The organism is Arthrobacter sp. BGA-UO-ETr-C19 (genome assembly GCF_059568005.1).
The window spans coordinates 225,780-339,135 of the sequence record NZ_JCAQPC010000021.1 but is presented as its reverse complement, the minus strand read 5'-3'; the positions used below and the strand labels follow the sequence as shown (position 1 = coordinate 339,135).

Here is a 113,356-nt window from a genome sequence, read left to right as displayed (position 1 = left end):
CTCGAAAGTCATGAAGCCTCAGCCCGGCTTCCCGGTCCAATGTTCCCGGGTCCTGAGCCGGCCCTAACCAATCAGACGAGCACCGCGGTTGAACGGTTCAATCGGCACCCGTCCGTGGCTGTTCCGGCTCGCCTGGCAGGGCCGGAATCGGCGCAGAATCGGGCCTGGAAAGCCCTGTGCGAGAAAAAGGTTTGATAACGATCGCCTCCGCCGCCGAAAATCCGCAGGATGGCGGGGCCAGATCGGCCAAAACAAATCTGATTTCAGCGCCGTTTGGCCCCCGAAACCGGGCGATCATACGGCACCCAACTCTCGAAATCCACGGAAATCCCGTAAAATTGAAGGCCTGCCCGGAGCGGGGCAGCTATAAGTCGCAAGCAAATGACCTCCACAGGAGTTGCCCAAATGCCCACAGACCGAAGCACGACCGACTCTTCAGCAGGCGCCAGGAACGCCAGCGGAACCAACCAGGCCGCACCCCAGAGTGCGAAGAAACCAAAGCTGCTCGCGCGGCGCCGGCTCAAGGTATCCGACGTTAACGTCGTCGACCAGCCCATGCTCAAGAAGGCCCTCGGCGGCACGATCGTGGGCAACACCATGGAGTGGTACGACGTCGGCGTGTTCGGCTACCTCATCACCACCATGGGGCCTGTGTTCCTGCCGGAAGCGGACAAGAGCGTGCAGACGCTGTTCCTCCTGGGCACGTTCGCTGCCACCTTCATCGCCCGCCCGCTCGGCGGCGTCGTGTTCGGCTGGCTGGGCGATAAGGTCGGCCGCCAGAAGGTCCTCGCGGCCACGCTGATGCTGATGGCGGCGAGCACCTTCGCCGTCGGCCTCCTGCCCGGCTACGCGCAAATCGGCATGTGGGCAGCGGCCCTCCTGGTGGTGCTCAAGCTCGTGCAGGGCTTCTCCACCGGCGGTGAATATGCCGGCGCCACCACCTTTGTGAGCGAGTACTCGCCTGACAAGCGCCGTGGCTTCTTTGCCAGCTTCCTGGACATGGGCAGCTACCTCGGCTTCGCCTTGGGCGCCGCGCTGGTGTCCGTGCTGCAGCTGACGCTGGGCCAGGCCGCCATGGAGGACTGGGGCTGGCGCCTGCCCTTCCTGATCGCGGGTCCCCTGGGCCTGATCGCCATCTACTTCCGGAACAAGATCGAGGAATCCCCCCAGTTCCAGGCAACCCTGGACGCCCAGGAGGAACTCGCCAAGGATGCTGCCGCCGGTGATGACGCTGCAGCAAAGGGCCCCGTGGGCATCGTCAAGGCTTACTGGCGCTCGATCATCGTGGCCATGATCCTCGTGGCAGCGGCCAACACCGCCGGCTACGCGCTGACGTCCTACATGCCCACCTACCTCACCGAGTCCAAGGGTTACGATTCCGTCCACGGCACGCTGCTCACCATCCCGGTGCTCGTGGTCATGAGCCTCTGCATTCCGCTGACCGGCAAGCTCTCTGACCGCATCGGCCGCCGCCCGGTTCTCTGGATCGGTGCCGTCAGCACCGTGGTCCTGGCCGCCCCGGCGTTCATGCTGATCGGCATCGGCAGCATCTGGTCAACCCTGGCCGGCCTGTCGCTGATCGCGTTCCCCGTGACCTTCTACGTTGCGAACCTCGCCTCGGCGCTGCCGGCGCAGTTCCCCACCGCCAGCCGCTACGGGGCCATGGGCATTGCCTACAACTTCTCCGTGGCAATCTTCGGCGGCACCACGCCGTTCATCGTGGATGCCCTCATCAACGCCACCGGCAACGACATGATGCCTGCCTACTACCTGATGGCCACCTCGGCCGTCGGTGCCGTGGCCATCTACTTCCTCAAGGAATCCGCCCAGCGCCCGCTGCCCGGCTCCATGCCCAGCGTGGACACCCCGGCAGAGGCCCGTGAACTGGTGGCCACCCAGGACGAGAACCCGCTGATCGATCTCGACGAACTGCCGTTCGAGACCGTCGATGAACTCAACAGGGACCCGGACAAGGACCTGGATAAGGACCTCGACGACGAACTGAACAAGGTGCCCGCCCGCGCCTGATGCTGCAGGCTGTTGGCGCCCAAGGCTGACGCGACTGAAGGCCCGTCCGGGCTGCCCTTCTCCGAGGGCATACCGGGCGGGCCTTCGCGCTGCGCGGGCCTTCGCGCTGCGCGGGCCTTCGCGCTGCGCGGGCGTTCGCGCTGCGCGGGCCTTCGCGCTGCGCGGGCCTTCGCGCTGCGCGGTCGTTCGCGCTGCCCGGCCTTCGCGCTGCCCGGTTGAACCGGCCCTGTTGCCTGTCTCACTTTGTGACGCAGCCCGCGGTGAGATCTCTGTGGCGGTGCTACCTTCGTAGGGTGAAAGGGGTCGTGCCGGTGCAGTCTGTAGTGCACCACCTGAGGCAGCTCCACAGCCTGGGCCCCGCCAACAACGACCACCTCTCCGCCTGGCGTGTGGCCATCAGCGTTGCCGTCCCCTCCCTGGTCCTTTTGCTCGCCGGCCGGCCGGAGCTCACCATTTACGCCGTGTTCGGCGCGCTCACCGGTATGTACGGCCGCTCGGAGCCGCACCAGCTCCGGCTCAAACACCAGCTCCAGGCGGCACTGGTCCTGCTTTCGGGCGTGGCCGTGGGCGTGTTCCTCTCGGTCAACGGCCTGCACTCATGGTGGCTCGTTGGCATCGAAGCCCTACTGGCCGGCGCAGGTTCGGTCTATTCGGACAAGGTCCATCTCCGGCCCAACGGCCCCTTCTTCGGGATCCTTGCCCTGGGCGCCTGCGCCTCAGTTCCCACCGCCGTACCCTGGTACGTTGCGTTGCTCATCGCTGCCGGGTCCGCCGCCTTCTCCCTGCTCGTAGGATTCGGCGGCTGGATCCGCGGCAGGGCATGGCGCCGCGGCGCGGCGCGGCCGTCCGCCCGGCTGCGGGGGGCCTTGCGCCGCCGGGCAGCCGTGCAGGCAGCCCGCTATGTGCTGGCCGTCGGCGCCGCCGGCACCATCGGCGTCCTGACCGGAAGCGGCCACCCGCACTGGGCGATGGCCGCCGCGGCGGTTCCCCTCGCCGGCGCGGACCTGCCCAGCAGCGTCCACCGCGGCATCCACAGGATCATGGGGACGTTCCTCGGGCTGGTGCTGGTCGCCGTCGTACTTCTGCCGGGGCCATGGGCTCCGCTGCACTTTTTCCCGGGAGCGGAGGCCGCGGTGCTGGCGCTGCTGGTGATCGTCTTCCAGTTCGGCACCGAGCTGTTCATGACCCGGCACTACGGGCTGGCGATGGTCTGGTTCACTCCGGTGATCCTGCTGATGACCCAGCTGGCGGCGCCGGCGGACCCGCAGGTGCTCATCGTCGAACGCGGCGTCGAGACCGTGGTGGGCGCCGGCGTCGGAATCCTCGTGGTGCTGCTTATCCGCTCGCGCCGGAACCGGCGCCCGGCTCCTGCGGCCGGCGCGGCGGCCCGGCCGTAAACCTGTCCGGCACCACGCGGACGACGGCGGCCAGCACCTTGTAGCGCTTGGTCGGGATGGAAACAGCTTTCCCGCGCTCATTGTCCGCCAGTGCTTCCCGGACCACGCGCCCCGGCCGCAGCCACGTCCAGCCCGGGGCCACGGACTTGTCCATCCCCATCCGGTCATGGAATTCGGTGTGGACAAATCCGGGGCAAACGGCGGTCACCTTCACACCGCGGGGCGAGTAGGCAAGGTTCGCCCAGCGGCTGAAGCTGAGCAGCCACGCCTTCGCCGCCGAGTAGGAACCGCGGGGAAGGAAAGCCGCCACACTGGCCACGTTGATGATCCGGCCGGAACCGCGGGCCAGCATGCCTTGAAGGGCGGCGTGGCTGAGCTCCATGGCCGTCTGCACGTGCAGCTTCAGGTGCTTCCTCTCGTCCTCGATGGGGTTCTCGTCGAAGTTGTGCAGCAGCCCGATTCCGGCGTTGTTCACCAGCAGGTCCACCGGCCGCGAGGGGTCGGAAAGGCGTCCGACGACGGCGGCCACGCCGCCGTCGTCGGTCAGGTCCGCGGTCAGCACCTCAGCAGTGGTTCCGTACCGCCGCTGCAGCTCGTCCGCTGTGGCCTGCAGCCGTGCCGTATCGCGCGCCACGAGCACCAGGTTGTTTCCCTTTTCGGCAAGCTGGCGGGCAAATTCGGCGCCCAGTCCCGCGGTGGCGCCGGTGACGAGGGCTGTGGATCTGGCGGTATTCGGCGTCATGCCAACAGCCTAGCCCCGCAGCACCGACGAATCAGCCGTGCCTGATGGCCGGGTTCAGGCGAATTTGGCCAGCGGATTCGCGAGCCTTCCCGCCTTTTGCAAGCCCCCGGACGGGTCAGCCAGGTCCAGCATCTGCTGGTTGTTGCGCAGCTGCAGCCGGTTCAGGCAGGACAGCTCGAAGTCCGGGGCGAACAAATCGTGGCGGGCAAACTGGTCTTCGAGTTCCGGGTGCTCCGCCTGGTAGCCGCGAACCGCCGCCGCCGCGGTGCGCCAGAACTCCTCGCCGCTGAGCACGCCGTCTTCCTCCAGGAGGGCGGCGAGGAAGCGGAAGATGCAGTCGAACACATCGGTGAAGATGGACAGGACCTTGTCGCCGTCGGGAATGTCCGCCTTGATCCGGGACACCGCTTCGGGCAGGTCAAGCCTGTCCCCCATCACCACAATCTCCTCGGCGATGTCCTTCATGACGGCTCGGACCGGCACGCCGTTCTCGAGGACCAGGATCACGTTCTCGCCGTGCGGCATAAACGCCAGCTCGTAGCGGTACAGGCAGTGCACCAGCGGCACGAGGTACGCCTCGAAGTACTGCCGCAACCACGCGCCCGGCTCCATCCCGGACTGCTCGATCAGCGCGGAGACCATGGGTTTGCCCGCGGCATCGACGTGCAGGAGCGAGGCCATGGTGGCCAGCTGCTGGCCGTCCTTGAGCAACGGCAGCGGGCTCTCCCGCCACAGCGCGGAGAGCATCTTGCGGTAGGGTGAGCCCTTCGCGGCGGCTGCCTCGTAGTAGCCGTTGTGGTAGCCGATGGCCGCCACTTCACGGATCATGGCGAGCCCCCGGCCCTGAAGTTCCTCGTCACCGGCGATCAGGTCCTGGAGCCAGTCATTGATCGCCGGCGTCGCTTTCATGTACTGCGGCGACAGCCCGCGCATGAACCCCATGTTGAGGACGGACATGGCTGTCTTAACGTAGCTCTTTTGCGGTGCGGTGGTGTTGAAGAACGTGCGGATGGACTGCTGGGCCTGGTACCTGTCGGCCCCGATTCCGAGGTGGACGATGTGCCGCTGGGCGATTTCGGCCGCGAACGTGACCGTCAGCTTGTTCTCCCACTGCCACGGGTGCACCGGCATCAGGAAGTACTGGGCAGGGTCCAGGCCAAGGGCTCCGAGTTCGGCGTCAAAGTAAGCCAAGGCTCCTGCCCCCAGTTCGGCTTCCAGGTGGGCGGCGTAGTCCAGCCCGTCGCTGGACGTGAAGACCGCCTTGCTGCGGTGCACCGCGATCCATTCCAGCTGCACCGGAGCTCCTGCCTCCGGGGCAAAGGCGCGGTAGTCACCGATGCCGAAGCCCAGCCGCCCGTTGTTGGCCACAAAGCACGGATGCCCCTCGGTCATGCTGCGTTCAATCGTCTGGAAGTCCGTGGCCACGTCCGCTCCCCCGGTTACGCCGGCTGCCAGTTCGGCCGACGACGGCTGGCCCATCCACTGCTTGAATGCATGGCTGGAAAGCGTGCTGCTGATCTCCTCGAGGTAAACGGGGAGCATTTCCTGGCCGATGCCCAGGGTCCCGGAGAATTCAGTAATGAAGCGCAGCGCATCCAGCGGGGCGTCCTGGCCGTCGCGGCTGCACGTAATGGAAGCCGCGTCGATGGACCAGTGGTCCAGTTGCAGGATCCGGGCGGAGAAGCGGTACTCAACGGCGCCGCCGTCGCTGCGGAGCCGGTACCCGCCGACGCCGTTTCCGGTCGGTTCCGGGACGAGGATCCGCTCGTGCGAGAACTCGGCGAGCGCCTTGCGGACCAGGTGCCGGTTGGCAGCGGCCCAGGGTTCCGGCGTGAGGTGGGGAGCCGCATCGCCTGCGGTCAGGACAGATTCAGATTCAAGGGTGGTCACCGTGCTGCTCCTGCGTGGATTGGGGTTGAAATACGGGCGGCGCGGGCGGAGTGGAATGACTCGCGCGTACAGAAACTCAGGAGTGCCTGCTTGTCCGGAAGGGCCACCTCGCCGGCAGGCTCAAAGCCCAGCCGCGCGTTGAGGGCGTGGATCTTGGTGTTGCGGGCGTCGGGCTCCACCACCACGCGCGCCACGCCGGGCTTTTGGAAGAGCCGGTCCAGGACCGAGTCCATAACGTCGGCAGTGAACCCCGGACGCGGACTTCCCTGCGGCGGGGCGACCAGCAGGTGCATGCCGATATCGCCCGGCTGGACGGCGTACACGCCGTTAAGCGGCGACAACGACGGCAGGTACTCCTCCATCAGGAAGGCCGGGACGCCGTCGTCGATCCCCAGCAGCGCGTGGTGGTGTCCGCTGGACTGGATCTTGGAATACTCCTCCACGACGTCCTCGACTGACGCATTCAGCATGCCCCAGAAGGAGGCGTACGGGCGGGTGACCCAGCTGTGGAGGAGCGGTGCGTCCTCGTGGGCGTTGAGGCAGCGAAAAGTGAAGCTCATGCGGGCACCTCCGCCTTCACAGCTATTCCAGCCGGCATAGCGGCATCCGCCGGCGCAACCCCGGTGGGCGCTCCGAACTCCTGGAAGGCAATGCTGCGCTCCACCGGATAGACCTCGCGGCCCAGGATGTCCCGGAGGATACAGGAGTTCCGGTAGGCGGCCATGCCCAGGTCCGGCGTGACGAAGCCGTGGGTGTGGAGTTCAGCGTTCTGCACGAAGATTTCGGCGGGTTCGACGCCGGCGCTGTAGTTGCGCTGGACAGCGAACCTTCCGGCGCTGTCGCGGGCAATGCGCTCCTGCACGCCGGCAAGGAACGCCGGCTCGCGGTAGGCGTATCCGGTGGCGAGGACCACCGCTTCTGTCTCCAGCGAATAGTCCGCACCCTGCTCCCCGTGGGACAGCTCCAGGGCGTGGGATCCGGTGGAGGCGTTCCAGCGGGCACCGGTGACGGTGGAATGTGTCAGCAGCCGGGTGTCCACCATGCCGGAGAGGCTCTTGGTGTAGAGCAGGTCATAGATCGCGTCGATGAGCTCGGAGTTGATGCCCTTGTAGAGGTTCTTCTGGCTTTTGATGAGTGAGTCGCGACGCTCCTGCGGAAGCCCGTGGAAGTAGTCAACGTACTCCGGCGAGGTCATCTCCAGGGTGAGCTTGGTGTACTCCAGCGGGAAGAACCTCCCCGAGCGCGTCACCCAGTTGAGCCGGTACCCGTACACGTCGATGTCCTGAAGCAGTTCGTAGTAGATCTCCGCTGCGCTCTGTCCGCTGCCGAGGATCGTGATGCTCCGCCGCTGCTGGAGTTCGCTTTTCCGCGCCAGGTAATCCGCGTTGTGCAGGGCCGGTCCCCCGGCACCCAGAATCCCGCGGCAGGCTTCGGGAACATAGGGCGATGTTCCGGTGCCGAGCACCAGCCGGCGCGCCCGAAGCACCCCGGGCCCCGCCGGGCCGTCCACCGAAAGTGTGTACACGCCGCCGTCGTACGCCACGTCGGTGACGTCCGCACCAAACCGGACCGACGGCAACTGGCCGGCCACCCACTGGCAGTACTGGTTGTACTCGGCCCGCAGCGGGTAGAAGTTTTCGCGGATGTAGAAGCGGTAGAGCCGGCCGGTCTGCTTGAGGAAATTCAGGAACGAGTAGGGGGATGTGGGATCCGCCAGAGTCACGAGATCCGCCATGAACGGTACCTGCAGGTGGGCTGGCTCCAGCATCATGCCGGGGTGCCAGTCGAAGGATTCCCGGCGCTCGAGGAACACTCCGTCCAGGCCCTCGATCGGTTCGCTCAGCGCGGCGAGCCCCAGGTTGAAGGGTCCGACGCCGATGCCGGCGAAGTCGTAAACGCGGCCTGCGCCTGAGGTGCTAAATGGTGCCGTGCTCATGCGTGTGCCTCCGTCTGTGCGGCCGAGCCCACGGCGAGCAGGCTCTCGTGTGCGGCCGAGCCCACGGCGAGCAGGCTCTCGCCCGAGCTTCGAAGCAGGGCGATGATCTCGCCGATATCCTCGAGCGTTGCCTCGGCGTTGAGGAGCGTGAATTTCAGGTAGTGCCGTCCGGCGACTTTGGTGCCCGCCACGACGGCCTGGCCGGATGCGAACACCGCCGAGCGAATGGCCGGGTTCAGCTCGTCGGCGGCATCTTCCGACAGCCGTGCTCCGTCTGCCAGGACCGGCCGGTACCGGAAAACCAGCGTGCTCAGCCGGGGCTCGGCCGCCAGCTCGAAGTCGTCGTCTGCCGCGAGCACCGAGCCCACGCGGGCCGCCAGGTCGATTGCCTCGTCGAGCAGCGCGCCCACGGCATCTGCGCCCATGATCCGGAGCGTCAGCCACAGCTTGAGGGCATCGAACCGCCGTGTGGTCTGGATGCTCTTGTCCACCTGGTTCGGGATCTCTGCGCGGGCCGCGGTTTCCGGGTTCAGGTAGTCGGCGTAGTAGGTGACGTGGCGCAGCATTGCGCCCTCGCGCACCAGCAGCGCGCTGGAACTGACGGGCTGGAAGAAGGTCTTGTGGAAGTCCACCGTGACGGAGTCCGCCAGCCGGATGCCGTCCAGGAGATGGCGGTGGCGGTTGGAGACCATGAGCCCGCCGCCGTAGGCAGCGTCAACGTGGAACCATGCACCGTAGGCTCCGGCCAGGGCAGCCAGTTCGGCCAGCGGATCCACGGCGCCGAAGTCCGTGGTGCCGGCCGTACCCACAACCGCCATGGGAACCAGGCCGTCGTTGTGGGCTGCGGCCAGGGCACTGGCCAGGGCGGCCGGATCCATCCGGTGGTCGGCCGCGCAGGCAACGGACACGACGGCGTCGAACCCCAGCCCCAGCATGGAGGCCGACTTCTGGATGCTGAAGTGGCTGTCCACCGAGGTGAAGATCCGGAGCTTCTCCAGTAGCAGCGGGAGGCGGAGCCCCTCGTTCGCCGGATCCTGCCGCAGCCGGGCCACCGCGTGGTTGCGGGCTATCAGCAGCGCCTGCAGGTTGGATTGGCTGCCGCCGGACGTGAACACGCCGTCGGCCGTGTTTCCGAGGCCGAGCCGCTCGGCGGTCCAGTCGATGAGGCGGCGCTCGATCATGGTGGCGCCTGCACTCTGGTCCCACGTGTCCATCGACGAGTTCACGGCCGAGAGCACCGCCTCCCCAACGAGGGCAGGAATGACCACGGGACAGTTCAGGTGGGCTGCGTACTTGGCGTCGTGGAAGTACACGGCGTCGCGCAGGTAGGTGTGCTGCAGCTCCTCGAGGGCTGCGGCCGTGTCCGGCAGCGGCTGGTCAAGGTCCACGGCCGAGACCCGGCGCTTCATCTCGGCCGGGCCGACGCCGGTGAATGGCTTCGAGGTGCGCTCGAGTTTGGTGGCCACGGCGTTGACGCCCTGCAGCACCTGGGCCACGTAGCGCGGCGCATTCCGGGCGTTGAACAGCTGGTTGCTGGCTGCGAGCGCGAGTTCCACCCCGGAGCCGAAGTCCACGCCGGAAGGGTCCAGCGCGGATTGGTCCTGCGCGGATTGGTCCTGTGCGAATTGGCCCTGTGCGAATTGGTCTCGGAAAGACGGGTTTTGGGCAGACATGTTTTGGGCACCAAGTCCGGTTCCGGCTTCGAAGTCCACGCGTGGTTCATCCACGTCGGGCAGCAGCGTCATAGGTCATCCTTTTTTCGGCGTGATATGCGCCAGGCACCGGCAGCGGGCACCAAGGCAAGGACAGCCTTACTTAGGTAAGCCTTTTAGTCAAACTTCTGTGATGTAATTCCTGCGTGCCGTGTAAATCAGGGGATTTTGGCCGTTATCCAGGGTCATTGACTTTCCCGGCGCAGCCGAAGCGCACATAATGCCCACCCGGGACAGAGCGGGACCCCCACCCGGGACACCACGGGACGGGCAGAGTAGAGTTTCTGCACCAGGCGTCGATCACAGCAGGAAGCGGGGGGACATGTCCGGCAGTGAGCATGATCCGGTAAATTTTCGGGAAGTGGATTCGCAGGGGAATCCCACCGGATACGCGCCCGGCACCGGGCAGCCCGGAGTTCAACGGAGCCGTCTGGCTGTGAACCCTTTTATTGCGGCGCTTTGGGTGATCGAGGCGGTCCTGCTGGTGTCGCCGTTCAGTGTCTTCACGCTTGCGCAGGAATCGCTGAACTCCGGCACCGAGCCGCAGGTCATGCCCGTGAGTTACATGTGGATCACGTTCGCGCCGCAGATGCTTTTCGCCGGCCTCGTGGGAGCCCTCGGCCTGCTTTTCTGGCACGCAGCGCAGTGGCAGCGGAACCGCGCAAAGCAATCCCCGCCGTCGTAACCCCCACCAACGCGAACGCACACTTAAGCCCCTACGTAGCGCGCTTAAGCCCCTACGAAGCGCGAACGGACAGTTGAGCACCCGGGCCCCAACTCAGCGCACCTACCCGGCGGCAACCTCGCTTGCCACCGGGTCCTCGGGAGTGACGCCGGCCGGGCGGGACGAGCGAAGGCGGCGCAGCCTGAGCTCCTCGGTGACCTGGACGTACCAGAAGCGGGCGCCGAAGGCAGGGCTGGGCATGTCCAAATGCCGGTACAGCCCGTCCGCCAGCCGCGCCAGCTCCGGGTCCGGCACCGCAGCGAGCGTTGCAGCCGGGTCCACGGCCTCGTTCAGGCATCCCTCAAGGTGGCGGCGCACTTCACCGTCCGCCATGGCACCGGCCGCGGCCTCGCTAGTCAAGACTTCGCCGCTCATCGCCGCGTCAGTCACGATCTCGTCAGTCATCGCCCTGCACCCGCCGGGACCAGACAGGTGGGCTCATGGAAGGCCGGAGTGACGTGCCGGGGGTACTCGACCCGCACCGGCACACGCAGTTTTGATTCAAAGAGATCCCCAGAAAGAGAGTCCGGAGGCCAACTGCATAGCCCTGCCCGATCGTACGGAAATGTCCCCCGGCCCACAAGTATCCCGGCCCACAAGTATCGCGGCTCACGAGTGCCGCGGGGACGCTGCCGGTTCGGGGGCGCGCGTCAGGTGCCCAGAAGCTTGGGGGCGGCCGCCTCGGGCCAGTCGATGCACTGCGTGTAGATCTCGTGTTTGCGCAGGTAGCGGGCGGTAAACGGGCAATGCGGAATGATCCGTTTGCCCGAGGCCACAACATCGTCGAGGGCAAAGTGGATGAGCACCTTGGCCAGGCCGTGGCCCTGGAACTGTTCGGACGTCTGGGTGTGGATGAAATCCACGTGTCCAGGCTTGTCTTCGAACCTGACTTCCACCGCCAGCTTCCCGCCCACGTGCAGTTCGTAGCGGTGAAGCTCATCGTTCCGGAAGGTGGTGACGTCCGGGGTGAAATGGTCCTCGGTGGCTGCCGTGTTCTCGGTCATGGTTCGACATTGGCACTTAATGGCTGTGCTGGCAATGGTCGAGTGCCGCGGGCGGGAACGCGCCCCAGCAGCAGCACGGACATCGCAAAGCAGGCGGCGCCGCCGCCAAGGAGTCCCAGCGTCAGGCCGTTGACGGCGGCGTCGGCCACCGGGACAAAAACGACGACGACGGCGGTCACCACGGCGGCCGGTGCCCGGCCGCGTGAGTGCATGGCCGGCGTCGGCCGTTCCTCAAGCCGCCCGAACAGGAGAACCGCGGGCAGCAGGAGAAGGACCACGCCGAGGAAAACGAGCGGGCGTGACCACCACCATTCAGCGGTGCCCGAGGCGGGTTTGGGAAAGTCGGTCAGCAGGAGCAGCCCGGTCATGGCGGCCAGCAGCGGCAGATGCCAGAGGTAGACCGTCATGGCGTGGCGGCCCGCAACAGCCACCGCTGCACTGATCCAGCGCACGGCGGCGAGTGCGTTCAGCAAGGGCCGGGTGAGCTGCAGCACCGCCGCCTGCGAGAGGCCCAACAGGACCAGGCTGAGGTTGGGCGGATTCAGGTTCACCAGCATGTTGTCCCGGTACAGGCCCAGCACCACCAGGACAACCATCAGCAGGTTGCTGGCGGCGATCAGCCCCACCAGCTGGGACCGGCTCCACCGGTCAAGCCAGCCGTCGGCCATGAAGAACCCCAATTGCTGCACGGCACACCACACGAACACCATGTTGATGTAAGCGAGCGTCGGGAAAGCGCCGCGGAAGCAGTCCACCGTCACCACGAGAGCCACCAGCCCCAGGAGCGTCAGCCACGGGGCACGCCGGTGCAGCCCCAACAGGAGCGGAATGTTCAGCTGGGCCGCCAGATAGGCCGCGAGGAACCACAGCGGCATCCCGGCCCCGCTGGCCAGCAGCTGCACCACCTGCGGATCCACACCGGCCAGCAGCGCACCCCACAGGCCAACGAACATTACCGCAAGCAGGGCCGCCGCCGGACGGACCAAACGCAGCAGCCGGGACTGGATGAACTCAAAGCCGCTGCCGCCGCGTGCCTGCATTCGCCGCCAGGACTGCGCCCCGGTGATGCCCCCGGTCACAAAGAACAGCGGCATCACCATGAAGACCCAGATGACCGGTTCGAACCAGTCCTGTTCGGCCAGGGTATTTTCGGTGGTGACGGTGCCGTCGGGATGCAGTACCGGGCTGGTCATCATGCAGTGCCCCACCACCACAAGGGCGAGGCAAACGAAGCGCGCGAGATCGATGGCCAGGTCGCGGGCCGTCACGGCAGTGTCCTTTCCCGCCGCCGGCACCGTGGAATTCTTCATGGCGCCCCCACCACTGGAACTCGCTTACGTCGTTGTAGTTTCCATTGTGCGCCACCTTGGCCCACATGTGGCGGACTGGAGTTTTTGTACACGTATTGGCCTCTAACGGCCCCCGAACTCACGATACGTGTACAAAAACTCCCCGGCGGGAGGCGCTCAGTAGCTGCCGGAGCGCACCGGCATGACACTGGCCGAGCCCATCAGGTCCGGGGCCTCCCGGGCCACGGCCTCCTCGACGAACGCAAGCGCCGCCGGTGCCAGCCCGTCATAGAGTCGGACCAGGACCTCGCGCGCTTCGGTGCGCGGCCAGGCCTCCGGCAGCAGTTCAGCAGGAAGGTCCGGGTCGCTCCAGGGGAAGGCCCGCCAGGCGTCCATCAGCTCGGTCCGCACCCGCAGGGCCTCCGCCGGCGTCACGGTCCCTGCGTCGAGTCGCTCCAGCCACGGGGCAAACCTGTCGATGAAGGGCTGATACTGGGCCCTGAACTCCTGCGGTGACCAGGCATCGATGAACCTCTTGCCGCGGAGAGTTGAATCGGCCGTTCGGAATATGGCGAAATCGTCAACACCGAAGGCCGCGCACGTGCTTTCGAGTTCCGCCGAGTGGTCCCGGGGCGAGACCCACACCGCACCGAAGAGTGGCGCAAACCCGCGCCACCGCAGCCGCGACCGGAACAGTTCGCGGACATCCCGTGACGTCTCAGGGATGGAAAATGCGATAACCGTCCAGCTGCCGTCCCAGGGACGCGACTGCTCGCCGAACACCGAAACCTGCGCCAGTCCGGAGCGCACACGCTTCCGCGCACCCTCGGTGATGCGGTAGCGGGACGACCGGCCGGCACTTGACTGCTCCAGCACACCCCTGGAGGCGAGGCGGCTGAGGGCCGTGGCCGACGCTGAAGCCGTGATGCCCAGGTCCGCTGCCAGGGCGCCGATCAGCCGGGAAGGCAGCCACGCATCGCTGTTGACCCAGTAGTCAACCAGCAACGTCATCAGCTGGTGCTGGCTCGAGGGCCCCTTCAACGGCCGCGGAAAATCAATGGCCATGTCCGGATCCATGCCGGGACCGGGGACGCGAAGCTTGCTCATCACGCCCTCCATCATGCCAGCAGTGCATCTCGCACTTATTTTGCATGTTTATTGACGAGCGCAGATTCAAGTGCATACTATTGATCACGCGTGACGGAGGCCACAGCCGACCCCGCCACGTCGCTCAGCATGCGAGCCCCAGAAATCTTTCCTTCCCTTGCCTTAGTAGGAGATCCGCAATGACCGCTGGTCCCATCGATCCGCCGACGCCGTTGAAGCCGTCCGCGGAACAGGTCACACCCCCTTCCCATCAGGGAACCAAGCATGCTCGCCGTGCCGCCGTTGCCAGTTTCATCGGCAGCACCCTTGAGTACTACGACTTCTTCATCTACGGGTCGGCTTCCGCGCTGATCTTCAACAAGATCTTCTTCCCGGGGATCGACCCCGCCTTGGGCACCATCCTCTCCATGGCCACCATCGGAATCGGCTACGTTGTCCGCCCGCTGGCCGCGAGCGTGATCGGGCACTACGGCGACCGCATCGGACGCCGCCAGATGCTGGTGCTGACGCTCGTGGTGATGGGCGTGGCAACCTTCCTCATCGGCTGCCTGCCGCCCACCGCTGCCATTGGGGCAGCGGCCCCCATTCTGCTGGTCGTCCTCCGTGCCCTGCAGGGGGCCTCCGCCGCCGGTGAATCCGTTGGCGCCGTCACCATGACAATGGAACATGCCCCCAGCAACAAGCGGGCCTTCTACAGCAGCTGGGTCAACACCGGCGCGGCTGCCGGAATCATGCTTGCCTCGCTGGCGTTCCTTACCGTTTCGATGCTGTCGCAGGAGGACCTGCTCAGCTGGGGCTGGCGCCTGCCGTTCCTTGCCAGCATCCTGGTGGTCGGCGTCGGGCTCTACATCCGGATGCGCCTCCCGGAGTCCGAGGTGTTCGAGGCCGCCAAGGAAGCCGAAACCGAAACCGAACTTCCCATCAAGGTGGTTCTCCGCGACCACTGGACCACCATCATCAAGGTGATCTTCTTCGGGCTCTGGAGCGTGGTGTCCTCAGTTTTCGCCGCGTTCGGCCTGGCCTACGCGACCAGCAAGTTCGGCATACCGGCGCCGGCCATGCTGGGGGTCACCATCCTCACGGCGGGGCTGGCGGTCATCGCCCAGCCCTCCGCCGGCATCCTCGCGGACAGGATCGGACGCAAGCCTGTCTTCATCACCGGAAACCTGATCTGCGCCGCCGCAGCGTTTGCCTTCTTCTGGTCCATCAGCACCACGTCGGTGCCGCTGATCTTTGCGAGCGGCATCCTGTTCATGACAGTGGGATACGGCATGGTCAACCCGCTCGGTCCGGCGATGACAGCTGAAATGTTCCCCACGAAGGTCCGCTACTCCGGAGCCGCCACCGCTTCCCAACTGGGCCTCGTTGCCACCGGCTTTGCACCCGCCATCGCGGCAGCGATCGTCCAGCCCGGACCCACCGGGTGGATCCCGGTGGCCGCGTTCACCGCAGCATGCTGCCTCGCCTCGGCTGCCGTGACCGCCATCTGGGTCAAGGAGACCTACAACGTACCCACCGAGGACCTTGGAGCCAAGACAACAGGAACCAAGGCAACCGCCGGCGCCTAAACATTCACCCCGGGGAAGGAGGGAGTGACCGGGCATCCGCCCGGTCACTCCCTCCTTGCATCTCCCAGCCAAACCACAGTGAGGAACCTTCCGTGACAGCCCGCCCCGTACTGATCGAACAAGACGTCGAAACCCCGCTTCCGGACGGCACCATCCTGCGTTCCACGGTTTACCGCCCTGCGGACGGGGAGCCGTGCCCGGTCCTGCTGACCAGGACACCCTACGGCCGCGACCTCGCCGTCAATTCCGCCTACTTCAACCCGACAACCGTTGCGGCAGCCGGCTACGTCGTGATCATGCAGGACTGCCGCGGACGCTTCGGCTCCGACGGCCACTTTGACCCGTCAGTCCACGAAGCGTCCGACGGCGCCGCAACAGTCGAATGGGCAGCGCGGCTGCCGTACGCCAACGGTTCCGTCGGGATGTGGGGCCGGTCGTACTTCGCCGAAACCCAGTGGCGGGCGGCGTCTCTTGCCCCGGCCGGACTCGCCGCCCTGGCACCGGGCATCTCTGCGGGGGCCAACGCCAACAACGGCTCGCTGTACCGCGGCGGCGCCGTCGAACTCGGCTGCCGCTTCAGCTGGGGCCACGCGTCAGCCTCGGCCAACGAGATTCTCCGCGAATTTTCGGAAGACGAAGAACGGCAGGGCAAGGAATTCCAGTCCTGGCTGGACCTGGACCGTTCGTTCTCCGGCGGCGACGCCTTCGACACCCTCCCCCTGTCCGACCTCTCAGCCAGGCTCGGGACATTCATGAACCGCCACATCCTGCCTTCGGCCGGTGAATCCCCGGGGAACAGCTTCACCCGGCTGTGGGACGAAACTTCGGTGAAGCCGGTGCCGCTGCCCACCCTGCACATCGGCGGCTGGTTCGACATCTTCTGCCCGAGCACACTCGCTCAGTACGCCATGCAGCTGGAGCACAGCCGGACCGGCGCCGCACCCGCGCCACGGCTCATCATGGGTCCGTGGACCCACACGAACTTCTCCGGCGGCTACGCGGATGTGAACTTCGGCCTGAACGCCGCCGCATCCGTGATGAACGGCCTGGGCGATCTTTCCGGGCTCCATATGGCCTGGTTCGATGCCGTGCTCAAGGACCGGCCGGAAAGCATGGGCCATATCCCCGCCGTCCTGCTGTACTTCATGGGCGAGAACCAGTGGCGCGGTTTTGACGAACTGCCCTCGCCGCACAGCCACCGCAGCTGGTTCCTGGGTGCCGACGGGGCCCTGCTGGACACGCCCGCGACCGGCGGTTCCGTGGAATACGACTACGATCCCCTGGATCCTGTGCCCACGGTAGGCGGCGCCACCATGATCCACGGCGCGTTTCCCGCCGGGCCGGCGAAGCAGCGCGAAGTGGAAGCCCGGGCCGATGTCCTCACGTTCACCACAGAGGAGTTCGAGGAGCCGGTCACGCTGTTCGGTGAAGTCACCGCCACCTTCTTCGCGGCCTCCACCGCCGTCGATACGGATTTTGTGGTGCGGCTGTGCCGGGTGGGTCCGGACGGAACGTCACTGAGCATTGCCGACGGAATTGTCCGGGCCTCCTGGCGGGACAGCCATGCCGGGACCGGCCTGTTCCAGCCGGGCCACGCGCCGTCGCTGATCGAACCGGGCAGGGCCTACGAGTACACAGTCAGCCTCTGGCAGACCGCCTACACATTCGCCGCGGGCGACAGGCTGCGCGTCCAGGTCACCTCCAGCTGCCATCCGCGCTGGGACCGCAACCTCAACACCGGAAGGCTGGCTTATGACTCCGCCGACACCGTGGTTGCCCGACAGACCATCCTGTTCGGCCAGGACCATCCGAGCCGCCTGACCGCAGGCGTCCTGTGACCGCGCCGCCGGAAGCCCAGGAAACTCCGGCAGCTCCGGGGCTCACCTTCCTGGCGGAACTGTCAGTCACCGTCGGCGAGCCGCTCGACGTCGGGCCCACCCCCGAAGGCCACCGCCGCGTCATCCCCATCACCGGCGGAACAGTCAGTGGCCCGCGCCTGGTCGGGCGGGTCCTGCCGGGCGGCGCCGACTACCAGCTCCTCCGCAGTCCCACGCTGACCGAACTGGACGCGCGTTACGTCCTGGAGACCAGGGACGGCCACCACATTTTTGTTTGGAATTCGGCGCTGCGCCACGGGAGTGACCAGGACATGGGGCGACTCAACCGCGGCGAGGCCGTTGATGCCGGCAACATCTACTTCCGCTGCTGGCCACGGCTCACCGCGTCCGCGCCGGAATGGGACTGGCTCAATACGCGGCTGGCGGTGGGGACCGGCGAACGGCATCCGGACCGCGTGGTGATCCGGATCTTCGTGATCGACTGAGGAGTTTTTGTACATGCATTCGCCTCTAACGGCCCCCGAACTCGCGATACGTGTACAAAAACTCCTAGTCAGCGGCTGAGGATCGCCAGCGTGCTCGTGCCGAAGTCCTTCGCGGCGGTGTTCCACCGGGCCAGCAGTCCCTGCAGGTTCTCGCCGTCGGCCCTGTGAGCGGGAAGCTGTTCCTCGAGCGTGGCGAGGACACCGGTGCGGAGCTCGGTGTTGAAGTTGACCTTGCCCACGTTCATCGCGGGCGCCTTGGCCAGCTCGTCCGCCGGAATGCCCGAGGCGCCATGAAGCACCAGTGGGATGTGCGTACGTACGGCAATGTCCTGCAGGACGTCCCAGCGCAGCCGCGGCTCGCCCTTGTACTTCCCGTGGACGTTGCCCACCGCCACCGCGAGCAGCTGCGCGCCCGTCCGCGCCACGAAGTCCTCCACCTGGGCGGAGTCGGTGAGCCCGGCAACCTCGTTGCCTGCCCCGTCGCCCTCCGCGCCGAAGGCCCTGTCCTCGTCGCCGGCCAGACCGCCCAGTTCAGCTTCCAGAACCACGCCGGCGTGCCCTTGGGCTTCGAGCGTGGAACGCACTGCACACACCAGGGAAATGTTGTCTTCGTACGGCAGGGCCGAGCCGTCCGCCAGGACGGAGTCGGCGCCAGCGGCGACGGCGGAGGAAATGACGTCAAGGTCTGTGGCGTGGTCCAGCTGCACGGCAACCGGGACGGAGGCGTCGTCGGCCAGAGCCCGGAGCGCGGAGATGAGCCTCAGTCCGTTGGCTGTGGCGGCAGTCTTGGGCGCCACCAGCAGGATGACGCCGCGCTTTGCATCCTCCGCGGCGCTCACCACCGCCAGGGCCGTGGTGAAGTCGTAGCAGGTGAACGCCGGCACGGCCGACCCCCGTTTGAGCGCGGATACCACCAGTTCGTCGAGTTGTGCCCGCATCAGCCTTCCCCAGCGGTGCGCTTTGTGGGGGCAACTACCTTGATGACGGCGGAGTCGTCAGCGGCGGCCAGCCCGTGGGCCTGGCCCAGCAGGTACAGCTGCTCGGCGGCGGCGGCAACGGGGGTCGCCAGGCCGGCACTGCGCGTAGCCTTGCCCACAATGCCCATGTCCTTGACGAAGATGTCCAGGCGGCTGAGCACCTCGGCACCTTCCTCGGTGTAGGCCTCCAGGATGCGCGGTCCGCGGTTGGACAGCATGAAGGAGCCTGCGGCGCCGGCCTCCAGGGCGGCCAGGGTCTTCGCCTGATCCAGGCCCAGTGCGTCGGCCAGCGCCATCGCCTCAGCGGCAGCCGCGATGTGGATACCGCACAGCAGCTGGTTGACGGTCTTCAGCGCCTGGCCGTCACCGGGTTTGTCGCCGACGACGGTCAGCGTCGATGCCAGCAGCTCAAGGACCGGACGTGCAGATTCCAGCGCCATCGGTTCGGCTCCGACGACGATCAGCAGGTCGCCCTCGCCTGCACGCTTCGGGCCGCCGGACAGCGGGGCGTCCACGAGCCCGACGCCGAACTCGGCCAGGCGCGCGACGGTGGACGGAATTGCCTCGGTGCCCACGGTGCTGGTCAGGATGACGACGGCGCCCGGCTTCAGCACCGAGGCCACGCCGTTCCCGCCGAACAGAACATCGTCGAGCTGTTCGCTGTTGCGCACGGCGAGCAGCAGGGCGTCAGTGTCCTGGGCGGCGTCCCGGGCAGAAGCGAAAGTCTTCACCCCGGCTTCTTCGGCGAGACGCAGGCGCGGTTCGGCGATATCGAACCCGTGGACGGTCAGCTGGCTGGCGAGGCGGGAGGCCATGGGCAGACCCATGGCGCCCAGGCCGAGGACGGTGACTTTGTAATTCGAGGTCATGATGTTCTCCGTTGAATGTTCAGAAAGTGTTGCTGAGCTTGCTGGTGACCTGGGCGAGCGACTCGTCATCACCGACGTTGCCGGCAAAAACGATGTACGGGATTCCCTTGGCAGGGCCGTCAACCGGCTCCCACAGGCTCACGATGCCGGGCAGCATGGGCCCGCGGACGATCGCGTGCCGGATCTCCAGCCCGTGCGCGGCAACATCCGAGGATGTGATGCCGCCCTTGGCGATGACGAACCGCGGCGGGAAGGTCTTCAGTGTCCGGTTCACTACGGCGACGACGGCGGCGGATACGGTGCGCGCGATCCGCAGGCTTTCGGCCGGGTCATCGGTCTTGATGAGCAGGCGGCTCGTGTGGACGATGACGTCGCCGCTGCGCAGTGCCTCCACGACGGCATCCACCGTCTGGTCGAGGTAGGCTGCCGCATCCTCGCCCAGGAGCTTTTCGACGTCGATCTCCACAATGCGCGCACTGCTGTGCCGGTCGGTAAGCACCTTGAGCTGCCTGGTGGTCACGCCGACATGGGAGCCTACAACGATCAGGCCGCCGGCTTCGGACGGGGTGTTGCCTGCGTAGGCTTCCTCGCCGCTGAGTTCGGGCCGAATGTCCTGGCCGATCCTGGCGCGCATGAACGGCGGGCCAACCCGGTAGAGCAGCTTCTTGCCGCGGCGCTCGGCCTCCTCCAGTCCCAGGGCCAGGGCGCGCATGTCGTTTTCCGTGACGATGTCCACCACGATGGGCGTTGACTGCGTGGCCGGCTCGATCGCGTCAGCGATTGCCTTGGCCGACACCTCGGCCTGCCCGGTGGCGGAACCGGCGCGGATGATGTTCAGGTCCAGCACGATCACGGAGTCCGCGGCAAACCGCCCCTGCGACTTCTCTTCCACGTACTTGGCCATCTCGGAATTGGCGAAGCCGAAGGTGGCGTCCCTGGCGAATTCGGTCTCGGCCACGGGGGTCAGCTGGCCGGCTACCGGTCCGCGCGTGTAGTGGACACCGCCAATGGTGATGCGGCCGGCGTCGGGAAACGCTGGAACCATCACGACGCCGTCGGTGGCCTCTCCGCTTTCGGCAGCCACCGTGGCGGCGATGACGTCCGGCTCCAGGGGGAAGTGACCGCGGAGGGTGGAGTCGCTGCGGCTCACAAAGCCGAGCCGGACCTCTCCCTCGCCGTCGCGGGCAGCGGCCAGGGCGTTGCGCACCACCTCTGCGTTGCGGGCGGCTGCTTCTTCAGGGTCGAGGCTGCGGGTGTTGGTCAGCACGTACACGGCGGGCTTACCCTGATGCAGAGCCCACTGGAAGTCTTCCACTTCCCAGCGGGTGAGCACGGGAAGATCTGCCACCGACTGCGTGCCGGTGGGGTCGTCGTCGAGCACCACGAGGACGCGCGCGGACGTTGCGGCCGTGGCCGCGACAGCCTCTGCAACTTGCCGGGCAGGGATCTGGAGCTCGGCGGGAAAGGCGGCCAGAACGTCGGATTCGAGGGGCACTGTGCACTCCGTTGTGTCGAAACTGTCTTGCGGATGATTTGTCAGATGTCAGACATCTTGCGTCTGGTGCTAGTGTGGCATAACGCACAGGACGTGCGCAAGTACACTTTTGCAGATATCACGGCTGTCAGGCCGCACACGGTGAACGGAAGAAATGGCACGCAAATCATTGGTGGGCGTCGTCGCCGACGAACTCCTTGACCGCATCATCTCCGGCGAGTTTCCGCCGGGAAGCAGCGTGCCGGGAGAACTGGAACTCAGCGCACGGCACGACGTCAGCCGGATGACGGTGCGGGAGGCGATGAAGACCCTTGAGGCGCAGCGCATCCTCAGCGTGGAACGCGGCCGCGGCACGTTCGTGAACCCGCTGAACCGCTGGTCGTCCCTCGAGGCAGTGCTTCGGGCCGCCTCCGAGGGCCAGAACGGGCCGGCCGCCGCCGTCCAGCTGATCGAGCTGCGCCGGATGCTGGAAACAGGCGCCTGCGAGCTGGCGGCCCAGCGCATCACCGACGCCGAGCTCGATGGCCTTCGGGAGTGCGTGGCGGACATGCGGAAGGCACGCCTGGATAATGACGTGGCGAGCTTTGTCGCCGCCGACCTGGCATTCCATGACCAGATTCTGCATGCGTCCGAGAACGTCTTCGTGGCAGTCCTCTTCGAACCGCTGCACCGCGTCCTCGAAAAGAGGCGGACCGAAACCTCGAAAGTGCCTGATATCCAGGAGCACGCGATCGGGCACCACCAGAACATCTTCGAGGCCCTGGCTGCCCGCGATCCGCAGCAGGCACGCGATGCCATGGACGCCCACATGCAGCAGACCCTCGACGACCTCAGAAGCTACGTGCTCGAAGCCTAGTCCCCGGGCGCCTCGTCCGATACTCTGCAGGAACGGCCCGCAGCCGGGTATCGATGGCGATCACGAGGAGCGAAGTTGTCTAATAACACCTACAGCATTTCTGAAATTGTCGGAACCTCGACCGAAGGCGTCGACGCGGCCGTCCGCAACGGTATTTCGGACGCCTCAAAGACCCTGCGCAACCTGGACTGGTTTGAGGTCAAGGAGATCCGCGGCCATCTCGAGAACGGCCAAGTGGCGGACTGGCAAGTCACCCTCAAGCTCGGATTCCGCCTGGAGCGGGACTGACCGCGCGGTAGCGGAACAAGTAATGCGGCGCCGGCTGTCGTTCAGCCGGCGCCGCATTCTTTGCTAATCCTGACCGGAAGCACTCCGGCGCCACACGGTGGGGGTCCCGCGGAACGCGGGAAATACCTGTCCTTCAAAGAAGGCGTGCGCCTCTTCCGGCGAGTCGGCCGGGGTCCACATTCCCGACGCCGGGCAGTGGGTTCCGGTCGAGGCGGAGGTTGTGGAGCGTTCCCGAAGCAGTGCGATGCGTTTCATCGTTGAAGGTCATCCTTGGGTCGGAGTGGGAGAAGTTCTCCTCCAAGGCTAGGAAACGCGCCACACGCGCCCAATGGACGAATGGATAGAATCCTGCCCTCCGGCTGGGCATCAGCACAGGCCCGCACCGGAGTGCGGGCAGTTGTTAGCGGGCGGGCGGCCGCTGCGGATCCTCCAGCGCCGGCTCATCAGGTTCGCCGTCAGGGCCGGTGGGTGGACCCGGTGTGTCCTGATGCGGAACTGCCGGCGCCTCCACGGGCGGGTCCTGGTTGGGGTCGAAGGGGAATCCCTCGGGTGAACTATCCCCCGGTTGGTCCGTCGGGTTCTGCTCCGGATCGGCGGGCGTTTCGCTCATGGTCTGGATCCTTAGCTGTTGGAAAGGCCGGGACTTTTCCGGCCCGGCCACTCCAAGGATTACCAGCGCCGCCATGGTTAGTCCAGAGCACCATGCCCTAAGACAAGCGCAGGCACCGTCCCTTCGTCCCGAGCCGTCAATTCACCAGAGCCGTTCAATGCACCCGAGCCATCAGTTCACCAGTTCGGAGCTGGAGGGGCGGCCGGTCAACTTGCGGTGGCCTTGCTCCAGTTCGACGATGTCCCTGCCAAACGAGGCCGCCAGCGCCACGAGCGCCACGACGACGGCAGCCATGCCGATGCCACCCGGTACGCCAGGCGTGAGTGCCAGCAGCAAGGCGAAGGGCTGGAAGGCGCCGATAACCTTGCGCAGCCTCTTCACGGGCAGCATTCGTCTCAGTTCATGCCTGATCCACCCGGCGGTCACGAAGGCGTACCACATGAGTCCGATGGCCAGCACCCAGGGACCGACGACAGGTGCAGCTGCGCAAGACAGCACGAGGACCAGCGCTGCGTCGGTCTGGACATCCAGCCGGCCGCCCGCCTGGCTCACGCAGGCAAACCGCCGCGCAACGGCTCCGTCCACCGCGTCAAGAAGAAAGGCCGCCGCACCCAGCACGACCACTGGCGCGCCGGGCCCGGCTCCGCCGAACAGGGCCGGAACCGTCACCGCAGCACAGCATGCCACCAAGACAGCACGAATCAGCGTTACGCGGTCCGCAGCCGTGGTCAGCCGGGGCTTGCGGTTGAGGATGGAAGCCGCAGCATTTCCCACCACCGCCACCCCGGCACATACGGCGGCAAGGAAGTACGGTGCCCCAGCACCCGTAGCGGTCAGGATCCAACTCCCGGACACAAGGAAACCAGCCATGGCAACGGCCACGTCGACCAGAGCGCGCCTACCCAGCAAGACCTGCATATGCCTCCTTGCGCTCATCGTAACAACAGGCGGCCTGTCGGCATTCCCGGGCTGACCTCGGATGATGGCGAAAACGGGCGCTCACGCCAGCAAACGGGTCTGGGCAAACTCTCCCCGATAGGAAAGACTCTTGCGCATGGCACTCGCACCAGTCATCGAGCTGAACGACGGCAACCGGATACCTCAGATCGGCCTTGGCACCTGGCCGCTGAACGACCGGGAGGTGAGTGACGCCGTCGCACGTGCTGCGGAAGCCGGGTACCGGCACATCGATACGGCCGTGCGATACGGGAACGAGGCCGGCGTCGGGTCCGGAATCCGCGCCAGCGGCCTGGACCGGACGGAGTTCTTCATCACCACCAAGCTGGACGGGGAATTCCAGGGTGGGGACTTGGCCGTGGCTGGCCTCGAAGGCTCGCTGAAGCGCCTGAACCTGGACTATGTGGACCTGCTGCTGATCCACTGGCCGCTCCCCCGGCGCGGAGAATTCATCTCCACGTGGAAGACCTTTGAGCAGCTGCAGGGCGCCGGGAAGGTCCGGTCGATCGGCGTCTCGAACTTCAAGCCCGCCCATCTGGAAAAGCTGCTGTGGGAGACCGACGTTGTGCCGGCCGTGAACCAGATCCAGCTCAACCCGTCCGTAAACCGCTCCGCGGACTGCGCCTACAACGAGCGGCACGGGATCACCACCGAATCGTACAGCCCGCTGGGTGCAGGATCGGGCCTCCTCTCCGCGCCCGTTCTGACCCGAATCGCCGGCAAACACAGCCGGACAGTGAGCCAGGTGGTGCTTCGCTGGCACGTCCAGCAGGGACTGGTGGCCATCCCCAAGTCAGCCGATCCGCAGCGGATGAAAGAGAACATCGACGTCTTCGATTTCGCCTTGGATGAGGAGGACCTGACCGCCATCAGCACCCTGGATGAAGGGCCCGACGCGGGCGTAAATTCCGACGTCCAAGGCCACTAACACCCGGGCACGGGTGTGCGTCGCCGGCCGCTCTTCACGGGAAGGCGACTGGAAGAAAAATAGTAAGCATGTTTAGTATTAGGGAGAAGGACGAAGCGTACCCGGCAATCCGGGTAACTCCTTTAGCTGAAGAAGGAACGATAAAAGATGGGTTTTTTCGCATTTCTGATTCTGGGCCTTATCGCCGGAGCCATTGCTAAGGCCATCCTCCCCGGCCGGCAGGGCGGCGGCATTTTCATCACGCTCCTGCTCGGCGTGGTTGGCGCAATTCTCGGCGGCTTTATCGGTAGCGCCCTCTTTGGAGTGGGCATCAACGAGTTCTTCTCGCTGTCCACGTGGCTGCTGGCGATCGGCGGCGCACTTATCGTCCTGCTGGTCTACGGCATGATTACCAAGCGCACGGCCCGCTAGGCAGAGCAGTGCCGGAACCGGCTCCGGGAAGCTCCCGGGGCCGGTTTCCTACCCCGGAGCCCCACGGGGCCCACCATATTGGTACAGATCCCCCTCAAGAGTAGGAGATCATCATGAAATCCAAACTTCTCTTCGGCGCCGGAATCGCTGCAGGCTACGTGCTCGGATCCCGGTCCGGCCGGGCAGCTTACGACAAGCTCAAAGCACGGGCCGCAGGCATCTGGGACAGCAAGCCGGTCCAGGACAAGGTCACGGCAGCGACTGAAGCCGTCAAGGAAAAGGCCCCCGAGGTCGGTGACCAGCTCGCGGAAGCCGCACGCCGGGCAGGAACCGTACTCGGCTCGGCCCTGCACCACGATACGCCGAAGCCGGGTGACGCTGGCACCGCTTCTGCCGGCACCGCTTCTGCCGGCACCGCTTCTGCCGGCATTGCGTCTGCGGACGATACATCGGCAGACAGCGGGCACGTGCCCGCCCACAGCACGCATCCGGAGACGGTCAACCTCGGAACCTCCGACGTGGAGTCCGATCCGGCTCTCAACGACGGCACGGGTCAGGACTGGTCGGACGAGGGCGGAGCCACTCCCGCCGGCGCCGCCACGAATGTAAATCCGGACAAGCAGTAGCACCAGAGGTGGATTTTGAGCCTGCATCCCGGGCGGTGTGGGCAACGACCAAAAATGTCAGACCCCTCTGACAATGTTTTCCTATGGAAGCCATCGGGGAAAAGGCAGAAGGCATGTCAGGCCGGGCAACACTGCCCGGCCTGACGGCTGCCCTGCTGCATAGCATTCCGTTTCCGGACGTCCGGCTTCTGCCGGATCAGGCACCGCCGTTGCGGACACATCTTCGTCCGACGGCGGTGCTGCCGCCGGCTTAGCCGCGCACATGCCCCACCTCCGAAAATGTCAGACCCCGTTGAGATAGTTTTCCTGTGGAAGCCTTTGGGGAGGATCGAGCGGATACCGCGGCCGGGACGGACGTGTCCGGCCTGAGTGCGGCTGCCCTGTTGCGGGTCGGCGGGCTTCGCAGCGTTCCCTCGGCTGATTCCGTGGCTGACAGCTCCGTAGGCGACGCGTCCGACGGCGGTGCTGCCGCCGGCTTCGGTGCCGCCAACCGTTTGGGGGCCGGCTCTGCTTTTGCCACCGCACGCGCCGGATCCACCGCACGCCCGGTTTCTTCCACCGCACGCGCCGGGACGCCCGCCCTGGCATCAGGCAGCCCGGCGTCCCCGGCCCTGGCAACACCTGACCTGGAAGCGTCCCTGGCGCTGCTGGACTCGGCCACCGATGCGGCGATGGAGGAGCTGGCCGCAGCCAACTTCCTACAGGCGGCCGATTTCGCGGAGCTCACCGAGAAACTCTCCCGACGCCTCGAATACCTCCAGCTGCTCGCCGCCGGCGCGGTGGACCGGACACGGACCGAGGCGATCAACGCCGCAGCGACCGCCAGCCCCGCGGCCGGCTGGACCACCGGCTGGGGCACTGAAGCCGAACCCGAACCTGTCTCGGATCCTGGCGCTCAGCCCTCCGAGGCTGCCGCCCCTGCCTCTGGGTCTGCGGTGGCCTGGTCCCCGGCCGATGACGGAGCACGGAACACCGCCGAGTTCCTCCGCACCCGGCTCCGGATCAGCACCCCCGAAGCCCGACGCCGCCTCGCCCTCGCCAACGCCACCCTCCCCCGCACCGGACTCACCGGCCGGCCCATGCCACCAGAACACGAAGAAACCGCCGCCGCCCTCACCGCCGGAATCATCTCCTCCCGCGCCGGAACCACCATCACCACCGCCCTGGACAAAGTCCGCCACATCCCCGACCCCGCTACCCTGGCCGAGATGGAGCACAACCTCACCCTGACAGCGATCGAAAACGACCACGACTTCCTCACCCGCATCGCCCACCGCTGGATCGACGCCCTCGACCAGGACGGCACCGAACCGTCCGAAGAACACCTCCGCCACCGCCAAGGCGTCTTCCTCCACCACAAACGCGGCGGCCTCCACCACCTCGAAATCCGAGCCACCACCGACCAATACGAAGTCCTCACCACCGTCATGAACACCGCCACCAACCCCCGCACCACCACCCCGGACACCACCAACTGCGGGAGTGACAACACCAGCCCTGACAGCGGCAGTGACAGCGCCGCCGTCGACCTGGACGCCGCATTCAACGCCGCCGCCCCGGAACCGGACCTGGACCGCCGCACCCTCGCCCAGCAACGCCTCGACGGCCTCATCGGCGCGAGCAAGGCAGCCCTCGCCGCCGGCACCCTGCCCACCACCGGAGGACTCCGCCCCCAGGTCATGGTCACCATCAACCACCGGGACCTCCTCAACAGCATCCAAACCACCGCCAGCCGCGGCCCCCGCTACGCTCAGAACCACCCCCGCAACCTCCGGCCAACAGACAGCACCCGGCAGACCAGCCAACCCTGGCCCGAGCCGGGCACCGCCACAGACACCTGGCAGGCCAGCGAACCCGACCCCCTGCCCGCAACCGCACCACCTGACATCCAACCCTTGGGCACACCCGCCGGCAGCGGAACCTTCACCTACACCGGCCCCGTCACCGCCTCCACCATCCGCAAAATCGCCTGCGACGCCGACATCATTCCCGTCCTCCTCGGCACCGAAGGACGCATCCTCGACATCGGCCGCACCACCCGCATCTTCCCGCCCCACATCCGCAAAGCCCTCAACGCCCGCGACCAAGGCTGCGCCTTCCCCAACTGCACCATCCCCGCACCCTGGTGCGAAGCCCACCACATCACCTACTGGTCACAAGGCGGACCCACCAGCACCGACAACGGAGTCCTCCTCTGCACCCACCATCACCACCTCATCCACAAGGAACAGTGGAAAATCCACGTCAAAAACGGAATCCCCTGGTTCATCCCGCCACCCCACATCGACCCCCGCCAACAACCCCGACAAAACCACCACCACAAAACGTGAACGGCCAGACAGGACGCCGCCACGGGGGGGCCGCCGCGGGCCACAAAGCAACGGCAGCCCAGCCGCGAGTGACAACTGCTTCGCGGCCTACAAGAGCTTCCCAATTACCGCTGTCGCGTCCAGTTCGGCTGACGTGGCAATCCGCGGGCTCAGTCCCCCACCGATCATGGCCGCCGCAGTAACGGGAGCTTGCAGCCGGCTCGTTTCGACAAGAAGGTGCCCGCCTGGGCTGAGCCACGCAGCCGCTTCCGCGATCACCCGGCGCTGGATGTCGAGCCCGTCGGGCCCTCCGTCGAGCGACACCCGAGGCTCGTGCACGCGGGCTTCATGAGGCATGCTGCTGATAGAAGCCGTGGGCACATACGGCGCATTTACCGCCAGGACCTCAACGTTGCCCCTGAGCCGGGCAGGCAGCGCAAAGTAAAGGTCACCCTCATGGACCACACCGCCCGCCGGCTCAACGTTGAGCCGGGCGCAGCGCACGGCAGCAGGGTCGACGTCGGAAGCGTGCACCTCAATGCCGGGCACCAGTACCGCCATCGCGGTACCTACAGCGCCGGAGCCGCAGCACAGGTCAACAACAACCGGAGGGGCCGACGACAATGGCTCTGCGGACGCCGCGCCAAGGAGTGCAGCAGCCTCGCGGACCAGCAGTTCCGTCCGGCGGCGCGGTACAAAAACGCCCGGCTCGACCCTGATGCGCAAACCGCAAAACTCGGCCCAACCGAGAATATGCTCGAGCGGAAACCCGTCGGCTCGCCGCTGCACGGCGTTGAGCAGCTCATTGGGGGCCAAGCCTGCGGAAAGGAGGAGGTCCGCTTCGTCCTCGGCAAAGACACAGCCGGCGGCGCGCAGTCTGCTGATGACGGTGGAGCGGGAAAGCGGTGCTTGAACAGGCAAGGAGGCGTCCTTCAGGTGAATGATGGGCGCTCGGTGCATGCGTCCGACTAACCTTGGCGGTCCGTGGGGCGGCGGGCAGGAAGAACCCAGGCTGGCATTGCGTGAATTTTTCTCACCTCCCGGTAGTACTGAATTGGCACATTAATAACCCTGCACAGGCACTTCTAAAGGTGTCCAGCAGTAAATCGGCTCTGCAAAAATCCATGTTATCCGACGCCGAATCCGGCAATCATTGGCAGGATATAACGATGAACCACAGCGAAACCCACACGCTCATCTGGACCGGCTCCTATACTGCGGACCGCTGCGGCCACGGTGCCGGGATCGGGGCCGTATCGGCCAACGCTGATGGAACGCTGACCTGGCGCGGTACGGCGGCAAAGGCGGACTCGCCGTCGTTCGTTGCCGTGCACCCGCAACTGCCCGTGGTTTACGCCGTCGGCGAGAACGCCAAAACCGTCCAGGCGTACCGGCGACGGGGAGAGTTCGGCCTCGAAGCCGTCGGCGAGCCGTGGGCGGCCGGCGAAGCTGCCTGTCACGTTGCCGTCGATCCGCAGGGAAAATTCCTGATCGTAGCCTGCTGGGGCGACGGCCAGGTGTTGCTGTACGAACTGACGGACGACGGCGGCATCGCCAGCCGCCGTCCGGCGGCACCATCCAGCGACCCGCACCGGGACGAGCGGCCCAGCCGGGCCCACGCCAGCCTGGTTCTCGCTGACGGCCGGATCATGACCACCGACCTCGGCCACGACCTCCTTCGTGTGTGGAACCACGTCCCCCGGACGGGCCTGGCATTGGACCATGAGGTGGTGCTCCCGAAGGACAGCGGTCCCCGCCACCTGGTGCAGCACGCCGATGGAACGGTGTTTGTGGTCTCCGAGTACTCCATCGAGGTCTTCGCATCCCGGGCCGCCTCGGCGTCGGGGAAGTTCGAGCTGGTGGGCCAGGGTCCCGCGACATCCGACGGCGCCAAGGAGGGTGACTCCGCGGCCGAAATTGCCTTGTCGGCGGACAAGCGGTTCGCATATGTAGGCGTGCGGGGATCCAACCGCATCAGCGTGCTGGAGGTGACACCGTCAGCAGAGGGCAGTCAGCTTAGCCCGCTCGGCGACTTTGCCAGCGGCGGCGACTGGCCCCGTCATCACCTGGTCCGCGGCGGATGGCTTCACGTGGCCCATGAGCGGTCCCACGACATCACAACCTTCCGCCTGGACGTCCAGACAGGCCTTCCGGAAGGCCCCCTTCAGCGTCTCGTTGCGGGTTCCCCAACGGCCCTGATTATGGCAAGCTAAACCGCAATCGACAAAGTCAATACAGGATTAGTCACTGCCAATACCGATCCATCACAGGAGCTGGTGTTGGACATCGGGCTTGCCCTTGGACGAGTCGGCACCCCAACGGATTCCGGGCTTCCCTACCCGGACAAGCAACGTTGCTTTGCGGAAGGTCCAACATGTTCACCGTCCCTCGCCTGAAATCCCCGCGCACCCTCGGTCCTATCAATCCCGCCCGCGCAACTCTGGCGGCAACCGGCGCGCTCGTCCTGCTGGCTGCATCAGCCCTGCCCGCGCAGGCCCTGCCCGCCCAAGCAGCCCTGCCCGCCCAAGCAGCCCTGCCCGAGCATGCAGCGCCAACCGGGGCGCAAGCCCAAGCACCCACCCAAGGCGCAGCCGCCAGCAAAACCCCTGGACCGCCGTCGGACCCGGTTAAAGGCACCCATTCCCTCCGCACCCCTGTCACCGACGAGAACTTCTACTTCGTCATGGCGGACAGGTTCAGCAACGGCAACACCGGCAACGACCAAGGCGGCCTGGGACCGGACCCGATGGTGTCCGGCTTCGATCCCACCCGCAAGGGCTTCTACAACGGCGGGGACCTGACCGGCCTGCTGGAGAAGATCGACTACATCCAGGGGCTCGGAACCACGGCGATCTGGCTGACACCGAGTTTCAAGAACAAGGCGGTCCAGCCCGAGGACAATTCTGCGGGCTACCACGGCTACTGGGTCACGGACTTCACCCAGATCGATCCGCACCTGGGCACCAACGCGGAGCTGAAAGCGCTGATCGACGAGGCGCACTCGCGCGGCATGAAGGTGTACTTCGACATCATCACCAACCACACCGCGGACGTGATCGGCTACAAGGAGGGCGCCCGCACCGGCTACGTTTCCAAGGACAAGGAGCCATACCGCACCGCCTCAGGCCTTGCCTTCGATGACCGGGACTTCGCCGGCCGCGCGGACTTCCCAAAGCTCGACGCCGGGACGTCCTTCCCGTACACGCCGGTGCTTGATCCGGCGGAACAGAACCTCAAGGTGCCGGCCTGGCTCAATGACCCGACGCTGTACCACAACCGCGGCGACACCACCTTTGCCGGCGAAAACTCCTTCTACGGAGACTTCTTCGGCCTGGACGACCTGTTCACCGAACACCCGACGGTGGTGGCCGGCATGACGGACATCTACGAGACGTGGATCCGGGACTTCGGCGTGGACGGGTTCCGCATCGACACGATGAAGCACGTCAACGACGAATTCTGGCAGCAGTTCGGGCCCGACGTCCTCGCATACGCCAAGGAGCACGGCAAAGACGAATTCTTCATGTTCGGCGAGGTCTTCGACACCTCCAAGAGCAACACGTCCCAGTTCACCACCCGCAACAGGATGCAGGCGGTCCTCGACTTCCCGTTCCAGGATGCGGCGCGCAATTTCGCGTCGAAGAGCCAGGACGCGAAACAACTGGAGACCTTCTTCGCCGCCGATGACTGGTACACCGACGCGGATTCCAACGTCTACCAACTGCCCACCTTCCTGGGAAACCACGACATGGGCCGGATCGGCAGCTTCATCAGCACCGACAACCCGGACGCGGACGACGCCGAACGCGTAGCCCGCGACGAACTCGCCCACGAGCTCATGTACTTTTCCCGCGGAAACCCCGTGGTCTACTACGGCGACGAGCAGGGCTTCACCGGGCCCGGCGGGGACCAGGACGCCCGCCAGACGCTGTTCGCCAGCAAGGTGCCCGACTACCTCGACGATGACCTGCTCGGTACGGACGCCACCCACGCCACCGAGAACTTCAACACTGGGCATCCCCTCTACGCCAAGATCCGCGAACTCGCGCAGCTGACCGAGGAGCACCCGGCCCTGCGCGACGGCGCCCACCAGCACCGCTACGCCTCGGACGGGCCCGGCATCTACGCGTTTTCCCGCACCGATGCCGAGGACCAGCGCGAGTACGTGGTGGCGCTGAACAACAGTGAAGAACCGCAGACCGCCGCCGTTCCCACCTACATCGCCAAGCGCAACTACAGCCTTCTCTACGGCGACGCCGCCGAAAATTCCAGGACCTCAGCCGACGGCAAACTGACCGTGACAGTGCCGCCGCTGTCCGCCGTCGTCTACCAGTCCTCCGGCCGGATCCCCCGGGAGAAGGCGGCGCCCGCCGTCGCGCTGCAGCCTCCCGTGTCCGCCGCGGCTACCCCCACGTCCGCCGGGGATAACGGCCGCATCCAGGTGACGGCCGACGTCGACGGCAACTCGTTCTACGAGGTCACCTTTGAGGCCAGGACGCCGGGCGGCACGTGGGAGCGCGTCGGCACAGATGACACCGCCCCCTACCGCGTCTTCCACGATGTCTCGGGACTGAACCCCGGCACTGCGGTGGAGTACCGGGCTGTCGTTTTGAACAATGCCGGCCGCACCTCGGCCAGCGCTTCCCGGTCCGCTGTGGTGCCGGACCCGGTGCTGACCATCAACCAGCCGGCCGAAGGCAGCACCGTCCAAGGGAACGTGGATGTGGTTGCCACTGCGGACCCGGAGAAGGCCGGCCACGTGGTGCGGTTTGAGCGCAGCATCGCGGGCGGGCCGTGGACAGCTATCGGCTCCGACGATGACTCATCGCCGGCCTACTCGGTGGCGGACGACCTGGCCGCCCTGAACCTCGCCGACGGCACCGAAGTGCGCTACCGGGCACGCCTCGAAGGGTCAAACGTGGTGAGCAATGTCCGGACAGTGGTGGTAGGCGCCGCACCGCAGCCCGACTCGGTCACTGTGGCGGGAAGCCTGAACAGCGAGATGGGCTGCCCGGACGATTGGCAGCCGGCGTGCGAGGCGGCGTTCATGGCCTTCGATCCGGCTGACCGCCTGTGGAAACTCACGGCGGACCTTCCGGCCGGGCAGTACGAATTCAAGGCGGCCATCAACGGCTCCTGGGATGAAAACTACGGCCAGGATGGCGCCCCGAACGGTTCAAATATCGTGCTGAACCACGACGGCGGTCCGGTCACCTTCCAGTACGACCACACCACGCACGTCATTTCGGCCGGCTAGGCCCCCAGCGTCAGGCCCGCCGGGCCGCCCGGGCCCAGCGGCGGTCCGGGCGTCAGGTCCGCATGGCCTCCTCGACCGCCGCAAGCAGGGAGTTGAACCTGTCATCGTCCTCAAGGTTGTCGACCAGCACTGGGTCCCCGTCGGAGTTGGCCAGTGGCACCTGCCAGTTGGGGTACTGGGCCGAGGTGGTTCCGGGCTGGTTCTGCACCCGCCGTTCGCCGACAGCGTCCACGAGCGCCACCCCGAGAAGGACTGACGGGGTCTGCGCGAGCAGCCGGTGCAGCGCCTCGATGCGTTCCTGTTCGGAGCCGGCGTCGCGGTTCGAAAGGAGGCCCCGCTGCCGGAGCAGGTCCATCATTTTCTCCAGCTTGGCATTGTGCTCCAGGCGCTCTTCCTCCGCAGAACGCTCCAGCAGCCCCAGCGCGTTCCGCAGCGTCACGTGGTCGCCGGCGAGGTAGCCGGCCGTGGGTGGCAGGTCGTGCGTGTTCACGCTGGAGAGTGCCTGCAGCCGGTACCGTTCGGGCGGCAGCGGAGCGTCGCCGTCGTTCTCAAACCACAGGATCGAGGTGCCAAGGATGCCCCGGGCCGCGAGATAGTCCCGGACCCACGGTTCGAAGGTGCCCAGATCCTCGCCGATCACCACGGCGCCAGCACGGTGGGCCTCCAGGGCGAGGATGCCGATCATGGCGTCGTGGTCGAAGCGGACGTAGGCGCCGTCCACCGGCGAGTTCCCTTCCGGCACCCACCACAGCCGGAAGAAGCCGAGGATGTGGTCCACCCGGATGCCGCCCGAATGCCGCAGCACCGTCGCGAGCATCTCCCGGAACGGCTTGTAGCCGGCCTCGGCGAGGCGGGTGGGGTGCCATGGCGGCTGGTGCCAGTCCTGGCCCAGCTGGTTGTACATGTCCGGCGGCGCACCGACGCTGACCCCGGGCGCGAGGACGCCGTGCAACGTCCAGGCATCGGAGCTCTGCAGGTCCACGCCGACGGCAAGGTCGTTCACCACGCCCAGGCGCATGCCGGCGTTGCGGGCGGCCTGCTGGGCGGATTCAAGCTGCTCATCACAGAGCCACTGCAGCCAGCGGTGGAACTCGATCCGTTCCGCCAGCTCGCCCCGCAGCTTCTCCGCCAAAGGCGAGCCGAGCGCTGCCGTTGGGTCGGCCCAAAACGGGTCATCGGCGTCGAGGTCCTCACGGATGGCGCACCAGAGGGCAAAGTCATCCAGGCCCGCGCCGGCCCGGCGGCAGTAGTCCTCAAACGCCAGCTGCCGCGACGGCGAGCGACGGACGGCAAAGATCAGCTCCAGCGCTGCCAGCTTGGCGGAGTAGACCTTGTCCCGGTCAAGCCGCGTCGCATCCTTGTTCAGCTTCCGCGCCTGCTTCATGAGGCCGTGGACCAGCGACTGCTTCTTGGGTTTCAGGTACGCAAACTCGGCAATGGCCTCGATCCGCAGGTACAGCGGGTTGAAGAAGCGGCGGGTCGACGGTGAATACGGCGACGGCTCCAGGGGCGGCACGGGATCGGCCGCGTGCAGGGGATTCACCAGCACGTAGTCTGCCCCGCGTGCGCCGGCAACCGCCGCAAGCTCGGCGAGGTCGGAAAAATCTCCCACACCCCAGGACCGCTTGGAGCGGACGGAGTACAGCTGCGTCGCCAGTCCCCAGCCCCGGCGCTGCTCAAGGTCGGCTGCCGTGGACAGACGGGCGGGGGTCACCACCAGCGTGGCTTCGGCAACCACCCCGGCCGCCTTGGCACGCAGGGTGTGCCATCCCAGGCCCGTATTTTGCGGCACGGCGAAGGTGGCCCGGCCGGTCAGAGTGCCGTCCACTTCGCGGGGTTCCACCCAGGCGTCCTCCTGGACGGCCTCCAGCTCGCGTCCGTCCTCGGTGATGGCCCACATGCGGACGGCAGAACCGTGCGGGACATGGACGCTCACCTGCCCCGGCGTGCCTTCCTGAATCACGACGGCGGGCGGCAGCATCCGGCGCCAGGGCGCCAGTTCCGCCTCTGCCAGTTCGTGTTCGATGAGCTGATCGGTATGGGCGTGGACGCCCAGCGCGGCCAGGACACGGATCAGGGTTTCGGCCGCAACCTCATGCGGCTGCCCGTCCCACCCCTGGTAGGAGGTTCCGACGCCGTACGCCTCCGCCAGCCAGCGCAGCAGCTCGGGATTGACTGCTGTGCTGGTTACCGGCGCTCCGTTGCCCGCCGGCATGCCAGAGGAAGTTTCAGATGAAGAAGGCTCCGGGGAAGTCGTTGCAGGGAAAGGTGCCTCAGGGGAAGTCGCGTGCTGCTGGCTGGGAGCCTTCATATGTCCGCCTCGTCTGCTGTAATCGGCCCGAAACTAACGCTGCTGCCCGTTGCGGCCGGCCGTTTTCAGCGGCCCCCGCAACTGCTGGTTCCGATTATTGCAGGCTGCGCTGACTCCACGGTTCAGGCGGCGGCGCAGGCCTTTTGAAGCTCACGGACAGAATCGCTGGGAACCTTGTCGCCGGCCTGGGCGATCGCCTTCAGGGGACCGGTGATTTCGGCGGGCACGCCGGCAGTTTCGGCGCCGGCGACAAGACCCGCGAGCGCAGCCTTGTCCGAGGCGGTCACCAAGCCGTCCTCGATCAGGGTGCAGATCTGCCCCTTCACCTGCTCGGCCGCCGCGTTGGCAGCCTGGGACACCGCCGAACTCGCCGCATTCTGGGCTGCTTCCTCGGCCTGGGCGCAACCCGCCAGCAGAACGACGACAGGAAGCATGGACATGGCGAGGAGGCTGCGTTTCATGATTCCACCCTAGCAACGGCGGTCCCGACGAACTTCGACGACGGGCGTGTGACAACGGTGTCTGCCGCAGAACGAGCTCCAAAGGTCACGAACAGCAGGCCGATGTGCCGCCGTCGGATCCGTTGACTTGTCCTGTGGACATCACCTAGCGTTCCAGTCATTGACAACGTTGTCTACCCATTTCAAGTTGGGAAAAGGACGCGCGATGAAGGGCGAAACCAGCACAATGCACCAGAGAAAATTCGGAAGACTACAGCTATGTACCGCTCTGACCGTGGCCGGTCTCAGCCTGGCCACGGTACTCGCCGGAGCAGCGACGGCAACGGCGGCGGGCACTGCCGGCGACGAGCAGTTTCGGCCGGCCTATCACTACACGCCAGAACAGAACTGGATGAACGATCCCAACGGGATGGTGTTCTACAAGGGCGTCTACCACCTCTACTACCAGCACAATCCGTCCGGCAACCAGTGGGGCAACATGTCCTGGGGACACGCCACGTCAACAGACCTGGTGCACTGGAAGGAGCAGCCCCTGGCCATCGCCACCGACGACCAGCAGGACATCTTCTCCGGCAGCGTGGTGGTGGACAAGAACAACAGCTCCGGCCTGGGCACGGCCGAGAACCCTCCTCTGGTAGCGATCTTCACCAGCGCCTACAAGGATGCCTCACCATACAAAGGGCTGCAGGCCCAATCCCTTGCGTACAGCCTGGATGAGGGCAAGACCTGGACCAAGTACAGCGGCAACCCGGTGCTAAACCGCAACTCGGCGAACTTCCGGGACCCAAAGGTGTTTTGGTACGACTCCCCCGGCGGAGGCGGCTACTGGGTGATGACCGCCGTCGAGGCCGCCGAGCACAAGGTGGTGCTGTACAAGTCCGGCAACCTCAAGGACTGGACGCCGCTCAGCGAGTTCGGCCCGGCGAATGCCACGGGCGGGCTCTGGGAATGCCCGGACCTGTTCCCGCTTGCCGTCGACGGCGACCCCGCGAACGTCAAGTGGGTGATGGTGGTCAACATCAACCCGGGAGGCGTGGCCGGCGGCTCGGCAGGGCAGTATTTCGTGGGCAATTTTGACGGCACCACATTCACCTCGGAGACAACGAAGGCCAGTGACGCGCTGCCCGCGGGCACTCCCTTGGCAGGCTTCAACGACGGCACGTACAACGGCTGGACGGTGAACAACGAACCCGGCAACTGGAAGGACGGGCCATTCGCCGGGGCACCCGCCTCCGGTACGATTGCCGGGCAGAACGCCGTCACCGGCTTTGCCGGCGCCGGCCTGATCAATTCATTCAACGACGGCGACTGGCCGCTGGGGTCGATGACCTCGCCGCAGTTCACCGTGGACAGCGATTACCTCAACTTCCTGGTGGGCGGCGGACAGCACCCGCGGGTCTCGGACAAGCTGGACAACACCCCGCCACCCGGGGACCTGTTGTTCAACGGCTTTGAGGTACCGGACGGCTCCACGCTGGCCGACGCCGGGTGGACAGGAACCGGGGATCTGGCACCGGCGTTCCAGCCGGCAACCTCCGGCGGCGACTTCTATATCGGCGCCAAGCGGATCAACACGTTCGATACGGCAGGCGCGCCCGGCGACGAGAGGCAGGGAACCCTGACGTCGCCGTCGTTCACGGTAAACCGGAACTTCATGAGCATGCTGGTGGGCGGCGGACACCGCACGGCCGGCTCCGGGCAGACGCTGGAAGCGCAGCTGCTGGTGAATGGCAACGTGGTCCGCAGCCTCGCCGGCGATGACGCTGGAGCCCTGAATTGGAAGGGCTGGGACGTATCCGAGTTCGCCGGACAGCAGGCACAGCTCCGGATCGTGGACCAGGCCACGGGCGGCTGGGGACACCTCACCCTGGACCACGTCATGCTGACGGACCAGGCCGCAGTGCCCCGTTCCGATGAGACCACCGTCAACCTCGTGGTGGACGGCAAGGTGGTCAGGTCGGCCACCGGGGCTAACAGCGAGGTCCTGGATTGGGCGTCGTGGAACGTTTCCGAGTTCAGGGGGCGGCAGGCCAGCATCCGGGTGGTGGACAACAACCGCTTCGGCTGGGGCCACATCCTGGCCGACGAATTCGTCGCCTCCCCGCAGCCGGCCACGCCGCGTGTCCAGACCTACGACTGGCTCGACTACGGCCGGGACTACTACGCGTCCGTGTCCTTCAACAACATGCCGCAGAGCAAGCGCACCATGCTCGGCTGGATGAACAACTGGGACTACGCCAACAACATTCCGACCTCGCCCTGGCGCAGCGCCATGTCCCTGCCCCGCGAAGTGGCACTCACGCAGACGGCCAACGGTCCGCGGCTGACGCAGAAGGCAGTCCAGCAGGTGGATGGCCTCGGCACAAAGCAAAGCTACGCCGAAAAACGGGCTCGGAACATTCCCGCCGGCACCCACGCGCTGCCGTCCGCAGCCTCGGGCGACGTGCAGCGGATCGACGTGACGTTTGCCCCCGGATCAGCGTCCAAGGCCGGAATCACAGTGCTGGGGAACGGCAGTAAATCGACGGTCATCGGCTACGACAAGGCAACCGGGGAGCTGTACGTTGACCGCAGCAACTCCGGCAGCACTGACTTCCACCCGCTCTTCGTTTCGGTTGACTCCGCCCCCGTGACCGTGGACGCCAGCGGCAACGTGACGCTGCGGATCTACGTGGACCGGTCCTCGGTGGAGGTGTTCGCCCAGAACGGCCTGCGGACCATCACGGACCAGGTCTTCCCTGAACAGGGAGCCAACCAGGTGGCACTCTTCGCCGAAGGGGGAACCGCCCGGCTGAAGTCACTGACCGTCACGCCGCTCAGCCAGTCCATGTTCCTGGCAGCGCAAGTGCCCACCAAGAACAGGAAGTAACTGCCGGTAAACGGAAGGCCGGTGTCCGCAGAACCCTGCGGACACCGGCCTTATTCGTGCCGGACCGGGCCGTTACGCACCGCCCTAGTACGAACCGCCCCGGTACGCAGCGTCCTGGTACGCACCGTCCTGGCCGGGCGGTCTTTGTGGCGAGGCGGCGCCGGTTTAGTGGACCGGCTGCAGCCAGGTCAGCACCGAACCGTCCTCCTCAATATGGTCCGCGAGCTCCCCGTTGAACCGGGCACCGTAATCCGCCGTGATGTGTTCCTGGAAGGCCGCATCGTCGCGATACACCTCGAAAACGAAGTACTCCCGGGGGTTGCTTTCCCGGGTGTAGGGCAGGAACAGCTGGTTGCCGGGCTCACGGCGCACCTGCTCGGTGAGTTCGCGCATCATTTCAGCAACCCGGACTTCGCTGCCGGGCTTAACGGTGAATTCGGCGTAGAGCGTCTTGGTCATGGTTCTCCTGTCGGGGTGGGTTTGGTGGTTTGGTTCAATCCGGCGGGCTGTTCATTCCGGCGGGGGCAGTTCATTCCGGCGGGGGCAGTTCGCCGGAACCGCGGGTAATGAGCTCTGAGGGGACGACGTAGGTCTGCGCCGCGCTGTGGTCACCGTCGATCCGGGCCAGCAGGCGTTCGGCGGCCAGTTTTCCGATCCGCTCGGGGTGCTGGGCAATCACGGTCACACCTGGCTCCATCATGTCGGCCAGGGTGAAGTCGTCGAAGCCGACGAGGGCGACGCGCTTACTGGCGCCGAGCTCTTTCAGCGCCCGCATGACGCCGAACGTGACGAGGTTCTGGCTGGAGAAGATGGCCGTGGGCGGGTCCTCCGACGTCAGCAACTGAAGGGCGGCCCGCCTCGCCGAATCCTCGTCGTGGAGGCCTTCGAGCACCGGAACCGAGGAGGTCGCGATGCCCGCCCTGCCGACTTCTTCGATGAAGCCGCGCCGGCGTTCGCGGGCCGTCTGGATATCTGTGCGGTCACCGAGATAGGCGAGCTTCGTGTGGCCCTGTGCGATCAGGTGACTGGCGGCCAGGGCTGATCCCACCGCATTATCCGTCACCACTGCGTCCGCCTCGATGCCCACAGGTTCGCGGTCGATGAAGACCATGGGCAGGTCGCGTGAATGCTCCGGGATGACATAGGACTGGCTTTTCGCGATAGGCGTCAGGACCAGGCCGTCCACGCGCCTGCCCAGGAAGGCGGCAACCAGGGCTTTCTCCCTTTCGGGGTCGTCATCGAGGCTGGCGGCGAAGACCGCAATGCCTCGGGCGGCCAGGGAGTCCTCCAGGGCACGGTGAATCTCACCGCTGAAGGGGTTGGACACGCTTGGCAGCAGGAGGCCGATGGAAAGGGTCCGGCGGCCGGCCCGGCGAAGGCTCCCCGCTGCCATGTCCAGCTGGTAGTTGAGCTGCTGGGAGGCGCCGAGCACGCGCTGGCGGGTTGCCTCGGACACCCCCGGTTCATCATTCATCACCCGGGAGACGGTCTTGATGCCGACGCCGGCGAGTGCCGCGACGTGGCGCATCGTGGGCCGGTTCTTTGCCGTATCAGGCTGGTAACGATTAGACATCGTTGTCATAAAGGGGTCCTTCATCATCGAATTTCTCTTGACTGTACCTTGTGATGTTGATTACATGATGCATGACATCGTTGTCAGGCACCATAAGTGCCACGAAACCAGGAGATTCAATGTTGAGTTCCAAAGCCCCGCGGACAGTTACTCACCGCCTGCTTGCCATCGGTGCAGTCCTGACCCTCGGCACGCTCAGCCTCACCGCCTGTGGCGGGAGTTCCCCAAGCACCTCGTCAGCCGGAAGCTCTTCGGGTGAGAAGGTCGGTGTGTCCCTGATCGTCAAGACCACCTCGAACCCGTTCTTCGTTTCCATGCAGGACGGCGCCAAGAAGGCCGCCGAAACCGATGGCGTGGACCTCAAGCTCGCAGCCGGCAAGGCCGACGGCGACGAAGAGACCCAGATCCAGGCAATCGAAAACGCCATCTCCAAGGGCGACAAGGGCATCCTCATCACGCCCAACGGCCCTTCGGTCGTCGATGCGCTGAAGAAAGCCAAGGACGCCGGACTGTTTGTCATCGCCCTGGATACACCGCCGGACCCCGCTGACGCCGCCGACATCACCTTCGCCACCGACAACTTCGCCGCCGGTGAGCTGATCGGCAAATGGACCGCCGCGCAGCTTGGCGGAAAGAAGGCCACCATCGCGCTGCTGGACCTGTTCGACGACAAGGTCGTATCGGTCGACTACAACCGGGACCAGGGCTTCCTCACCGGCCTCGGCATCGACACCGCGGACAAGAAGAAGAACGGTGACGAGGCCAAGACCGGCAAGTACACCGGCGGCAAGGGCGGCGACTACGAGATCGTGGGCAGCCAGGCCACCCAGGGCGCCGAGGACGGCGGCCGGACCGCCATGGAGACCCTTCTGGCCAAGAACCCGAACGTCAACGTTGTTTACACCATCAACGAACCTGCCGCGGCAGGCGCCTTCGAAGCCCTGAAGTCCGCGGGCAAGGAAAAGGACGTTCTGGTGGTCTCGGTGGACGGCGGCTGCTCAGGCGTCAACAACGTCAAGGCCGGCGTCATCGGCGCCACCGCCCAGCAGTACCCCGTGAAGATGGCGGAACTGGGCGTCAAGGCCATCGTTGAGCTGGCCAAGACCGGCAAGAAGCCTGCGAATTCAGAAGGCCTGGACTTCTTCAACACCGGCGTCGAGCTCGTGACGGACAAGGCCGCCGACGGCGTCAAGAGCATCACCACGTCAGAGGCCTCCAAGATCTGCTGGGGCAAGTAGCCAGCGTTGCCCTCGCACCGCGGGAAGGTGCTGAAGATGCAGTACCTTCCCGCGGTTCACAGCAGGAGAATTTAACTGCAAAAACAGCAGCCGCCGCACCGGCCCCAGCCGAACCAACCCCAGCAGGACCTTGAAGTTCAGGAGCAACCGTGACCCAGCAACAGACCGCCGGCCCTCCCGCCGCAGGCCATGCCGACCCGGCCGAGGAATTCCTCGACCGCCAGACCCCGCTCAGCCGAATCCGCAACATCCTCCACCGCTATCCCGCACTCAGCCCGGCCATTGTCCTGCTTGTTGCGGTGGTGGTCTTCGGGCTCCTCAATGAGAGGTTCCTGCGGGTCGAGAACCTGTCCCTGATCACCCAGCAGGTCTCGGTGGTAGGAACCCTCGCAATCGCACAGACCCTCATCATCCTCACCGCCGGCATCGATCTCTCCGTCGGCGCTGTCATGATCCTCTCGTCCATGGTGGTTGCGCAGCTGGCCGTCGGAAGCGGCACGCCCGCTCCGCTCGCTCTCCTCCTCGGCCTCGTTGTGGGTCTGGCAGCGGGGGCGCTGAACGGTTTCCTGGTCACCAGGTTCCGGCTCCCCCCGTTCATCGTCACGCTCGGAACGCTGAACATCTTCATCGCCGTGACGCTTCTGTACTCCGGCGGCTCCACAGTCCGCGGCTCGGCCATGCCCGGCCTGCTGACGTGGATGGGCAGCACGTTCCCGGTCGGCCCTGTACGGATCTCCACCGGCGTGGTCATGATGCTCCTGCTCTACATCGCTGTTGCGTTCATCCTCGGCAAGACCGCCTGGGGCCGGCACGTCTACGCGGTGGGCGATGACAAGGAAGCCGCCCGCCTGGCCGGTATTCCGGTGAACCGGGTCCTGATGAGCGTTTACCTCGCGGCCGGAGCCGTGCTGGCCATTGGTGCGTGGATCCAGATCGGCCGCACGAACGCAGCCAGCCCCAACGCCGGCGTGGACCTGAACCTCGACTCCATCACCGCCGTCGTCATCGGCGGAACCAGCCTCTTTGGCGGACGCGGCTCCATCTGGGGCTCCCTTCTCGGGGCGCTGATCGTCGGAGTGTTCCGCAACGGCCTCTCGCTGGCGGGCCTCGACGTGCTGTACCAGACCCTCGCCGTGGGCATCCTTATCATCCTCGCTGTGTCCATCGACCAGTGGATCCGAAAGGTGAAATCATGACCGCCACAGAATTCCAGCCGGCCAAGACCCCGGTCCGCCAGCCGATCCTGCAGGCCAGGAACCTCGTCAAGACCTTCGGACGCGTCGTGGGCCTGGACGGCGTCAGCCTCGACCTGTACCCGGGCGAAGTCCTGGCGATCATCGGCGACAACGGCGCAGGAAAGTCCACGCTCATCAAGTGCCTCACCGGCGCCGAGGTCCCGGACTCCGGCGAACTGAAGGTCTCCGGACAAACCGTCCATTTCAAGCGCCCCCAGGACGCCCGCGTACACGGCATCGAAACTGTCTACCAGAACCTGGCCGTCTCCCCCGCGCTCGATGTTGCCTCCAACCTCTTCCTGGGCCGCGAAGAACGGCTGCCCGGCCCGCTGGGCAAGATCTTCCGCGTCCTGGACACCAAGGGCATGCGCCGCAAGGCCAAGGAAGAACTGACCCGACTCGGGATCTCCACACTCCAGGACGTGACCGTCCCCGTGGAAAACCTGTCCGGCGGCCAGCGGCAGGCCGTGGCAGTGGCCCGCGCCGCGGCATTCGGTTCCAAGGTGGTTGTCCTCGACGAGCCGACGGCGGCACTTGGCGTCCGGGAGTCGAACCAGGTCCTGCAGCTGGTCCGCGATCTCCGGGACCGGGGCCTGCCGGTCATCCTGATCAGCCACAACATGCCCCACGTGTTCGACGTCGCCGACCGCATCCACATCCAGCGGCTCGGAAAGTGCGCGGCCACCATCACCCCGCAGTCACACAGCATGACCGACGCCGTGGCAATCATGACCGGCGCCGCCACAGCCTGACCAGGCAGCGCCACCCAGAACCCTGCCTCACCAAACCAGCCCCACCATAGAACCAGCACGTCACCACCTCCGTCCGCGGGCCGGCTTCGGCCCGCGGACGGCTCCATGAAAGGCCCACCGTGATCCCAACCTCCAACCCCGGAACCGCCAACGCAGGAACTGCTGACTCAGCAACTCGTATAGCAACCCCGGAAGTCATCGTCATCGGTGAAGCGCTGGTGGACGTCGTGGCCACTGCCGAAGGTGCCGTTGAGCACCCGGGCGGGTCGCCGGCGAACGTTGCCTACGGGCTGGGCCTGCTCGGCATCCGGACCGCGCTGCTCACCTCCATCGGCGACGACGACCGTGGGCGGGCCATCGAGGCGCACCTGCAGCGCGCCGACGTCGCACTCCTGCCCGGCTCCAGGACACCGGGACGGACGGCCAGCGCCACTGCGACGCTGGCCGCGGACGGCTCCGCAACCTACGACTTCGACATCCGCTGGGAATTGCCGCCGGTAGCCCCGGCCTCTCTTCCCAAGATCCTCCATACCGGTTCGATCGCGACCTTCCTGGCTCCGGGGGCGGCAGCAGTCAGGACCCTCCTGGAGCAGGCACACCGCGAGTGCGTGGTCACCTACGATCCCAACATCCGCCCCGCGCTCCTCGGCAGCCAGGCTGAGGCGCGGACCATCTTCGAAGAGCTGGTCCGGCTCACCGACGTGGTCAAGCTGAGCGACGAGGATGCCAGGTGGCTGTACCCGGACCTGCAGCTCGAGGACACCGCAGCACGGATCCTGGGGCTGGGGGCGGGGCTCGCGGTGGTCACGCGCGGTTCCGAGGGATCCCTGCTTGCCACTGCCGACCTGCAGCTGACGGTGCCGGCCGTCCGGTCCGCCGTGGCCGACACTATCGGCGCCGGCGATTCCTACATGGCGGCGCTGATCTACGGCCTGCTTGCGCGGGGAACCGACGGCCTGGCGCCGGCCGTGCTGGAAACCCTGGGACGCACCGCCTCGAAGGCCGCCGCGATCACCGTGCGGCGCCCCGGAGCCAATCCGCCCACGGCGGCCGAGCTCCTGGCGGATCTGCCCGAGGACGTAGCGTCCGCCGTCGCCTAAGAGATCGCGCGGGTACGTCAGGACCGGTGCCCAGCGCCGCCACACGCGGATGCGGATAATCACCGCATCCGCGCCGGGCGTCTCCGTACACTGAGGTTCATGGCATGCCGTATCAGCGAACTTGTCCTCAGCTGCACCGACCCCGAACTGCTCGCACGGTTCTGGAGTGAGGTCCTTGGCTACGTCGAGCTCGACCGGGAGGATGGCGCGATCGAGATCGGCCCGCCCGACGCCGGGTTCGGCGGCCTGCAGCCGACCATCATCCTGAGCCCCAGCAGCGACCCCCGGACCGGAAAGTTGCCCCTGCACATCGACGTTAACCCCGTCGACCGGGACCAGGACGCCGAGCTGGAACGGTTGCTGGCCCTCGGCGCCCGTCCCGCCGACGTCGGGCAGACCGGCGACGAGCAATGGCACGTCCTCGCCGACCCCGAGGGCAATGAGTTCTGCCTCCTGCGCAGGCGGCTTGAGCCCATCACCTCCTAGGACAGCTGTGGCCTAAGACAGCTGGGGACCTAGGACAGCTGCCTGCCGGTCCCGACTGCCGAGTGCTGCGCCTGCCCGTCCACGAATGCCGCCAGGACGCGGGCCGCTGCGAGGTCATCCGGTGCAGCCGCCAGCGGATCCACGTCGAACACGGTGAAGTCGGCGCGCTTGCCCACTGTGATGGAGCCGGCAACCTGCCACTCCCCCGCAGCCCGGGCGGCATGCGAGGTGTAGCCTTCGAGCGCCTGACGGGCCGTGAGTGCCTGGCCGGGCGCAACCGGCTGTTCACCCGGGCGGCCCGACCGCCGTCGCAATTGCGCGTCCGCCAGGATGGGCAGCGGTTCGAAGGGGGCGATCGGCCAGTCGGATCCGAGCCCCAGGACGGTTCCCGCGGCGCGGAGGTCCGCACACCGCCAGGCGTTGTTGGCCCTTTCCGTCCCGAGCCGGGTGGACCAGTTGTCCGAGTGGTCGGCGCGGGAGTAGTGCGTACAGTGGGTCGGCTGCATGCTGGCGATGAGGCCGGATCGGGAGAACCTCCTGATCAGCTCGTCCGGAACGGTCTCGAGGTGTTCGATCCGGTGCACGGCCCGCGGTAAGCCCGGAGGCAGGGACTCGAAGGCGTCCAGGACCGCGGCCACCCCGGCGTCGCCGATTGCGTGCGTGGCCGTGGGAATGCCGCGCCCGGCGAAGTACCGCACCGCCTCGGTGTACTCCTCGGGCCGGGGCCAGAACGGTGCCACCGACTCGCCATAGGCATCGGGTTCAAACAGCCAGGCCGTGCCGTTGTCCACCGTGCCGTCGACGAACAGCTTGATGCCGGCCACCTGCCAGCGCCGTCCGCCGACGCCGATCTGCTCGGCCAGCCCGCGCCAGTCCGGCTCACCGGAACCGGGCATGCACCACGGCGAGATCCGCAGGCGCAGCGGCAGGCCGCCGTCGGTCTCTTCTTCGAGCGCCCGGTAAAGCTCCAGCGAATCGTCGCCGCAGTCCATCACGTGTGCCCCGGTCAGTCCGGACCGTGAGAACTGCGTGAGCAGTTCCGCGAGCCGCGCCTTCCGTTCGGCGAAGGACTCGGCAGGCATCACCCGCGCAACGAGGTCGACGGCGGCCGCCTCCAGCAGGAGCCCCGTCGGCCTGCCGCTTCCGTCGCAGACCACCTCGGCGGCCTGGTCGAAGGAGCGTGGACCGGTGACCCCTGCGATGTCGAGGGCCCGGGAACTGGCCAGCGCGGAATGCCCGTCGAACAGCCGGATGAGGCACGGCCCTCCGGCGACTGCGTCGTCGATCAGCCCGCGGTGGGCGGCTGCGGATCCGAACACGTTGGGGTCCAGGCCCCAGCCGCGCACCCACTCGCCTGGCGCTGTTGCCGCTGCCTCGGCACGCAAGAGTGCGCGCACCGCTGCCAGGTCCGCGGCGCCGGACAGGTCGCAGCCGCGGGTCAGTTCCAGCCCGAAGACAGGATGGATGTGGCAATCCACCAGGCCGGGGGTCAGCACGGCGTCACCGAAGTCGATGACCTCCGCCGATGGCCACCCGGACGCATCCGCACGGCTCCCGACGGCGGCGATCACGCCGTCCCGGACGGCAACGGCCTGCGGCACTGGGCTCGCCGGCAGCATGCCGTCCATCGTGTGGATGGTGCCGGCAAGGATGATCACATCAGGATTCATGGGTTTCGAAGCTTCCGATCTGGGCGAAGGTTTCCGGCCGGTTGCGGCGCACCCAGCGGGCGGCCAGCAGGCCCGCGATAAAGACGATGGGCGTCACCAGGATGAGGATGGTGTTGGTCAGCGCGTCGGCGAAGGTAAGCAGTTCGATGTTGAAACCGATCAGTAGCACCACGCCGAAGAGCAGGATGGCCGACGCCAGACTGAGCGGGACCATCAGCCGGTGCGTGGCGGCGTCGGGATTCCGGCGCAGATAGAGGAAGGCGGCCACTGACACCAGGCCCTGCAGCCCGACGATGCCGAAGATCCCCGGGGTGTTCACCCAGATCAGCAGCTGCTGGTAGGGATCGGCGTTCAGGATCGCACAAATGGTGATGACGACGGCGGCCAGGACCGTCTGCAGCTGTCCGGCCCGGTGCGGTGATTTGAACTTCGGGTGGGTCCGCCCCAGGAAGGCCGGCAGCACGCCGTCGCGGGCCAGCATGTAGACGTAGCGGTTGATCGCGTTGTGGAAGGCGAGCTGGGAAGCGTAGACGCTGGTGACGATCAGCATGTACATCGCCACCTCGGCCCAGGGACCCACATAGTGGTTGATCGTCTGGAAGAACATGCCGCCGGCCAGCTCCCCGGCGGCTTCCACGGCACGGTCCTCGCCGTAGGCCTGCACCACGGCCCACACGATGAAGGCGTAGAACACGGACATGAAGCCGACGGCGATGTACGTGGCGCGGGGCACCGACCTGTCCGGATCACGGGCCTCGGAGCGGTACAGCACGGTGGACTCGAAGCCCATGAAGGCGGCGAAGCAGATGCCGAGGATGGCCAGGACGCCCGGCCCGAAGGCGTTCTCCGGGCTGAAGGAGCCCGCGCTGATTCCGTGCGCTCCGCCGCTGCCCAGGATGCCCACCCCCATCAGGGCCAGGATGCCGGTCTCGGCCACGAGGAGCACGCCGAGCACTTTGGCGCCGACGTCGATGCCGCGGTAGCCGAGGAACCAGACGGCGGCCACGGCGGCCAGGGCTATGGCCGGCCAGGGGACCTCGAGCCCGAAGACCACCTTAAGCATGTCGTGGGTCTGGACGGCGAAGAGGCCGTAGACGCCGATCTGGAGGCAGTTGTAGGAGACGATCGCCAGGATGGCCGAGGCGAGCCCCGCCGTCTTGCCCATGGCCAGCGAGATGTAGGTATAGAAACCGCCGGCTGCCTTCACGTGCCGGGTCATGGCCATGAAGCCGACGGCGAAGAGGGTGAGCACGATGCCTGCCAGGAGGTAGCCGGCCGGGGCGCCGATGCCGCCGACGTTGATGGCCACCGGGGCAACGCCCGCCATGACGGTCAGCGGCGCTGCCGCCGAAATGACGAGGAAGGCAATCCCGCCCGTGCCCAGGGCATTGCGCTTGAGGGCGCCGTCCGCAGACGACGCCGGAGGTCTGGTTTGGATATCCGGCACTGGTCCGTCCTTTCTGGGAAAGCCCGACTAAACGAAAGGCTTTCGTTTTAGTATGAGGGCGTGTGGCGCGGAGCACAATAGCTTTCGCAAAAGCGGCCACAACAGAAACCGGAGACTAGGCTGGGTTCCGATGTTCCAGAGCTGCAGACAGGAGATTCCATGGGGCGCCCGCTCCTCCCGCTGATATCCGTGGAGGCCCTGACGACGGCCGCGCTGGAGCTGGTCGATGAGAGCGGCGACTTCAGCTTCCCTAAGCTGGCGAAAAAGATCGGCGTCAGCCAGTCCTCCATCTACAACCACGTCAGCGGCCGGGACGAGATCCTGGAATTGCTGCGGCACCGGATCATCACCGAGGAGCCGTACCCGCCCGTGGACCACAGCGAGTGGGAGGGCGCGCTGCGGGTCCTGATCCGCGCCTACCGGGACGCCTTTGCCCGCCATCCGCGGCTGGCACCGCTGCTGGTGCTGCAGTCCATCACCGATCCGGCGGTCATCGGCCTCTATGAGGACCTGGCGCTTGCCCTGGAGAGTGCGGGATTCCGCGGGCGTGACGTCGTGGCGGCCATCTCCACCATCGACAGCTTCGCCCTCGGCGCGGCCCTGGACCTGGCGGCGCCGGAAGTGGTGTGGGATCCGCCGGCGGAGGGCTACCCCACGCTTAAACGCGCGCTCGGCAATGCCGGACCGTCAGAGGAGCGTGGCGGGCACGCCTTCGATTTCGGCCTGGACGTGGTCATCGGCGGACTTCGGGCGAAGCTGGGCGGCTAGGAAACAGCCCTCCGGCGCGCCCTCAGGGTTGCCGCTCCCCACAGCGCCAGGAAGGCAGCCACCAGCAGCAGCCCGGCATCGCCCAGATCTATCCCGGCCAGCCAGGCAGTGAGCGGGTCCTTCAGGCCGAACGCCGCGTTGACGAAGCCAGCGAGGGTTATTCCGGCGACGAAAAGCGCGGTCAGTGCCGAGAGCCCGGTGATGACGGCGTTGAACCCCAGTTTGCGCAGGGGATCATGGATGGCGGACTTGTACATCCGCATCATGGCCACGCCGTTCGCCGTGTCGCACAGGGTCATGGCGGCGGTGAAAGCGAGCGGTAGGGCCAGCAGCGCGACGGGCGAAACGCCCGCCAGGGATGCCGCCGTCGTCATCACCAGGAGTCCGATGGTGGTTGCCGTATCAAAACCGAGCCCGAACAGGAACCCGATCACGTACACGTTCCTGGGCCGCCGCACCTTCGACAGTGGCCGGGCCATAAGGCGGGCCACAAAGCCCTTGGCTTCCAGCTCCCCGGGCAGCACCGTTCCGCCGCCGCGGACCCTGCGGTAGGACCTCGCGGCACCGAGAAACGCCGACCCGTTGAAGATCCCCATGGCCAGCAGGAACAGCCCCGAGACGCCGCTGCCGATCAGACCCAGGACCAGGTTTTCGGTGCTGCCCTCGGTCATGAACCTGCCCACCAGCGACACCCCCGAAACCACCAGTGCCCCGGCCAGGATCACCACCGAACTGTGCCCGAGGCTGAAAGCGAATCCCACACTAGTGGGATCCTGCCGCTGGGCCACGAACTTCCGCGTGGAGTTATCAATCGCGGCGATGTGGTCCCAGTCGTAGCTGTGCTTGATGCCGGCCAGGTACGCCGTGAGCACCAGTCCGAACGCCAGCGGCTGCCCCGGCGCTGCCGTGCCGGCTACCAGGAGCACGACGGCGGCGAGATGCAGGATGCCTACCGCACCAAAGGTGGCCAGCAGGCGCGTCCGGAGCGGCAACTGCTCACGCTCGCGGTACATGGCTGCGAACTGGGTCAAGGTAGTCATCAGTACTTCCTGAGGTTCAGGGGCGCTTGGCCATACCAGCGTTGACGGAGAAGGCCGCTGCAGCCACCCAGTAGCGTATTGAGTTTTTCGGTGCTGTTGGACAGTGACCGGAGCACCAGGGCCGTGATGCCGTCCATTGTGGCACTGAGCGAGACCCCTGTGTAGGCGTCGAACTTTTCCGCCAGCCGGTGCAGTTCGTCGGCGAGCGCCTGGTCCACGCGGGCGTCCACCACCACCAGCGAACCCAGGTGGCTGTAGCCCTCCATGAAGCCGGTGCCGGTGACGTCGTCGAGCGGCGGGCGGACCAGCAGGTTGTCCAGGGCGAGCAGCCGGGTGCCCTCGCCCGTCTCCACGCGGATCTCGTTGCGGAGCCGCAGCTCCTCGTACCGGAAGGAGGCCCCGTCCGGGGACCACCCCGGCGTGATCACCTCCGCCATCACCAGGCTCGACGTCGGCCGTACCGTGATGTGGGTGGCCTGCCGGTAGCTGGCCTCCCGGTAGGCGATGACCTGGTCCGGCGCCAGCTCCAGCCGCGAGCCCTCCCCCAGCCGGACGGTCATGCGCTGCTCGGCAAACGATCCAGGGGTCCGGTAGATCTTCGTCGCCGACTGCGTGGTCAGCAGCAGGTCGGCCCCGTCACCCACCTCCACATCCAGAACGTACAGGTCGGCCCCCAAATAAGCCCCGCCAGGATTCACGACGACGTAGCAAACCTGGCCGCTGTCATCCAGATAGTGCGGCCGCAAAACCCGCAAGGCGCCACGATGGTACTGGTGCGACGCAATGGACCTGCCTCCACGATGCTCGATGCGCAGGGCGAGCTCCCCCATTGGCGCACACGTACGTCCGTCGGCTTCGCCACCTTGAGGGAGCGCCAACGGGATCGTGCTCATTGGGCCAGGTCGAGCATCAGGACATCGCGCCGGATCCATTCGATGACGTGCTCGAGGCCCTCGTCCGTCTTGAGGTTGGTGAAGCAGAAGGGCTTTGCGCCGCGGAATTCCTTGGAGTCTCGTTCCATGACGGCGAGGTCGGCTCCGACGTGCGGGGCGAGGTCTGTCTTGTTGATGATGAAGAGGTCGGACTTGATCATGCCCTGGCCGGCCTTCCGCGGGATTTTCTCACCTTGCGCGACGTCGATGATGTAGACCGAGAAGTCCACCAGCTCGGGGCTGAAAGTGGCGGAGAGATTGTCGCCGCCGGATTCCACGAAGATCACCTGCAGGTCCGGATGCCGCTTCTTGAGCTCTTCGATCGCCGCGGTGTTCATGGACGTGTCTTCGCGGATGGCGGTGTGCGGGCAGCCGCCGGTTTCGACGCCGATGATGCGGTCCTCGGGCAGGATGCCGTTGGCGGCGAGGATCTTCGCATCCTCGATCGTGTAGATGTCGTTGGTGATGGCGGCCATGGAAATCTCCGCGCTCATGTGGCGCGTGAGCCGTTCCACCAGTTGCGTCTTTCCGGCGCCGACGGGGCCACCGATGCCGATCTTGACGGGTTCAGTCATGTTGTCCTCCTGCTAGCTCATGAACATGCGGGCACGTTGACGCTCGTGCCTCATCTGCGAAATCTCCAGTCCGGGGCTGACCGCCCCGAAGTCGTCCGGCGTCAGGCGGGCGGCCCGCTCGACGGCGGCAGCAACGGCGTCGTGCGCTTTCCGCAGCACCCGCTGGCCGGCGGTCTGCCCGAGGGGGACGGCCCGGACGGCGTTTTGAGTCAGCGAGGTGACGGTGGCGAAAAGGTACGCGGCGATCGCATCCGCCTGCGGAACCCCAAGTGAACGGGCGACGACGGCGAACGCCAGCGGCTGGTGGCCGGCGGCCCGGCCGCCGCTCACCAATGCCCGGTACTCCGAGAGTTCGGGTGACGGGAACACCTCCGCGCCGATTTCGAGCATCCGGTTCCCCATCTTGACGCTGGCCTCCCGCACCTGCCGCGGCAAGAGCTGCGCGGTCAGCAGCCCATCCAGCTCGAGGACATCCCACCCCTCATACAGGAACCGCATGGCCAGAGCATCCGAATAGGTCAACTGCTGCGAGAGGAACGCCCCCAGCCACACCCCAAAGGACTCCTCATCATGAACGGCCCCCCGTTCGATGTAGGTCTCAAACCCCAATGAGTGAGCAAACGCCCCGGTAGGAAGCGAGGAATCAGTAAGCTGCCGGAGGGCCAGCTGGTAGCTAGTGGCTGTGTTCAGCATGGCGGAATGGCACTGGCATGACGCGTTCCTGGCGGCCGTAGGGGACGCCGACGTGTTTGAGGTAATCCTCGACGGTGTGGTCGTACTGGCACACCATGACTTCCGCACCGTACTCGGACGACGCGTTGAAGAACTGCGCCTGCAGGTGCCGGTTGCCGAGGGAATGCGCCACTGTGCCCATCTCGTGGATGGTGCGTGGGGCGATCACCAGGACGTCGGTGGGCAGCACGGACACCACGATCATGTTGGTTTCGGCCAGGTGCAGCACGTCGCCGTCGCGGAGGTCGGCCGATCCCGCCGGAAGCCTGATGCCCAGCTCGTTGCCGTGGTCGGTGGTGACGCGCTGGATGCGCTTGACCAGCTGGGCGCTGGGCAGGACCACTTTCTCCCGGTGCAGGCCGACGTAAGACTCGGCGGGTTGCTCATGCAGGTTGCCGAGGACTTTTTCGATGATCATCTGAGTCTCCTAGAAGAGGAAGTAGCGCTGCGCCATGGGCAGGACGTCCGACGGTTCACAGGTCACGTCCTCGCCGTCCACGCTCACCTGGTACGTTTCGGGGTCCACCTGGATGTCCGGCGTGGCGTCGTTGAACTTGAGGTCGGCCTTGGACAGCGTGCGGATCCCCGACACGGGGCGGATGTTCTTTTGGAGCCCCAGTTCTTCCGGCACCCCGGCGTCGATGGCCGCCTGCGACAGGAATGTGATGGAACACTGCTGCACGGCCTTGCCGAACGTGGCGAACATGGGGCGCATGGTGCGCGGCTGCGGGGTGGGGATGGAGGCGTTGGCGTCACCCATCAGCGCGTAGGCGATCTGGCCTCCCTTGAGGACCAACTCGGGCTTCACGCCGAAGAACGCCGGGTCCCAGAGCACCAGGTCCGCGAACTTCCCCTCCTCCACGGATCCGATGGAGTCGGCCATGCCCTGCGCGATGGCGGCGTTGATGGTGTATTTCGCCACGTAGCGCTTCAGCCGGAAGTTGTCGCTGTCCGCAGAGCCGTGCGCTTCGCCGGTGGGGTCCTTCAGGACGCCGCGCTGCTTCTTCATCTTGTCCGCCACCTGCCAGGTGCGTGTGATCACCTCACCCACGCGCCCCATGGCCTGCGAGTCCGAGGACGTGATGGCGAAGATGCCGAGGTCCTGCAGGACGTCCTCGGCCGCGATGGTCTCGGCCCGGATGCGGGAGTCTGCGAAGGCCACGTCCTCCGGGATGTCCGGGTTGAGGTGGTGGCACACCATGAGCATGTCAAGGTGTTCTTCGATGGTGTTGCGGGTGTAGGGCAGCGTGGGGTTCGTGGAGGCGGGAAGAACGTTCGGCAGGCCGGCGATCCTGATGATGTCCGGTGCGTGGCCGCCCCCGGCGCCTTCGGTGTGGAACGTGTGGATGACGCGCCCGCCGATTGCGCGGATGGTGTCCTCCACGAAGCCGCATTCGTTGAGCGTGTCGGTGTGGATGGCCACCTGCACGTCGTATTCGTCCGCCACCTTCAGGGAGTTGTCGATCGAGGAGGTGGTGGATCCCCAGTCCTCGTGGACCTTGAGGCCCACCGCGCCAGCACGGATCTGCTCGGCCAGCGGCTCGAGGGCGGAAGCGTGTCCCTTGCCGAGCAGCCCGATGTTGATGGGCACGCCCTCGGTGGCCTGCAGCATCCGCTGGATGTGCCATTTGCCGGGGGTGACCGTGGTGGCTTTGGTGCCTTCGGCCGGTCCGGTGCCGCCGCCCACCATGGTGGTCACGCCGCTGGTGAGGGCGGTGGGCACCTGGTCCGGGGAGATGAAGTGGATGTGCGTGTCCACGCCGCCGGCGGTGAGGATCTTCCGCTCACCGGCGATGATTTCGGTGCTGGCGCCGATGACGATGTCCACGCCATCGGCAATCTGCGGGTTTCCGGCCTTGCCGATCCGAAGGATGTGGCCGTCCTTCAGCGCCACGTCGGCCTTGTAGATCCCGGTGTAGTCCAGCACCACCACATTGGTGATGACGGTGTCCGGCACGGCTCCCCCGTGGACGTCCCCGTCCCGGGTGGCCTGGCCGTTCTGGCCCATGCCGTCCCGGATGACCTTGCCGCCGCCGAACACCACTTCCTCGCCGTAGTTCGTGAGGTCCTTCTCAATCTCGAGAAACAGGTCGGTGTCCGCCAAGCGGATGGCATCGCCCGTCGTCGGGCCGTAAAGGTCCGCATACTGCCTGCGGGACAATTCAAAGCTCATTGGTCTCCCTCGCTCCGGTCAATGCCGTCCCGGTCGGCGCCGAGGCTGCCGTTCACCGCGTTGCTCAGGCCGTAAACCTCGCGGCTGCCGGCCAACTGAATCAGCCGGACAGTCTTTCCGTCGCCGGGTTCGAACCGCGCGGCGGTGCCGGCGGGGATGTCCAGGCGCCGCCCATAGGCGGCGTCGCGGTCGAATTGCAGCGCCGGGTTCGCCTCCGCGAAGTGGTAATGCGAGCCCACCTGCACGGGCCGGTCACCGGTGTTGAGGACAACGACGTCGATCGCCTCGCGGCCCGCGTTGAGGACCAGCGGTTCAGGACGCAGGACATACTCTCCGGGAATCATGGCGCCCCCTATCGGATGGGGTTGTGGACGGTGACGAGCTTGGTGCCGTCAGGGAAGGTGGCCTCGATCTGGACGTCGTGGATCATCTCCGGCACGCCTTCCATGACGTCGTCGCGGCTGAGGAGCGTGGCGCCGTAGCTCATGAGCTCAGCCACGGTGCGGCCGTCCCGGGCACCCTCGATCAGTTCGTAGCTGATGATGGCCACGGCTTCCGGATAGTTCAGTTTGAGACCGCGCGACTGGCGCCTGCGGGCGAGGTCGGCGGCGACCACGATCATGAGTTTTTCCTGCTCACGGGGCAGCAGATGCATGAGGTTCCCTTCAACGGCCTGCGCGTGGGACCCAGACTAGGCCCCCTTCGTTTCCACCACGTTTCCGGAGCATCAGGCCGGGCCCCCAGCGGCCCCGCCCCTCAACGGCCTCCGCTCTGCTCTCCGCTGAGCCGGGCGAGGATCTCATCGCTCGACTGGACAGGCTGGCGGTACGTGGTGGACAGGATGCGCAGCATGTCCGCTGCGTCCTGGCTGTCCTCCGACGCCATGGCGTCCTGCGCATACGTAACCCGGAGGTTGTGGGCGAAGGCGTCTGCTCCGGTCTGGGCGATGCAGTTGTGTGTGGAGACGCCGGCCAGCACCACTTCATCGGCGCCCCAGTTCCGCAGCCGGGACAGCAGGTTGGTGCCCATGAAGGCGCTGTCCCGCGTCTTGCTTAGCTGCGGCAGGCCGTCGGTGGTGAGGCCGGGCACAGCATCCGCCTGCTTGCTGCCGCGGAAGATGAAGCCCTGGTCGTCGTCCAGCATGCTCAGCGTCCACGTTGATTTGTCCCGCTCGTGCTCGGTGCCAACCAGCAGCGCCTTGTGTCCGCTGGACGTGAACCCCTCCAGCAGCGTGTTGCAGGCGGCGACCAGCCGCTCCCGCTGGGCTGCCAGTTCCGGCGCTTCGAAGTATGCGTTCTGCATGTCGATGATGAGCAGGGCAATCATGGGTGCATCTTTCGTTCACTGTGCCGGTGCCGGTGACGTACCCGTTCGGGGACCCTGCGAAACCCGGGCTGGAAAATCCTAGGGGGCCGAGGCACGGATCCTCAGTTCAAATTGTGCTTCCACATGCGTGCCTTCGGCGGCTTTCCCGGATCCCTCGATCCGCTCGATCAGCAGCTGCACGGACCGCTCGGCGATCTCATTCATGCCGGGAGCAACAGTGGTCAGCGACGGGGACGAGAACCGCGCCTCATCGATGTCGTCGAACCCGGCCACGGCTGCGTCCTGGGGCACCCTGACCCCGCGGAGCAGGAGTTCGTGCATCGCGCCCAGAGCCAGGGCGTCGTTCAGTCCAAAGACGGCGTCGAACGGCTGGCCGCCCTCGAGGAGCCTGGCCACCGCCGACGAGCCGCCGTCACGGCGCCACTCCGACGGAACAATCAGGGCCGGGTCAAAGTCCACCCCCGCGTCGGCAAGCGCCTCCCGGTATCCGGCCAGCCGAAGTCCGGGCGAACCGGCACGGTCCCCGGGAGAGGCACCGATCACCGCGATACGACGCCGGCCTCCCGCCAGCAGGTGGGCCGTCATGGCTTTGGCCGCGCCGACATTCTTCATGGTGACGAGGTCGAACCTCGGGTCGTCGATGTGCTCGCCGAGCATCACGAGGGGTTTGGTGCCGCGGCGGGCGGCGGCCACGGCGTCCGCGTCGAGCACCAGCGGCGTGAACAAGAGGCCGTCTGTCAGCTGGCTCAGGGATCCCTGCAGGGCGGTGAGCTCGTTGGCCGCGGTCGCCGCAGACTGCTCGACCAGGACTCGGTAGTCCCGGGCGGCTGCCACAGTCATGAGTTTGGAAGCGAGCTCCGCGTAATACGGCACGGAGAGGTCGGACACCACCAGGCCCAGCATGCGGGACTTGCCGGATCGAAGGCTCCTCGCCGTCAGGTTGGCCTCATAGCCAAGCTCGGCAATCGCGTCCAGCACCTTCTGCCGGGTGGCCGGTCGGATGAACTCATAGTTGTTGAGCACATTCGACACGGTTTTCAGGGAAACTCCGGCCGCACGGGCAACATCGTTCATTGTCACGGCCATGCAGGGTCCCTTTCGCGGCAGACATCCCCCTCGGACATCTCTTTGGGTACATCGTTGCAGACTGCAGGCCGCCCCGCCCGTCAAGAATTTCCCAAGGTGGGTCCCCCACCCTTTCTGCATGGTCTCTTGGCTCTGGGGCCAGGCAACGGCGCCTGGTCCCAGCGACAACCGGCGGTGTCCTCATAAGCGGCGGCCACCGGCGGGACCGGTCCGGAAGCGGAGCGGCCACCAAGGGCTGCGGCAGGACAGGGTGGGGAACGTTGCGGCAGAAGGGGGCCGAATTGTTGCAGGGTGCAGGGGGATCCATCGAGGGATTACCCCCGTCAGAACGGCAGTTTGCTCTTGTGGTTTCCCATCATGCCCGCACACCGTACCGGGGATCCGTTCCCCGGTACGGAGACGGGGGTCCCGAACCGGTTGGCGGCGCGGAAGGCCGGGGATCCGGCCTGGAGTTCCTGGCCCGGCTCGGTTCGGGACCCGTCCGCATCACGTCGGACGTTATCGCGGACCTGGACGGCGTCGCGGGAGCAGTTGTGCTTGCCACATGCAACCGGTTCGAAGTCTATTGCGACGTCGCTCCCGCGGCCGATCCGGGCATCACCCGGACACATGTGCTGGGTCTCATCAGCGCATGCTCGGGTGTTTCGCCCGAGGAACTCGGCCGGGCCCTGAAATGCCTGACCGGCACGGCCCTGACCGAGCATCTCTTCTCGGTGGGGGCAGGCCTGGACTCGGCAGTGGTGGGCGAACGGGAAATCGCCGGGCAGTTGCGCCGCTCGCTGGCCTCGGCGCAGGAGACCGGAGCGGCCAGCGGATCACTGGTCCGGCTCTTCCAGGCAGCCTCCCGTGCCGCCCGCGAAGTCGGATCGCTGACGGCGCTTGGTGAGGCCGGCAGGTCCATGGTGTCCGTTGCGCTGGACCTGGCCCTCTCAAAGCTGGGACACCGGGACCTGTCCGGCCTGTCCGTGGTGGTCATCGGCACCGGCGCCTACGCCGGATCCACCCTCGCCCTTCTGGCGGCAAGGACGTGCCCGGCGGTGTCCGTGTTTTCCTGGTCGGGGCGGGCCGAGGCCTTTGCGTCAGCCCGCGGCGCCACCGGCCTGACCTCCGAGGATCTGCCCGCTGCCGTCCGCGGAGCGGATGTGGTGATCGGCTGCAGCGGCCGCGGCCCCAGGCTCAGCTCCGAGGACTTTCGCGTCTTCCGGCAGGGCGCTGCCGACCCGCTCGTGGTCGTCGACCTCGCCCTCAGCCGGGACTTCGAACCGGAAGCGGGCGAACTGCCCGGGCTTGACCTCATCACGCTGGAGCATGTGCGGCTGGCCTCGCCGCCTGAACAAACCGACGTCGTCCGGCAGGCCGGTGAACTGGTCCGGCAGGCCGCCCTGCGCTTCGAGGAGGACCGGCAGGTGCGGCTCCTTGATCCGGCGATCGTGGCGCTGCGCAAACACATGCAGTCTGTACTGGCGGGTGAAGTGGCTCGGGTGAAGAACCAGCACGGCTGCACGGCCACTGCCGAAGCGGTGGAATTCGCCCTGCGGCGGGTGGTGCGGCAACTCCTGCATGTGCCCACCTCGAGGGCGCGCGAGCTGGCGGCGGCCGGCCGGCAGGACGAATACACCGGTGCCCTTGAAACGCTGTTTGGGCTGGACGTGACTGCAGTCACGAAAGTGGACGCCGGCGCCAAGGAGACTGGCCCGGCTGTGGAAGCGGAGGCGGCTCCGCCGGGCTGCCCGGCACGGGAGCGTCAGGGCCTTCTGGCCCCGGAGGACACACTGCCGGCAGCGAGTTAGCCGGCGCAAATAAAAAGTCCCCGGTTTCCTGTTGCCAGGAAGCCGGGGACTTTCCACTCTTCGCTAAAAGAGTGGGCCCTGTGGGGATCGAACCCACGACCCACGGATTAAAAGTCCGATGCTCTACCAACTGAGCTAAAGGCCCAAACTGCCTGCCGGAATGCGGGCTTCAACAGCCTGCAAAACGCGAAACAGTTCCAGTCCATTTCTGGACGTTTAATACTGTACCCCAGACCGTGGCGACTTCAGCACGGCGCCCCGCCGCCGTCGTCGAACGTGTCTTTCCCGGGAAGCGGCAGGACTTTGAGCTGTGGTGCAGGACGGGCCGGGCGCTGCAAGGGACGCTCGATTCCGGTTCTTTGCAGGAGTAGCGTGGGACCATGAGCCAGAATGCAGGAACCAGCGGCCCGGGCGGGGCGGAGCGGCACCACAAACCGAAGCCTTTTGCGCCCATTGATTTCGAGCCTTTCGCAGGCGGCGCCGATCCGGCGCGCGTCTCGGAAGCCGCGCACCTGGCCGCCCAGGCCCTGGTGCGCCACGGGCGGGACAGCGATGATCCCGTCATCACCAAACGGCTGGTCAAGCTGGCCGACGAGCAGGGCCTGGAGGCCATCGCCGAGATGTGGGCTGAAAGCCCGGCACGCTCGCTGCCCGGTGCGCTGTGGCGGCTGTATGCCCTCCGCGCGGCAACCGTGCAGGATCCCGAGCGCATCTCCGTTTATTTCAAGGCGGGCAAGGACACCGCTCAGGTCTCCAATGTGGTGGCCGGCGCCGCCGAGCCGCCGGGCGCCGACGAAATGAAGAACATGGCCGACGCGATCCTGTCCGGGGCCTTCGACGGCGACTTCGACGTTGCGCTGGAACGGTCCGCCGCATTCTGCCGCGTGGTGGCGCTCGGCCAGGCAACGCTCGCGGACGGCGCGGAGCATTCCAACGAGAGCCACGCGCGCAAGCTGACGCGCAACTCCCACCTGCTCGTCAAGACCGCAGAGGACTTGGAACACGCCGCCAACGCCTGGCGGCTGGGTGAGCTCGACTGACCCATGAGGCCCGATCTGTCAATGTTGACTTGATCCAGCCAAAGTAGAAGACTGAAATAGGTGCCGAACCGCGAAACCCCCGGGCTTCAACATTTAGCCGCCCAGAGCGGCCTACCGCCGAGAGGCGTATCCGGTTCGGCACCATTTTTATGCCCCAATGCAGGTGCCGGTAAAGTACTGACTAGCTGCGGCTCGGACGTCAAGTCAAAGACCCCGCGGCGTCCCGCCCTGACAATCCTCCGGAGACCGGTACTCATGAAGCTGCGCCTTTTTCCCCAGGAATCCGCAGGCCTGAACCTTCTGTCGCAGCTGGCCCGGCAAATCGTGTTTGCCAGCGCCACCATGGCGGAAATCCTGGGCGCGCCGGCCACCGAACACCACCGGCTGGTGGAGGACATGCACAACCACGAGGCGAAGTCGGCCGAGCTGCACTTCGCCCTCCTGACGCACATGCGCACCAGCTTTGTGAATCCGCTCCCGCGCGAGGACATGTACGCCCTGTCGCAGGGCCTGAACGAAGCCATTGAGAAGCTGGACGCCGCGGCCGAACTGGTGGCGCTGTACAACCTCGACCGGCTGCCGAAGCGCGCGGCCGACCAGCTGGAGATCATCAGCCGCCAGGCCGAGCTGACGGCTGACGCCATGCGCCGGCTGAACAACCTGGACGACCTTGAGGACTACTGGATCGAGGTCCTGCGCCTGGCCAAGCGGGCCGAACGCACGCACCGCGTATGGGTCGCGGACATGCTCAAGGACATGAAGTCAGCCCAGTATGCCCGCAACCGGGACATCGCCAACCAGCTGGTGGACGTCACCAAGGACATGCGCCGCATCGCCACCCTGGTGGGCAGCATCATCGTCAAGGAATCCTGAGGTGACGCTGTCCATCTTCGCCCTGGTGGTGCTCCTCGCCGCGGCATTTTCCTTCATCAACGGCTTCCGGGACGTGTCCACGTCCGTAGCCCTGGCCGTGCGCACACGCGCACTGACACCCACCGTGGCCGTACTGCTGGCCGCCCTATTCAACCTCATCGGTGCCCTCCTGAGCGCCGGACTGGCCGTGGCCATCAGCCAGAACTGGGTTGCCCTCCCGCCGGGGGACAGCGGCCTGACCATCATCGCCGCCGGCCTGGCCAGCGCGTGCGCCTGGGGCATTTTCCTGTGGTGGCGGGGCGTTCCCTCCTCCTCCACGCATGCCCTGGTGGGCGGACTGGCGGGGGCCGGAACCGCCAGCGTGCTGGTGGGCGGAAATTCAGTGAGCGGCGTGGACCAGTCGCTCCTGTTCCAGGTGGTCCTCCCCCTGGTCCTCTCACCAATAATTGCCTTCATCGCGGCCTACCTCCTGGTGTTTCCCGTCACCTGGGCTGCGCGCTACACCCAGCCGAACGTGGTAAACAAGCGGTTCCGTTCCGCCCAGGCCATCGCGGCTGGCGCCGTGGCCTTTGGCCACGGGCTGCAGGACGGCCAGCGTGTCAGCGCTGTACTCATCCTGGCGCTGCTGGCCGCCGGCTATTCCGACGGTGGCTCGATTCCGTTGTGGGTGGCGCTGCTGTCCGCGGCCACGATCACGGCGGGCACGCTGTTTGGCGGCTGGCGCATCTCGCACACCATTGGCTACCGGCTTACCCGGATCGACCCCCTGCGCGGTGTGGTGGCCCAGGCCTTCAGTGCGCTCCTGCTGTTCATTGGCGCCATCGGGCTGCACTGGCCCGTGTCCACCACCCACACGGTCACATCCGCCGTGCTCGGCGCGGGGGAAAACCAGCAATTCGCCACCATCCACCGCAAACTGGTCACCCGGATTTTGTCGCTGTGGGTCCTGACGCCGGCAGCCACGGCCGCGGGAGCCTTCATCCTCGAGCTGGCACTCTCCCCGCTCATCGCCGCCTGAACTGGGATCAAACAACGATTGCTCCGTACGCGCCCTTTTGAGCGCTCGTTAGGGCAGTTACGGAGCAATCGATGGAGGTGGGTGGGCCCACGCCGGCGAGGGCCCCGGCCTGAGCTCGCGAGGTTAGGGCGGCGGTGGGTGGGCCCACGCCGGCGAGGGCCCCGGCCGGAGCTTGCGAAGGCTGGGAGCCGGTGGGGATTACCCGAAGCGGCCGGAGACGTAGTCCTCGGTGGCCTTCTGGCTCGGGTTGTTGAAGATGGTGCTGGTCTCGGCGAACTCGATGAGCTTGCCCGGCTTGCCGGTGCCGGCGATGTTGAAGAACGCCGTCTTGTCCGAGACGCGGGCGGCCTGCTGCATGTTGTGGGTCACGATCACCACGGTGTACTGGTCCTTGAGCTCGTTGATGAGGTCCTCGACGGCCAGGGTGGAGATCGGGTCCAGCGCGGAACACGGCTCATCCATGAGGATCACCTGCGGCTCCACGGCAATGGCGCGGGCGATGCAGAGGCGCTGCTGCTGGCCGCCGGACAGACCGGAGCCCGGCTTCTCCAGGCGGTCCTTGACCTCGTTCCAGAGGTTGGCGCCGCGGAGCGAGCGCTCCACCAGGGCGTCGGCCTCGCCCTTGGAGATCCTTTGGTTGTTCAGTTTCACGCCGGCCAGGACGTTGTCCCGGATGGACATGGTGGGGAACGGGTTGGGCCGCTGGAACACCATGCCGATCTGGGAGCGAACCGTCACCGGGTCCACGCCGGGTCCGTACAGGTTGTCGCCGTCGAGCAGCACCTCGCCCTCGACGCGGGCGCCCGGCAGCACCTCGTGCATGCGGTTCAGCGTCCGCAGGAAGGTGGACTTGCCGCAGCCCGAGGGGCCAATGAACGCCGTGACGGACTTGGCCTCGATGTTGATGCTGACATCTTCCACGGCCAGGAAATTGCCGTAGTACACGTTCAGGTCTTTGACGTCGATGCGCTTGGACATGATGTTCCTTAACTTGCTGGTATGAAATGAAGTCTAGAGCCCGGCGTCCCGAGCCGAAATACGATCCAGTAGGGGCGGTCCGGCCTAGCGGCCTGTCTTCGGGGCGAAGACCCGGGCAATCAGGCGGGCGCCGAGGTTGAGCAGCATCACCAGGATGATGAGAACCAGGGCAGCACCCCACGCCCGCTGCGACGACGGATCAGGGTTGGACGGGGAGGTGGGGTTCAGGATCTGCGTGTAGATGAATGTGGGCAGCGAAGCCATCCACCCGCCGAACACGTTGTTGTTGATGCTGGTCGCGAACCCTGCGGTCACCAGGATGGGTGCCGTCTCACCAATAACCCGGGCGATCGCCAGGGTGACGCCCGACGCAATGCCGGAGATCGCCGTCGGAATGACTACCTTGAGGATGGTCCGCCACTTGCGGACGCCCAGCGCGTAGGCCGCCTCGCGGAGCTCGTTGGGCACGATCTTCAGCATTTCCTCGCTGGAGCGGACCACCACCGGGATCATCAGCACGGAAAGCGCGACGGCGGCGACCGCGCCGGTCTTGGTGCCGGGCCCTACCACCGCGAAGAAGAACGCAGCAGCAAAGAGGCCGGCGACGATGGACGGGATGCCGGTCATGACGTCCACGAAGAATGTGATGGCGCGGGCCAGCGGGCGGTCGTTGCCGTATTCGACGAGGTAGATCGCCGTCAGCAGGCCCACCGGAACGGAGATGACGGTGGCCAGCAGGGTGATCTGCACGGTGCCCACGAGCGCGTGGTAGATGCCGCCGACGACCGGCCCGGTGCCATCTGCCGCCCGGTTGTCGAAGACACCGGTGACGCCGTTCATCGAGGTCCCCAGGAAGCCGGGGTTGAGCACGCCGGGGATGCCGTTGACCATGACGGTCCAGATGACGGAGATCAGCGGGAGCAGGGCGATCAGGAAGGCGCCCACTACGAGGCAGGTGGCCAGCTTGTCCTTGGCCTTGCGCGCGCCTTCAACCGCGGCGCTCCATCCGACGAGTCCTGCGGCGAACAGGATGGCGGTGACGACTCCCCAGCCGAAGGCATTGAATCCGATCAGGGCGAGGATGGCGGCCCCGAGGACCAGCGCGACGCCCAGGACCACGTAAGGGGCGTATTTGGGCAGCTGGCCCTTGGTCAGGGCGGACCGCTTGCGGACCGGGGTCAGGGTGGAGGTCATTTAGTTGGCTCCCGAGAATTCTTTGTGCCGGCTGATGATCCACCGGGCGATCATGTTGACGGCGAGGGTAATCACGAACAGGACCAGGCCCGCGGCGATCAGCGTGCTCACCTTGAGGCCGCTGGCCTCGGGGAAGTTCAGGGCGATCTCGGCGGCGATGGTCTGGTTGCCGGACTGGATCAGGCTGGCGGTCAGTGCGCCGGAGGACAGCACCAGCGCCACGGCCATGGTTTCACCCAGGGCGCGGCCGAGGCCCAGCATGACCGCACTGATGATTCCCGGGCGAGCGAAGGGCAGCACCGACATCTTGATCATTTCCCAGCGGGTGGCACCCAAGGCGAGGGCTGCTTCCTCGTGCAGCTTGGGGGTCTGGAGGAAGATCTCGCGGGACAGCGACGTGATGATGGGGATCACCATGACGGACAGCACGATGCCGGCGGTCAGGATGGTCTTGCCCGTGGCGGAGGCCGGACCGTGGAAGATGGGCAGCCAGCCCATGTTCGCGGCCAGCCAGCCGTAGGCGGGCGAAATCTGGGGGGCCAGGAAGGCTGCGCCCCAGGCACCGTAGATGACGGAGGGGATCGCGGCGAGCAGGTCGATCACGTAGCCAAGGCCGGACGCGAGGCCGCGCGGGGCGAAGTGCGAGATGAAGAGGGCGACGCCGATGGACACCGGCGTCGCGATGACCAGGGCGATGACGGCCGCAATGAGGGTGCCGACGACGATCGGCCAGATGTAGGCGAAGAAGCCCTCGCCGCCCTGGATGTCCGCGGCGGGGGCCGTGAAAGCGGGAATCGCCTGGATGACGAGGAAGAGCGCCACGCCGAACAGTACGGCAAGGATCAGGCAGCCTGCCGCGAGGGCCGCTCCGGAGAAGACTTTATCCCCGGCGCGGCCGGCGCCTCGGGAACTGGTCAGGGAGGTGGTGGTCATACCCGGCCCTTCGGTGTTGTTGGTACGTCAGATGTGAATCGTGCTGAAACCGCGCTTTACACGGCTAAGTTCCCCGCCCTGCCTGGCGGCTGGGCGGGGAACTTCGGCGTTCAGAATAAGCGCTACGACTTGACCTTGATGGACTCGATCGCCTTGACAGCCTTCTCGGCCAGGGTGGCGGAGATCGGAGCCGACTTGGCGGACTCGGCGGCAGCCTTCTGGCCCTCTTCGGAAACTACGTAGGTCTCGAATGCCTTGACCAGGTCGACGGTTTCCTGCTTGTCGTACGTGGAGCAGACGATGTGGTAGGAAACCAGGACCACCGGGTAGGCGCCGGCCTCGGTGGTGGTGCGGTCAAGCTTGATGGCACCGTCGGTGTCGGCGCGGCCCTCAACAGCCTTGCCGGCGTCGACTGCCTTGGAGGCAGCTTCCGGGGAGATCTTGACGAACTCGGAACCGACCTTGATCTGGGCGATGCCCAGCTTGCCGCCAACGGCGGAGTCATCGGCGTAGGTCACGGCGCCCGGGGTGTCGGTGACGGTCTTGACGACGCCGGATGTGCCCTTGGCGTTCTCGCCCTTGAGGGATGCAGGCCAGATGCCGTCGGCCTTGTCCTTCCAGACATCGGGAGCCGCAGCGGAGAGGTACTCGGTGAAGTTCTTGGTGGTGCCGGAGTCGTCAGAGCGGCTCACCGGGGTGACGGCGAGGTCCGGAAGCTTGGCGTCCGGGTTCAGTGCTGCGATGGCGGGGTCGTTCCACTTGGCGATTTCGCCTCGGAAGATCTTGGCCGCGGTGGGGGCGTCCAGCTTCAGCTCGGTGATGTCCGGCAGGTTGAAGGCAATGGCGATCGGCGAAATGTAGACGGGGATCTCGATGGCACCCTCGGGGCCGCAGACCTTCTTGGCCGAAGCCAGCTCCTCGTCCTTCAGGTAGGCGTCGGAACCGGCGAACTGTGCCGAACCGTCGAGGATGGCCTTGCGCCCGGCGCCGGAGCCGTCCGGGGAGTACTGCACGGTGGCGCCCTGGTTGGCGGAGGCGAAGTTGGTCTTCCAGACATCCATGGCCGCGCCCTGCGCGGAGGAGCCGATGCCGGTCAGGGTGCCGGTGACCTTGGTGCCGGCGGCGGAGGCGCTGCCTGCCGGGGCGGTGTTCGTGGCATTGTCTGAACCACAGGCGGTGAGCGCGAGTGCGCCAGCGGCGATAACAGCGATTGCCGCGTGGCGGCCGAAGCGGAGTGCCTTCACTGGGTGTACCCCTTCCAGGGTTTTTCGATGCGGTGCGGACCGGAGAAGTCCGAACGTGACATGCGTACTTTTTGTACCTTCACTGAAGTTATGGGCCGCAGGTAACAAGTTTTGGGGTCCGAGGTGAACGCAAGGTTAACGACGGCGGGCCATTGGCTTACAGATACTGGGTTGCCATTGCGTTAGATGCGCCACAGTCGTATTGGTTTCCGCCTCGTCCTTAACAGGCGTAACAAGGGCCCCAGGTGGCACGATGGGCCCATGGAATCTTCATGGCCACTGGAGGCACGCCAGTTGGACGATACGCCGTCAGACGCCGACGTGGACCTCTACCGCAGGCTGAGTTCGGACATCACCGCCGGCGTCGCCGTTGTTTCCGCCCGGTTGCGGAACCGGGACTATGCCGCGACGGTCAGCGCCTTCCTCTCGGTTTCCTACGACCCGCCCACCATGCTGGTCAGCTTGTACGCGGAATCCCGCATTGGCGAGGCCGTGGCGGAGGCGGGCACCTGGGCCCTGAGCGTCCTCTCCGGCAAGCACCAGGGCACGGCGACGTGGCTTGCCAGTCCGGGGACGCCGCTGCACGGGCTGCTGGCGCAGGTCCCCTACCGGCGCGGGCCGGCCACGGGATCTGCCGTCGTCGACGGCTGCCTTGCCTACTTCGAGCTGCGGACCGTTTCGGTCCAGCCTGCCGCCACCCACCTGCTTATTGTTGGCGAGGTGGTGGCTATGGGCAGTGGGGCGGAAGCGTCCGAGGCTCCGGACCCGCTGGTGCATTTCGGCTCGGAGTTCCGCCGGCTGGCACCGTAAACCCGTTCAGCCCAAACACGCAGGCACAGTAATGCAGGCCCAGTAATAAGGGTGCGTCCTGCCGCGAATCCCGGCGGGACGCACCCTGTTTTTGTTTTGCTCGGGGTGGATGGGCTACTCCGGGTGGACCAGCTACTCGAGGTGGATGGGTTGGGCCGGACGGCTGGCCGGGGCAGGCTGCCTGTCCCGGAAGAGCCACGCCAGCAGCACCGTCCCCAGAACGGCGATGGCGGTGGAGACCATGGCAAGTCCGGGAACCGCGGGGAGGACAAGAAAGACGACGGCGGATGCCACTGCCAGGGCGATGGCAGTGGTCCTGGGCTGCTTCATGGAGACGATGGCCTGGACCAGCACGGCGCCCAGGACAGCGGGCAGCACGTAGAGCCGGGTCGCGTTCATCACGGCAGGCGGGATAACGCTGATGAGCCAGCTCCCCAGCAGCCCAACGAAAATGGCCAGTGAGGCCAGGTGGACGGCGGCCGCACCGCAGATGGCCACGACGGATGCCAGCTGGCCGCGGCGGGTTCCGGGCTTGGCGCCGATGTTGGTCTGTGCGATCAGGGCGGCGGGCAGGAGCTTGTTGGAGATGTTGCCGATCATGAAGGCCTGGTACATGGCGGCCGGCCCGAGTATGGGGTAGTACGTCAGCGGCTCGACGATCCAGATGATCCCGAACGTGGCAGCGACGGCAGCGAAGGCGATCCAGAGCTGCGCAGGCGCAATGTCCAGTCCGCCGGCGAAAACGAGATACAGGGGGCCGGCGACGGAGACCAGCAGGCCCGCGATCATGGTGGCCCGTCCCCAACGCGAGGTGGTGCGGTCAAACTCGGTCATGGCTTGGTCCGTGGCGGAGGGCGCGGTACTGGTGGCTGTCATGGCTGGATTCCTGTCAGTTTGATTGGGGGTCTGGGTTGGCCGGTCCGGGCTCTGGCGGGTCGCTTTGTGGTTGGCGCCGGTCAGCTGCCGGACGCGAGAAGTGCGGCCCCGAGGGCGGCGACGATCGAGATGCCCAGGCCCCACTCCCGCAGCCAGCTCTTGCCGAGTGCCTTGGCCAGAAACAGTGACAGCGCCATCACGGCGGCGGAAACGGCAAAGGTGACCACATGGGTGCCGGACTTTGGCAGTTCAGTGAAGCCCAGGCACGCGAAGGCTCCGATGAGGGCCGCCGCGGGGACTACGGCCATGGCCGCCGGATTGATCGCGCGTACCTTCGCGTCGCCGCGGCGGAGCAGCGGGGTGAGGATCAGCGTGGCGATCATCCACATGGCGCCGCCGATGCTCATGGCAAAGAACGCCACCGCGAAAACGCTTTGGGTGTAGCTCTCGTCACCGAGCTTGGCTCCCAGGGTGCCTGCCGCGATGCCGGCCGCCGAGACGTCGTAGGCTGCGGAGCCGATCAGGCCGATCCGGGACAGCACGGCGGGTGCACCGAAAAGCGCCAGCAGCGCAATGGCCACGAGCGCGACGGCGAGCGAGGGGCCGATCGCGGAGACGGCCCCGGACCGGAACGAGGTCCTGATGTCCCCCGATGTCATCTGCACCGACGGTGCTGCCCTGCGCACTGCCCGGAGGAAGATCAGTGACTGAACCACGATGACGCCGAAGACGCCGGCCACGCAGAGCCAGAGGACGGGGGCGTTGGCGATTGCAAGGATGTCAGTGGAGCCGGTGGGTGCCAGGGGTGCATGCATGGGAGCCTCCTGATTAGGGCCCGCTGGGGGCCGGCGATGCTGATGCCGCGGGCAGGACCGCTGCGTTGCGGAATCTGGGCCTCCGACCGGATCGGCCAGCAGGTTAGGAATACTGTCCGGGACGCTGGCTCGGGACGGCAAGGGATGGCGGAATCGGCCAAAATTCTGGCCGGATCAGTCAAGCCACGGATTCATTTGCCGATGCCTTCCGCTCACGCTCCAGGTCCTCCACACTTCAGGGAAGAACAACCGCGCACTCTTCAAACCCCGCCCGAAGGAGCATCATGTCTGACGCCATCAGCGAACTTTCCGCCGTCGAGCTCACCGCCGCCATCAGGAACAGGGAAATCTCGGCGAGGGAGGCCCTTGACTGCCACCTCGAACGCATTGCCGAGGTGAATCCCCGGCTCAACGCAGTGGTGACACTCGATGCCGAGGGAGCCGTGGAACTGGCAGCCCGCGCCGACGAGCTCACGGTCTCCGGCGGCGAGCTGCCGCCCCTGCACGGCCTGCCCCTGACCCACAAGGACACCAACAACACCGCCGGGATGCGCACCACCCAGGGCTCGGTGGTGCTGAAGGACTTCGTGCCGGCCAAGGACGACCTCATCATTGCCCGGCTCAAGGCCGCCGGCGTGGTCAGCACGGGAAAGACCAACGTTCCCGAGTTCGGCGCAGGCTCCCACACGTTCAACGACCTCTTCGGCACCACCACTAATCCCTACGCGCCGGCCCTCAGCGCAGGCGGAAGCAGCGGCGGGGTGGCCGCCGTCGTGGGTTCCCGGGTGCAGCCGATGGGTGACGGCAGCGACATGGGCGGCTCGCTGCGGATCCCCGCGTCCTTCTGCAACATCGTCGGATTCCGGCCGTCCCAGGCCGTCATTCCGATGCCGTCCGATATCAACGCCTGGTCCTGGCTGGGGCGGACCGGCCCGATGGCGCGCACGGTGGAGGACATCGCCCTGTTCATGTCCGTCACCGCTGGACGGGATCCGCGCGTGCCCCACCCGCAGGTGGTTGATCCGGCCGAATTCAGGGCCGGGCTTGAGACCGACATGCGCGGGGTTCGGATCGGCTGGTCACGGGACTTTGGCATTGGCGTTCCGGTGGAACCGGAAATCGCGGACCATCTGGAACGCCAGCTCGCGGTGTTTGCGGAACTGGGAGCAGTGGTGGAGGAGGCCTGCCCGGATTTCAGCGAGGCGGATCTGGTGTTCGGCAACACGCGCGCACTGGATTTCGCGGCCGGGCTGGGAGTGTTGGTCGCCGAATCAGGTGAGCTCATCAAGCCGGAGGTGCGGTGGAATGTGGGCAAGGGCCAGGCCCTCACCGCTGAGGACATCATTGCCACCAACGCCGCCCGCACCCGTCTTGAATACAGCGTCCAGGACTTCTTCGGGCGCTACGACATCTTTGCGAGCCCGTGCGCACAGGTGCTGCCGTTCGACGCGTCCCTGCGCTACCCGCAGGAGGTAGCCGGTGTCCCTTCCGAAACCTATCTGGACTGGATGCGGTCGGCGTGCCTGCTCTCGGCCACCGGCGTGCCGGTGCTGAGCGTGCCTGCCGGGTTCAGCGGTTCCGGGCTGCCCATCGGGTTGCAGCTGGCCTCCAACCACTACACCGACGTGCAGCTGCTGCGCTGGGCGAGGGCGTTCGAGCAGCAGACGGGCTACGCGGCCGTCGCCCCTATGTTGGCAGACCTCAGCCAGCCCGCATGATGCGTCCGCCGCGTTTGCGGGCGTCCAGCAGGACGGACACGTCCACGCCGGAGGCCTGAGCCGCCCAATCCGAAGCCGTTATGAGGCGGTACAGGGACGGCAGGTCGGGCACGGTCACGTCGGCCACGATCTGGTAGTCACCGGCAAGCGCTGCGGCATAGCGCACGGCGGGCAGCCCGGCCAGGTTCCGGCCCAGCTGCTCCACCTGGTGCGGCGCGGCCCTGATCCACAGCAGCGCCTCGACCGCGAGCCCGAGGGCAGCCGGTTCCACCACCACGCGGGGCTGGACCTGGTTGTTGGCGAGCAGCCATTCGCAACGCCGGCGGGCCGTTGCTTCCGAAACTCCGACCCGCCTGGCCAGAGCTTCGAAGCTGATCCGTCCATCCGCGCAGAGGGCCTCCACAAGCTCGGTGTCCTGGCGGTTCAGGACCTGCCGGACTGCGTGCACCCCTGTGTCCGCAGCGACCGGCGAGCGCAGGGCGTCTGCCTGCTCCGCGGTGAGCATCTCCGGCCGCCAGCCCTGGATGGTCCGGAAATACCGCAGCACCGGATAGCTCACGGAGTGCCGCAGTCCGATTGTGGAAGGCAGTTCGTCGGAGAGGATGTCCCCCATCCTGTCCGGTTCAGTGAGGATTTCGGCCACGCAGTCGCCATTGCCGGTGACGGTGTAAACAAACGTGGTGTCGGAGCGCTGCGCGAGCGACTGCCCGGCAGCGCGGGCAGTGCCCGGCGTGCAGCGCATTTTCACCAGCATCGACGCCGGATGCGGCCGCACTGCGGCGATGGCGACCGCGCCGGATTCCAGGAGCTGCACCCCGCGGCGGGCCACGGTGCGTTCCGGCTCGCCCAGGACGGCGGCCATCTTGCGCCAGGGGCAGCGGGGATCGAGCTGCAGGGCAGCCACAATCTGGCGCTCCAGTGAATCGAGCAGGATCATCCGCACTCCATCATCCGCAAAAAGGGCCTACCGCTAGTGCTTTATTTCAGCACGGACGGACCGAAGGCGGGCGAGCAGCGTCGCGGCGAGGAACGCCGTCGTAATTTCCAGGACGACGACGGCCAGCAAGCCTTCGGCGCCCGTTTCCAAAGAGCCCGACCCCAAGAAGCCCGACCCCAAAGAGCCCGTCCCAAGGAAACCCGCACCGGCCGCCGCTCCGGCATGGGAGTGGCCCGGCCCGCCCGCCATGGAAAGGGCCGGGCCGCCCAGCAGCAGGACCGCGTGCAAGGCAGTCATGGCCAGGGCACAGCCCATCACCTGGCGCAGGGCCTTCTCCCGGCAGCCCCGCCACAGGTGCACAGCGCACGGCAGGCAAACCGCGACCATCGCGAGCATCACGGCGCCCAGCCACGGTCCGTGGTGGTTTCCGGCGACAAGCCACAGGTGCACCAGGCAGGACGCGGCGGTCACCGCAGAGACGGCACGGGAGTGCAGTGCGGCCACGGCGTGAGCCTAGCCGTGGCAGTGGGAGCCGGACTGGCTGGAGTTGGCCGGGACGTCGAGCACCGGGCTGCGGTCGAAGAAGCCCTCGGGGCGGAGCTTGAAGCCGACGGTGTCCACCGGCATGATGGGCCAGTCCTCCACGCGCGGGAAGTGGGTCAGGCCGAAGGTGTGCCACACGACGATGTCCTGGCCGTCGATGTCGCGGTCCTGGGCGATATAGGCGGGCAGGCCCGCGCCGCCGGAGTGCTGGTTGACGAAGTCGCCGGTCGGGTAGCGCTCGTCGTCGGCGTACCGGGTGACCCACAGGTCCTTGGTGGCAAAGGCGGCCCGCCGCGCAATGGAGGACCCGGGGTCGGCCATCAGGGTGGGCTGGTTGTGGGCGTGGAGCTTGTAGCCCACCGGCTCGTTGAGACGATTCTTGGATTCGGGATTGGAGATGATCCAGGTCCGGCCGGCGCGGGCATCGGCCTCGCGGACAGCCTCGGACTCGCGGGTCAGGACGGTGCGCTTCCGGGAGAACGCGTTGCCGCGCTCGTTGCCCGCGCCCATGGCCTGCCGGACCACGTCCTCTTCCTCCACCCTGTTGGTGAAGCCGTCGATGGCCATGTCCAGGCGGGCACTGAAGATGTGCTGGTGGAACGGCGCCCCCAGCCCGGGTGCCAGCTGGGAGATGTTGTCCGAGCCGTCTTCCGGGAATGCGGACGTGAAGACGACGCCGGTGGCTTTGGCTTCGAATTCGATGGTGCCGTCGAGGTAGAGGTACCAGTAGAAGCCGTAGTCGTAGTTGCCGATGGTGGTGAAGAAGGAGATCACCAGGCGGCGGTTCCTGCGGGTGTAGCTGATGCCGGACCAGAGGTCGCTGTGCTTGGCCAGGATGCCCCAGTCCTCCTCGTGCATGCAGATGCCGTTGCGGATCTCGCGGGGGTTGCCGAAGGCGTCGCTGATGGCCGGGCTGAGGTAGGTGATGTCGCCGAGGCAGTCGCAGCCCAGTTCCAGGGAGTTGGCGTACTGGCCCACCAGGTACTCCCCCGTGTCGAAGTAGTTCTGCCAGGACCTGACCGGGGACGGATCGCCGTACGGCACCACCATCTCGGCGATGGACGCGCGGTTGATGATGGGCCGGAGGCGGTCGCCGTCCCGGAAGGCGATGTTGTGCAGCACCACGCCCTCGCGGACGTCGAAGCCGACGTCCAGGCTCCACTTTTCCCACTCGATGTGGTTGCCGCCGGTCACCGTGAAGCTGGGGCCTTCGGGCTGGGTGATGCTGATGGGTTTCTGGGTGGTGCGGAGCGGACCCGTGAGCTCGGGGTCGGTGTAGTTGCCGTGCTCTGCCGGGATGGGGAAGACGCCGGTGTCGATCACCTGGGTGACTTCCTTGCTGACCACGTCCACGTAGGCCACCAGTCCGTCGACCGGGTGGGCCCAGGCGCTGTCCGCCGGAAAGTCCTGCACGAAGGCAAGCCCGCGGAGGATCCGCCGGCCGCTCTCCTCCGCATACTCGAACACCCCGGCGGACAGCGGCGCAACGCGCACCTTGCTGACGTCCAGGTTCCGGGCGGCCAGGGCCTTCAGCCACCGCTCATCGGTGGCCAGCAGCTGCTCCACCACCTCGAATTCCTCTTCCAGGACCGGCAGTTCGCCGGTGGCCGCGGTGTCGAGTTCGACGGCGGAGATCACCGTGCCGCTGGTGACCGAGACGGTGACATCGTGGGGCCGGGCGCCGGAGACGTCATGGATGAAGATCCGGAACCGCCGGTCTTCGGCTTCACTGCCGGCGCCGGCTCCGCGGGCCGGGTCAAGGAGGCCCAGGTAGGCAATGCGCTTCGCCGGCCCAAGGAGGCCCGCGGTCCGAAGAATGCCCTGCACCTCACTGATGTCCCCGGCTGAGGCAAGGCGGAAGGGGCTGGCTGTCTGGATGGTGGAGGGCGTCATGGCGGCCTTCTGTCCGGGACCCTGGCGGGTCGGATTTTTATTTTCTATAGTTGTAGAGAATAAGCGAACGTAAGATGGCTCACAAGAGTCTGGGCGAAAATAGTTTTTGGGGAGCGGCCGCGTGCCAAAGATTGTTGACCACGACGAGCGCCGCCTGGAACTCGTCGATGCAACCTGGCGGATCATCGCCCGGCTGGGCATTGAAAGCGCCACGATGCGGGAAATCGCGACCGAGGCGGGCTTCGCAAACGGCGCGCTCAAACCGTACTTTCCCACCAAGGACACGCTGCTCACCTTCGCGTTCGGCCACGTCTTCAACCGGACCAACGAGCGCATCGCCGAAGTCACCTCGGGGCTTTCGGGGCTGGCGGCCCTGCGGGCCTTCTGCGTCGAAGTGCTCCCGCTGGATGAGGAACGGATCAATGAAGCCCGGATCGTCATCCCCTTCTGGCAGAAGGCTATTAACGATCCCGGCAAGGCACAGATCCACCGGGAATCGATGCAGCAGTGGCTGGATGCGATCCGGCGCCACCTGGCGGAGGCCAGGGAGAGCGGGGACGTAAGTACCACCGTCGACGACGACAGCCTGGCCGGCCAGCTGCTCAACATGCTGCTGGGCGCCCAGATCGCAGCTGCGCTGCTTCCGGAGGGCCAGACGGAGCTCGGCCTGGACGGACAGCTCGAGGGCTTCCTTTCCCTGCTGACACGCTAGCCTCCGGGCCCGCTGGCCGGATGACCCGCTAGCCCCAGGACCCCTTAGCCTCAGGACCCGTTAGCCTTAGGACCCGAGGCATCGCGGACCGGCCCGGACCGCGGGAACAGACCTACAACCAGGAGACGCCGGCAGTGACCATCCCGCAGGAAATCGATACGCCGGAAATCATGATTGACGTCGACATCCTCGACAGGAACATTGAGCGGATGGCGTCAGCCGTCCGGGCACGTGGCCTGAGCCTGCGCCCGCATGCGAAAACACACAAGATTCCCGAAATAGCCGCCCGCCAGATCGCGGCCGGAGCCTCCGGGCTGACGGTGGCAACCATCGGCGAAGCTGAGGTGTTCGCCGCCGCCGGAGTCAGCAACCTCTTCATCGCGTACCCCCTCTGGATGTCGCCGCAAAAGGCCGAGCGGCTTCGGCGCCTCTCGCAAACCGCGCAGATCGCCGTCGGCGTGGACTCCGTGGAGGGCGCAACGACGCTGGGATCCGGGCTGGGAAGTGCCGCGGGGAGCATTAGCGCCCTCGTGGAAGTCGACAGCGGCCACCACCGCAGCGGCGTCCACCCGGAATCCGTCGCACCGGTCGCCGAAGCTGCAGCGCGCGCCGGGCTGAAAGTCGCGGGAGTCTTCACCTTCCCGGGACACAGCTACGCACCGGGCATGCCGGTCGAAGCGGCCAGGCAGGAGCAGGAGGCCCTGAACCGGGCCTCAGAGGCTCTTGCGGCGGCAGGATTCGACACCACCTGCCGCAGCGGCGGCTCCACCCCGACGGCGATGCTGACCGGGGATTCGGCCGCCACCGAAGTGCGCCCGGGCGTCTACGTCTTTGGCGACGCCCAGCAGCTGGAGCTGGGGCGGTGCGCCGCCGAGGACATCGCACTGACGGTGGCTGCCACCGTGGTCAGCCGCCATGCGACCCCCGCGGACGGACCGGCACGTTTCATCATCGACGCCGGCAGCAAGGTTCTGGGCAGCGACCGGCCCGCGTGGGCAAGCGGCTTCGGACGGCTGATGGACCACCCCGACGCGCGGATGACCGCACTGTCGGAGCACCACGCAACGCTCGAGTGGCCCGATTCCGGGACTGCGCCCGCCATCGGGCACCGGCTGCGCGTTATCCCCAACCATGTGTGCCTGGCAATGAACCTGGTGGACGACGTCGCAGTGGTCCGCGGCGGCGCACTCGTGGACCGCTGGGTGGTGGCAGCCCGGGGCAAGAACAAGTAGGGAGCCCGACCGCTTTTGTCCACAGAATCTTTTTTCGACATATGTTGAAAAAAGATGACAGGGCAGAATTTCGCCGCTAACCTGAAATGACTGTGTTCCAGGACACAGTGTTGGGGACCCGCCAATAGACAGCCAACCGGCGTCAGGAACGTTCATGCCAGCAGCCACAATCCGTCCCGCAGACCAGCACCTCACCTCCAGCGTGGCCACCTCCTTTGACCACTGGAGGCACCTCGTAGCGCAGTCCTTCGTGCCGCTGGCCGCCGAAACGGACCGGCCCGAGCAGTTCCGCGGCCGCATGCGCTCCAGGGTGCTGGACCGCACGTGCATCGTGGAAGTTACGGCTTCGGGCCACAGCGTCCACCGCACACCTGCATTGCTGGCACAGTCCGGCCAGCGTTATTTCAAGCTCAACCTCCAACTGGAGGGCACCGGGCTCCTCATCCAGGACAACCGCGAGGCCGTACTCCGCCCCGGCGACCTGGCCATCTATGACACGAACCGCCCGTACACGCTGGCGTTCGAAGCGCAGGCCCGCATGATGGTGGTGATGTTCCCGCACGATGCCCTGTCGCTGCCGCCGGACTATGTGGGACAGCTGTCGGCCGTCCGCCTGGCCGGCGAGTCGGGGCTGGCGGGCATTGTGGGACCGTTCATCAGGCAGCTCGCCGGCAACCTGGAGGCACTCAGCGGGCCCAGCGGTTCCCGGCTCGCGGCCAACACCCTGGACCTCGTCTCCACCATGCTCCACTCGGAACTGGATCTGGCTGCGGACAGCATGAAGCCCCAGGCGCTGCTGGCGACGTCGGTCCGCGACTACATTGAGGCGAACCTCGCTGACCCGGAGCTGTCGCCAGCGAGTATCGCTGCGGCGCATTTCATTTCCACCCGCCACCTGCACAACGTCTTTCACGAAACAGGCACAACGGTTGCCAGCTGGATCCGGAGCCAGCGGCTGGAACGTATCCGCCGGGACCTGAGGGATCCGCTGCACTCCGGCACTTCTGTGGGGGCGGTGGCAGCACGGTGGGGTTTCCTGGACGCGGCGCACTTCAGCCGGACGTTCCGGGACGCCTACGGCGAATCGCCCAGCGACTGGCGGCGCGGCGCCTAAACCAGCCGGGCGCCTAGATCAAACCCTGTGGCTAGATCAAGCCCTGTGACTAGATCAAACCCTGCGCGAGCATCGCGTCCGCCACTTTGACGAAGCCGCCGATGTTCGCGCCCAGCACGTAGTTGCCGGGTTCGCCGTACTCATCCGCGGTGGACGCGCAGCGGTGATGGATTCCCACCATGATGTCCGTGAGGCGCTGTTCCGTGTGCTCGAAGGACCAGGAGTCGCGGCTCGCGTTCTGCTGCATCTCGAGCGCCGACGTGGCCACACCGCCTGCGTTGGCGGCCTTGCCGGGCCCAAACAGCACGCCCGCCGCCTGGAACACTGCCACGGCGTCCCGGGTGGAGGGCATGTTGGCGCCTTCGCCGACAGCGAGCAGCCCGTTGCGGACAAGCCGCGCGGCAGCACCGCCGTCGAGCTCGTTCTGCGTGGCGCACGGCAGCGCGACAGTGGCGTCGACGTCCCAGACGGAGCCAGCCTCCACGTAGGAAACGCCGGAACGGCGTAGCGAATAGTCCTTGAGGCGTCCGCGTTCCACTTCCTTGACCTGGCGGAGCAGCCCGACGTCGAGCCCGGCCTCGTCCACGACGTAGCCGGAGGAATCAGAGCAGGCCACCACGGTGGCTCCGAGCGCCTGGGCCTTGGCGATGGCATTGATGGCGACGTTGCCGGAGCCCGAAACCACGACGCGCTGCCCGTCGAAGGATGAGCCCCGTGTCTTGAGCATCTCTTCGGTGAAGACCACCGTGCCGAAGCCGGTGGCCTCGGGCCGGACCAGCGAACCTCCCCAGGAAATGCCTTTACCGGTCAGGACTCCGGATTCGTAGCGGTTGGTGATGCGTTTGTACTGGCCGAAGAGATAGCCGATTTCGCGGCCGCCCACGCCGATGTCACCGGCAGGCACGTCGGTGTATTCGCCGATATGGCGGTAGAGCTCGGTCATAAACGACTGGCAGAACCGCATGACTTCGGCGTCACTGCGGCCCCGGGGGTCGAAGTCGGAACCGCCCTTGCCGCCGCCGATGGGCATGCCGGTGAGCGCATTCTTGAAGATCTGCTCGAAGCCGAGGAATTTCACAATCCCGAGGTAAACGGAGGGGTGGAACCGGAGGCCGCCCTTGTAGGGGCCGAGCGCCGAATTGAACTCCACGCGGAAGCCGCGGTTGATCTGGACGCGGCCGGAATCGTCGGTCCACGGCACCCGGAAGATGATCTGCCGTTCCGGCTCGCAAAGCCGTTCCAGGATGGCGGCTTCAAGGAATTCGGGGTGCCGGTCGTGAACCGGGCCAAGGCTTTCAAACACCTCCACCACCGCCTGATGGAACTCAGCCTCGCCCGGGTTCCGCGCCAGTACCGTGTCCCTGACGGCCTCCAGCCGTGCGTCCATGAATCATCCTTACTTCGGCTGCCGACGGTGGGGAAGTATGCAGTCCGCCGTCCCATAGTTGAGCTTTCAACCTAACCGATTAAGACCGCAGCCGGGTAGGCGGCTGGGGTGTCATGCCTTATTCTCCGTATTGTGACACAAAAATTCCGTAATACGAGATTGATGTGCTTGATGTTCTGCCCCAGGAGGGCCAACTGATGGCGTATGTTTGCCTCCTCCTTTCCGGCGCCGCGCTGCTCATCAATGGGCTGGCAGCGCTCGGGCATCTCCCCCGCCGGGATGCAGCCGTGCTGAGCCTGGTCCTCGGCAGCCTGCAGCTGCTCCTGGGCATCACGTATCTGGCCGTCACGTTTTTGGGCAACCTTCGGTTGGACAGCACAGCTCCGGACGCCGACGGCGGCGTGCAGCTGCTGCTTTCGGCGTCCGGCATGTTCCTGTTCGGCCTGACCTACGTCTATGTTGGCCTGGATTTCCTGCTGGGTCTCGGGTCCAGGGGCCTCGGCTGGTTCTGCGGCATGGTGGCCGGGTGCGGCCTGCTGCTCGCCGCGGCCTGGTTCCCTGAGGACCCGCTGCTGGCAGTGCTGTGGCTCTGCTGGTCCTACCTGTGGATGCTGTTCTTCTTCTCGCTGGCGCTGGACCGGAGCCTGCTGTCGCCGCTGATCGGCTGGTCCCTGATACTGACCAGCCAGGCGACAGCGACGGTACCGGCCTTTCTCGGGATCACCGGGAACTGGCCCGGCGATCCCGCATTGGCCGGCGGAGCCGCCGCGTGCATCGCGGCGCTGCTCTTGCTCGCCGGCGGCCTTGCCCGGCGGGAGGCCCGGCGAGACGGCAGGCGGGACGACGGGCGGAGCTGCCCTCCCGCCGTCGTACCTAAAGAGCCGTTAGCCGCCGACGAACCGTCAGTCGGCAGGGGCAGCCTCATCGGCAAACGCGGGCTGTGAGGTGCGGCCGCGCTTCTCCACTGCGATTTCCGCCAGCACTCCGGCCACGAACATCACGGGGACGGCAACCAGCAGCCCAACGGCTGTTTCGGCGCTCCCTCCGATGAGGGATGTGAAGTTGCTGACCACCAGGTAGAGAACCCACGCCAGCAGCAGCGATGCGAGCGCCGGTGCGATGAGGGTCTGCCAGAGTTGCCCCGGATCCCGTTCGCGGCGGAAGTATGCGACGACGGCCAGGGAGCAGAGCATGTACAGCACCAGCAGCGCTGCAACGGCAAGCCCGCTGAACCACGAGAAGAGCGTCAGTACCGGGTCCATCCCCAGTACCGCGAACGGAGCCACGAGCAGCACAGCGACAGTTGTCTGGACCCAGGCCGCGGATGCAGGGGCGCGGTGCTTGTTGGTCCGCGCCAGGACAGCGGGCAGGGAACCGCGCAGGGCCAGCGAGTGGAGGTAGCGGTTGATGCCGTTATGGAAGGCGATGATGCCTGCCAGGAGGGATGTCACCAGGAGGATTCCGGCAGTCACACCGGCCCACGGGCCGAACAGCTCAACAAGCGGCCCGATCACAAAGGAGGTCGCGTCTCCCGACTCCAGGGCAGCTCCGGCGGCATCGATCACGTGCGAGGGCCCGTAGAAGCTCACGAGCATCCAGGTGATGAAGGCGAAAAACACGGCGATGATGCCCACGGAGAGGTACGTTGCCCGCGCCACCGTCCGGTGGGGATCCTTGGCCTCGGCGGAGTAGATGGCCGTTGACTCGAAGCCAAACATGGATGCAACGGCGAACATGATGGCAACGCCGGGGGCGCCGCTGGCGATCGCCTCGGGGGAGAACGAGGCTGCCATGTTGAGGCCTTCGGGGCCTCCACCCTTCAGCAGGACGGTGAACCCGAACAGCAGCAGAATCGCCACTTCCAGGCCCACAAGGAATGCCAGGACACGGGCGCCGAGTTCAATGTTCATCGAGCCAAGCACCTGCACGCCTGCCATGGTGACAACGGCAAGAAGCCACCAGGGAACCGTCACTCCGGCCGAACCCAGCAAGCCGGAGAAGGCCGCACCATAGAGTCCGTACATGGCGGCCTGCACCGTGCTGTACGCCAGCAGCGCCAACCAGGCAGCGCCTGTGCCTGTCTTTCTACCGAAGGCGGCGGTGATGTAGGCGTAGAAGGCGCCGCTGGCCTGCACCTTCCGGCTCATCGCCACGAACCCGACGGCGAAGATGACAATGACGACGCCAACGACGAGGTAAGCACCCGGTGCCCCGGCGCCATTGCCGAGGGCAGCCGCCAGGGGTGCTGCACCGACGATGCCGGTCAGCGGAGCCTGGGCTGAAAGAACGAAAAAGAGAATGCCCAGAACGCCGATGCTGCCCGCGCGGAGGGCGGTGGACTGCTCCTTGCGCGGATTTGCTTCTGCAGTCCGGGACTCGGAATTTGAAATACTCATTGGATCCTTCTTAACGGTCATGAGCGTTGGAAAGGGGTGCCGGCAATGGCCTCGCACCTTGAATTCCAGCTTGGCAGTCCCGGTCGGACAGGGCTTGTCTGGCAGCGATCAGTTGTTGTGCCTCAGCGCACTGGTCATGACCTGCAAAGCCAAAAATGAAACAGCCGGGGAGGCCTTCGCGCTCCCCGGCAGTTTCGTCTCTCAGGCGTGGTGGCTTACCAGTCCGCGGCGGGCCGGCAACAGCGGCGCAAAGAACGCCCCGAGCTCCGCCGTCGCGGTCAGCGGCAGGACGTTCGCCACGTACTGGTCCGGGCGGACCACTACCACCACGCCGCCGCGGTCAAGGCCGCGCAGCTCGAAGATATCGGCCTTCGGGTCGGTGCCGTAGACCTTCTCGAGGTTGGTGAGCTTGAACGGCCCGACCTCCGGCTTGAACACGGCAGGGACGGCGTTTATGTCGATGCCCCTGTGGTCCTGCTGGTAAATGACCTTCACGTCGAACCAGGCATCGGCGTCGGCGCCCTCCGGCGTGGCCGCCAGCGGCGACTCCGGCGATTTCTCCAGCCACTGCGCGAAGTCAGTGGTCGGCGACGCGGCTCCGGCCTCGGCGGCGTCGGCGAACACGTAGATGCGCCAGCGGCCGTCGGCCGTAGCCTGGTGCCCCAGGTGCAGCGGGTTGGTGTCGCAGACGCGCTGCACGGGAGCAGACTTGAAGCGCTTGCCGGTTGGGAAACCCGTGGCGAGCCCGGCGTGCTTCGCCTCGGCGACGATCATCGACGGCGCGTACTCGGTCATGAAACCGGCCGGGAATTCTGCGGTGCGAACGTAGAAATCCTCGAGCTCCGAGGGGTCGTCGAACTCCTCGGGCTTCTTGGCCATCAGGGTGGACCATTCCTTATCGAAATCGATCAGGTTTTTCGCGACAACCTGGCGCTCCGCGGAGTACGTGGCGAGCAGCGACTCCGGGCTGCGGCCCTCGAGCACGTGGCCAAGCTTCCAGCCGATGTTGAAGCCGTCCTGCATGGACACGTTCATGCCCTGGCCTGCCTTGGCGCTGTGCGTGTGGCAGGCGTCGCCGGTGATGAACACGCGCGGCGTGCGGGTGTCCCGTTCGGCGGGCAGGACGTCGTCGAACCTGTCGGTGAGGCGGTGGCCCACCTCGTACACGCTGTGCCAGGCGACGTTGCGGACGTCGAGGGTGTAGGGCTGCAGGATCTGGTTCGCGTGGGCAATGATCTGCTCGATGGTGGTCTTGCGGATGGCGCCGTTGTCGTTCTCCGGCACGACGCCGAGGTCGACGTACATGCGGAACAGGTGGCCGCCTTCGCGCGGGATCAGCAGGATGCTGCCGCCGTCGTGGGACTGGATGGCGCACTTGGTGCGGATGTCCGGGAAGTCGGTGGATGCGAGGACATCCATGACGCCCCAGGCGTGGTTGGCCTGGTCTCCGGCGAGCGTGCAGCCGATCGATTCACGGACCTTGCTGCGGGCGCCGTCGGCACCGACCACGTACTTGGCGCGCACAACGCGCTCCTTGCCTGCCAGCTCGCCGGCGGTGCGGAGCAGGGTCACGGTGACGGGGTACTCCCCCGAATCCGCGACGTGGAGGCTGCTGAATTCGTAGCCGTAATCGGGGGTCATGCGGGTTGGCGAGTAGGCCATGACCCGCGCGAAGTAGTCCAGCACGCGGGCCTGGTTGACGATGAGGTGCGGGAATTCGCTGATGCCCATTTCGTCGTCGACCGCGCGGGCGGCGCGGACGATGTGCTTCGGATTCTCCGGATTCGGCTTCCAGAACGCCATCTCGGTGATCCGGTAGGCCTCCGCGGTGATCTCCTCGGCGAACCCGAACGCCTGGAATGTCTCGACGCTGCGGGCCTGGATGCCGTCGGCCTGGCCGATTGCGAGGCGGCCGCCGCGGCGCTCCACTATGCGTGTGGTGATGTCCGGGAACTGGGAGAGCTGGGCGGCTGCGAGCATGCCCGCGGGGCCGGAGCCCACGATGAGCACGTCAACCTCGTCGGGCAGCTCTTCGGGGCGGTTGATGCCGACGCCGGCAGCCGGCTGGATGCGCGGGTCACCGGAAACGTAACCGTGGTGGTGGAACTGCACGGGCTTTCCTCACTTCACTGTGTGGCTGGCTTTCGCCAAAACTTGTGTTCTATATCGGAACAGATGGTTCGATAATAGAAATTGTGGTTATGCTTCAGTACTGTACGTCACATATGACCCGCGTTACAAGCAGCTTCACTTTCCCGGAAGAACAGGGGTTGACGAAGCCGCCGGACCGGTGCAGTATGTTTCGTATACGATTTCGTACCTGATGAGGAGAACGCTTTGGAGCAGGTCAACGACGACACCCTGGCAGCAGCACGCAAGGTGATCGCGGTGCACATCAACTACCCCAGCCGTGCCGCGCAGCGCGGCCGGACGCCGGCGCAGCCCTCCTACTTCCTGAAGCCGTCGTCGTCGCTGTCCCTGACCGGCACCGCCGTCGAACGCCCGGCCGGCTGCGAACTCCTCGGCTTTGAGGGCGAGATCGCCATCATCATCGGCAAGGCGGCGCGCCGCGTCGAGGTCGAAGACGCCTGGGGCCACGTCGCTGCGGTCACGGCCAGCAATGACCTCGGCGTGTACGACCTCCGCTACGCGGACAAGGGCTCCAACCTCCGGTCCAAGGGCGGCGACGGCTTCACCCCGGTGGGCCCGGCACTGATCCCGGCAGACGCCGTCGACCCCGCCAACCTGCGAATCCGCACCTGGCACAACGGGGAACTGGTGCAGGATGACACCACCGAAGACCTGCTCTTCCCGTTCGCCCGGCTCGTGGCGGACCTGTCCCAGCTGCTCACCCTCGAGGAGGGGGACATCATCCTGACCGGCACGCCCGCCGGCGCCTCCGTCGCCGTGCCCGGCGACGTCGTCGAAGTTGAAGTCGATTCTCCCTCCACAGGGCTGAGCAGCGGCCGTTTGGCCACCACCGTGACGCAGGGTACGACGGCGTTCGCGGACTTCGGTGCCCGGCCCAAGTCCGATGACACCCAGCGGGAGGAAGCGTACGGTTCGCGGGAAGCGGCAGGACTCGCCGCCGTCGGGCCGGTGTTGTCACCGGAGCTGAGGAAAAAGCTCGAGAGCGTCGCCACGGCAACGTTGTCCAGCCAGTTGCGCAAGCGCGGGCTGAACAATGTGAGCATCGACGGCCTGCAGGCCACCCGCCCGGACCGCCGCGTCGTCGGCCTGGCCCGGACCTTGCGCTACGTGCCCAACCGGGAGGACCTGTTCAAGACGCACGGCGGCGGTTTCAATGCGCAGAAGCGGGCCGTCGAATCCGTCAACGAAGGCGACATCCTGGTCATGGAAGCCCGGGGCGAAAAGGGCACCGGGACCGTGGGGGACATCCTCGCGCTGCGCGCCCAGGTGCGCGGCGCCGCAGCCATCATCACCGACGGCGGGGTACGGGACTACTCCGCCGTAGCGGATCTGGACATCCCCACCTACTTCGCCAGCCGACATCCGGCGGTGCTTGGCCGGCGCCACGTCCCTTGGGACACGGACATCACCATTGCCTGCGGCGGCACCACCGTCCAGCCGGGGGACATCATCGTGGCGGATGCCGATGGCATCCTGGTGATCCCGCCGGCCCTCGCTGAGGAACTGGTGGATGAGTGCATCGCCCAGGAGCGCGAGGAAGCGTTCATCTTCCAGATGGTCGAACAGGGCAACAGCGTGGACGGACTCTTTCCGATGAACGCGCAGTGGCGTGCCAAGTATGAGGAATGGGAAGCAGGCAAACCCAATGACTGAAACAGTCACCGCCAGCGCTGCCGAGAGCCTTACTGACGGCACCGCCGGCAGCAAGTCCGAGCAGGCCTACCAGGCCATCAAGGCGCGGATCGTGGAAGGCACCTACACCCCCGGCTACCGGCTGGTCCTGGCCGCCATCGCCAAGGACCTCGGCTTCAGCGTGGTCCCCGTCCGCGAAGCCATCCGCCGCCTGGAAGCCGAAGGCCTGGTGAAGTTCGAACGCAACGTCGGGGCCACCGTGGCCGGCATCGACCCCACCGAATACCTCTACACAATGCAGACCCTGAGCATCGTGGAAGGCGCGGCCACGGCGCTGTCCGCCCCGCTGGTCGGCGAGGCGGATATTGCCCGGGCCCGCGCCGTGAACGCCGAGATGCGCGAATGCCTGCAGCACTTCGACCCTGTCCGTTTCACCCGCCTCAACCAGGACTTCCACAGCGTCCTGTTCGAGCACTGCCCCAACCCGCACATCCTGGATCTTGTCCACCGCGGCTGGAACCGGCTGGCATCACTGCGCTCCTCAACGTTCCGCTTTGTTCCCGGCCGGGCCCACGACTCCGTGGACGAACACGAGGCCCTGCTGAAGCTCATTGAAACCGGCGCCGACGCCGACACCATCGAAAAAGCAGCACGGCTCCACCGCAGCGCCACCCTTGACGCATACCTCTCCCAAACCAACGCGGGGTCACCTAGCGCCCAATAACGGCCCCGAATTGGGCCGTAACTGACCCCGCGTTGCTCTAGACAGTAAAGGAAACCCAACGATGACGACTCCTGTAGAAACAGCAGCAAAGCACTACGTTCCCGAGGACCTGCCCACCCATATCCAGCACTTCATCAACGGCGAATTCGTTGATTCCGTGGGCGGAAAGACCTTCGACGTCCTGGACCCGGTATCGAACACCAACTACGCCACCGCCGCCGCAGGCCAGAAGGAAGACATCGACCTGGCCGTCGCCGCCGCCCGCGAGGCGTTCACCAACGGCCCGTGGCCCAAGATGAAGCCCCGTGAGCGCGCCCGGGTCCTGAACCGGATCGCGGACGCCGTCGAAGCGCAGGAAGCCCGGCTCGCCGAGCTGGAGACCTTCGACACCGGCCTGCCCATCACCCAGGCCAAGGGCCAGGCCCTGCGTGCGGCCGAGAACTTCCGCTTCTTCGCGGACCTGATCGTGGCCCAGTTCGACGACGCCATGAAGGTTCCCGGCTCCCAGATCAACTACGTGAACCGCAAGCCAATCGGCGTCGCCGGGCTCATCACCCCGTGGAACACCCCGTTCATGCTGGAGTCCTGGAAGCTGGCCCCGGCCCTGGCCACCGGCAACACCGTGGTCCTGAAGCCGGCCGAATTCACCCCGCTCTCGGCCTCGCTGTGGGCCACCATCTTCAAGGAAGCAGGCCTGCCGGACGGCGTGTTCAACCTGGTCAACGGGTTGGGCGAGGAAGCCGGCGACGCCCTGGTCAAGCACCCTGACGTCCCGCTGATCTCCTTCACCGGTGAGACCACCACAGGCCAGACCATCTTCCGCAACGCCGCCGCCAACCTCAAGGGCCTCTCCATGGAGCTCGGCGGCAAGTCCCCCTGCGTCGTGTTCGCCGACGCCGACCTTGACGCCGCGATCGACTCGGCCCTGTTCGGCGTCTTCTCCCTCAACGGCGAGCGCTGCACCGCCGGCTCCCGCATCCTGGTGGAACGCGCCATCTACGACGAGTTCTGCGAGAAGTACGCCGCCCGCGCCAAGAACATCGTCGTCGGCGACCCGCACGACCCCAAGACTCAGGTGGGTGCCCTGGTGCACCCGGAACACTACGAGAAGGTGGCCTCCTACGTGGAGATCGGTAAGTCCGAAGGCCGGCTGCTGGCCGGCGGCGGACGGCCCGAAGGCCTGCCGGAGGGCAACTACATCGCCCCCACCGTCTTCGCCGATGTTTCCCCCGACGCCAGGATCTTCCAGGAGGAGATCTTCGGTCCCGTCGTCGCCATTACCCCGTTTGATAACGACGACGAGGCCCTCGCCCTGGCCAACAACACCAAGTACGGCCTGGCGGCCTACATCTGGACGCAGAACCTGACCCGGGCCCACAACTTTTCCCAGAACGTCGAGGCCGGCATGGTGTGGCTGAACAGCCACAACGTCCGCGACCTCCGCACCCCGTTCGGCGGTGTCAAGGCCTCCGGTCTGGGCCACGAGGGCGGCTACCGCTCCATCGATTTCTACACCGACCAGCAGGCCGTGCACATCACGCTCGGCTCCGTGCACACCCCCAAATTCGGCGCCTAAGCCGCGCCAACCCAACTAGCTCGCATTTGTTGTCGTTTTGAAGCTCCAAAACGACATCTACTGCGAGTCAGTTGGGGAAGACCCCTTTCAAAGAAGAGAGAACATCATGACCAACTTCGTTCCCACCCCCACCGTCCCGGCACCGGATATCGTCCGCTGCGCCTACATGGAAATCGTGGTCACGGACCTCGCCAAGTCGCGAGAGTTCTACGTCGACGTTCTGGGCCTGCACGTCACCGAAGAGGATGAAAACACCATCTACCTCCGCTCGCTGGAGGAGTTCATCCACCACAACCTGGTGCTCCGGCAGGGACCCATCGCCGCCGTCGCAGCCTTCGCCTACCGGGTGAAATCCCCCGCCGAGGTGGACGCCGCCGAGGCGTACTACCGCGAGTTGGGCTGCCGCACCGAACGCCGCAAGGAAGGCTTCACCAAGGGCATCGGCGACTCCGTCCGCGTCGAGGATCCGCTGGGCTTCCCGTACGAGTTCTTCTACGAGACCGAGCACGTGGAGCGTCTCACCCAGCGCTACGACCTCTACTCCGCCGGCGAGTTGGTGCGCCTGGACCACTTCAACCAGGTCACTCCGGATGTTCCCCGCGGCCGGGCGTACCTGGAGGACCTCGGCTTCCGCGTCTCCGAAGACATCAAGGATGCCGACGGCGTCACGTACGCCGCGTGGATGCACCGCAAGCAGACCGTCCACGACACCGCCCTCACCGGCGGCAACGGCCCGCGCATGCACCACGTCGCCTTCGCGACCCACGAGAAGCACAACATCATCCAGATCTGCGACAAGATGGGCGCCCTGCGCATCAGCGACCGGATCGAACGCGGCCCCGGCCGGCACGGCGTGTCCAACGCCTTCTACCTCTACATCCTGGACCCGGACGGCCACCGCATCGAGATCTACACCCAGGACTACTACACCGGAGACCCGGACAACCCCACCGTCACCTGGGACGTCCACGACAACCAGCGCCGCGACTGGTGGGGCAACCCCGTGGTCCCGTCCTGGTACACCGAGGCCTCCCTGGTCCTGGACCTGGACGGCAACCCCCAGCCGGTCATCGAACGCGAGGAAAAGTCCGAAATGGCCGTGACCGTGGGCGCCGACGGCTTCTCCTACACCCGCAAGGACGAAACCTCCTCGGCCGCAGGCACGGACGCAGTGGGCTTCAAGCTGGGAGCCCAGGTCTAGGCGATGCTGGATCCGAAGACGATTGAGGCCATTGCGGATGAGTTGGTGGAAGCCGGCCGGACCCGCACCCCTGTGCCCCGCCTGACTGCCCGCTACCCGGACATGACGGTGGAGGACTCCTACGCGGTGCAGCAGCTGTGGCGGCGCCGCAACGAGGACGCCGGCCGGACCCTGGTGGGGCGCAAGATCGGCCTCACATCCAAGGCCATGCAGGCCGCCACCGGCATCACCGAACCCGATTATGGGGCCATCTTCGATGACATGGTCCTGGAAACCGGCTGCGCGGTGGAATGGGACCGCTACACGCACCCACGGGTGGAGGTAGAGCTCGCGTTCGTCCTGAAGAATGGGCTCAAAGGACCGGGCTGCACCATCTTCGACGTCCTGAACGCCACCGACTACGTGGTTCCGGCCCTGGAAATCCTCGATTCGAGGATCGAGATGGAGGGCCGGACCATCGTGGACACCATCTCCGACAACGCGGCCATGGGTGCCATGGTGGTGGGCGGCCGGCCGGTAAAACCCGACGCCGTCGACCTCCGCTGGGTCTCGGCCATCCTCTACAAGAACCAGACCGTGGAGGAAACCGGCGTCGCCGCGGGCGTCCTGGACCACCCGGCCAACGGCGTGCACTGGCTGGCCAACAAGATCGCCGCCCACGGCGACTCGATGAAGGCCGGGGACATCATCCTGGCCGGCTCCTTCACCCGCCCGCTCTGGGTGTACAAGGGCGACACCATCCACGCCGACTACGGACCCCTGGGGACTGTCACATGCCGCTTCGAATAGAAGACACGTTCCGGTCCGCGCTGGCCAATCAAAACGGTAAAGCAGGCAGGCCGCTGGCCGGGATGTGGGTGTGCTCCGGCAGCCCGCTCATCGCCGAACTCTGCGCCGGGTCTGGCCTGGACTGGCTCCTGGTGGACGCCGAGCACAGCCCCAACGGGCTCGAATCCATCCTCGCCCAGCTCCAGGCCATCCACGGCTACCCGGTCCACACCCTGGTCCGGCCACCCGTGAATGACACCGTGCTGATCAAGCAGTACCTTGACCTGGGCGTGCAGAACCTGCTCGTCCCGATGGTCAACTCCGTGGCCGAGGCGGAGGCCGCGGTGGCCGCCACCCGCTACCCGCCCCACGGGGTGCGCGGCGTAGGCTCCGCGCTGGCCCGGGCCGCCCGGTGGAACCGGGTTCCGGACTACCTGGCCCGGGCATCGGAGACGGTCAGCGTCACCGTCCAGATCGAATCCACCGCCGCCGTTGAAGCGGTGGAGGACATCCTGAAGGTCGACGGCGTGGACGCCATCTTCGTCGGCCCCTCCGACCTCGCCGCCTCGATGGGGCTGCTGGGCCAGCAGGAACACCCCGAGGTTCGCACCGCCGTCGAACACTGCCTCGCCGCAGCCAAGGGGGCCGGCAAACCCGCCGGCGTGAACGCCTTCAACCCCGACACCGCCCGGCACTACCTTGCGGCCGGCGCCGACTTCATCCTGGTGGGCGCCGACGTCGCCCTCCTGGCACGGGGCTCCGAAGCCCTCGCCGCCGAGTACATCAAGGCCACAGACGGCGAAACCCCGGCCTCCTACTAACCCCAACTGACTCGCAGTTGTTGTCGTTTTGACGCCTGAAAACGACAACAACTGCGAGTCACTTGGGCCCCAGACACTTCACTCCCGAGGAGACCCCCGCATGACCACTTCGCCCGTACTCTCCCCTGCCCTCTCACCGGCCTCCGTCACGCCCGAACGCGAGGCCGCGCTTCTCGCGTCCGTGCCCACCGGTCTCCTCATCAATGGTGAGTGGCGGGACGCGTCCGACGGCGGCACGTTCGACGTCCACGACCCCGCCACCGGGGAGGTACTCGCCACCCTCGCCTCCGCCACCAGCGAGGACGCCCTCGCCGCGCTCGACGCGGCCGACGCCGCCCAGGCGTCCTGGGCACGCACCGCACCCAGGGTGCGGGCGGAGATCCTGCGCCGGGCCTTTGACCTGGTCACCGAACGCGCCGAGGACTTCGCGCTGCTGATGACCCTGGAAATGGGCAAACCACTGGCCGAGGCCCGCGGCGAAGTCACCTACGGCGCGGAGTTCCTGCGCTGGTTCTCCGAGGAAACCGTCCGGGACTACGGCCGCTACCTCACCACCCCCGAGGGCAAGAACAAGATCCTGGTCCAGCACAAACCCGTCGGCCCGTGCCTGCTCATCACCCCGTGGAACTTCCCGCTCGCGATGGCCACCCGCAAGGTCGCACCCGCCGTCGCCGCGGGCTGCACCATGGTCCTCAAGCCCGCCAAGCTCACGCCGTTGACGGCGCAGTACTTCGCGCAGACCATGCTCGACGCTGGCCTGCCCGCCGGCGTCCTGAACGTTGTGTCCTCCTCGTCAGCCTCAGGCATTTCCGGGCCGCTGCTCGCCGACCCGCGGTTGCGGAAGGTCTCGTTCACCGGCTCCACCCCGGTGGGCAAACGCCTCATGGCCGACGCCGCCCAGAACGTGCTGCGCACATCCATGGAGCTCGGCGGCAATGCCCCGTTCATCGTGTTCGAGGACGCCGACCTCGATGCCGCCGTCGAAGGGGCCATGGCCGCCAAGATGCGCAACATGGGCGAGGCCTGCACCGCCGCCAACCGCTTCCTCGTCCACGAAACCGTCGCGGAGGAGTTCACACAGAAGTTGGCCGCCGCCATGGGCGCCCTGGCCACCGGCCGCGGCACCGAACCGGATACCCAGGTCGGCCCCCTGATCGACGCCGGAGCCCGCGACGACGTGCACGCCCTCGTGGCCGCCGCCGTCAATGCCGGAGCCACCGCCCTCACCGGCGGCTCACCCGTGGACGGACCCGGCTACTTCTACCCGCCCACCGTGCTCGCCAATGTCCCGAACGATGCCGACATCCTCTCCCAGGAAATATTCGGACCCGTCGCCCCGGTCACCACCTTCACAACGGAGGAGGACGCCATCCGGCTGGCCAACGCCACCGAATACGGCCTCGCCTCCTACCTCTACAGCCGCGACTTCAACCGGCTCCTGCGCGTGGCCGAACAAATCGAATTCGGCATGGTCGGCTTCAACGCCGGCGTCATCTCCAACGCCGCCGCCCCCTTCGGCGGCGTCAAGCAATCCGGGCTAGGCCGCGAAGGCGGCACCGAAGGCATCGCCGAATACACCACCACCCAATACATCGGCATCGCCGACCCCTACGCCAACTGACGCAGCGACATTTCCACACAACGACGTGTCCCCCACAGCAAGGAAAAAACATTGAGCACTGTCCAGCACGGGCAGCGCAGCTCGGCAAGGGATAACCGCCGGGTAGCGTTCGCCACCATCATCGGAACCACCGTCGAGTGGTACGACTTCTTTATCTACGCCAACGCGGCGGGCCTGGTCTTCGCGAAACTGTTCTTCGAACCCGCCGGCGACGACATCGGCATCCTGATTTCCTTCGCCTCGGTGGGACTCAGCTTCCTCTTCCGCCCGCTGGGAGCCTTCCTGGCCGGTCACTTCGGGGACCGGCTGGGCCGCCGCGCCATGCTCGTCATCACGCTGATCATGATGGGGGCGGCCACCACCCTCATCGGCGTGCTCCCGACCTTCGAGACGGCCGGTGTTGTGGCCCCCATCCTGCTGCTGCTCCTGCGCATCCTGCAGGGCATTTCTGCGGGCGGCGAATGGGGCGGTGCCGTCCTGATGGCCGTCGAACATGCGCCCCGCGGCAAGCGCGGGATGTTCGGCGCTTTCCCCCAACTGGGCGTTCCCCTGGGCATGCTGCTGGCCTCCGGCGTCCTGGCCCTGATGTCCGGCGTGGTCTCCCCCGGTGCAGCCTTTGTGCAGTGGGGCTGGCGCATTCCGTTCCTGCTCAGCTTCGTCCTGATCGTCGTCGGCTTCGTGGTCCGGCGCAGCGTAGAGGAAAGCCCGGTTTTCGAGGAGATCGCCCAAAACAGGCAGCAGACCCGCACCCCGGTTGTCGAACTGTTGAAGAAGCACTGGCTGCTGGTCATCATCGCCGCCCTGGTCTTCGCCGGCAACAACGCCGCAGGGTACATGACCACCGGCGGCTACATCCTCAGCTATGCCACCAACCCCGCAGGACTGGCCATGGACCGCACGGAAGTGCTCCTCGCGGTGACCGGCTCCGCTGCCCTGTGGTTCATCTTCACCCTGGTCTCCGGCTACCTCGCAGACAGCATCGGCCGCAAGAAGACCTACCTCATCGGCTACGGCTGCCTCATCATCACGGTGTTCCCGCTGTTCTGGCTGGTGAACACCGGAAACATCTGGGCGCTGTTCCTTGGCCTTGCACTGTTCACCGTTGGACTCGGCCTGACCTACGGCCCGCAGGCAGCCCTCTACAGCGAGCTTTTCCCCGCCTCCATCAGGTTCTCCGGCGTCGCGATCTCCTACGCGCTCGGCGCCATCATCGGCGGCGCGTTCGCTCCCATGATCGCCACCGCTTTGGTCCAGGCCACCGGAACAACAGCCTCCGTGTCCGTCTACCTGCTCATCGTGGCCCTCGTTTCAACTGCCGCTGTCCTGGTGATCCGGGAACGCAAGGGGATCGACCTGGGCATCAACAACCAGGCCGAGCAGGAGGTCGGTGCCACGATCTTCGACCGGCGCCGGGCGGATTCGGCTGCCGCTGCCAAGGCGGCCGCCAACGTCTAGCCACAGTCAGTTCACCCCAAGTCAAGGGTTCTGCACCCAAAGACAAGCCAGCGGCCCCGCGGGCGGACAACACTTAGGTATGCCCGCCACGCCGCCCGGCTGAGCGCACTTTCCTACTCGAAGTGGAGTACCTCTTGGAAACCTACGATGCCCTCCTCGCGTCCATTACCCCCGGCTCCGGCGAGACCCGGACCATTTTTGATCCCGCCACCGGCGGTGTGGTCGGCGAGGCGCCGGTCCACACCGTTGAGGACCTCGAGACCGCGGTGGCGGCGGCCGTAGCCGCCCAGCCCGGCTGGGCCGTGCTGGGCCACGACGCCCGGTCAGCAGCGCTGCTCAAGGCCGCCGACGCCGTCGAACGCTCCGCCGAGGAACTCGCCCAGCTGCTCTCCCGCGAGCAGGGCAAACCCCTCAACGGCCCCAACGCCCGCTTCGAGGTCGGCGCCTGCGCCGCCTGGCTCCGCGCCACCGCCACCACCGAACTCACCCCCGAAGTCGTGGTCGACGACGGCGAAACCTACGCCGAGCTCCACTACAAGCCCATCGGCGTCGTCGGCGCCATCGGCCCCTGGAACTGGCCCATGATGATCACCATCTGGCAGATCGCCCCCGCCCTGCGCATGGGCAACACCGCCGTCGTCAAACCCTCCAAAATGACCCCGCTCTCCGTCCTGGCCCTGATCAAGGTCCTCAACGAAGAACTCCCTGACGGCGTCCTGACCGCCGTCGCCGGCGACCGCGAAGTCGGCGCCCGCCTCGCCGAACACCCCGCCATCGGCAAAATCATGTTCACCGGCTCCACCGCTGCCGGCCGCGCCATCATCAAATCCTCCGCCGACACCGTCAAACGCCTCACCCTGGAACTGGGCGGCAACGACGCCGGCATCGTCCTGCCCGACGCCGACCCCAAAACCATTGCCCAAGACCTCTTCTGGGGCGCCTTCCTCAACACCGGCCAAACCTGCGCCGCCCTCAAACGCCTCTACGTCCACGACGACATCTACGACGCCGTCTGCGAAGAACTCACCAACGTCGCCAAAACCATGCCCATGGGCGTCGGCCTCGACGAAAACAACGTCCTCGGCCCGCTGCAAAACAAGGCCCAATACGACATCGTCGCCCAGTTGGTCGAGGCCGCCCGCGACTCCGGCGCCCGGATCCTGCTCGGCGGCAACCCCGACCCCGGCCAGCCCGGCTACTTCTACCCCACCACCCTCGTCGCCGACATCGACAACAACAACCCCCTCGTCACCGAGGAACAGTTCGGCCCCGCCCTGCCCATCATCCGCTACAGCACCATCGACCAGGCCATCGAGTACGCCAACGGACTCGACGTCGGACTCGGTGCCTCCGTTTGGTCATCCGACCTGCCCGCAGCCCGCGAAGTCGCCGCCCGCATCCAGGCCGGCACCGTCTGGATCAACAAACACGGCGCCGTGGACCCCCGCATCCCCTTCGGCGGCGCCAAACAATCCGGCTACGGCCTCGAATTCGGCGTAGAAGGACTCAAACACCTCGGCGTCCCCCAAATCATCAACGGCTGACCAACCAACCGAAACACCGAAGCCCAAGGGCCGCCGTCGCAACAACCCGACGGCGGCCCTTGCCGCTCTTCGGCGCTCCCGAGGTTTGCTTTCCGGGTGCGTAACCGCCGTGCGTCACCGGGGCGTTGGGTTCCCGGTCCGCGACGGCTCCGGCAATAGACTGAAGCCATGCCCCAGACCGGACTCTCCGCCAGCAAGCGTTTCCTTCGGGGCCGGATCAGGACAGGAATGGTCAGGAGCCGGAACTCGCTCGTTCCGGCAATCCAGATGACCTTCGGCGCGGTGGGAGCCTATGCCTTCGCCGAGTTCGTCCTCGGCCACACGGGGCCCCTCTTCGCGGCCACGTCCGCCCTGATTGCGCTGGGTTTCTCCCGCGATCTGCGCATGCGGCGCGTGATGGAGGTGGGCTTGGGCTGCACCCTCGGCATCGCCGTCGGCGACATGCTGCTGCACTGGCTCGGGGCGGGGATCTGGCAGGCCGCCGTCGTGCTTTTAACGTCCATCCTGCTGGCCCGCTTTCTGGACAGCGGCAATATCTTCACCACGCAGCTGGCGCTGCAGTCATTGCTGGTGGTGCTGCTGCCGGCGCCCTCCGGCGGCCCGTTCACGCGTAGCATCGACGCTGTGGTGGGCGGAGTGGTCGCGCTGCTGATCACCGTCCTGGCTCCCAAGGACCCGCGTCGGGAACCGCGCAAGGACGTCCAGAAGCTGCTTCATGAACTGGCCGAAGTACTGCGGGAATGCGCCGCGGCACTGATGGAGAGCGATTCCACCCGGGCGTGGCACGCCCTGGTCCGGGGCCGGAGCAGCCAGCCGCTGGTGGACGCCATGCGGCACTCGCTGCGGGCCTCCGGCGAGGTGGCCACGCTGGCGCCCGCCTACCGGCGGCACCGGGACGAACTGGACCGGCTGGAGCAATCGCTGGAGTTCATTGACCTTGCCCTCCGCAACAGCCGCGTCTTTGCCCGCCGCCTCACCAGTTCCATCAACCACGCCGCGCTGTCCGACGAGGCCACCGAGAATATCGCAGAGGTCCTGCAGGAGACTGCAGCGGCGGTGGACGAGCTCTCGCTCGGCCTCGCCGAAGTGCAGGAGGGGGCCCGCCATGCCCACCTGCGCAGCGCCCGGCAGGACCTGGGTGATATCGCCGGTAGGCTGCACCCTCGGATGCTGAAGGTGCAGAAGCTCGAGGGCGAGACCGTGGTGATGCTGTTCCGGCCGCTCATGGTGGACCTGTTGGAAGCCGCCGGCATTGATTCCCACGAGGCCCGCGACCTCCTGCCCCCGCTGTAGGCGCAAATACTGTCGGACCCGCCGGATACTGTGGAGCAATGGCTACAAAGACTTCCCGGGTTTCCAAGTCACCGGGCTATAAGTGCGCGGAATGCGGCTGGACCACGGTCAAGTGGGTGGGCAGGTGCGGTGAGTGCCAGGCATGGGGCACCGTTGAGGAAACCGGCGCCGCGGTAGCGCGTACGACGGCGGCCACCACCGTTTTGGAGCCCGCCCGCCCCATTGCCGAGGTTGACGCCACCACCGCCGCTTACCTGCCCACCGGCGTGGATGAACTGGACCGCGTGCTCGGCGGCGGCGTGGTGCCCGGTGCGGTCATCCTGCTCGCGGGCGAGCCGGGTGTGGGCAAGTCGACGCTGCTGCTGGACGTTGCCGCCAAGTTCGCCCGGACCGGGCAGAGCGTCCTGTATGTTACCGGCGAGGAGTCGGCGGCCCAGGTGAAGCTGCGGGCGGAGCGGATCAGCGCCATCGCGGACACCCTCTACCTGTCCGCGGAGACCGACCTCGGCCAGGCGCTCGGTCAGGTGGAGAAGGTGGAGCCGAAGCTGCTGGTGGTGGACTCCGTGCAGACGCTCAGCAGCGCGGACGTGGAGGGCAGTTCCGGCGGCGTCTCCCAGGTCCGTGAGGTGGCTGCCTCGATCATTTCTGCGGCCAAGCGCCGGAACATGACCACGCTGCTGGTGGGGCACGTGACCAAGGACGGCTCCATCGCAGGGCCCCGCCTGCTGGAGCACCTGGTGGACGTCGTATGCCAGTTCGAGGGCGAGCGGCATTCCCGTCTCCGCCTGCTGCGGGCGGTCAAGAACCGTTACGGGCCCACCGACGACGTGGGCTGCTTCGACCTCACCGAGGACGGCATCCTTGGCCTCGCCGATCCCAGCGGGCTGTTCGTCACCCGCACAAAGGAGCCGGTATCCGGCACCTGCATCACCGTCACCATGGAGGGCCGCAGGCCGCTGCTGGCCGAGGTGCAGTCCCTGCTCGCCGAGACCCAAAACTCACAGCCCCGCCGGGCAACCAGCGGCCTGGACAGTTCCCGGGTGGCAATGCTCCTGGCAGTGTTGCAGCAGCGTGCCGGGTGCCAACTGCAGAAGGACGATTCCTACGTGGCCACGGTGGGCGGCGTGAAGCTCAGCGAGCCGGCCACCGACCTCGCGGTGGCGCTGGCAGTGGCGTCCGCGAAGCACAAGAAACCCCTGCCGCAGCGCCTGATCGCCTTCGGCGAAGTTGGCCTGGCCGGCGAGGTCCGCCCCGTCCCGGGAATCAACCAGCGCATCCACGAGGCCCACCGGCTGGGCTTCACGCACGCAGTCGTTCCCTCCAGCCCCACCGGTCCCGGTCCCGTCCCGGCAGGCTTTTCGGTGAAGGAAGTGGGCCACCTGACCGAGGTCCTGGAACTGCTCATCACCAAGCCCTGAGCAGTTCCAGGACTTGGGCTACTTCTTGGCCGCCCGCGTGCGGGCCAGGGCCGTGGCGCCCGCGGCAAGGCCAAGGAGACCTGCCACCAGCCCGATCCAGCCGGCGGCCCCGCTGCCGTTGGAAGCGGCGGCCTGCGTTGCCGAACCAGCCGGTGCGGTATCCGGTGCCGCTGTTGCGGACCCTTCAGCGGTCTCTGCCGCGGTGACGACGAACGACGGTGCCGGGTGGTGTTCCTCCGCTTCGGCGGCCGGTGCGGATGAAGCTGCGGCCGAGGAGCCCGCTGAGGAGGTTGCGGACGCGTGCCCGTGCTCGGCCTCGGCGGCGTCCGCCCAGTTGACGGTGGTTCCGTCGGTGTAGCCCTGCGCTGCGGGCAGCATCAGGGTGGTGCCCGCAGCCGGGAGACGGCCGACGGACAGCGTGAACGTCTGGAATTCGTTCTGCCCGATCTGGTGGGCGGCGTCCGCGGTCCAGATCACGCTGGTCGGCGCCTTGGTGACCGTTGCGCCTGCAACCTCCACGGGCTTGGGCAGGGTGGTGGTCACCACCTGCGCCTTCCAGCCATCCATCGGCTTGACGGAAACCGAGGTCAGCGGGGTGTCAGTGGGGAGCTTGACCTCTAGCCGGTTGGTCTTGGCCGTCTCGGATTCGTTCGGAACGCTGAACGTCAGCTTGCTGAAGCCGCCCTCGGCAGTGGCGGAGGGGTCAACAGAGACGTGGGCGGACGCGGCGGCGGCACCGGCGGCGAGGAGTCCGGCCGTGAGGGAGGCGGCTGCTGCGGTCTTGAGGGTACGGCGAATGGAGGTGTTCATGAGGGGTAATGCCTTTCACAGAAAAATCAGTAAGGGACCCATGCACCCTCAGGGCGGCACGGGCAGGTAGCTGCGCGCCGCCGTCGGCCCCTGCCTGAAAAGCGGAGCCGTCCGTCGTGGAACAGCCCGTTCTGCAAAGGAACCTGTCTAGGCGGCCAAAGGCACCGGCGGCCCGCGCCGGGTTGGCAGGCGAACACCGGCGCGCGTCCGCGGGAGGACGGCCGGAACCGGAAAAGGCGCGGGGACGCGGGCGGGGAGAACAGCTGCCGGCTCGTGCCGGCGGAAAAGCGGCTGCAGCCACGAGGCAAGTGTTGCCAGCGCCCGTTCCCCGCGGGCCAGCAGGACGGCGGTGCACAGGGTGGCAACGGCGTGCGCAACGAACATGACGCCGTCGGATGGCCCGGTATGGGCGCTTCCGGCCGCTGCGGAACTCAGGAAGGCCGGATCCAGGGCTCCCCCCGCGTGGCCGGCATGGCCCGGCATCAGGGCAGCGGACTCCTGCACGGCAGCATCCGCGCCGCCCAGCGCATCGAAGGCCCAGTGCAGCCAGAACTGTCCGGCACCCAGGAGCGCCACCAAGGCAGGGAAGGAGAGACGGAACCGTGTCAGCGCGGCGACGGGAACCAGTGTCACGGCGAGCAGTGCCGCCAGGATGGCCGTTGAGGGAAGCTGGCCGCCGCCGGCAAGGTGCCCGCCGGCAGAAAACCCGATAACGAGTGAGCCGATCAGCCCGGTGCGGAAAAGCCGGAACGAGGCACGGGGCATCATCAGCGGTCCTTTCCACATGATCGACGGGCAGAGCGGGGCGTCACAGCAATTCTACGGGCAGCCCCTGGCGCTGCCCCGTGTTCCATCCTTCGGACCACCATTCCGGGCCGCCCAGAGCTGTAACAAACCGGGGCAGTGCCCAAGGTTTTCCCACGCTGCCGTGTTTACGGTCGGGGTGTAACAGCAGCTGCCGGCGTGGGAGGGAGGCACCGATGGATCCTCGAGCTCCCCTGCGTCTTTTTCGCGCAGCCCTGGTCACCGCAGTGGCTGTCTCTCTGGCCGTCGCCGGCCACGTGCTGGGTGGCGGCCAGCTCCCGGACACCGTAACACTTGCCGTGACTGCCGCGTTCCTGTTGGCCCCTGCCGCCTGGCTCGCGCGGCGGCAGCTGTCGTTCGCTGTCCTGTTCGGCGTGCTCGGCGCCGGCCAGCTTATCCTGCACACAGTTTTTGCAGCCTCCTCCCCCGGCGCTTCCTGCCTGCCCGGTCTGCCGCTTGCCCACTTACCCGGAGGCCTGACGCCGCTGGCCGGCAATTTGGCCCACGACGGGCATGCGGGCCTGAATTGCGCGGCGGCAATGGAAACCATCCCCATGGATGAGGGCGCCATTTCACCCGCCATGCTTGCGGGCCACCTCCTCGCCATGCTGGCCACCGCCTGGCTGATGCGGCGGGGCGAGGCGGCACTCTGGCAGCTCCTGGCGTGGCTCCGGCCGCTGGTGCGGCTCCCCCGGCCCACCGGGTTGGTCCCCGCCAGACACCGTCCTGCGGCCAGGCCCGTGGTATTCGTTGGGGCTCACCGCCGGAACCTGCGGCACGACACTCTTCGCGGTCCGCCCCTGGCGGCCCTCCCGCGCACCATTCACTAACGTTCCTGGGCATGGCTGGCCAGCCTGCGGAGGGTGCCGGGACGCTGCCTGACCATCAATCACCCCCCGCTGCCCCTCGGTGCGAGCGCGGCAGCACCGCGAAAGGCCCTGTCATGACCACCTCAAACACCCCTGCACTGAAGTCCCCGACACTGAAAACTTCCACACTCAAAACCGTCACCGTTGTCTCAGCGGCGGCCGGCCTCATGGTCCTGGGTGTGGGTTCGGCATCCGCCCACGTCCACGTGGATCCGGCTTCAACCTCGGCCGGCGGCTTCTCGCAGCTGACCTTCAAGGTTCCCAACGAGTCCGAAACCGCCAAGACCACCAAGGTCTCCGTTACACTGCCGACGGCGACGCCGTTCACCTCCGTTTCCGTCAAGCCCATGGACGGCTGGACGGCGAAGATCACGGAGGCAGCCCTGCCCGCTCCCGTCACGGTGGAAGGGGCCAAGATCACCAAGGCCGCCGCCACGGTCACCTGGACTGCCGATGCGGCCCACCAGCTCGGGCAGCACGAGTACCAGACATTCTCCATTTCGGTGGGGCGGCTTCCGGAGGCGGGTACCACCGTGGCCCTGCCTGCTGCGCAGACCTACTCCGACGGAACGGTGGTGAACTGGAACCAGCCCGAAACCGCCGGCCAGGCCGAGCCCAAGCACCCGGTTCCCTCCTTCGTCACCACCGCGGCGGCCGACGAGCACTCCCATGCGGCACCGGCTGCTTCGGCGGACACCGCTGCAGACACGGCAACTGCGGACACAGCAGCGGCGTCGTCCACCACCCCGGTCGCTGCTGCGCCAGACAACACCTTCGGCATCGTCGGCCTGGGCGCAGGTCTGCTCGGCCTGACCGCCGGTACGGCGGCGCTGGTGCGGACCAGGAAGCGTTAAGCGCGGGTGACCACGAGCGCCGCGCTGTGCCCGCCGAAACCGAATGCATTGACGAGTCCCGCCGTCGCGGTGCTGCCGGTGACCGTACCGGTGATGACGTTGAGCTCCACCTCGGGGTCAAGGGCAGCCACGTTGTAGGTGCCGGGCAGGTCGCCGGTCCGGAGTGCCTGCAGCGTGGCGATGGCGGCCAGCGCACCCGCTCCGCCGAGCAGGTGTCCGGTGAGGGACTTCGTGGAGGTCACCGGGACCTGGTCACCGGCAATGGCCTTGATGGCCTGCGCCTCCAGCCGGTCTCCCACGGGCGTCGACGTGGCGTGCGCGTGCACGAACCCGATGTCAGTTCCATGGAGGCCGGCGGAGGCGAGGGCCTTCTCCATGACCCGCACCTGCATGTCCGGATCGGCTGCCACGATGTCGTTCGCGTCCGAGGTCACGGCGGCCCCGGCAATCCCGCCCAGCACTTCCGCGCCCCGGGCACGCGCGTGGTCCTCGCTTTCGAGCACCACGATCCCCGCCCCCTCGGACAGGACGAACCCGTCGCGGTCCCGGTCGAACGGCCGCGAGGCCCGCTCCGGATCGTCGTTTCGGGTGGAGAGCGCCCGGATCTGGGAAAAACCGCTGATGATCAGGTCGTTGACGCAGGCATCAACGCCGCCGGCAATTACGACGTCGGCCGCCCCGGACCTGATCATTTCGGCACCCTGGGCAATCGCTTCGGCCCCGGACGCACAGGCGCTGACGGGAGTGCGTGCCCCGCCCTTGGCACCGAGGTCGATGGAAACCCATGCGGAGGGCCCGTTCACCATGAGCCGGGTCAGCGTGTGCGGGGAAACCTTGCGCGGGCCGCCGTTGTCCAGCTCCCTGACCTGCGCGAGCACGGTGTCCATGCCGCCGTAGGCCGAGCCGATCACGACGGCGAACCGCTCCGGTTCGACGCTCGGCTTCCCGGCCTGCTCCCAGGCTTCGCGGGAGGCAACGAGTGCCAGCTGCCCGCAGCGGTCCATCCGCTTCAGCTCGCGGGTGCCCAGGAAGGCACCAAGGTCGGCGGTGACGCGGCCGGCGATGCGCACCGGCAGGGCCTCAGCCCACCCGTCGTCCAGCGCCGCGATGCCCGAGCGCCCGGCCATCATCGCCTCCCAGGTCTCGGCCACGGTGGCCCCCAGCGGATTCATGGAACCCATTCCGGTCACGACGACTCTGGCTGATCCTGTAACAGGTGCTGCTGCAGACGGCTGGTTTGTGGACACGGCTATACCTTGCTTCGTTGGTTGGGAGACCGTTCGGGAGCCGGAGCCCCTCGTTGGCGCAGCTACTTTGCGGGGTTGTGCGTACCGATAGGAATCAGCGTGAGGTCCGGATGGTTCTTCTCGATGCGGCGCAGGGCCCAGACATCGTTGAAGAGGGCCAGGTATTCGCCGTCGGACCGCAGCAGCACCTCGGCGCCGGGCACGTTGGCCAGCGCCGGCATGGCGTCCGCCGTCGAGATCCTGGCCATGGAATACGGGAGGCGTTCCAGGCGCATCGGCGCGCTGAAGTCGTGCGCCATGCGGTCCTCCACCACTTCGAACTGCATGGGTCCGACGGCGGCAAGCACCGGCGCCTGGTCACCGCGGACGTCGGAGCGCAGCACCTGGATGACGCCCTCGTGCTCGAGCTGCTCGATGCCGCGGCGGAACTGCTTGAAGCGGCTGGGGTCCTTGGAGCGGGCAACCTGGAAGTGCTCGGGAGCGAACAGCGGAATGGCCGGGAACTCCACGGCTTCCTCAAGGAACAGGCTGTCGCCCACCCGCAGCGAGGAGGCGTTGACCAGGCCTACGACGTCGCCCGGGTAGGCCTCGTCGATGACCTCGCGTTCGCGGCCGAAAACCTGCTGCGCGTACTTCGTGGCGAACGACTTTCCGGTCCGGGTCTGGGTGACCACCATGCCGCGCTCGAACACGCCGGAGCAGACGCGGATAAAGGCCACGTGGTCGCGGTGGGCCTTGTTCATGCCCGCCTGGACCTTGAAGACGAAGCCGGAGAACGGCGACTCGACAGCACGCGGGGTGCCCTCGATGTCCGGCCGGGGCGCGGCCGGCGGGGCGAAGTCCACCAGGGCGTCCAGAAGTTCCTTGACGCCGAAGTTCAGCGCCGCGGAGCTGAACAGGATGGGGGTGGCCTTGCCCGCGTGGAAGCTCTCGACGTCGAAGGCGAGGTTGGACTCGATCACCAGCCCCGCCTCGTCGACGGCGTCGGTCCAGTTGCCGCCCTGGCTTTCGGCTGCCTCTTCGGGGGTGAAGTATTCAGTGAGGGCGATGCTGGCGCCGGCGTTGTTCCGCTGGAAGCGCGCGAACCTGTCGTTACGCAGATCCCAGACGCCGCGGAAATCACCGGAGATGCCCACGGCCCAGGTCAGGGGCATGGGCTGCAGCCCGGTGCGTTCGGTGATCTCGTCCATGAGGGCCAGGGCGTCCAGGCCGGGGCGGTCCCACTTGTTGATGACCGTGATGATGGGGAGGTTCCGCTGCTTGCAGACCTCGAAAAGCTTCATGGTCTGCGTCTCCAGGCCCTTGGCAGCGTCCACGAGCATCACGGCGCAGTCGACGGCGGCGAGCACCCGGTAGGTGTCCTCGGAGAAGTCCGCGTGGCCGGGGGTGTCCAGCAGGTTGATCACGGTGTCCCGGTAGGAAAACTGCAGGGCGGCCGAGCTGATGGAAATGCCGCGGTCCTTCTCCATCTGCATCCAGTCCGAGACCGTCTCCTTGCGGTTGGCCTTGCCGCTGGAAGCACCCGCGGTGCCGATCACCTTGGCGTGCAGGGCCAGCGCCTCGGTGAGCGTGGACTTGCCGGCGTCCGGGTGGGAGATAACGGCGAACGTCCGGCGCCGGGAAGCCTGCTTGTGGATCTCGTGCACTCGGGCGGGGCTCTGCACTTCTTGGGACACGGTGCTACTTTCACTGCGATCCGCGGGGGATCTAGGTTGGAAATGTGGCGGCCGGAACCTGCCAGCCAAGGCTTCAAGTTTATCGCAGGGGCGGAATCCGCACCGAAAGCGGACCAAAAGTGCCCCTCAGCCAACCGCCGTCGGACGCACTGCGGAGGCCCGTTCCGCATGCCTCCGACGGGGCACTTTGAGGCTTGCCCGTGCGGTTGCTGGGGTAATGTACCTCTAGGATGGTGCATGCGGGAAACCGAGTACTTTTGATCCTGCCGGCGGACTAGTGAAAACCGGCAAACCTGCAGGCCCCGCCTGCACCTTTGAAGGGAATATCTATGGCTCGCAGCCCTGAAGAATCGCTCAAAGCGACTTTGGGGAGGGTGGCCCCGGGGACCGCGCTGCGGGACGGCCTGGAACGCATTCTCCGTGGACGCACCGGTGCGCTGATCGTGCTGGGCTCGGACCGGACCATCGACTCCATCTGCTCGGGTGGCTTCGACATCGGCATCGACTTCTCACCAACGAGGCTCCGCGAACTGGCCAAGATGGACGGCGCCATCATCTGCGACAGGGACGCCGGCAACATCCTCCGGGCGGCCGTCCAGCTCGTGCCGGACCCCAGCATCGAAACCCAGGAATCCGGCACCCGCCACCGGACCGCCGAACGCGTCGCCATCCAGACCGGCGTCCCGGTAATTTCGGTGAGCCAGTCCATGCAGATCATCGCCCTGTACGTCAACGGGCTTCGGCATGTGCTCGAAGGCTCCGAAAAGGTCCTGGCGCGCGCCAACCAGGCCTTGGCCACGCTTGAACGCTACCGCTCCCGCCTGGACCAGGTGACCAGCTCGCTGTCCGCCCTGGAGATCGAGGCCATGGTCACCGTGCGCGACGTCGCCGTGACCCTGCAGCGCCAGGAAATGGTGCGCCGGATTTCCGAGGAGATCTCGCAGTACGTCCTGGAACTGGGCGAGGATGGCAGGCTCCTGTCCCTCCAACTGGACGAGCTCACCGTGGGCCGCGGCCCCGGCAGCGACATCATCATCCGCGACTACGCCGGGCCGAACGCCTCTCCCGAGGACATCGACGGCGCGGTCAGCGCGCTCCTCAACCTCGGTCCCACAGAACTCATCGACCTCAGCAAAATCGCGGGGATCATCGGCTTCGCCGGCGGCGTCGACACCCTTGACGCCGTGGTGCAGCCGCGCGGCTACCGGCTTCTTTCCGGGCTGAAGGCCGTGCCGAAAGCCGTCGCCGACAGGCTGGTGGACCACTTCGGCGGGCTGCAGTACCTCATGGCGGCCACCATTGACGACCTGATGACCGTGGACGGCATCGGCGACCAGCGCGCCCGCACGGTGCGGGAGGGCCTCAGCCGGATGGCCGAAGCCAGCCTGCTGGACCGCTTCCTCTAACCCCGATCGGTTGCTCCGGAAGTGCCCTTTTGGACGCCCACAAGGGCCGTTACGGAGCAACCGATGGGGCTGGGACGTCAGCTGAGCTGGAAGACCGTCGGCGGGCTGACCTTGGCGCCAAGCTTCGCGATGAACACGTAGTACCCGCCGCTGGCAACCGCGCCATCAGGGACACTCTCGCAGCCCTGCACGGAACGGTTGCGCGGCCACGGGAAGTTCGCGGTTTCGCTCTTTCCGGGCGCGATGGTCTTGACCAGGTCAGTGCTGGCAGCCTGGCAGTCGGCGGATGAGAAAACACGGTCCGAGCCGCTGGTGACCAGGAAGTCCATCTGCGACGTTCCGATGTTCACCTTGCAGGGCAGCTTTCCGCCGTTGGTGACCGTGAGGCTCAGCACTGGCTTTTCGTCCGCGGCGTAGGACGTCTTGTTCGTGGTTGCCTTGACAGTCACCAGCTTCTGGTCGCAGGTGGGCGAAGCGGACGGGGTTGCTGACGGGCTGGCCGACGCCGCGGAACCGGGTTGGGCGGTGCCGTCGCCTTGCGTCGAAGAACCTTGCGCCGCAGAATCCTGCGTTGTGGAGTCCTGGGCGGACGAAGCCTGCTGGGCGCCTCCCAGGAGGCTGGTAACTGTTGCGACACCGCCGGCGATCAGGCCCAGGACCAGCAGCAGCGCCACTCCGGCAAAGAGCCGACGGCGGCGGTACACGGCGGGGCTCGGCTTGCGCACTGCGCGGGGCGCCGCGCTGTTCCGTGCCGCAGTGTTCCGTGCCGTGTTGTTCCGTGCCGCTGATTTCTGTGCCGCCGATTTCGGCGACCGGTTCCGGCCCGCGCCGGAGTTCGGAGTGTCTTGCCTGCCCATCCTTCTAGGCTAAGGAACGGCCGGCTTTCTGCGGCCCCACCACGCCGCCCCTGCCGCACCATGTCCAATTCGTAACTCAAATTCGGGTGACAACTGTCAGCACACTTACTAAAATTGAATCCCGGTTACCACTTACCGGGCCGAGTTGGGAGAGGACCTGTGATGGTAGATCACTTGTTTGGCGGTCACCTCGAACGCGTCCTGCTGCCGCTGACGTTTGGCAAACATCAGAGCCAGGGGATCGAGTTCACGGTGCTTGCGGTTGAGATCTGGGACACCGGGATAGTGGTGAACCTGCACCTCGCATCGGTCAGCGAAGACCAGCCGCAAACCCCCGCAATCGTTGTCCATGACCACTTTGGCACAGAGTACAGGTTGGATGAGGTGGCCACCGTCGGCTCCCGCCAGCTGCAGTTCTTTGCGCCCTCAATACCGGAAGGAACGCGCAGCCTGACCATCCGCTCCGGGGACCCGAACAGTGCCAGCTTCGTGGTGGCCCTTGCTGTTCCGGCGGCCAACGGGCGCGGCGGTGAAACCCTGCACGGCCATGTGAGGCGGCTGCCCGCGCGGCGGCAGGGGCTGCCTCCCGAGGAGCAGGAGGCCAGCTGACCGTACGTGCCGGGAACCGCCGTCGGGTTTTCAACTAGAGTGTTGGCATCAAAACCACTAGCGATTACCCCGAGTTAAACGACGTCCACTCCACCTTGGAGGACTGGTTCGAGGCCGAGGCCCGTGACCTGCCGTGGCGCGCGGCCGGCTGCCCGCCCTGGGGCGTGCTGGTCAGCGAGATCATGCTGCAGCAGACCCCCGTGGTGCGTGTGCTGCCGGTCTGGGCAGAATGGCTGCGCCGGTGGCCGGAGCCCGCCGCGCTGGCACGGGAACCCGCTGGCGAGGCCGTCCGTGCCTGGGGCCGGCTGGGCTATCCGCGGCGCGCGCTCAGGCTGCACGGCGCGGCAGTCGCCATCGAGCGTGACCACGGCGGCACTGTTCCGTCGGGGTACGCCGAGCTGCTCAGCCTGCCGGGCGTGGGCAGCTATACGGCTGCCGCCGTCGCCGCCTTCGCCTATGGCCGGCGTGAGACGGTGGTGGATACCAACATCCGGCGCGTCCACGCTCGGCTCTTTTCGGGAGCGGCCCTGCCCGCCCCCGCCCTGACGGCCGCGGAGATGCGTCTTGCCGCGGAGCTGCTGCCCTCCGATGCCGGCAGTTCAGTCCGTTGGAACGCCTCGGTCATGGAGCTGGGGGCCCTGGTGTGCACGGCGCGGGCGCCCAAATGCCCGGCGTGCCCGGTGCGCGACCGGTGTGCCTGGCTCGCCGCCGGCGAGCCGCCGCCGTCGTACACGCCCAAGGGCCAGGCGTGGCACGGCACCGACCGTCAGGTCCGCGGCGGCGTGATGGCCGTTCTCCGGCTGGCGGACGCGCCCGTGCCGGCTGAGATGTTCCAACGGGCTCCGGCCGACCTCGGGTTCGAAGCCGTCGGCATCGGCGTGCCGCTGGCTGCCCTGCACCGGCTGAACTGCGCGCCGGAGCAGCTGGAACGGGCGCTGGCGGGCCTTCTGGAGGACGGCCTGGCTGAGCTGCACCAGGGCGGCTACGGGCTGCCCGCCTGACAGCCACGGACACGGGTGTGGCCCCGGCTCCGCGCCGTGGATTTTGGTCTCAATTAGGCACCCAGCGACGGGACCCGGATAACGATGAGGGCGCCAGTTTGCGCCCGCCGGCTCCGCCGCCGAGGGGCGGTCTTACCCTGAAGTATGGGCAAGACAGGGGTATTTTTGGCCACAATCACGACGACGGCACTCATCTCGGGCTGCCATGCTTTCGAGTCGGTGTGCCCGGCAGTCGGCCAGGTGTCCGGAGTCGCCGTTACTGTGGCGGCCGGCTACTCGCCCGAAGTGAAAACGCTGCAACTGAAGGCGTGCCAGGACGGCAAGTGCAAAGAGGACACCATCGACCTCGTACCGGGCTCCGTCCCGGTGGATCTGGGTTGCGCCGATGATTCCAGGCCCGACGGCGTGTTCGGCAACGTCCAAGCCGGACGGCACCCAACGCGGGCTGCTTGAACTGGACACCCTGGGTGAGACCCCCATCGACGTCACCGCGAGCGGGTCGTACGCCAACGGCAAGCCGCTGCCCACACGCACGCTGCACTTCGAGCCCAGGGCCAGCTACCCGTTTGGCGAGCAGTGCGGACGGTTTGTCTCCGCTTCCGTGGTCCTGGATGCGGCGGGCCTGAGGCAGGACAGGTAGCCTGCCAGGACAGGGAGGCCTGGCCTGATCCGCGTCAGGGTTCCCCGAAGCCGTTCCTGACGAGCCCCGCTACGTATTCCACGGCCCGTTCGGCGTCGGGGCCGTACGCTTCCACGTGCAGCATCGAGCCCTTGCCCGCGCCCAGTGTCATCAGCCCCGTCATAGAGCCGCCATCCACCCCGTTCACGGTCACCTCGGCATCCAGCGCCGACAGCCCGCCGGCTATCTTGGCGGCGGGCCGGGCGTGCATGCCTGCGAGGTTTACGAGCTCAAAGTCGCCGCTGGCATCCGGGACGGCCGGAGCTTCCGGCTCCGCCGCCTCCGGGCCGTAGGCAGCCTGGTTGTTGCCTGCAGTCAGGCCGCCTGCGGCGGCGCGGTCCTCGGCCTTGGGACGGGACGCGGGATAGCCATGGGTGGCCTCGGCGGCGCGCCGGACAGCGTGAACGCTGGCGCCGCCCTGGGCCGCCACCGCGGCCGCCACGAGCCCCTCGACGATGGGGGCGTCTGCGAGGAGCACCGGGGCACCGCCCTCGGCGAACTCCAGGGCCGATTCCGCGGTCATCACGGCCGAGCCCAGATCGGTCAGCACCACAATACCGTCGTCTCCGGCCGCGGTTTCCAGTGCTGCCATCACCTTTTCCATGCTGGTACCGATGCGGCCGTCAGACGTTCCGCCGGCCGGAACCATCATCACGTCCGGCGCCATCTGGGCCGCGAGTTCCACGGCGCCGTCGGCAATCTTGTCACTGTGCGAAACCACCACGATCCGCACCGTCATGCGGCGGCTCCGGCTGCGGCGCGGAGAATGAGGGCACTCGAGGCCGCCCCTGGGTCACGGTGGCCTGCACTGCGCTCCCCGAGGTAGCTGGCCCTGCCCTTGCGCGCCACCAGGGGGTCCGTCGCCACGGCGCCCGCCTCGGCGGCTTCCGCCGCGGCGATGAGGACGGCCAGCGTGTCGCCGTCGGCCGCGGCTGCTGCCGCCGCGTCAACTGCCGGCGTCCAGGCATCCACCATCGTCTTGTCGCCTGCTTCGGCCTTTCCCCGGGCCACGATGCCGTCCCGTGCCGCCGCGAGTGCTGCGGCGAGTGCCGGGGCATCCACGTTCGAGGCATCCCCCAGCGTGGTCGCGGCCCGCAGGAATGCCGTGCCATAGAGCGGACCGGCCGCCCCGCCAACCTTCGACATCAGAGCCATGGCCGTCAGCTTGAGCGCTGCGCCGGGCGTCTCGGGAGGACTTTCGGCCAACTTGTCGAGGACCGCCTGGAAGCCACGGTCCATGTTTTCGCCGTGGTCCGAATCCCCGATGGCCCTGTCCAGCTCGATGAGTTCCACCCTGTGTTCCGCCATTGCCTGGGCGGACAGCGTCAGCCATTTGACGGCCCAGGTCACGTCCAGCCCCATTGCTACACGCCCCAGCGCAGGGCGGGCGTGTGCACAGGGGCATCCCAGAGGGCCGTCATCTCGTCGTCAAGCCGAAGGACGGAGATTGAGCAGCCCTGCATCTCAAGGGATGTGATGTAGTTCCCCACAAGGGAACGCTCCACCGCAATGCCACGCTCCGCCAGGATCTGGGCGGCCCGGCGGTAGACGATGTACAGCTCACTCAGCGGCGTTCCGCCCATGCCGTTGACGAACAGGAGCACCTTCTCCCCCGACGCCGTTCCGAGGTCGCTGAGAATCGGTTCCAGCAGGCGGTTGGTGATGCCGTCGGCGTTTTCCATGGCGATCTTGTGCCGGCCCGGCTCGCCGTGGATCCCGATGCCGATTTCGATCTCGTTGTCCTCGAGGTCAAAGCTCGGGGATCCGGCATGTGGCACCGTGCAGGCCGAGAGCGCAACGCCCATGGTCCGCACGTTTTGGTTGACGCGGTCGCCGATGGCCGCCACCGCGTCGAGGTCGTCGCCGCGCTCTGCTGCGGCACCGGCGATCTTCTCCACCAGGACCGTGCCGCCCACTCCCCTGCGCCCGGCCGTGTACAGCGAATCCTCCACCGCGACGTCGTCGTTGACGAGCACGGTACGGACTTCCACGCCCTCCGCCTGGGCCATCTCCGCCGCCGTCTCAAAGTTCAGGACGTCGCCGGTGTAGTTCTTGACGATGTGGACCACACCGGCGCCGGAGTTCACGGCGAGCGTGGCCGGAATGATCTGGTCGGGGGTCGGGGAGGTAAAGACGGCGCCGGGCACGGCGGCGTCGAGCATGCCGCGCCCCACAAAGCCGGCATGCAGTGGTTCATGCCCGCTGCCACCGCCGGACACCAGGCCGACCTTGCCGGCAACGGGGGCATCCTTTCGGGTGACGTATTTCGGGTCTGCACTGACGGTCACGAGGTCCGCATGGGCAAGACCGAATCCCTCCACGGATTCATCGACTACAGCGCGGGGGTCATTGATGAGCTTTTTCACGGCCGGCTCCTGGGCTCTCGGTGCTTCATTGACATCAGTCAGGATGTGCTTTGACCCTACTACCGGCACCGGCTGCGGGGAAGCTAGGAAACCGCGGAAGGGGCAGCCCCCAATGCTGCCCCTTCCGGTTCCCCGCTAGTTTATCCAGCAAATTTATAAAATGAAAGGGCTTTTACGCGCAAGGTTGATCGGATCTTGATCGGTTTCCGCGGCAAAACCGAGACGGCCCTGCAACGATCGCTTCGGTCAGATCGACCACCACGTCAGTCCGCACCGGAAGGAGTGAGCCATAAAACCGCCACGCATGCTACAGAAGACCGCCGGGGTGATCATCGCCCTGGCGGCGCTCGGCACAGCCGTGCTGCTGTGGCTCGCGGTGACGGCCACTGTACCGCCGGCGGTCTCCGCCCCGAGCAAAGGCAAGCTCCTGGGGGTCTGGGGTGTGCTCTACGTCGCCGAAGCCCCGGCGCCGTGGCTGCTGACGACGGCGGTCGCCGTCGCCTTCCTGCTTATTGCCGGAATCGCGCTGGCCGACCGGCACATCTCCCTGAAGGCGCGCCGGTCAGCAAACCCGGCACAGTCGCTGGCGCCCCGCATCGTCATGGCCAGGACGAGGGGCGTTTATGCCGGACCGGTCACCCTTACAGTCCTCATCCCGGCCCACAACGAAGCCGCGTCGCTGCCTTCGACACTGGCGTCGCTTCTCGCCCAGTCCCACCCGCCGCAGCGGATCATCGTCGTCGCGGACAACTGCACCGACGCGACCGTCGACCTCGCCCGTGCGGCCGGCGTCGAGGTTCTGGAGACTGTACGCAACAGCCAAAAGAAAGCCGGCGCCCTGAACCAGGCGCTGAAGCGGCTGCTCCCCGGGCAGGGCGAGAACGATCTGGTCATGGTGATGGACGCCGACACGCTGCTCGACGACGGATTCCTGGCCTGCGCGGTCGAATACTTCACACGGGACAGGGCGCTCATGGCCGTCGGCGGACTCTTTTACGGCGAACCGGGCCACGGGCTGCTTGGCCAGTTCCAGCGCAACGAATACATCAGGTACGCACGGGACATGAGGCGCCGGCGGGGCCGGGTCTTCGTGCTCACGGGAACCGCCTCGGTATTCCGTCCGGCCGCGCTCCGGGCCGTGGCCGGGAATCGCGGCCGCGGCCTGCCCGGCGTGACAGGTGATGTCTACGACACCTGGGCGCTCACCGAAGACAACGAGCTGACCATCGCCCTGAAGTCGCTTGGCGGCCTCATGGTCTCACCGTCTGAGTGTGCGGTAGTCACCGAACTCATGCCCACGTGGCGGACGCTCTGGGCCCAGCGCCTGCGGTGGCAGCGCGGCGCCCTGGAAAACCTGGGAGCCTATGGCCTGACCCCGCCCACCGCGCGGTACTGGGCCCAGCAGTTCGGCCTCGGTTACGGCGTCATCGCCCTGAGCTCCTACCTGCTGCTGATTCTCCTGACGGTGCTCGCGCTGGATACGTGGATCTGGTTCCCCTTCTGGCTGGGGCTGGGCCTGCTTTTCTCCTTTGAGCGCATGATCACCGTCTGGCGCGGTGGCTGGCGGGCGCGCCTCCTGGCCCTGGCCGTCGTCCCGGAACTGATGTTCGACATGTTCCTCAACGTGGTCTACGTGAAGGGCATCATCGACATGTCGGTGGGCCGGGAGGCCAGCTGGAAGCACCTGGCAAAGGCGGGCTGAACATGATCCCAGCAGCACTACCCGCGGGCATCCTCGTGCCCGAGTCATTGCTCTTCACCGACTGGTTCCGCGTCACGGCGGCCTTCGTGGCAGTGAACACGGTGATATATGCCGCCCTGGCCCTCGCCAAGGTCCTCCCCAAGCTGCAGCCGCCGGACTGGCGGCGCGGGCAACGGTCCGAGCCCCGTGGCATCTACCCGGACGGGCAGGCCGAGCCGGGCCGTGCGGAAGCCAGCCGCGCGGAGCCGGAGTCCGGCCGTGCGGAGTCCAGCCGCGAAGAGGTCGCGGCGGGCTCTAGAGAGCCTTGATCATCCGCGTGTTGCCGAGCGTGTTGGGCTTCACCCGCGCGAGGTCCAGGAACTCCGCCACGCCTTCGTCATGCGAACGCAGCAGCTCGGAGTACACCTGCGGGTCCACGGCCGACTGGTCAGCCATCACCTCGAAGCCGTGCCGCTTGAAGAAGTCCACCTCGAAGGTCAGGCAGAACACCCGCGCGACGCCCAGCGCCTCCGCCTGCTTCAGGAGGCTCTCGACCAGCACGTGTCCCACACCCTTGCCGCGCCACGCATCCGAGGCCGCCAGGGTGCGAACTTCCGCGAGGTCCTCCCACATGACGTGCAGGGCGCCGCAGCCGATGACCTCGCCGGCCGCAGACTCGGCGATGAGGAACTCCTGCAGGCTCTCGTAATAGGCCACCGTTTCCTTGGCCATCAGTATTCGTTCTTCCGCCAGCGGCGCCACCAGTTTCTTGATGGCAGCCACATCGCTGGTCCGGGCAGGGCGAACAGTGAAGGAGTCAGTCACAGCCCCCATCTTACGGCGGCAGCCACGGTCACCTCCGGCCCGCAGGTCACAGGCCCAGATCGGCCGGGAGTTCGATGTCCTTGCCGAGGACGTTCCTGGCCAGGAAGTGTTCAACCACGCCGTACCAGACCTTGGCGTGCTGCGGCTGCAGGATCCAGTGGTTCTCGTCGGGGTAGAAGAGGAACCGGTGGCTCGTCTGCCCGTTGCCGTCGGAGGCGAGCTGGGACTTGGACAGCAGCTCGTACCAGAGCCGCAGGCCTTCGCCGATGGGCACGCGGTAGTCCTTGTCGCCATGGATGACCAGCATGGGCGTCCGGATCTTCTCGACGTGCAGGTGCGGGGAGTTCTCCAGCGCCATTTCCGCCGTCATTTCCTTGAGCCAGTACTGCGACGCATCGGTGGTGGGCCCGAACTGGTCCAGCGCCCACAGGCTGGCATGGGTCACGATCGCCTTGAAGCGGTCGGTCTGCCCGGCCACCCAGTTGGCCATGTAGCCGCCGAAGGAGCCTCCCATCGCAGCCGTGCGGCTGCCGTCGATGTCCGGCCGATGCACCACCGAATCCGTGATGGCCATGAGGTCCGTGTACGGCGCCTTGCCCCAGCCACCCCAGCCCCGCTGGATGTATTCCTGGCCGTAGCCCGTGGACAAAGCGGGATCCGGCAGCAGGACAGCGTAGCCCCGGGCCGTGAGCAGCCAGGGATTCCAACGCCACGTCCAGGCATTCCAGGATCCCAGCGGGCCGCCATGGATCCACAGCAGCAGCGGCGCAGGGTTCTCGGCGGAAGCCCCGACGGGCAGGGCCAGGTAGGCGGGCACGCGGGTGCCGTCGGCCGCCGTCGCCTCCACCCGCTCCAGCGACCCTTCGGTTTGCGGCCGGTCCGCCGGGG

At 66.7% G+C, this 113,356-nt stretch carries 104 protein-coding genes and 1 tRNA gene (1 of these 105 running past the window's edge); 50 read left to right on the top strand and 55 right to left on the bottom strand.

Annotated elements, in window-relative coordinates:
- Positions 1-405: 405 nt before the first annotated feature.
- Both AC57BR_RS14570 and AC57BR_RS14565 read left to right on the top strand, forming a co-directional pair.
- Positions 406-2,028 (top strand): MFS transporter, encoded by a 1,623-nt coding sequence (locus AC57BR_RS14570; RefSeq protein WP_496361739.1) that lies wholly within the window; start codon positions 406-408, stop codon positions 2,026-2,028.
- Between the two features lie 311 nt (positions 2,029-2,339).
- Positions 2,340-3,425 carry an FUSC family protein gene (locus tag AC57BR_RS14565; RefSeq protein ID WP_496361737.1) on the top strand — a complete coding sequence of 362 codons (1,086 nt, stop codon included), beginning with the start codon at positions 2,340-2,342 and terminating at the stop codon, positions 3,423-3,425.
- Here AC57BR_RS14565 and AC57BR_RS14560 read toward each other — a convergent pair.
- From AC57BR_RS14560 to AC57BR_RS14540, 5 genes are read right to left on the bottom strand one after another with little or no spacing between them, the layout of a single operon-like run.
- A complete protein-coding gene (locus AC57BR_RS14560; protein ID WP_496361735.1) occupies positions 3,364-4,167 on the bottom strand; it encodes an SDR family NAD(P)-dependent oxidoreductase in 804 nt (267 codons plus the stop codon). The two genes, AC57BR_RS14565 and AC57BR_RS14560, sit on opposite strands and share 62 nt — an antisense overlap.
- 54 nt (positions 4,168-4,221) lie before the next feature.
- The gene (locus tag AC57BR_RS14555; protein WP_496361733.1) at positions 4,222-6,057 is read right to left on the bottom strand and encodes an IucA/IucC family protein; all 1,836 of its coding nucleotides are present in this window, start codon (positions 6,055-6,057) and stop codon (positions 4,222-4,224) included.
- A complete protein-coding gene (locus tag AC57BR_RS14550; RefSeq protein ID WP_496361731.1) occupies positions 6,054-6,617 on the bottom strand; it encodes a GNAT family N-acetyltransferase in 564 nt (187 codons plus the stop codon). Before AC57BR_RS14550 ends, AC57BR_RS14555 begins: the two co-directional genes overlap by 4 nt.
- Positions 6,614-7,993 (bottom strand): lysine N(6)-hydroxylase/L-ornithine N(5)-oxygenase family protein, encoded by a 1,380-nt coding sequence (locus tag AC57BR_RS14545; protein ID WP_496361729.1) that lies wholly within the window; start codon positions 7,991-7,993, stop codon positions 6,614-6,616. The genes AC57BR_RS14550 and AC57BR_RS14545 overlap by 4 nt, the downstream gene beginning before the upstream one ends.
- The gene (locus AC57BR_RS14540; RefSeq protein ID WP_496361727.1) at positions 7,990-9,738 is read right to left on the bottom strand and encodes a pyridoxal phosphate-dependent decarboxylase family protein; all 1,749 of its coding nucleotides are present in this window, start codon (positions 9,736-9,738) and stop codon (positions 7,990-7,992) included. Before AC57BR_RS14540 ends, AC57BR_RS14545 begins: the two co-directional genes overlap by 4 nt.
- A 403-nt stretch (positions 9,739-10,141) precedes the next feature.
- Between AC57BR_RS14540 and AC57BR_RS14535 the strand changes: the two genes are divergently transcribed.
- Complete coding sequence (locus AC57BR_RS14535) at positions 10,142-10,390, top strand: hypothetical protein (RefSeq protein ID WP_496361725.1); 249 nt, start codon at positions 10,142-10,144, stop codon at positions 10,388-10,390.
- Positions 10,391-10,492: 102 nt separating this feature from the next.
- On the opposite strand, the gene AC57BR_RS14530 is transcribed toward AC57BR_RS14535, so the two are convergent.
- The 4 genes from AC57BR_RS14530 to AC57BR_RS14515 form a co-directional block, all read right to left on the bottom strand.
- A complete protein-coding gene (locus AC57BR_RS14530) occupies positions 10,493-10,834 on the bottom strand; it encodes a hypothetical protein (RefSeq protein ID WP_496361723.1) in 342 nt (113 codons plus the stop codon).
- Positions 10,835-11,079: 245 nt separating this feature from the next.
- The gene (locus AC57BR_RS14525; RefSeq protein WP_496361721.1) at positions 11,080-11,433 is read right to left on the bottom strand and encodes a GNAT family N-acetyltransferase; all 354 of its coding nucleotides are present in this window, start codon (positions 11,431-11,433) and stop codon (positions 11,080-11,082) included.
- Positions 11,430-12,743 carry an acyltransferase family protein gene (locus tag AC57BR_RS14520; RefSeq protein WP_496361719.1) on the bottom strand — a complete coding sequence of 438 codons (1,314 nt, stop codon included), beginning with the start codon at positions 12,741-12,743 and terminating at the stop codon, positions 11,430-11,432. The genes AC57BR_RS14525 and AC57BR_RS14520 overlap by 4 nt, the downstream gene beginning before the upstream one ends.
- A gap of 156 nt (positions 12,744-12,899) precedes the next feature.
- Complete coding sequence (locus AC57BR_RS14515; RefSeq protein ID WP_496361717.1) at positions 12,900-13,829, bottom strand: PaaX family transcriptional regulator; 930 nt, start codon at positions 13,827-13,829, stop codon at positions 12,900-12,902.
- A 179-nt stretch (positions 13,830-14,008) separates the two neighbouring features.
- Here AC57BR_RS14515 and AC57BR_RS14510 point away from each other — a divergent pair, with 179 nt between their 5' ends.
- From AC57BR_RS14510 to AC57BR_RS14500, 3 genes are all read left to right on the top strand, one after another.
- Positions 14,009-15,397: an MFS transporter gene (locus tag AC57BR_RS14510; protein ID WP_496361715.1), complete on the top strand. Its 1,389-nt coding sequence runs from the start codon at positions 14,009-14,011 to the stop codon at positions 15,395-15,397.
- A 92-nt stretch (positions 15,398-15,489) separates the two neighbouring features.
- Complete coding sequence (locus tag AC57BR_RS14505) at positions 15,490-17,235, top strand: CocE/NonD family hydrolase (protein ID WP_496361713.1); 1,746 nt, start codon at positions 15,490-15,492, stop codon at positions 17,233-17,235.
- Positions 17,232-17,720, top strand: a complete 489-nt coding sequence (locus tag AC57BR_RS14500) for a DUF3237 domain-containing protein (protein WP_496361711.1) — start codon at positions 17,232-17,234, stop codon at positions 17,718-17,720. Before AC57BR_RS14505 ends, AC57BR_RS14500 begins: the two co-directional genes overlap by 4 nt.
- A 68-nt stretch (positions 17,721-17,788) precedes the next feature.
- Here AC57BR_RS14500 and AC57BR_RS14495 read toward each other — a convergent pair whose 3' ends face one another.
- From AC57BR_RS14495 to AC57BR_RS14485, 3 genes are read right to left on the bottom strand one after another with little or no spacing between them, the layout of a single operon-like run.
- Entirely contained in the window at positions 17,789-18,658 is an 870-nt protein-coding gene (locus AC57BR_RS14495; RefSeq protein WP_496361709.1) for a class II fructose-bisphosphate aldolase, read from the bottom strand.
- Positions 18,658-19,566, bottom strand: a complete 909-nt coding sequence (locus AC57BR_RS14490; protein ID WP_496361707.1) for an NAD(P)-dependent oxidoreductase — start codon at positions 19,564-19,566, stop codon at positions 18,658-18,660. The genes AC57BR_RS14495 and AC57BR_RS14490 overlap by 1 nt, the downstream gene beginning before the upstream one ends.
- 19 nt (positions 19,567-19,585) lie before the next feature.
- Positions 19,586-21,061, bottom strand: coding sequence for a four-carbon acid sugar kinase family protein (locus AC57BR_RS14485; RefSeq protein ID WP_496361705.1), 1,476 nt, complete (start codon positions 21,059-21,061; stop codon positions 19,586-19,588).
- A 154-nt stretch (positions 21,062-21,215) separates the two neighbouring features.
- Here AC57BR_RS14485 and AC57BR_RS14480 point away from each other — a divergent pair, with 154 nt between their 5' ends.
- Together AC57BR_RS14480 and AC57BR_RS14475 are read left to right on the top strand one after the other, a co-directional pair.
- Positions 21,216-21,917 carry a FadR/GntR family transcriptional regulator gene (locus tag AC57BR_RS14480; RefSeq protein ID WP_496361703.1) on the top strand — a complete coding sequence of 234 codons (702 nt, stop codon included), beginning with the start codon at positions 21,216-21,218 and terminating at the stop codon, positions 21,915-21,917.
- Positions 21,918-21,992: 75 nt separating this feature from the next.
- Positions 21,993-22,205: a dodecin gene (locus tag AC57BR_RS14475; protein ID WP_307099263.1), complete on the top strand. Its 213-nt coding sequence runs from the start codon at positions 21,993-21,995 to the stop codon at positions 22,203-22,205.
- Positions 22,206-22,268: 63 nt separating this feature from the next.
- On the opposite strand, the gene AC57BR_RS14470 is transcribed toward AC57BR_RS14475, so the two are convergent.
- The 3 genes from AC57BR_RS14470 to AC57BR_RS14460 all read right to left on the bottom strand — a co-directional run bounded on the left by AC57BR_RS14470 (position 22,269) and on the right by AC57BR_RS14460 (position 23,733).
- Positions 22,269-22,460, bottom strand: a complete 192-nt coding sequence (locus tag AC57BR_RS14470) for a hypothetical protein (RefSeq protein WP_496361701.1) — start codon at positions 22,458-22,460, stop codon at positions 22,269-22,271.
- Between the two features lie 145 nt (positions 22,461-22,605).
- Positions 22,606-22,815, bottom strand: coding sequence for a hypothetical protein (locus AC57BR_RS14465; RefSeq protein ID WP_496361699.1), 210 nt, complete (start codon positions 22,813-22,815; stop codon positions 22,606-22,608).
- Between the two features lie 171 nt (positions 22,816-22,986).
- On the bottom strand, positions 22,987-23,733 hold the full coding sequence (locus tag AC57BR_RS14460) for a CDP-alcohol phosphatidyltransferase family protein (RefSeq protein ID WP_496361697.1): 747 nt from the start codon (positions 23,731-23,733) through the stop codon (positions 22,987-22,989).
- A 136-nt stretch (positions 23,734-23,869) separates the two neighbouring features.
- Between AC57BR_RS14460 and AC57BR_RS14455 the strand changes: the two genes are divergently transcribed.
- The 4 genes from AC57BR_RS14455 to AC57BR_RS14440 all read left to right on the top strand — a co-directional run bounded on the left by AC57BR_RS14455 (position 23,870) and on the right by AC57BR_RS14440 (position 28,067).
- On the top strand, positions 23,870-24,700 hold the full coding sequence (locus tag AC57BR_RS14455) for an aldo/keto reductase (RefSeq protein ID WP_496361695.1): 831 nt from the start codon (positions 23,870-23,872) through the stop codon (positions 24,698-24,700).
- Between the two features lie 147 nt (positions 24,701-24,847).
- On the top strand, positions 24,848-25,111 hold the full coding sequence (locus AC57BR_RS14450; protein ID WP_354262656.1) for a GlsB/YeaQ/YmgE family stress response membrane protein: 264 nt from the start codon (positions 24,848-24,850) through the stop codon (positions 25,109-25,111).
- Between the two features lie 113 nt (positions 25,112-25,224).
- Entirely contained in the window at positions 25,225-25,737 is a 513-nt protein-coding gene (locus AC57BR_RS14445; protein ID WP_496361692.1) for a hypothetical protein, read from the top strand.
- A 308-nt stretch (positions 25,738-26,045) separates the two neighbouring features.
- The gene (locus AC57BR_RS14440) at positions 26,046-28,067 is read left to right on the top strand and encodes an HNH endonuclease signature motif containing protein (RefSeq protein WP_496361690.1); all 2,022 of its coding nucleotides are present in this window, start codon (positions 26,046-26,048) and stop codon (positions 28,065-28,067) included.
- 87 nt (positions 28,068-28,154) lie between these two features.
- On the opposite strand, the gene AC57BR_RS14435 is transcribed toward AC57BR_RS14440, so the two are convergent.
- On the bottom strand, positions 28,155-28,967 hold the full coding sequence (locus AC57BR_RS14435; protein WP_496361688.1) for a putative protein N(5)-glutamine methyltransferase: 813 nt from the start codon (positions 28,965-28,967) through the stop codon (positions 28,155-28,157).
- Positions 28,968-29,215: 248 nt separating this feature from the next.
- On the opposite strand from AC57BR_RS14435, the gene AC57BR_RS14430 reads away from it, so the two are divergent.
- Positions 29,216-30,259, top strand: coding sequence for a lactonase family protein (locus AC57BR_RS14430; RefSeq protein WP_496361686.1), 1,044 nt, complete (start codon positions 29,216-29,218; stop codon positions 30,257-30,259).
- 161 nt (positions 30,260-30,420) lie between these two features.
- Positions 30,421-33,303, top strand: coding sequence for an alpha-amylase family glycosyl hydrolase (locus AC57BR_RS14425; RefSeq protein ID WP_496361684.1), 2,883 nt, complete (start codon positions 30,421-30,423; stop codon positions 33,301-33,303).
- A 52-nt stretch (positions 33,304-33,355) separates the two neighbouring features.
- Here AC57BR_RS14425 and malQ read toward each other — a convergent pair whose 3' ends face one another.
- Together malQ and AC57BR_RS14415 are read right to left on the bottom strand one after the other, a co-directional pair.
- Positions 33,356-35,518 carry a 4-alpha-glucanotransferase gene (malQ, locus tag AC57BR_RS14420; protein WP_496361682.1) on the bottom strand — a complete coding sequence of 721 codons (2,163 nt, stop codon included), beginning with the start codon at positions 35,516-35,518 and terminating at the stop codon, positions 33,356-33,358.
- A 218-nt stretch (positions 35,519-35,736) separates the two neighbouring features.
- Positions 35,737-36,075, bottom strand: a complete 339-nt coding sequence (locus AC57BR_RS14415; RefSeq protein WP_496361680.1) for a hypothetical protein — start codon at positions 36,073-36,075, stop codon at positions 35,737-35,739.
- Positions 36,076-36,301: 226 nt separating this feature from the next.
- On the opposite strand from AC57BR_RS14415, the gene AC57BR_RS14410 reads away from it, so the two are divergent.
- Entirely contained in the window at positions 36,302-38,944 is a 2,643-nt protein-coding gene (locus AC57BR_RS14410) for a GH32 C-terminal domain-containing protein (RefSeq protein ID WP_496361866.1), read from the top strand.
- A 165-nt stretch (positions 38,945-39,109) separates the two neighbouring features.
- On the opposite strand, the gene AC57BR_RS14405 is transcribed toward AC57BR_RS14410, so the two are convergent.
- Both AC57BR_RS14405 and AC57BR_RS14400 read right to left on the bottom strand, forming a co-directional pair.
- Positions 39,110-39,403 carry a putative quinol monooxygenase gene (locus tag AC57BR_RS14405; protein ID WP_496361678.1) on the bottom strand — a complete coding sequence of 98 codons (294 nt, stop codon included), beginning with the start codon at positions 39,401-39,403 and terminating at the stop codon, positions 39,110-39,112.
- Between the two features lie 70 nt (positions 39,404-39,473).
- Positions 39,474-40,472 carry a LacI family DNA-binding transcriptional regulator gene (locus AC57BR_RS14400; protein WP_496361864.1) on the bottom strand — a complete coding sequence of 333 codons (999 nt, stop codon included), beginning with the start codon at positions 40,470-40,472 and terminating at the stop codon, positions 39,474-39,476.
- Between the two features lie 164 nt (positions 40,473-40,636).
- On the opposite strand from AC57BR_RS14400, the gene AC57BR_RS14395 reads away from it, so the two are divergent.
- The 5 genes from AC57BR_RS14395 (at position 40,637) to AC57BR_RS14375 (ending at position 45,328) form a co-directional block, all read left to right on the top strand.
- Complete coding sequence (locus AC57BR_RS14395; protein WP_496361676.1) at positions 40,637-41,755, top strand: substrate-binding domain-containing protein; 1,119 nt, start codon at positions 40,637-40,639, stop codon at positions 41,753-41,755.
- A gap of 149 nt (positions 41,756-41,904) precedes the next feature.
- On the top strand, positions 41,905-42,951 hold the full coding sequence (locus AC57BR_RS14390; RefSeq protein ID WP_496361674.1) for an ABC transporter permease: 1,047 nt from the start codon (positions 41,905-41,907) through the stop codon (positions 42,949-42,951).
- A complete protein-coding gene (locus AC57BR_RS14385) occupies positions 42,948-43,742 on the top strand; it encodes an ATP-binding cassette domain-containing protein (RefSeq protein WP_496361672.1) in 795 nt (264 codons plus the stop codon). The genes AC57BR_RS14390 and AC57BR_RS14385 overlap by 4 nt, the downstream gene beginning before the upstream one ends.
- Positions 43,743-43,921: 179 nt before the next feature.
- Positions 43,922-44,842 (top strand): carbohydrate kinase family protein, encoded by a 921-nt coding sequence (locus tag AC57BR_RS14380; RefSeq protein WP_496361862.1) that lies wholly within the window; start codon positions 43,922-43,924, stop codon positions 44,840-44,842.
- Between the two features lie 99 nt (positions 44,843-44,941).
- Positions 44,942-45,328, top strand: coding sequence for a VOC family protein (locus AC57BR_RS14375; protein WP_496361670.1), 387 nt, complete (start codon positions 44,942-44,944; stop codon positions 45,326-45,328).
- Between the two features lie 29 nt (positions 45,329-45,357).
- Here AC57BR_RS14375 and AC57BR_RS14370 read toward each other — a convergent pair whose 3' ends face one another.
- Both AC57BR_RS14370 and AC57BR_RS14365 read right to left on the bottom strand, forming a co-directional pair.
- Complete coding sequence (locus AC57BR_RS14370) at positions 45,358-46,998, bottom strand: amidohydrolase (protein ID WP_496361668.1); 1,641 nt, start codon at positions 46,996-46,998, stop codon at positions 45,358-45,360.
- Positions 46,988-48,445 (bottom strand): APC family permease, encoded by a 1,458-nt coding sequence (locus tag AC57BR_RS14365; RefSeq protein WP_496361666.1) that lies wholly within the window; start codon positions 48,443-48,445, stop codon positions 46,988-46,990. Before AC57BR_RS14365 ends, AC57BR_RS14370 begins: the two co-directional genes overlap by 11 nt.
- A gap of 159 nt (positions 48,446-48,604) precedes the next feature.
- Between AC57BR_RS14365 and AC57BR_RS14360 the strand changes: the two genes are divergently transcribed.
- Positions 48,605-49,213: a TetR/AcrR family transcriptional regulator gene (locus tag AC57BR_RS14360; protein ID WP_496361664.1), complete on the top strand. Its 609-nt coding sequence runs from the start codon at positions 48,605-48,607 to the stop codon at positions 49,211-49,213.
- Here the strand turns inward: AC57BR_RS14360 and AC57BR_RS14355 are convergent.
- From AC57BR_RS14355 to AC57BR_RS14310, 10 genes are all read right to left on the bottom strand, one after another.
- Positions 49,210-50,253 carry a HoxN/HupN/NixA family nickel/cobalt transporter gene (locus tag AC57BR_RS14355; protein ID WP_496361662.1) on the bottom strand — a complete coding sequence of 348 codons (1,044 nt, stop codon included), beginning with the start codon at positions 50,251-50,253 and terminating at the stop codon, positions 49,210-49,212. The two genes, AC57BR_RS14360 and AC57BR_RS14355, sit on opposite strands and share 4 nt — an antisense overlap.
- On the bottom strand, positions 50,253-51,146 hold the full coding sequence (locus tag AC57BR_RS14350) for an urease accessory protein UreD (RefSeq protein ID WP_496361660.1): 894 nt from the start codon (positions 51,144-51,146) through the stop codon (positions 50,253-50,255). The genes AC57BR_RS14355 and AC57BR_RS14350 overlap by 1 nt, the downstream gene beginning before the upstream one ends.
- Complete coding sequence (gene ureG / locus AC57BR_RS14345) at positions 51,143-51,760, bottom strand: urease accessory protein UreG (protein ID WP_496361658.1); 618 nt, start codon at positions 51,758-51,760, stop codon at positions 51,143-51,145. The genes AC57BR_RS14350 and ureG overlap by 4 nt, the downstream gene beginning before the upstream one ends.
- Before the next feature lie 12 nt (positions 51,761-51,772).
- Positions 51,773-52,453, bottom strand: coding sequence for an urease accessory protein UreF (locus tag AC57BR_RS14340; RefSeq protein ID WP_496361656.1), 681 nt, complete (start codon positions 52,451-52,453; stop codon positions 51,773-51,775).
- Positions 52,434-52,910 (bottom strand): urease accessory protein UreE, encoded by a 477-nt coding sequence (ureE, locus tag AC57BR_RS14335; RefSeq protein ID WP_496361654.1) that lies wholly within the window; start codon positions 52,908-52,910, stop codon positions 52,434-52,436. Before ureE ends, AC57BR_RS14340 begins: the two co-directional genes overlap by 20 nt.
- 9 nt (positions 52,911-52,919) lie before the next feature.
- Positions 52,920-54,665: an urease subunit alpha gene (gene ureC / locus AC57BR_RS14330; protein ID WP_496361652.1), complete on the bottom strand. Its 1,746-nt coding sequence runs from the start codon at positions 54,663-54,665 to the stop codon at positions 52,920-52,922.
- Entirely contained in the window at positions 54,662-55,009 is a 348-nt protein-coding gene (locus tag AC57BR_RS14325; RefSeq protein ID WP_496361650.1) for an urease subunit beta, read from the bottom strand. The genes ureC and AC57BR_RS14325 overlap by 4 nt, the downstream gene beginning before the upstream one ends.
- An 8-nt stretch (positions 55,010-55,017) precedes the next feature.
- Positions 55,018-55,320, bottom strand: coding sequence for an urease subunit gamma (locus AC57BR_RS14320; protein ID WP_496361648.1), 303 nt, complete (start codon positions 55,318-55,320; stop codon positions 55,018-55,020).
- 101 nt (positions 55,321-55,421) lie between these two features.
- Positions 55,422-55,991, bottom strand: coding sequence for a cysteine hydrolase family protein (locus AC57BR_RS14315; protein ID WP_496361646.1), 570 nt, complete (start codon positions 55,989-55,991; stop codon positions 55,422-55,424).
- Positions 55,992-56,069: 78 nt separating this feature from the next.
- A complete protein-coding gene (locus AC57BR_RS14310) occupies positions 56,070-57,077 on the bottom strand; it encodes a LacI family DNA-binding transcriptional regulator (protein ID WP_496361644.1) in 1,008 nt (335 codons plus the stop codon).
- A gap of 446 nt (positions 57,078-57,523) precedes the next feature.
- On the opposite strand from AC57BR_RS14310, the gene AC57BR_RS14305 reads away from it, so the two are divergent.
- Positions 57,524-58,867, top strand: a complete 1,344-nt coding sequence (locus AC57BR_RS14305; RefSeq protein WP_496361860.1) for a glutamyl-tRNA reductase — start codon at positions 57,524-57,526, stop codon at positions 58,865-58,867.
- 72 nt (positions 58,868-58,939) lie between these two features.
- Here AC57BR_RS14305 and AC57BR_RS14300 read toward each other — a convergent pair.
- A tRNA-Lys gene (locus AC57BR_RS14300) sits at positions 58,940-59,012 on the bottom strand.
- 235 nt (positions 59,013-59,247) lie between these two features.
- Between AC57BR_RS14300 and AC57BR_RS14295 the strand changes: the two genes are divergently transcribed.
- From AC57BR_RS14295 to AC57BR_RS14285, 3 genes are all read left to right on the top strand, one after another.
- On the top strand, positions 59,248-59,907 hold the full coding sequence (locus AC57BR_RS14295; RefSeq protein WP_377995434.1) for a hypothetical protein: 660 nt from the start codon (positions 59,248-59,250) through the stop codon (positions 59,905-59,907).
- Positions 59,908-60,162: 255 nt separating this feature from the next.
- Positions 60,163-60,780: a DUF47 domain-containing protein gene (locus AC57BR_RS14290; protein ID WP_496361642.1), complete on the top strand. Its 618-nt coding sequence runs from the start codon at positions 60,163-60,165 to the stop codon at positions 60,778-60,780.
- Position 60,781: 1 nt separating this feature from the next.
- Positions 60,782-61,798, top strand: coding sequence for an inorganic phosphate transporter (locus AC57BR_RS14285; protein WP_496361640.1), 1,017 nt, complete (start codon positions 60,782-60,784; stop codon positions 61,796-61,798).
- Positions 61,799-61,996: 198 nt separating this feature from the next.
- Here the strand turns inward: AC57BR_RS14285 and pstB are convergent, their stop codons facing one another.
- The 4 genes from pstB to pstS all read right to left on the bottom strand — a co-directional run bounded on the left by pstB (position 61,997) and on the right by pstS (position 66,147).
- On the bottom strand, positions 61,997-62,776 hold the full coding sequence (gene pstB, locus AC57BR_RS14280; RefSeq protein WP_496361638.1) for a phosphate ABC transporter ATP-binding protein PstB: 780 nt from the start codon (positions 62,774-62,776) through the stop codon (positions 61,997-61,999).
- A gap of 84 nt (positions 62,777-62,860) precedes the next feature.
- Entirely contained in the window at positions 62,861-63,970 is a 1,110-nt protein-coding gene (gene pstA, locus AC57BR_RS14275; RefSeq protein WP_496361636.1) for a phosphate ABC transporter permease PstA, read from the bottom strand.
- A complete protein-coding gene (pstC, locus tag AC57BR_RS14270) occupies positions 63,971-64,903 on the bottom strand; it encodes a phosphate ABC transporter permease subunit PstC (RefSeq protein WP_496361634.1) in 933 nt (310 codons plus the stop codon).
- Positions 64,904-65,025: 122 nt separating this feature from the next.
- The gene (gene pstS / locus AC57BR_RS14265; protein ID WP_496361632.1) at positions 65,026-66,147 is read right to left on the bottom strand and encodes a phosphate ABC transporter substrate-binding protein PstS; all 1,122 of its coding nucleotides are present in this window, start codon (positions 66,145-66,147) and stop codon (positions 65,026-65,028) included.
- 261 nt (positions 66,148-66,408) lie between these two features.
- On the opposite strand from pstS, the gene AC57BR_RS14260 reads away from it, so the two are divergent.
- Positions 66,409-66,957, top strand: a complete 549-nt coding sequence (locus AC57BR_RS14260) for a flavin reductase family protein (RefSeq protein WP_496361630.1) — start codon at positions 66,409-66,411, stop codon at positions 66,955-66,957.
- Between the two features lie 132 nt (positions 66,958-67,089).
- Here AC57BR_RS14260 and AC57BR_RS14255 read toward each other — a convergent pair whose 3' ends face one another.
- The gene (locus AC57BR_RS14255; protein WP_496361628.1) at positions 67,090-67,833 is read right to left on the bottom strand and encodes a hypothetical protein; all 744 of its coding nucleotides are present in this window, start codon (positions 67,831-67,833) and stop codon (positions 67,090-67,092) included.
- A gap of 80 nt (positions 67,834-67,913) precedes the next feature.
- Positions 67,914-68,648: a DUF5058 family protein gene (locus AC57BR_RS14250; protein ID WP_496361626.1), complete on the bottom strand. Its 735-nt coding sequence runs from the start codon at positions 68,646-68,648 to the stop codon at positions 67,914-67,916.
- Between the two features lie 284 nt (positions 68,649-68,932).
- Between AC57BR_RS14250 and AC57BR_RS14245 the strand changes: the two genes are divergently transcribed.
- Entirely contained in the window at positions 68,933-70,366 is a 1,434-nt protein-coding gene (locus AC57BR_RS14245; protein WP_496361624.1) for an amidase, read from the top strand.
- Here AC57BR_RS14245 and AC57BR_RS14240 read toward each other — a convergent pair.
- From AC57BR_RS14240 to AC57BR_RS14230, 3 genes are read right to left on the bottom strand one after another with little or no spacing between them, the layout of a single operon-like run.
- Positions 70,350-71,303: an Lrp/AsnC family transcriptional regulator gene (locus AC57BR_RS14240; RefSeq protein WP_496361622.1), complete on the bottom strand. Its 954-nt coding sequence runs from the start codon at positions 71,301-71,303 to the stop codon at positions 70,350-70,352. The two genes, AC57BR_RS14245 and AC57BR_RS14240, sit on opposite strands and share 17 nt — an antisense overlap.
- A 33-nt stretch (positions 71,304-71,336) precedes the next feature.
- Positions 71,337-71,807: a hypothetical protein gene (locus AC57BR_RS14235; RefSeq protein WP_496361620.1), complete on the bottom strand. Its 471-nt coding sequence runs from the start codon at positions 71,805-71,807 to the stop codon at positions 71,337-71,339.
- Positions 71,808-71,816: 9 nt separating this feature from the next.
- Complete coding sequence (locus tag AC57BR_RS14230) at positions 71,817-73,739, bottom strand: primary-amine oxidase (protein ID WP_496361618.1); 1,923 nt, start codon at positions 73,737-73,739, stop codon at positions 71,817-71,819.
- A gap of 121 nt (positions 73,740-73,860) precedes the next feature.
- Between AC57BR_RS14230 and AC57BR_RS14225 the strand changes: the two genes are divergently transcribed.
- The 3 genes from AC57BR_RS14225 to AC57BR_RS14215 all read left to right on the top strand — a co-directional run bounded on the left by AC57BR_RS14225 (position 73,861) and on the right by AC57BR_RS14215 (position 76,797).
- On the top strand, positions 73,861-74,451 hold the full coding sequence (locus tag AC57BR_RS14225; RefSeq protein WP_496361616.1) for a TetR/AcrR family transcriptional regulator: 591 nt from the start codon (positions 73,861-73,863) through the stop codon (positions 74,449-74,451).
- Between the two features lie 170 nt (positions 74,452-74,621).
- Positions 74,622-75,683, top strand: a complete 1,062-nt coding sequence (locus AC57BR_RS14220) for a D-TA family PLP-dependent enzyme (protein WP_496361858.1) — start codon at positions 74,622-74,624, stop codon at positions 75,681-75,683.
- Between the two features lie 154 nt (positions 75,684-75,837).
- Positions 75,838-76,797, top strand: coding sequence for an AraC-like ligand-binding domain-containing protein (locus AC57BR_RS14215; protein WP_496361614.1), 960 nt, complete (start codon positions 75,838-75,840; stop codon positions 76,795-76,797).
- 49 nt (positions 76,798-76,846) lie between these two features.
- On the opposite strand, the gene gdhA is transcribed toward AC57BR_RS14215, so the two are convergent.
- The gene (gdhA, locus tag AC57BR_RS14210; protein ID WP_496361612.1) at positions 76,847-78,184 is read right to left on the bottom strand and encodes an NADP-specific glutamate dehydrogenase; all 1,338 of its coding nucleotides are present in this window, start codon (positions 78,182-78,184) and stop codon (positions 76,847-76,849) included.
- Positions 78,185-78,381: 197 nt separating this feature from the next.
- Between gdhA and AC57BR_RS14205 the strand changes: the two genes are divergently transcribed.
- The gene (locus AC57BR_RS14205) at positions 78,382-79,128 is read left to right on the top strand and encodes an AmiS/UreI family transporter (protein ID WP_496361610.1); all 747 of its coding nucleotides are present in this window, start codon (positions 78,382-78,384) and stop codon (positions 79,126-79,128) included.
- Here AC57BR_RS14205 and AC57BR_RS14200 read toward each other — a convergent pair.
- Positions 79,087-80,580, bottom strand: a complete 1,494-nt coding sequence (locus tag AC57BR_RS14200) for an APC family permease (protein ID WP_496361608.1) — start codon at positions 80,578-80,580, stop codon at positions 79,087-79,089. The genes AC57BR_RS14205 and AC57BR_RS14200 overlap by 42 nt on opposite strands.
- 201 nt (positions 80,581-80,781) lie before the next feature.
- Positions 80,782-82,692: an FAD-binding monooxygenase gene (locus tag AC57BR_RS14195; RefSeq protein ID WP_496361606.1), complete on the bottom strand. Its 1,911-nt coding sequence runs from the start codon at positions 82,690-82,692 to the stop codon at positions 80,782-80,784.
- A gap of 225 nt (positions 82,693-82,917) precedes the next feature.
- On the opposite strand from AC57BR_RS14195, the gene AC57BR_RS14190 reads away from it, so the two are divergent.
- The 11 genes from AC57BR_RS14190 (at position 82,918) to radA (ending at position 96,784) form a co-directional block, all read left to right on the top strand.
- Entirely contained in the window at positions 82,918-84,384 is a 1,467-nt protein-coding gene (locus tag AC57BR_RS14190) for a fumarylacetoacetate hydrolase family protein (RefSeq protein ID WP_496361604.1), read from the top strand.
- Positions 84,377-85,087, top strand: a complete 711-nt coding sequence (locus AC57BR_RS14185; protein WP_496361602.1) for a GntR family transcriptional regulator — start codon at positions 84,377-84,379, stop codon at positions 85,085-85,087. The genes AC57BR_RS14190 and AC57BR_RS14185 overlap by 8 nt, the downstream gene beginning before the upstream one ends.
- 61 nt (positions 85,088-85,148) lie before the next feature.
- Positions 85,149-86,663, top strand: a complete 1,515-nt coding sequence (gene hpaE, locus AC57BR_RS14180; RefSeq protein WP_496361600.1) for a 5-carboxymethyl-2-hydroxymuconate semialdehyde dehydrogenase — start codon at positions 85,149-85,151, stop codon at positions 86,661-86,663.
- A gap of 106 nt (positions 86,664-86,769) precedes the next feature.
- A complete protein-coding gene (gene hpaD / locus AC57BR_RS14175; protein ID WP_496361598.1) occupies positions 86,770-87,864 on the top strand; it encodes a 3,4-dihydroxyphenylacetate 2,3-dioxygenase in 1,095 nt (364 codons plus the stop codon).
- Between the two features lie 3 nt (positions 87,865-87,867).
- Positions 87,868-88,653, top strand: a complete 786-nt coding sequence (hpaH, locus tag AC57BR_RS14170) for a 2-oxo-hept-4-ene-1,7-dioate hydratase (protein WP_496361596.1) — start codon at positions 87,868-87,870, stop codon at positions 88,651-88,653.
- Entirely contained in the window at positions 88,638-89,453 is an 816-nt protein-coding gene (locus AC57BR_RS14165) for an HpcH/HpaI aldolase family protein (protein ID WP_496361594.1), read from the top strand. The genes hpaH and AC57BR_RS14165 overlap by 16 nt, the downstream gene beginning before the upstream one ends.
- A gap of 100 nt (positions 89,454-89,553) precedes the next feature.
- Positions 89,554-91,074 carry an NAD-dependent succinate-semialdehyde dehydrogenase gene (locus AC57BR_RS14160; protein ID WP_496361592.1) on the top strand — a complete coding sequence of 507 codons (1,521 nt, stop codon included), beginning with the start codon at positions 89,554-89,556 and terminating at the stop codon, positions 91,072-91,074.
- A gap of 51 nt (positions 91,075-91,125) precedes the next feature.
- Positions 91,126-92,529, top strand: a complete 1,404-nt coding sequence (locus tag AC57BR_RS14155) for an MFS transporter (RefSeq protein WP_496361590.1) — start codon at positions 91,126-91,128, stop codon at positions 92,527-92,529.
- Between the two features lie 134 nt (positions 92,530-92,663).
- Positions 92,664-94,073 carry an aldehyde dehydrogenase family protein gene (locus AC57BR_RS14150; protein ID WP_496361588.1) on the top strand — a complete coding sequence of 470 codons (1,410 nt, stop codon included), beginning with the start codon at positions 92,664-92,666 and terminating at the stop codon, positions 94,071-94,073.
- 168 nt (positions 94,074-94,241) lie between these two features.
- Entirely contained in the window at positions 94,242-95,366 is a 1,125-nt protein-coding gene (locus AC57BR_RS14145) for an FUSC family protein (protein WP_496361586.1), read from the top strand.
- Positions 95,367-95,404: 38 nt separating this feature from the next.
- A complete protein-coding gene (gene radA, locus AC57BR_RS14140; protein ID WP_496361584.1) occupies positions 95,405-96,784 on the top strand; it encodes a DNA repair protein RadA in 1,380 nt (459 codons plus the stop codon).
- 18 nt (positions 96,785-96,802) lie between these two features.
- Here radA and AC57BR_RS14135 read toward each other — a convergent pair whose 3' ends face one another.
- Both AC57BR_RS14135 and AC57BR_RS14130 read right to left on the bottom strand, forming a co-directional pair.
- The gene (locus AC57BR_RS14135; RefSeq protein ID WP_496361581.1) at positions 96,803-97,594 is read right to left on the bottom strand and encodes a YcnI family copper-binding membrane protein; all 792 of its coding nucleotides are present in this window, start codon (positions 97,592-97,594) and stop codon (positions 96,803-96,805) included.
- Positions 97,595-97,741: 147 nt separating this feature from the next.
- The gene (locus AC57BR_RS14130) at positions 97,742-98,362 is read right to left on the bottom strand and encodes a hypothetical protein (protein ID WP_496361579.1); all 621 of its coding nucleotides are present in this window, start codon (positions 98,360-98,362) and stop codon (positions 97,742-97,744) included.
- A 212-nt stretch (positions 98,363-98,574) separates the two neighbouring features.
- On the opposite strand from AC57BR_RS14130, the gene AC57BR_RS14125 reads away from it, so the two are divergent.
- Both AC57BR_RS14125 and AC57BR_RS14120 read left to right on the top strand, forming a co-directional pair.
- Entirely contained in the window at positions 98,575-99,228 is a 654-nt protein-coding gene (locus tag AC57BR_RS14125) for a hypothetical protein (protein ID WP_496361577.1), read from the top strand.
- A gap of 113 nt (positions 99,229-99,341) precedes the next feature.
- Entirely contained in the window at positions 99,342-100,121 is a 780-nt protein-coding gene (locus tag AC57BR_RS14120) for a YcnI family copper-binding membrane protein (RefSeq protein ID WP_496361575.1), read from the top strand.
- Here AC57BR_RS14120 and AC57BR_RS14115 read toward each other — a convergent pair.
- On the bottom strand, positions 100,118-101,302 hold the full coding sequence (locus tag AC57BR_RS14115; protein WP_496361856.1) for a beta-ketoacyl-[acyl-carrier-protein] synthase family protein: 1,185 nt from the start codon (positions 101,300-101,302) through the stop codon (positions 100,118-100,120). The two genes, AC57BR_RS14120 and AC57BR_RS14115, sit on opposite strands and share 4 nt — an antisense overlap.
- Positions 101,303-101,430: 128 nt before the next feature.
- Entirely contained in the window at positions 101,431-103,044 is a 1,614-nt protein-coding gene (locus tag AC57BR_RS14110; protein WP_496361573.1) for a peptide chain release factor 3, read from the bottom strand.
- A 329-nt stretch (positions 103,045-103,373) separates the two neighbouring features.
- On the opposite strand from AC57BR_RS14110, the gene disA reads away from it, so the two are divergent.
- Positions 103,374-104,450: a DNA integrity scanning diadenylate cyclase DisA gene (disA, locus tag AC57BR_RS14105; RefSeq protein WP_003799779.1), complete on the top strand. Its 1,077-nt coding sequence runs from the start codon at positions 103,374-103,376 to the stop codon at positions 104,448-104,450.
- Between the two features lie 77 nt (positions 104,451-104,527).
- Here disA and AC57BR_RS14100 read toward each other — a convergent pair whose 3' ends face one another.
- On the bottom strand, positions 104,528-105,307 hold the full coding sequence (locus AC57BR_RS14100; protein ID WP_496361570.1) for a hypothetical protein: 780 nt from the start codon (positions 105,305-105,307) through the stop codon (positions 104,528-104,530).
- 162 nt (positions 105,308-105,469) lie between these two features.
- Here AC57BR_RS14100 and AC57BR_RS14095 point away from each other — a divergent pair, with 162 nt between their 5' ends.
- The 3 genes from AC57BR_RS14095 (at position 105,470) to AC57BR_RS14085 (ending at position 107,557) form a co-directional block, all read left to right on the top strand.
- Positions 105,470-105,916 (top strand): hypothetical protein, encoded by a 447-nt coding sequence (locus tag AC57BR_RS14095; protein ID WP_496361568.1) that lies wholly within the window; start codon positions 105,470-105,472, stop codon positions 105,914-105,916.
- Positions 105,917-106,080: 164 nt separating this feature from the next.
- Complete coding sequence (locus AC57BR_RS14090) at positions 106,081-106,917, top strand: HhH-GPD family protein (RefSeq protein WP_496361854.1); 837 nt, start codon at positions 106,081-106,083, stop codon at positions 106,915-106,917.
- Between the two features lie 385 nt (positions 106,918-107,302).
- Positions 107,303-107,557 carry a hypothetical protein gene (locus AC57BR_RS14085; protein WP_496361566.1) on the top strand — a complete coding sequence of 85 codons (255 nt, stop codon included), beginning with the start codon at positions 107,303-107,305 and terminating at the stop codon, positions 107,555-107,557.
- 34 nt (positions 107,558-107,591) lie between these two features.
- Here the strand turns inward: AC57BR_RS14085 and dhaM are convergent, their stop codons facing one another.
- From dhaM to dhaK, 3 genes are read right to left on the bottom strand one after another with little or no spacing between them, the layout of a single operon-like run.
- On the bottom strand, positions 107,592-108,335 hold the full coding sequence (dhaM, locus tag AC57BR_RS14080; protein WP_496361564.1) for a dihydroxyacetone kinase phosphoryl donor subunit DhaM: 744 nt from the start codon (positions 108,333-108,335) through the stop codon (positions 107,592-107,594).
- The gene (gene dhaL, locus AC57BR_RS14075) at positions 108,332-108,958 is read right to left on the bottom strand and encodes a dihydroxyacetone kinase subunit DhaL (RefSeq protein WP_496361562.1); all 627 of its coding nucleotides are present in this window, start codon (positions 108,956-108,958) and stop codon (positions 108,332-108,334) included. The genes dhaM and dhaL overlap by 4 nt, the downstream gene beginning before the upstream one ends.
- 2 nt (positions 108,959-108,960) lie before the next feature.
- Positions 108,961-109,962: a dihydroxyacetone kinase subunit DhaK gene (gene dhaK / locus AC57BR_RS14070; RefSeq protein ID WP_496361560.1), complete on the bottom strand. Its 1,002-nt coding sequence runs from the start codon at positions 109,960-109,962 to the stop codon at positions 108,961-108,963.
- A 304-nt stretch (positions 109,963-110,266) separates the two neighbouring features.
- Here dhaK and AC57BR_RS14065 point away from each other — a divergent pair, with 304 nt between their 5' ends.
- Complete coding sequence (locus AC57BR_RS14065; protein ID WP_496361558.1) at positions 110,267-111,664, top strand: glycosyltransferase family 2 protein; 1,398 nt, start codon at positions 110,267-110,269, stop codon at positions 111,662-111,664.
- Between the two features lie 2 nt (positions 111,665-111,666).
- Positions 111,667-111,972: a hypothetical protein gene (locus tag AC57BR_RS14060; RefSeq protein ID WP_496361556.1), complete on the top strand. Its 306-nt coding sequence runs from the start codon at positions 111,667-111,669 to the stop codon at positions 111,970-111,972.
- On the opposite strand, the gene AC57BR_RS14055 is transcribed toward AC57BR_RS14060, so the two are convergent.
- Positions 111,959-112,477: an amino-acid N-acetyltransferase gene (locus AC57BR_RS14055; RefSeq protein ID WP_043418058.1), complete on the bottom strand. Its 519-nt coding sequence runs from the start codon at positions 112,475-112,477 to the stop codon at positions 111,959-111,961. The genes AC57BR_RS14060 and AC57BR_RS14055 overlap by 14 nt on opposite strands.
- 37 nt (positions 112,478-112,514) lie before the next feature.
- Positions 112,515-113,356 carry the 3' end of a prolyl oligopeptidase family serine peptidase gene (locus AC57BR_RS14050; RefSeq protein ID WP_496361554.1) on the bottom strand. 1,279 nt of this gene lie beyond the right edge of the window, so the window shows 842 of its 2,121 coding nt (coding positions 1,280-2,121); its start codon lies beyond the right edge, outside the window; its stop codon occupies positions 112,515-112,517.

Bases quoted from the DNA above. Each gene is read 5' to 3' on its own strand.
- AC57BR_RS14240 (WP_496361622.1), bottom strand. From the start codon at position 71,303: ATGATCCTGCTCGATTCACTGGAGCGCCAGATTGTGGCTGCCCTGCAG.
- AC57BR_RS14230 (WP_496361618.1), bottom strand. From the start codon at position 73,739: ATGACGCCCTCCACCATCCAGACAGCCAGCCCCTTCCGCCTTGCCTCA.
- AC57BR_RS14115 (WP_496361856.1), bottom strand. From the start codon at position 101,302: ATGGGTTCCATGAATCCGCTGGGGGCCACCGTGGCCGAGACCTGGGAG.
- AC57BR_RS14395 (WP_496361676.1), top strand. From the start codon at position 40,637: ATGTTGAGTTCCAAAGCCCCGCGGACAGTTACTCACCGCCTGCTTGCC.
- AC57BR_RS14245 (WP_496361624.1), top strand. From the start codon at position 68,933: ATGTCTGACGCCATCAGCGAACTTTCCGCCGTCGAGCTCACCGCCGCC.
- AC57BR_RS14560 (WP_496361735.1), bottom strand. From the start codon at position 4,167: ATGACGCCGAATACCGCCAGATCCACAGCCCTCGTCACCGGCGCCACC.
- AC57BR_RS14450 (WP_354262656.1), top strand. From the start codon at position 24,848: ATGGGTTTTTTCGCATTTCTGATTCTGGGCCTTATCGCCGGAGCCATT.
- AC57BR_RS14570 (WP_496361739.1), top strand. From the start codon at position 406: ATGCCCACAGACCGAAGCACGACCGACTCTTCAGCAGGCGCCAGGAAC.
- ureG (WP_496361658.1), bottom strand. From the start codon at position 51,760: ATGACTGAACCCGTCAAGATCGGCATCGGTGGCCCCGTCGGCGCCGGA.
- AC57BR_RS14445 (WP_496361692.1), top strand. From the start codon at position 25,225: ATGAAATCCAAACTTCTCTTCGGCGCCGGAATCGCTGCAGGCTACGTG.
- AC57BR_RS14410 (WP_496361866.1), top strand. From the start codon at position 36,302: ATGCACCAGAGAAAATTCGGAAGACTACAGCTATGTACCGCTCTGACC.
- AC57BR_RS14515 (WP_496361717.1), bottom strand. From the start codon at position 13,829: ATGAGCAAGCTTCGCGTCCCCGGTCCCGGCATGGATCCGGACATGGCC.
- ureC (WP_496361652.1), bottom strand. From the start codon at position 54,665: ATGAGCTTTGAATTGTCCCGCAGGCAGTATGCGGACCTTTACGGCCCG.
- hpaH (WP_496361596.1), top strand. From the start codon at position 87,868: ATGCTGGATCCGAAGACGATTGAGGCCATTGCGGATGAGTTGGTGGAA.
- AC57BR_RS14360 (WP_496361664.1), top strand. From the start codon at position 48,605: ATGGGGCGCCCGCTCCTCCCGCTGATATCCGTGGAGGCCCTGACGACG.
- hpaE (WP_496361600.1), top strand. From the start codon at position 85,149: ATGACGACTCCTGTAGAAACAGCAGCAAAGCACTACGTTCCCGAGGAC.
- AC57BR_RS14470 (WP_496361701.1), bottom strand. From the start codon at position 22,460: ATGAAACGCATCGCACTGCTTCGGGAACGCTCCACAACCTCCGCCTCG.
- AC57BR_RS14430 (WP_496361686.1), top strand. From the start codon at position 29,216: ATGAACCACAGCGAAACCCACACGCTCATCTGGACCGGCTCCTATACT.
- dhaL (WP_496361562.1), bottom strand. From the start codon at position 108,958: ATGGGGCTGGACGTGACCTGGGCCGTCAAATGGCTGACGCTGTCCGCC.
- AC57BR_RS14185 (WP_496361602.1), top strand. From the start codon at position 84,377: ATGACTGAAACAGTCACCGCCAGCGCTGCCGAGAGCCTTACTGACGGC.
- disA (WP_003799779.1), top strand. From the start codon at position 103,374: ATGGCTCGCAGCCCTGAAGAATCGCTCAAAGCGACTTTGGGGAGGGTG.
- AC57BR_RS14055 (WP_043418058.1), bottom strand. From the start codon at position 112,477: ATGGGGGCTGTGACTGACTCCTTCACTGTTCGCCCTGCCCGGACCAGC.
- AC57BR_RS14295 (WP_377995434.1), top strand. From the start codon at position 59,248: ATGAGCCAGAATGCAGGAACCAGCGGCCCGGGCGGGGCGGAGCGGCAC.
- AC57BR_RS14215 (WP_496361614.1), top strand. From the start codon at position 75,838: ATGCCAGCAGCCACAATCCGTCCCGCAGACCAGCACCTCACCTCCAGC.
- malQ (WP_496361682.1), bottom strand. From the start codon at position 35,518: ATGCCGGCGGGCAACGGAGCGCCGGTAACCAGCACAGCAGTCAATCCC.
- AC57BR_RS14320 (WP_496361648.1), bottom strand. From the start codon at position 55,320: ATGCATCTGCTGCCCCGTGAGCAGGAAAAACTCATGATCGTGGTCGCC.
- AC57BR_RS14520 (WP_496361719.1), bottom strand. From the start codon at position 12,743: ATGAAGAATTCCACGGTGCCGGCGGCGGGAAAGGACACTGCCGTGACG.
- gdhA (WP_496361612.1), bottom strand. From the start codon at position 78,184: ATGGACGCACGGCTGGAGGCCGTCAGGGACACGGTACTGGCGCGGAAC.
- pstB (WP_496361638.1), bottom strand. From the start codon at position 62,776: ATGTCCAAGCGCATCGACGTCAAAGACCTGAACGTGTACTACGGCAAT.
- AC57BR_RS14255 (WP_496361628.1), bottom strand. From the start codon at position 67,833: ATGACAGCCACCAGTACCGCGCCCTCCGCCACGGACCAAGCCATGACC.
- AC57BR_RS14085 (WP_496361566.1), top strand. From the start codon at position 107,303: ATGATTCCAGGCCCGACGGCGTGTTCGGCAACGTCCAAGCCGGACGGC.
- hpaD (WP_496361598.1), top strand. From the start codon at position 86,770: ATGACCAACTTCGTTCCCACCCCCACCGTCCCGGCACCGGATATCGTC.
- AC57BR_RS14460 (WP_496361697.1), bottom strand. From the start codon at position 23,733: ATGCAGGTCTTGCTGGGTAGGCGCGCTCTGGTCGACGTGGCCGTTGCC.
- AC57BR_RS14200 (WP_496361608.1), bottom strand. From the start codon at position 80,580: ATGAGTATTTCAAATTCCGAGTCCCGGACTGCAGAAGCAAATCCGCGC.
- AC57BR_RS14550 (WP_496361731.1), bottom strand. From the start codon at position 6,617: ATGAGCTTCACTTTTCGCTGCCTCAACGCCCACGAGGACGCACCGCTC.
- AC57BR_RS14325 (WP_496361650.1), bottom strand. From the start codon at position 55,009: ATGATTCCCGGAGAGTATGTCCTGCGTCCTGAACCGCTGGTCCTCAAC.
- pstA (WP_496361636.1), bottom strand. From the start codon at position 63,970: ATGACCTCCACCCTGACCCCGGTCCGCAAGCGGTCCGCCCTGACCAAG.
- AC57BR_RS14540 (WP_496361727.1), bottom strand. From the start codon at position 9,738: ATGACGCTGCTGCCCGACGTGGATGAACCACGCGTGGACTTCGAAGCC.
- AC57BR_RS14120 (WP_496361575.1), top strand. From the start codon at position 99,342: ATGACCACCTCAAACACCCCTGCACTGAAGTCCCCGACACTGAAAACT.
- AC57BR_RS14260 (WP_496361630.1), top strand. From the start codon at position 66,409: ATGGAATCTTCATGGCCACTGGAGGCACGCCAGTTGGACGATACGCCG.
- AC57BR_RS14290 (WP_496361642.1), top strand. From the start codon at position 60,163: ATGAAGCTGCGCCTTTTTCCCCAGGAATCCGCAGGCCTGAACCTTCTG.
- AC57BR_RS14415 (WP_496361680.1), bottom strand. From the start codon at position 36,075: ATGAAACGCAGCCTCCTCGCCATGTCCATGCTTCCTGTCGTCGTTCTG.
- AC57BR_RS14530 (WP_496361723.1), bottom strand. From the start codon at position 10,834: ATGACTGACGAGATCGTGACTGACGCGGCGATGAGCGGCGAAGTCTTG.
- AC57BR_RS14125 (WP_496361577.1), top strand. From the start codon at position 98,575: ATGGATCCTCGAGCTCCCCTGCGTCTTTTTCGCGCAGCCCTGGTCACC.
- dhaM (WP_496361564.1), bottom strand. From the start codon at position 108,335: ATGACGGTGCGGATCGTGGTGGTTTCGCACAGTGACAAGATTGCCGAC.
- AC57BR_RS14145 (WP_496361586.1), top strand. From the start codon at position 94,242: ATGCCCCAGACCGGACTCTCCGCCAGCAAGCGTTTCCTTCGGGGCCGG.
- AC57BR_RS14375 (WP_496361670.1), top strand. From the start codon at position 44,942: ATGGCATGCCGTATCAGCGAACTTGTCCTCAGCTGCACCGACCCCGAA.
- AC57BR_RS14205 (WP_496361610.1), top strand. From the start codon at position 78,382: ATGGCGTATGTTTGCCTCCTCCTTTCCGGCGCCGCGCTGCTCATCAAT.
- AC57BR_RS14165 (WP_496361594.1), top strand. From the start codon at position 88,638: ATGCCGCTTCGAATAGAAGACACGTTCCGGTCCGCGCTGGCCAATCAA.
- AC57BR_RS14490 (WP_496361707.1), bottom strand. From the start codon at position 19,566: ATGACCTCGAATTACAAAGTCACCGTCCTCGGCCTGGGCGCCATGGGT.
- AC57BR_RS14480 (WP_496361703.1), top strand. From the start codon at position 21,216: ATGGCACGCAAATCATTGGTGGGCGTCGTCGCCGACGAACTCCTTGAC.
- AC57BR_RS14310 (WP_496361644.1), bottom strand. From the start codon at position 57,077: ATGGCCGTGACAATGAACGATGTTGCCCGTGCGGCCGGAGTTTCCCTG.
- radA (WP_496361584.1), top strand. From the start codon at position 95,405: ATGGCTACAAAGACTTCCCGGGTTTCCAAGTCACCGGGCTATAAGTGC.
- AC57BR_RS14355 (WP_496361662.1), bottom strand. From the start codon at position 50,253: ATGACTACCTTGACCCAGTTCGCAGCCATGTACCGCGAGCGTGAGCAG.
- AC57BR_RS14465 (WP_496361699.1), bottom strand. From the start codon at position 22,815: ATGAGCGAAACGCCCGCCGATCCGGAGCAGAACCCGACGGACCAACCG.
- AC57BR_RS14370 (WP_496361668.1), bottom strand. From the start codon at position 46,998: ATGAATCCTGATGTGATCATCCTTGCCGGCACCATCCACACGATGGAC.
- AC57BR_RS14545 (WP_496361729.1), bottom strand. From the start codon at position 7,993: ATGAGCACGGCACCATTTAGCACCTCAGGCGCAGGCCGCGTTTACGAC.
- AC57BR_RS14340 (WP_496361656.1), bottom strand. From the start codon at position 52,453: ATGCTGAACACAGCCACTAGCTACCAGCTGGCCCTCCGGCAGCTTACT.
- AC57BR_RS14130 (WP_496361579.1), bottom strand. From the start codon at position 98,362: ATGATGCCCCGTGCCTCGTTCCGGCTTTTCCGCACCGGGCTGATCGGC.
- AC57BR_RS14100 (WP_496361570.1), bottom strand. From the start codon at position 105,307: ATGGGCAGGCAAGACACTCCGAACTCCGGCGCGGGCCGGAACCGGTCG.
- AC57BR_RS14095 (WP_496361568.1), top strand. From the start codon at position 105,470: ATGGTAGATCACTTGTTTGGCGGTCACCTCGAACGCGTCCTGCTGCCG.
- AC57BR_RS14135 (WP_496361581.1), bottom strand. From the start codon at position 97,594: ATGAACACCTCCATTCGCCGTACCCTCAAGACCGCAGCAGCCGCCTCC.
- AC57BR_RS14495 (WP_496361709.1), bottom strand. From the start codon at position 18,658: ATGCGGGCACAACTCGACGAACTGGTGGTATCCGCGCTCAAACGGGGG.
- AC57BR_RS14425 (WP_496361684.1), top strand. From the start codon at position 30,421: ATGTTCACCGTCCCTCGCCTGAAATCCCCGCGCACCCTCGGTCCTATC.
- AC57BR_RS14405 (WP_496361678.1), bottom strand. From the start codon at position 39,403: ATGACCAAGACGCTCTACGCCGAATTCACCGTTAAGCCCGGCAGCGAA.
- AC57BR_RS14220 (WP_496361858.1), top strand. From the start codon at position 74,622: ATGATTGACGTCGACATCCTCGACAGGAACATTGAGCGGATGGCGTCA.
- AC57BR_RS14400 (WP_496361864.1), bottom strand. From the start codon at position 40,472: ATGCGCCACGTCGCGGCACTCGCCGGCGTCGGCATCAAGACCGTCTCC.
- AC57BR_RS14060 (WP_496361556.1), top strand. From the start codon at position 111,667: ATGATCCCAGCAGCACTACCCGCGGGCATCCTCGTGCCCGAGTCATTG.
- AC57BR_RS14160 (WP_496361592.1), top strand. From the start codon at position 89,554: ATGACCACTTCGCCCGTACTCTCCCCTGCCCTCTCACCGGCCTCCGTC.
- AC57BR_RS14525 (WP_496361721.1), bottom strand. From the start codon at position 11,433: ATGACCGAGAACACGGCAGCCACCGAGGACCATTTCACCCCGGACGTC.
- AC57BR_RS14510 (WP_496361715.1), top strand. From the start codon at position 14,009: ATGACCGCTGGTCCCATCGATCCGCCGACGCCGTTGAAGCCGTCCGCG.
- ureE (WP_496361654.1), bottom strand. From the start codon at position 52,910: ATGATCATCGAAAAAGTCCTCGGCAACCTGCATGAGCAACCCGCCGAG.
- AC57BR_RS14065 (WP_496361558.1), top strand. From the start codon at position 110,267: ATGCTACAGAAGACCGCCGGGGTGATCATCGCCCTGGCGGCGCTCGGC.
- AC57BR_RS14455 (WP_496361695.1), top strand. From the start codon at position 23,870: ATGGCACTCGCACCAGTCATCGAGCTGAACGACGGCAACCGGATACCT.
- AC57BR_RS14315 (WP_496361646.1), bottom strand. From the start codon at position 55,991: ATGATTGCCCTGCTCATCATCGACATGCAGAACGCATACTTCGAAGCG.
- AC57BR_RS14385 (WP_496361672.1), top strand. From the start codon at position 42,948: ATGACCGCCACAGAATTCCAGCCGGCCAAGACCCCGGTCCGCCAGCCG.
- AC57BR_RS14250 (WP_496361626.1), bottom strand. From the start codon at position 68,648: ATGCATGCACCCCTGGCACCCACCGGCTCCACTGACATCCTTGCAATC.
- AC57BR_RS14350 (WP_496361660.1), bottom strand. From the start codon at position 51,146: ATGAGCACGATCCCGTTGGCGCTCCCTCAAGGTGGCGAAGCCGACGGA.
- pstC (WP_496361634.1), bottom strand. From the start codon at position 64,903: ATGACCACCACCTCCCTGACCAGTTCCCGAGGCGCCGGCCGCGCCGGG.